The 113,790-nt window shown below is 64.7% G+C and carries 111 protein-coding genes, 3 tRNA genes and 1 pseudogene (2 of these 115 only partly in view); 73 read left to right on the forward strand and 42 right to left on the reverse strand.

Going from position 1 to position 113,790, the window contains the following annotated elements; translation table 11 throughout:
• From CXR00_RS05595 to rpmH, 7 genes are all read right to left on the reverse strand, one after another.
• A protein-coding gene (locus tag CXR00_RS05595; protein ID WP_258059912.1) for a ParA family protein crosses the window boundary here: on the reverse strand, positions 1-591 show its 5' portion. It extends 351 nt beyond the left edge of the window; only the first 591 of its 942 coding nucleotides appear in the window; the start codon lies at positions 589-591; the stop codon falls past the left edge of the window.
• Between the two features lie 440 nt (positions 592-1,031).
• Positions 1,032-1,664: a 16S rRNA (guanine(527)-N(7))-methyltransferase RsmG gene (gene rsmG / locus CXR00_RS05600; RefSeq protein WP_104053471.1), complete on the reverse strand. Its 633-nt coding sequence runs from the start codon at positions 1,662-1,664 to the stop codon at positions 1,032-1,034.
• 52 nt (positions 1,665-1,716) lie between these two features.
• Positions 1,717-2,286: a R3H domain-containing nucleic acid-binding protein gene (locus CXR00_RS05605; RefSeq protein WP_104053472.1), complete on the reverse strand. Its 570-nt coding sequence runs from the start codon at positions 2,284-2,286 to the stop codon at positions 1,717-1,719.
• Complete coding sequence (gene yidC, locus CXR00_RS05610) at positions 2,283-3,245, reverse strand: membrane protein insertase YidC (RefSeq protein ID WP_104053473.1); 963 nt, start codon at positions 3,243-3,245, stop codon at positions 2,283-2,285. The genes CXR00_RS05605 and yidC overlap by 4 nt, the downstream gene beginning before the upstream one ends.
• Before the next feature lie 9 nt (positions 3,246-3,254).
• Positions 3,255-3,626: a membrane protein insertion efficiency factor YidD gene (gene yidD / locus CXR00_RS05615; protein WP_104053474.1), complete on the reverse strand. Its 372-nt coding sequence runs from the start codon at positions 3,624-3,626 to the stop codon at positions 3,255-3,257.
• Positions 3,627-3,633: 7 nt separating this feature from the next.
• Positions 3,634-4,002, reverse strand: coding sequence for a ribonuclease P protein component (gene rnpA / locus CXR00_RS05620; RefSeq protein ID WP_104053475.1), 369 nt, complete (start codon positions 4,000-4,002; stop codon positions 3,634-3,636).
• A gap of 62 nt (positions 4,003-4,064) precedes the next feature.
• Complete coding sequence (gene rpmH, locus CXR00_RS05625) at positions 4,065-4,202, reverse strand: 50S ribosomal protein L34 (RefSeq protein ID WP_056010217.1); 138 nt, start codon at positions 4,200-4,202, stop codon at positions 4,065-4,067.
• Positions 4,203-4,679: 477 nt separating this feature from the next.
• Between rpmH and dnaA the strand changes: the two genes are divergently transcribed.
• The 12 genes from dnaA to CXR00_RS05680 all read left to right on the forward strand — a co-directional run bounded on the left by dnaA (position 4,680) and on the right by CXR00_RS05680 (position 17,618).
• On the forward strand, positions 4,680-6,098 hold the full coding sequence (gene dnaA, locus CXR00_RS05630; protein ID WP_104053476.1) for a chromosomal replication initiator protein DnaA: 1,419 nt from the start codon (positions 4,680-4,682) through the stop codon (positions 6,096-6,098).
• A gap of 565 nt (positions 6,099-6,663) precedes the next feature.
• Positions 6,664-7,788 (forward strand): DNA polymerase III subunit beta, encoded by a 1,125-nt coding sequence (gene dnaN / locus CXR00_RS05635; RefSeq protein WP_104053477.1) that lies wholly within the window; start codon positions 6,664-6,666, stop codon positions 7,786-7,788.
• A 48-nt stretch (positions 7,789-7,836) separates the two neighbouring features.
• Complete coding sequence (gene gnd / locus CXR00_RS05640; protein WP_104053478.1) at positions 7,837-8,817, forward strand: phosphogluconate dehydrogenase (NAD(+)-dependent, decarboxylating); 981 nt, start codon at positions 7,837-7,839, stop codon at positions 8,815-8,817.
• 66 nt (positions 8,818-8,883) lie between these two features.
• Positions 8,884-10,068: a DNA replication/repair protein RecF gene (gene recF / locus CXR00_RS05645; protein WP_104053479.1), complete on the forward strand. Its 1,185-nt coding sequence runs from the start codon at positions 8,884-8,886 to the stop codon at positions 10,066-10,068.
• Positions 10,052-10,600 carry a DUF721 domain-containing protein gene (locus CXR00_RS05650; RefSeq protein ID WP_237688633.1) on the forward strand — a complete coding sequence of 183 codons (549 nt, stop codon included), beginning with the start codon at positions 10,052-10,054 and terminating at the stop codon, positions 10,598-10,600. The genes recF and CXR00_RS05650 overlap by 17 nt, the downstream gene beginning before the upstream one ends.
• A 263-nt stretch (positions 10,601-10,863) precedes the next feature.
• Entirely contained in the window at positions 10,864-12,912 is a 2,049-nt protein-coding gene (gyrB, locus tag CXR00_RS05655) for a DNA topoisomerase (ATP-hydrolyzing) subunit B (protein ID WP_104053480.1), read from the forward strand.
• A gap of 57 nt (positions 12,913-12,969) precedes the next feature.
• Positions 12,970-15,594: a DNA gyrase subunit A gene (gene gyrA / locus CXR00_RS05660; RefSeq protein ID WP_104053481.1), complete on the forward strand. Its 2,625-nt coding sequence runs from the start codon at positions 12,970-12,972 to the stop codon at positions 15,592-15,594.
• Positions 15,591-16,100: a DUF3566 domain-containing protein gene (locus CXR00_RS05665; protein ID WP_104053482.1), complete on the forward strand. Its 510-nt coding sequence runs from the start codon at positions 15,591-15,593 to the stop codon at positions 16,098-16,100. The genes gyrA and CXR00_RS05665 overlap by 4 nt, the downstream gene beginning before the upstream one ends.
• Positions 16,101-16,231: 131 nt before the next feature.
• A tRNA-Ile gene (locus CXR00_RS05670) sits at positions 16,232-16,305 on the forward strand.
• Positions 16,306-16,350: 45 nt separating this feature from the next.
• Positions 16,351-16,470, forward strand: a complete 120-nt coding sequence (locus CXR00_RS18395) for a DLW-39 family protein (protein ID WP_216202331.1) — start codon at positions 16,351-16,353, stop codon at positions 16,468-16,470.
• Positions 16,471-16,539: 69 nt separating this feature from the next.
• Positions 16,540-16,612 (forward strand) — tRNA-Ala (locus CXR00_RS05675).
• A gap of 91 nt (positions 16,613-16,703) precedes the next feature.
• The gene (locus tag CXR00_RS05680) at positions 16,704-17,618 is read left to right on the forward strand and encodes a DMT family transporter (protein ID WP_104053483.1); all 915 of its coding nucleotides are present in this window, start codon (positions 16,704-16,706) and stop codon (positions 17,616-17,618) included.
• Positions 17,619-17,716: 98 nt separating this feature from the next.
• On the opposite strand, the gene CXR00_RS05685 is transcribed toward CXR00_RS05680, so the two are convergent.
• Positions 17,717-18,697: a hypothetical protein gene (locus CXR00_RS05685; protein ID WP_104053484.1), complete on the reverse strand. Its 981-nt coding sequence runs from the start codon at positions 18,695-18,697 to the stop codon at positions 17,717-17,719.
• A gap of 154 nt (positions 18,698-18,851) precedes the next feature.
• Here CXR00_RS05685 and CXR00_RS05690 point away from each other — a divergent pair, with 154 nt between their 5' ends.
• Together CXR00_RS05690 and CXR00_RS05695 are read left to right on the forward strand one after the other, a co-directional pair.
• Positions 18,852-19,394, forward strand: a complete 543-nt coding sequence (locus CXR00_RS05690) for a peptidylprolyl isomerase (RefSeq protein WP_104053485.1) — start codon at positions 18,852-18,854, stop codon at positions 19,392-19,394.
• Between the two features lie 218 nt (positions 19,395-19,612).
• A complete protein-coding gene (locus tag CXR00_RS05695) occupies positions 19,613-20,329 on the forward strand; it encodes a rhomboid family intramembrane serine protease (RefSeq protein ID WP_308470491.1) in 717 nt (238 codons plus the stop codon).
• A gap of 488 nt (positions 20,330-20,817) precedes the next feature.
• Here the strand turns inward: CXR00_RS05695 and CXR00_RS05700 are convergent, their stop codons facing one another.
• Positions 20,818-21,069: a cell division protein CrgA gene (locus tag CXR00_RS05700; RefSeq protein WP_104053487.1), complete on the reverse strand. Its 252-nt coding sequence runs from the start codon at positions 21,067-21,069 to the stop codon at positions 20,818-20,820.
• Between the two features lie 219 nt (positions 21,070-21,288).
• Here CXR00_RS05700 and CXR00_RS05705 point away from each other — a divergent pair, with 219 nt between their 5' ends.
• Genes CXR00_RS05705 through CXR00_RS05710 form a run of 3 tightly spaced genes read left to right on the forward strand, consistent with a single transcriptional unit; the run spans position 21,289 to position 22,927 of the window.
• Positions 21,289-22,089, forward strand: a complete 801-nt coding sequence (locus tag CXR00_RS05705; RefSeq protein ID WP_104053488.1) for a class E sortase — start codon at positions 21,289-21,291, stop codon at positions 22,087-22,089.
• Positions 22,090-22,260 (forward strand): hypothetical protein, encoded by a 171-nt coding sequence (locus tag CXR00_RS18215; protein ID WP_181032189.1) that lies wholly within the window; start codon positions 22,090-22,092, stop codon positions 22,258-22,260.
• A gap of 4 nt (positions 22,261-22,264) precedes the next feature.
• Positions 22,265-22,927 carry an aminodeoxychorismate/anthranilate synthase component II gene (locus tag CXR00_RS05710; RefSeq protein ID WP_104053489.1) on the forward strand — a complete coding sequence of 221 codons (663 nt, stop codon included), beginning with the start codon at positions 22,265-22,267 and terminating at the stop codon, positions 22,925-22,927.
• An 8-nt stretch (positions 22,928-22,935) separates the two neighbouring features.
• On the opposite strand, the gene pknB is transcribed toward CXR00_RS05710, so the two are convergent.
• The 7 genes from pknB to CXR00_RS05745 are packed head-to-tail and all read right to left on the reverse strand — an operon-like array spanning position 22,936 to position 32,281.
• Positions 22,936-24,867, reverse strand: coding sequence for a Stk1 family PASTA domain-containing Ser/Thr kinase (gene pknB / locus CXR00_RS05715; RefSeq protein WP_181032484.1), 1,932 nt, complete (start codon positions 24,865-24,867; stop codon positions 22,936-22,938).
• Between the two features lie 6 nt (positions 24,868-24,873).
• Positions 24,874-26,706 (reverse strand): protein kinase, encoded by a 1,833-nt coding sequence (locus CXR00_RS05720; RefSeq protein WP_104053490.1) that lies wholly within the window; start codon positions 26,704-26,706, stop codon positions 24,874-24,876.
• Positions 26,703-28,157, reverse strand: a complete 1,455-nt coding sequence (locus CXR00_RS05725; protein WP_104053491.1) for a penicillin-binding protein 2 — start codon at positions 28,155-28,157, stop codon at positions 26,703-26,705. The genes CXR00_RS05720 and CXR00_RS05725 overlap by 4 nt, the downstream gene beginning before the upstream one ends.
• Positions 28,154-29,572 (reverse strand): FtsW/RodA/SpoVE family cell cycle protein, encoded by a 1,419-nt coding sequence (locus CXR00_RS05730; RefSeq protein WP_104053492.1) that lies wholly within the window; start codon positions 29,570-29,572, stop codon positions 28,154-28,156. Before CXR00_RS05730 ends, CXR00_RS05725 begins: the two co-directional genes overlap by 4 nt.
• A complete protein-coding gene (locus tag CXR00_RS05735; RefSeq protein ID WP_104053760.1) occupies positions 29,572-31,023 on the reverse strand; it encodes a PP2C family serine/threonine-protein phosphatase in 1,452 nt (483 codons plus the stop codon). The genes CXR00_RS05730 and CXR00_RS05735 overlap by 1 nt, the downstream gene beginning before the upstream one ends.
• Positions 31,024-31,067: 44 nt before the next feature.
• Complete coding sequence (locus CXR00_RS05740; RefSeq protein WP_104053761.1) at positions 31,068-31,493, reverse strand: FHA domain-containing protein; 426 nt, start codon at positions 31,491-31,493, stop codon at positions 31,068-31,070.
• 59 nt (positions 31,494-31,552) lie between these two features.
• Entirely contained in the window at positions 31,553-32,281 is a 729-nt protein-coding gene (locus CXR00_RS05745; RefSeq protein WP_104053493.1) for a DUF3662 and FHA domain-containing protein, read from the reverse strand.
• Positions 32,282-32,646: 365 nt separating this feature from the next.
• Between CXR00_RS05745 and CXR00_RS05750 the strand changes: the two genes are divergently transcribed.
• A tRNA-Leu gene (locus CXR00_RS05750) sits at positions 32,647-32,729 on the forward strand.
• A gap of 107 nt (positions 32,730-32,836) precedes the next feature.
• On the opposite strand, the gene CXR00_RS05755 is transcribed toward CXR00_RS05750, so the two are convergent.
• Positions 32,837-33,256, reverse strand: coding sequence for a DUF5997 family protein (locus CXR00_RS05755; RefSeq protein WP_104053494.1), 420 nt, complete (start codon positions 33,254-33,256; stop codon positions 32,837-32,839).
• Between the two features lie 106 nt (positions 33,257-33,362).
• On the opposite strand from CXR00_RS05755, the gene CXR00_RS05760 reads away from it, so the two are divergent.
• Both CXR00_RS05760 and CXR00_RS05765 read left to right on the forward strand, forming a co-directional pair.
• Positions 33,363-34,154 carry a LysR substrate-binding domain-containing protein gene (locus CXR00_RS05760; protein WP_104053495.1) on the forward strand — a complete coding sequence of 264 codons (792 nt, stop codon included), beginning with the start codon at positions 33,363-33,365 and terminating at the stop codon, positions 34,152-34,154.
• 65 nt (positions 34,155-34,219) lie between these two features.
• A complete protein-coding gene (locus CXR00_RS05765; protein WP_104053496.1) occupies positions 34,220-34,597 on the forward strand; it encodes a VOC family protein in 378 nt (125 codons plus the stop codon).
• Positions 34,598-34,625: 28 nt separating this feature from the next.
• Here the strand turns inward: CXR00_RS05765 and CXR00_RS05770 are convergent, their stop codons facing one another.
• The 4 genes from CXR00_RS05770 to CXR00_RS05785 form a co-directional block, all read right to left on the reverse strand.
• Positions 34,626-36,365 carry a sodium:proton antiporter gene (locus CXR00_RS05770; protein ID WP_258060277.1) on the reverse strand — a complete coding sequence of 580 codons (1,740 nt, stop codon included), beginning with the start codon at positions 36,363-36,365 and terminating at the stop codon, positions 34,626-34,628.
• A gap of 56 nt (positions 36,366-36,421) precedes the next feature.
• A complete protein-coding gene (locus CXR00_RS05775) occupies positions 36,422-37,195 on the reverse strand; it encodes a metal-dependent hydrolase (RefSeq protein ID WP_181032187.1) in 774 nt (257 codons plus the stop codon).
• Positions 37,196-37,364: 169 nt separating this feature from the next.
• The gene (locus tag CXR00_RS05780; protein WP_104053497.1) at positions 37,365-38,765 is read right to left on the reverse strand and encodes a GntP family permease; all 1,401 of its coding nucleotides are present in this window, start codon (positions 38,763-38,765) and stop codon (positions 37,365-37,367) included.
• Between the two features lie 82 nt (positions 38,766-38,847).
• Positions 38,848-39,366 carry a gluconokinase gene (locus tag CXR00_RS05785; protein WP_104053498.1) on the reverse strand — a complete coding sequence of 173 codons (519 nt, stop codon included), beginning with the start codon at positions 39,364-39,366 and terminating at the stop codon, positions 38,848-38,850.
• 226 nt (positions 39,367-39,592) lie between these two features.
• On the opposite strand from CXR00_RS05785, the gene CXR00_RS05790 reads away from it, so the two are divergent.
• Positions 39,593-40,300 carry a FadR/GntR family transcriptional regulator gene (locus CXR00_RS05790; RefSeq protein ID WP_219815982.1) on the forward strand — a complete coding sequence of 236 codons (708 nt, stop codon included), beginning with the start codon at positions 39,593-39,595 and terminating at the stop codon, positions 40,298-40,300.
• Between the two features lie 96 nt (positions 40,301-40,396).
• Here the strand turns inward: CXR00_RS05790 and CXR00_RS05795 are convergent, their stop codons facing one another.
• Positions 40,397-40,894 (reverse strand): Dps family protein, encoded by a 498-nt coding sequence (locus tag CXR00_RS05795; protein WP_104053499.1) that lies wholly within the window; start codon positions 40,892-40,894, stop codon positions 40,397-40,399.
• 201 nt (positions 40,895-41,095) lie between these two features.
• Here CXR00_RS05795 and CXR00_RS05800 point away from each other — a divergent pair.
• Positions 41,096-41,542, forward strand: a pseudogene (locus CXR00_RS05800) (SRPBCC family protein); the annotation flags it as partial.
• Between the two features lie 164 nt (positions 41,543-41,706).
• Here the strand turns inward: CXR00_RS05800 and CXR00_RS05805 are convergent.
• Both CXR00_RS05805 and CXR00_RS05810 read right to left on the reverse strand, forming a co-directional pair.
• Positions 41,707-43,191 carry an FAD-dependent oxidoreductase gene (locus CXR00_RS05805; RefSeq protein ID WP_104053501.1) on the reverse strand — a complete coding sequence of 495 codons (1,485 nt, stop codon included), beginning with the start codon at positions 43,189-43,191 and terminating at the stop codon, positions 41,707-41,709.
• Between the two features lie 2 nt (positions 43,192-43,193).
• Entirely contained in the window at positions 43,194-43,991 is a 798-nt protein-coding gene (locus CXR00_RS05810) for an SDR family oxidoreductase (RefSeq protein WP_104053502.1), read from the reverse strand.
• A 167-nt stretch (positions 43,992-44,158) separates the two neighbouring features.
• On the opposite strand from CXR00_RS05810, the gene CXR00_RS05815 reads away from it, so the two are divergent.
• The 5 genes from CXR00_RS05815 (at position 44,159) to CXR00_RS05835 (ending at position 48,145) form a co-directional block, all read left to right on the forward strand.
• A complete protein-coding gene (locus CXR00_RS05815; protein WP_104053503.1) occupies positions 44,159-44,620 on the forward strand; it encodes a DUF4383 domain-containing protein in 462 nt (153 codons plus the stop codon).
• Between the two features lie 124 nt (positions 44,621-44,744).
• On the forward strand, positions 44,745-45,785 hold the full coding sequence (locus CXR00_RS05820) for an acyl-CoA dehydrogenase (protein ID WP_146068451.1): 1,041 nt from the start codon (positions 44,745-44,747) through the stop codon (positions 45,783-45,785).
• A complete protein-coding gene (locus CXR00_RS05825; protein WP_258060278.1) occupies positions 45,782-47,107 on the forward strand; it encodes a PIG-L family deacetylase in 1,326 nt (441 codons plus the stop codon). Before CXR00_RS05820 ends, CXR00_RS05825 begins: the two co-directional genes overlap by 4 nt.
• A 3-nt stretch (positions 47,108-47,110) precedes the next feature.
• A complete protein-coding gene (locus CXR00_RS05830; RefSeq protein ID WP_104053506.1) occupies positions 47,111-47,812 on the forward strand; it encodes a glycosyltransferase family 2 protein in 702 nt (233 codons plus the stop codon).
• A gap of 93 nt (positions 47,813-47,905) precedes the next feature.
• Entirely contained in the window at positions 47,906-48,145 is a 240-nt protein-coding gene (locus CXR00_RS05835) for a DUF2630 family protein (protein ID WP_104053507.1), read from the forward strand.
• A 31-nt stretch (positions 48,146-48,176) separates the two neighbouring features.
• On the opposite strand, the gene CXR00_RS05840 is transcribed toward CXR00_RS05835, so the two are convergent.
• Genes CXR00_RS05840 through CXR00_RS05850 form a run of 3 tightly spaced genes read right to left on the reverse strand, consistent with a single transcriptional unit; the run spans position 48,177 to position 50,352 of the window.
• Positions 48,177-48,437, reverse strand: coding sequence for a hypothetical protein (locus tag CXR00_RS05840; protein ID WP_104053508.1), 261 nt, complete (start codon positions 48,435-48,437; stop codon positions 48,177-48,179).
• A 3-nt stretch (positions 48,438-48,440) separates the two neighbouring features.
• Positions 48,441-49,361, reverse strand: coding sequence for a Ku protein (locus CXR00_RS05845; protein ID WP_104053509.1), 921 nt, complete (start codon positions 49,359-49,361; stop codon positions 48,441-48,443).
• Positions 49,362-49,413: 52 nt separating this feature from the next.
• Entirely contained in the window at positions 49,414-50,352 is a 939-nt protein-coding gene (locus CXR00_RS05850; protein WP_104053510.1) for a hypothetical protein, read from the reverse strand.
• 129 nt (positions 50,353-50,481) lie between these two features.
• On the opposite strand from CXR00_RS05850, the gene soxR reads away from it, so the two are divergent.
• The 4 genes from soxR to CXR00_RS05870 all read left to right on the forward strand — a co-directional run bounded on the left by soxR (position 50,482) and on the right by CXR00_RS05870 (position 52,559).
• Positions 50,482-50,979 (forward strand): redox-sensitive transcriptional activator SoxR, encoded by a 498-nt coding sequence (gene soxR / locus CXR00_RS05855; protein WP_104053511.1) that lies wholly within the window; start codon positions 50,482-50,484, stop codon positions 50,977-50,979.
• Positions 50,980-51,049: 70 nt separating this feature from the next.
• Positions 51,050-51,538 (forward strand): flavin reductase family protein, encoded by a 489-nt coding sequence (locus tag CXR00_RS05860; protein WP_104053512.1) that lies wholly within the window; start codon positions 51,050-51,052, stop codon positions 51,536-51,538.
• Positions 51,539-51,648: 110 nt separating this feature from the next.
• The gene (locus CXR00_RS05865; RefSeq protein ID WP_104053513.1) at positions 51,649-51,867 is read left to right on the forward strand and encodes a PLDc N-terminal domain-containing protein; all 219 of its coding nucleotides are present in this window, start codon (positions 51,649-51,651) and stop codon (positions 51,865-51,867) included.
• A 68-nt stretch (positions 51,868-51,935) separates the two neighbouring features.
• Positions 51,936-52,559, forward strand: a complete 624-nt coding sequence (locus tag CXR00_RS05870) for a pentapeptide repeat-containing protein (protein ID WP_258060279.1) — start codon at positions 51,936-51,938, stop codon at positions 52,557-52,559.
• 1 nt (position 52,560) lies between these two features.
• Here the strand turns inward: CXR00_RS05870 and CXR00_RS05875 are convergent, their stop codons facing one another.
• Entirely contained in the window at positions 52,561-54,039 is a 1,479-nt protein-coding gene (locus CXR00_RS05875; RefSeq protein WP_104053515.1) for an SDR family oxidoreductase, read from the reverse strand.
• A gap of 122 nt (positions 54,040-54,161) precedes the next feature.
• On the opposite strand from CXR00_RS05875, the gene CXR00_RS05880 reads away from it, so the two are divergent.
• The 4 genes from CXR00_RS05880 to CXR00_RS05895 all read left to right on the forward strand — a co-directional run bounded on the left by CXR00_RS05880 (position 54,162) and on the right by CXR00_RS05895 (position 60,381).
• A complete protein-coding gene (locus CXR00_RS05880) occupies positions 54,162-56,837 on the forward strand; it encodes an ATP-dependent DNA ligase (RefSeq protein ID WP_104053516.1) in 2,676 nt (891 codons plus the stop codon).
• 46 nt (positions 56,838-56,883) lie between these two features.
• Entirely contained in the window at positions 56,884-59,355 is a 2,472-nt protein-coding gene (locus CXR00_RS05885; RefSeq protein WP_104053517.1) for a phosphoketolase, read from the forward strand.
• A 41-nt stretch (positions 59,356-59,396) separates the two neighbouring features.
• Positions 59,397-59,864 carry an SRPBCC family protein gene (locus tag CXR00_RS05890; RefSeq protein WP_104053518.1) on the forward strand — a complete coding sequence of 156 codons (468 nt, stop codon included), beginning with the start codon at positions 59,397-59,399 and terminating at the stop codon, positions 59,862-59,864.
• Between the two features lie 76 nt (positions 59,865-59,940).
• Entirely contained in the window at positions 59,941-60,381 is a 441-nt protein-coding gene (locus tag CXR00_RS05895) for a GNAT family N-acetyltransferase (RefSeq protein ID WP_104053519.1), read from the forward strand.
• Positions 60,382-60,393: 12 nt separating this feature from the next.
• Here the strand turns inward: CXR00_RS05895 and CXR00_RS05900 are convergent, their stop codons facing one another.
• Positions 60,394-61,410 (reverse strand): zinc-binding dehydrogenase, encoded by a 1,017-nt coding sequence (locus CXR00_RS05900; protein WP_104053520.1) that lies wholly within the window; start codon positions 61,408-61,410, stop codon positions 60,394-60,396.
• A 47-nt stretch (positions 61,411-61,457) separates the two neighbouring features.
• Positions 61,458-62,456 (reverse strand): SDR family NAD(P)-dependent oxidoreductase, encoded by a 999-nt coding sequence (locus CXR00_RS05905; protein ID WP_104053521.1) that lies wholly within the window; start codon positions 62,454-62,456, stop codon positions 61,458-61,460.
• Between the two features lie 168 nt (positions 62,457-62,624).
• Here CXR00_RS05905 and CXR00_RS05910 point away from each other — a divergent pair, with 168 nt between their 5' ends.
• The gene (locus CXR00_RS05910; RefSeq protein WP_104053522.1) at positions 62,625-63,584 is read left to right on the forward strand and encodes a LacI family DNA-binding transcriptional regulator; all 960 of its coding nucleotides are present in this window, start codon (positions 62,625-62,627) and stop codon (positions 63,582-63,584) included.
• 39 nt (positions 63,585-63,623) lie between these two features.
• Here the strand turns inward: CXR00_RS05910 and CXR00_RS05915 are convergent, their stop codons facing one another.
• Complete coding sequence (locus CXR00_RS05915; RefSeq protein WP_104053523.1) at positions 63,624-64,682, reverse strand: crosslink repair DNA glycosylase YcaQ family protein; 1,059 nt, start codon at positions 64,680-64,682, stop codon at positions 63,624-63,626.
• A 177-nt stretch (positions 64,683-64,859) separates the two neighbouring features.
• Positions 64,860-65,969: a GTP pyrophosphokinase family protein gene (locus CXR00_RS05920; RefSeq protein WP_104053524.1), complete on the reverse strand. Its 1,110-nt coding sequence runs from the start codon at positions 65,967-65,969 to the stop codon at positions 64,860-64,862.
• A gap of 99 nt (positions 65,970-66,068) precedes the next feature.
• On the opposite strand from CXR00_RS05920, the gene CXR00_RS05925 reads away from it, so the two are divergent.
• The 4 genes from CXR00_RS05925 (at position 66,069) to CXR00_RS05940 (ending at position 69,259) form a co-directional block, all read left to right on the forward strand.
• Positions 66,069-66,845: a S9 family peptidase gene (locus CXR00_RS05925; RefSeq protein WP_258060280.1), complete on the forward strand. Its 777-nt coding sequence runs from the start codon at positions 66,069-66,071 to the stop codon at positions 66,843-66,845.
• 35 nt (positions 66,846-66,880) lie between these two features.
• Entirely contained in the window at positions 66,881-67,801 is a 921-nt protein-coding gene (locus tag CXR00_RS05930) for a carbohydrate kinase (protein ID WP_104053525.1), read from the forward strand.
• Between the two features lie 23 nt (positions 67,802-67,824).
• Complete coding sequence (locus CXR00_RS05935; RefSeq protein ID WP_104053526.1) at positions 67,825-68,361, forward strand: YbhB/YbcL family Raf kinase inhibitor-like protein; 537 nt, start codon at positions 67,825-67,827, stop codon at positions 68,359-68,361.
• 94 nt (positions 68,362-68,455) lie between these two features.
• Positions 68,456-69,259, forward strand: coding sequence for an HAD family hydrolase (locus CXR00_RS05940; RefSeq protein ID WP_104053527.1), 804 nt, complete (start codon positions 68,456-68,458; stop codon positions 69,257-69,259).
• 39 nt (positions 69,260-69,298) lie between these two features.
• Here CXR00_RS05940 and CXR00_RS05945 read toward each other — a convergent pair whose 3' ends face one another.
• From CXR00_RS05945 to CXR00_RS05955, 3 genes are read right to left on the reverse strand one after another with little or no spacing between them, the layout of a single operon-like run.
• The gene (locus CXR00_RS05945; RefSeq protein WP_104053528.1) at positions 69,299-70,102 is read right to left on the reverse strand and encodes a phosphatase PAP2 family protein; all 804 of its coding nucleotides are present in this window, start codon (positions 70,100-70,102) and stop codon (positions 69,299-69,301) included.
• A complete protein-coding gene (locus CXR00_RS05950; protein ID WP_104053529.1) occupies positions 70,099-71,400 on the reverse strand; it encodes an esterase family protein in 1,302 nt (433 codons plus the stop codon). Before CXR00_RS05950 ends, CXR00_RS05945 begins: the two co-directional genes overlap by 4 nt.
• A complete protein-coding gene (locus CXR00_RS05955; protein WP_104053530.1) occupies positions 71,397-73,952 on the reverse strand; it encodes a bifunctional lysylphosphatidylglycerol flippase/synthetase MprF in 2,556 nt (851 codons plus the stop codon). Before CXR00_RS05955 ends, CXR00_RS05950 begins: the two co-directional genes overlap by 4 nt.
• A 139-nt stretch (positions 73,953-74,091) precedes the next feature.
• Here CXR00_RS05955 and CXR00_RS05960 point away from each other — a divergent pair, with 139 nt between their 5' ends.
• Together CXR00_RS05960 and CXR00_RS05965 are read left to right on the forward strand one after the other, a co-directional pair.
• Positions 74,092-74,892 carry a glycerophosphodiester phosphodiesterase gene (locus CXR00_RS05960; protein ID WP_104053531.1) on the forward strand — a complete coding sequence of 267 codons (801 nt, stop codon included), beginning with the start codon at positions 74,092-74,094 and terminating at the stop codon, positions 74,890-74,892.
• A 4-nt stretch (positions 74,893-74,896) separates the two neighbouring features.
• Complete coding sequence (locus tag CXR00_RS05965) at positions 74,897-76,006, forward strand: glycerate kinase (protein WP_104053532.1); 1,110 nt, start codon at positions 74,897-74,899, stop codon at positions 76,004-76,006.
• Positions 76,007-76,018: 12 nt separating this feature from the next.
• Here the strand turns inward: CXR00_RS05965 and CXR00_RS05970 are convergent, their stop codons facing one another.
• On the reverse strand, positions 76,019-77,332 hold the full coding sequence (locus CXR00_RS05970; RefSeq protein ID WP_104053533.1) for a uracil-xanthine permease family protein: 1,314 nt from the start codon (positions 77,330-77,332) through the stop codon (positions 76,019-76,021).
• A 147-nt stretch (positions 77,333-77,479) separates the two neighbouring features.
• Between CXR00_RS05970 and CXR00_RS05975 the strand changes: the two genes are divergently transcribed.
• Both CXR00_RS05975 and CXR00_RS05980 read left to right on the forward strand, forming a co-directional pair.
• Positions 77,480-78,337, forward strand: a complete 858-nt coding sequence (locus CXR00_RS05975) for an SDR family oxidoreductase (RefSeq protein ID WP_104053534.1) — start codon at positions 77,480-77,482, stop codon at positions 78,335-78,337.
• A complete protein-coding gene (locus tag CXR00_RS05980; RefSeq protein WP_104053535.1) occupies positions 78,334-79,746 on the forward strand; it encodes an aldehyde dehydrogenase family protein in 1,413 nt (470 codons plus the stop codon). Before CXR00_RS05975 ends, CXR00_RS05980 begins: the two co-directional genes overlap by 4 nt.
• A 78-nt stretch (positions 79,747-79,824) precedes the next feature.
• On the opposite strand, the gene pgm is transcribed toward CXR00_RS05980, so the two are convergent.
• The 3 genes from pgm to CXR00_RS05995 form a co-directional block, all read right to left on the reverse strand.
• Entirely contained in the window at positions 79,825-81,456 is a 1,632-nt protein-coding gene (gene pgm / locus CXR00_RS05985; protein WP_181032485.1) for a phosphoglucomutase (alpha-D-glucose-1,6-bisphosphate-dependent), read from the reverse strand.
• A 167-nt stretch (positions 81,457-81,623) separates the two neighbouring features.
• Positions 81,624-83,096 carry a peptide MFS transporter gene (locus CXR00_RS05990; RefSeq protein WP_104053537.1) on the reverse strand — a complete coding sequence of 491 codons (1,473 nt, stop codon included), beginning with the start codon at positions 83,094-83,096 and terminating at the stop codon, positions 81,624-81,626.
• A 174-nt stretch (positions 83,097-83,270) separates the two neighbouring features.
• Positions 83,271-84,698, reverse strand: a complete 1,428-nt coding sequence (locus CXR00_RS05995; RefSeq protein WP_104053538.1) for an amidase — start codon at positions 84,696-84,698, stop codon at positions 83,271-83,273.
• Positions 84,699-84,827: 129 nt separating this feature from the next.
• Between CXR00_RS05995 and CXR00_RS06000 the strand changes: the two genes are divergently transcribed.
• The 4 genes from CXR00_RS06000 (at position 84,828) to CXR00_RS06015 (ending at position 87,542) form a co-directional block, all read left to right on the forward strand.
• On the forward strand, positions 84,828-85,145 hold the full coding sequence (locus CXR00_RS06000; protein ID WP_104053539.1) for a rhodanese-like domain-containing protein: 318 nt from the start codon (positions 84,828-84,830) through the stop codon (positions 85,143-85,145).
• Positions 85,142-86,101 carry a prephenate dehydratase gene (gene pheA, locus CXR00_RS06005; RefSeq protein WP_104053540.1) on the forward strand — a complete coding sequence of 320 codons (960 nt, stop codon included), beginning with the start codon at positions 85,142-85,144 and terminating at the stop codon, positions 86,099-86,101. The genes CXR00_RS06000 and pheA overlap by 4 nt, the downstream gene beginning before the upstream one ends.
• Positions 86,102-86,164: 63 nt before the next feature.
• Entirely contained in the window at positions 86,165-87,136 is a 972-nt protein-coding gene (locus CXR00_RS06010; protein WP_104053541.1) for a DNA topoisomerase IB, read from the forward strand.
• A gap of 136 nt (positions 87,137-87,272) precedes the next feature.
• Entirely contained in the window at positions 87,273-87,542 is a 270-nt protein-coding gene (locus CXR00_RS06015; RefSeq protein WP_104053542.1) for a hypothetical protein, read from the forward strand.
• Here the strand turns inward: CXR00_RS06015 and CXR00_RS06020 are convergent.
• Positions 87,539-88,657, reverse strand: a complete 1,119-nt coding sequence (locus CXR00_RS06020; protein WP_104053543.1) for a diacylglycerol kinase family protein — start codon at positions 88,655-88,657, stop codon at positions 87,539-87,541. The two genes, CXR00_RS06015 and CXR00_RS06020, sit on opposite strands and share 4 nt — an antisense overlap.
• A gap of 86 nt (positions 88,658-88,743) precedes the next feature.
• On the opposite strand from CXR00_RS06020, the gene serS reads away from it, so the two are divergent.
• Positions 88,744-90,021 (forward strand): serine--tRNA ligase, encoded by a 1,278-nt coding sequence (gene serS, locus CXR00_RS06025; protein ID WP_104053544.1) that lies wholly within the window; start codon positions 88,744-88,746, stop codon positions 90,019-90,021.
• 141 nt (positions 90,022-90,162) lie between these two features.
• A complete protein-coding gene (locus CXR00_RS06030) occupies positions 90,163-91,008 on the forward strand; it encodes an HAD family hydrolase (protein WP_104053545.1) in 846 nt (281 codons plus the stop codon).
• A gap of 40 nt (positions 91,009-91,048) precedes the next feature.
• Here the strand turns inward: CXR00_RS06030 and CXR00_RS06035 are convergent, their stop codons facing one another.
• Complete coding sequence (locus CXR00_RS06035; protein ID WP_104053546.1) at positions 91,049-91,699, reverse strand: hypothetical protein; 651 nt, start codon at positions 91,697-91,699, stop codon at positions 91,049-91,051.
• An 80-nt stretch (positions 91,700-91,779) separates the two neighbouring features.
• On the opposite strand from CXR00_RS06035, the gene CXR00_RS06040 reads away from it, so the two are divergent.
• Positions 91,780-92,016, forward strand: a complete 237-nt coding sequence (locus CXR00_RS06040; protein ID WP_104053547.1) for a hypothetical protein — start codon at positions 91,780-91,782, stop codon at positions 92,014-92,016.
• Positions 92,017-92,109: 93 nt separating this feature from the next.
• Here the strand turns inward: CXR00_RS06040 and CXR00_RS06045 are convergent, their stop codons facing one another.
• A complete protein-coding gene (locus tag CXR00_RS06045) occupies positions 92,110-92,655 on the reverse strand; it encodes an inorganic diphosphatase (protein WP_104053548.1) in 546 nt (181 codons plus the stop codon).
• A gap of 228 nt (positions 92,656-92,883) precedes the next feature.
• Here CXR00_RS06045 and dacB point away from each other — a divergent pair, with 228 nt between their 5' ends.
• The 22 genes from dacB to dhaL form a co-directional block, all read left to right on the forward strand.
• On the forward strand, positions 92,884-94,353 hold the full coding sequence (gene dacB / locus CXR00_RS06050) for a D-alanyl-D-alanine carboxypeptidase/D-alanyl-D-alanine-endopeptidase (protein WP_104053549.1): 1,470 nt from the start codon (positions 92,884-92,886) through the stop codon (positions 94,351-94,353).
• Between the two features lie 62 nt (positions 94,354-94,415).
• The gene (locus CXR00_RS06055; protein WP_104053550.1) at positions 94,416-95,552 is read left to right on the forward strand and encodes a zinc-dependent metalloprotease; all 1,137 of its coding nucleotides are present in this window, start codon (positions 94,416-94,418) and stop codon (positions 95,550-95,552) included.
• Between the two features lie 12 nt (positions 95,553-95,564).
• Positions 95,565-96,707 carry a tRNA lysidine(34) synthetase TilS gene (gene tilS, locus CXR00_RS06060; protein ID WP_258060281.1) on the forward strand — a complete coding sequence of 381 codons (1,143 nt, stop codon included), beginning with the start codon at positions 95,565-95,567 and terminating at the stop codon, positions 96,705-96,707.
• Between the two features lie 36 nt (positions 96,708-96,743).
• Positions 96,744-97,295 carry a hypoxanthine phosphoribosyltransferase gene (gene hpt / locus CXR00_RS06065; RefSeq protein WP_104053551.1) on the forward strand — a complete coding sequence of 184 codons (552 nt, stop codon included), beginning with the start codon at positions 96,744-96,746 and terminating at the stop codon, positions 97,293-97,295.
• A 222-nt stretch (positions 97,296-97,517) separates the two neighbouring features.
• On the forward strand, positions 97,518-99,632 hold the full coding sequence (gene ftsH, locus CXR00_RS06070; RefSeq protein WP_104053552.1) for an ATP-dependent zinc metalloprotease FtsH: 2,115 nt from the start codon (positions 97,518-97,520) through the stop codon (positions 99,630-99,632).
• Positions 99,633-99,729: 97 nt separating this feature from the next.
• A complete protein-coding gene (gene folE / locus CXR00_RS06075; protein WP_104053767.1) occupies positions 99,730-100,320 on the forward strand; it encodes a GTP cyclohydrolase I FolE in 591 nt (196 codons plus the stop codon).
• 12 nt (positions 100,321-100,332) lie between these two features.
• Positions 100,333-101,238 (forward strand): dihydropteroate synthase, encoded by a 906-nt coding sequence (gene folP, locus CXR00_RS06080; RefSeq protein ID WP_104053553.1) that lies wholly within the window; start codon positions 100,333-100,335, stop codon positions 101,236-101,238.
• A gap of 4 nt (positions 101,239-101,242) precedes the next feature.
• Complete coding sequence (gene folB, locus CXR00_RS06085) at positions 101,243-101,653, forward strand: dihydroneopterin aldolase (RefSeq protein WP_104053554.1); 411 nt, start codon at positions 101,243-101,245, stop codon at positions 101,651-101,653.
• Positions 101,650-102,147, forward strand: coding sequence for a 2-amino-4-hydroxy-6-hydroxymethyldihydropteridine diphosphokinase (gene folK, locus CXR00_RS06090; protein ID WP_104053555.1), 498 nt, complete (start codon positions 101,650-101,652; stop codon positions 102,145-102,147). The genes folB and folK overlap by 4 nt, the downstream gene beginning before the upstream one ends.
• 8 nt (positions 102,148-102,155) lie before the next feature.
• Positions 102,156-102,665 carry a DUF3180 domain-containing protein gene (locus CXR00_RS06095; protein WP_104053556.1) on the forward strand — a complete coding sequence of 170 codons (510 nt, stop codon included), beginning with the start codon at positions 102,156-102,158 and terminating at the stop codon, positions 102,663-102,665.
• Complete coding sequence (locus tag CXR00_RS06100) at positions 102,658-103,170, forward strand: PH domain-containing protein (protein WP_104053557.1); 513 nt, start codon at positions 102,658-102,660, stop codon at positions 103,168-103,170. The genes CXR00_RS06095 and CXR00_RS06100 overlap by 8 nt, the downstream gene beginning before the upstream one ends.
• Complete coding sequence (locus tag CXR00_RS06105) at positions 103,167-104,762, forward strand: PH domain-containing protein (protein WP_258060282.1); 1,596 nt, start codon at positions 103,167-103,169, stop codon at positions 104,760-104,762. The genes CXR00_RS06100 and CXR00_RS06105 overlap by 4 nt, the downstream gene beginning before the upstream one ends.
• Positions 104,749-105,666, forward strand: coding sequence for a Rossmann-like and DUF2520 domain-containing protein (locus CXR00_RS06110; RefSeq protein WP_237685534.1), 918 nt, complete (start codon positions 104,749-104,751; stop codon positions 105,664-105,666). The genes CXR00_RS06105 and CXR00_RS06110 overlap by 14 nt, the downstream gene beginning before the upstream one ends.
• A complete protein-coding gene (panC, locus tag CXR00_RS06115) occupies positions 105,663-106,595 on the forward strand; it encodes a pantoate--beta-alanine ligase (RefSeq protein WP_104053559.1) in 933 nt (310 codons plus the stop codon). The genes CXR00_RS06110 and panC overlap by 4 nt, the downstream gene beginning before the upstream one ends.
• A gap of 167 nt (positions 106,596-106,762) precedes the next feature.
• Positions 106,763-108,217, forward strand: a complete 1,455-nt coding sequence (gene lysS / locus CXR00_RS06120) for a lysine--tRNA ligase (RefSeq protein WP_104053769.1) — start codon at positions 106,763-106,765, stop codon at positions 108,215-108,217.
• A 4-nt stretch (positions 108,218-108,221) separates the two neighbouring features.
• On the forward strand, positions 108,222-108,404 hold the full coding sequence (locus tag CXR00_RS06125; RefSeq protein ID WP_104053560.1) for a hypothetical protein: 183 nt from the start codon (positions 108,222-108,224) through the stop codon (positions 108,402-108,404).
• 98 nt (positions 108,405-108,502) lie between these two features.
• Positions 108,503-108,829, forward strand: coding sequence for an Lsr2 family protein (locus CXR00_RS06130; protein ID WP_104053561.1), 327 nt, complete (start codon positions 108,503-108,505; stop codon positions 108,827-108,829).
• A 123-nt stretch (positions 108,830-108,952) separates the two neighbouring features.
• Entirely contained in the window at positions 108,953-111,460 is a 2,508-nt protein-coding gene (locus CXR00_RS06135; RefSeq protein ID WP_104053562.1) for an ATP-dependent Clp protease ATP-binding subunit, read from the forward strand.
• 157 nt (positions 111,461-111,617) lie between these two features.
• A complete protein-coding gene (locus CXR00_RS06140) occupies positions 111,618-112,130 on the forward strand; it encodes an amino-acid N-acetyltransferase (RefSeq protein WP_104053563.1) in 513 nt (170 codons plus the stop codon).
• A gap of 158 nt (positions 112,131-112,288) precedes the next feature.
• Positions 112,289-112,465 carry a CsbD family protein gene (locus CXR00_RS06145; RefSeq protein ID WP_104053564.1) on the forward strand — a complete coding sequence of 59 codons (177 nt, stop codon included), beginning with the start codon at positions 112,289-112,291 and terminating at the stop codon, positions 112,463-112,465.
• A gap of 208 nt (positions 112,466-112,673) precedes the next feature.
• The gene (gene dhaK / locus CXR00_RS06150) at positions 112,674-113,672 is read left to right on the forward strand and encodes a dihydroxyacetone kinase subunit DhaK (protein WP_104053565.1); all 999 of its coding nucleotides are present in this window, start codon (positions 112,674-112,676) and stop codon (positions 113,670-113,672) included.
• Positions 113,673-113,674: 2 nt separating this feature from the next.
• A protein-coding gene (gene dhaL / locus CXR00_RS06155; protein WP_104053566.1) for a dihydroxyacetone kinase subunit DhaL crosses the window boundary here: on the forward strand, positions 113,675-113,790 show its 5' portion. 526 nt of this gene lie beyond the right edge of the window; only the first 116 of its 642 coding nucleotides appear in the window; its start codon is at positions 113,675-113,677; its stop codon lies off the right edge, out of view.

A 113,790-nucleotide genomic window follows, 5' to 3' on the forward strand; every position in this document is an offset into this window, starting at 1 on the left:
CGCGTTTACGGTCAGCAGTCCCAAACTCGGCGGGCAGTCAATAAAAATGTAGTCCAGTCGCTCCTGGCCGTTCCGTTCACGCTCCGCGGCATAAACATCGATGGCTCTCCGGAGCCGCTGCTCACGGGCTACCAGCGAAACCAGCTCAATCTCAGCGCCAGCCAGGTGAATTGTTGCCGGCGCACAGATCAGGTTGGAGATATCGGGGCACTGGGCCACAACATTTCCCAGCGGGAGATCATCGATGAGCACGTCATAGATACTCTCCACTTCGGCGCGGTGATCGATGCCGAGGGCGGTAGAAGCATTTCCCTGCGGATCTATGTCAATCACCAGGACATTCAGACCCGCGGTGGCAAGTGCGGCAGCCAGGTTCACGGTGGTGGTGGTTTTGCCTACACCGCCCTTTTGATTGCTAACCGTCATGATGCGCGTTTCCGCGGGGCGGGGAAGAACGCGGCCGCGGAGCTTTTCGCGACGGCGGTTTTCGTGTGCCAGTTCCCGGGCAAGCGGGGTGCTTTCGTCCATCAAATCCATAACGTCCACCGACGTCGACGGTATGACCGCCGCGTCAGATACACCACCTTCGATAGCCTCGGGGCCCGCGGACGTTTCGACCGCGGTCTGCAGGGGAACAGCACTGTGTGTCGTTTCACGTGAAACAAGCTCGGTCCCGGCGGCAGGCGCAGAATTGCCTGCTGCGGGCCGATCAGTCTCCGTCGACGGCACCAGCGCGGTCTGAATCACAGGTGCCTCCGTTACCGGTTCTTGAACCTCGGGAGCACTTGATGGAATCTGTGCGGGATCTTGAGTAGTTGCAAACATTTGGGGTTGAATCCGGGAGAACTGTGCGGAGAGGGCAGAACCCAAAGCAGCAAAAGGGGGAATTCGTTTTGCTCCGGAATCGCGGCGCGCACTCACCTGGACATGCTCACTTTCCAAACATAGGCATTAGTCCATCCAGCCTATCCGCTGCCCGGCAAATATCCCGGATCGAGGCCGGTGTGTGCACAAGATAGTGCTGCGGGCCACTACCCCACGAGGATGCGAACAACCGTTGTGTGTTCTTCCAGAAGGTCCTCGCCAGCCGTCACAATGGACGTTTCGCGGCCCCCGAGCTTGCGGATTGCTTTGGCAGCCTTGGCAATCTCTTCCTCGGCGCTGCGTCCCTTGATGGCCAGGACCTCTCCCTTTCCCTTCAGGAGGGGAATGGTTAGGCCAGCCAGAGTGGACAGTGCCGACACCGCACGGGCGGTCACTACGTCTGCATCAACATCCTTGACGACCTGTTCCGCCCGTCCCCGAAGGACTGTCACGTTGTCCAGGCCGAGGTCCTCCACCACCTCATTCAGCCAGTTAACCCGGCGCTCGAGGGGCTCGATGAGGGTGAGGTGAAGATCAGGACGTGCTATCGCCAGGCACAGGCCCGGAAGGCCTGCGCCGCTGCCAACATCTGCCACCCGCAGGTTTTCATCGATGAGGTCCGCGACGACGGCGCAGTTCAGCACGTGCCTGCTCCACAGCCGTGGCACCTCTCGGGGCCCCAGGAGGCCCCGTTCCATCCCCGACGTAGCCAGGTGTCCGACATAGCGTTCCGCCAGATCCAGCCGGGAGCCGAAGATTCTTTCCGCCGCTATGCGTTCAGCGGGCGATGTTTCAACCACGAAGTGTGTGTCCTTTGTCTGCAGTGCAGTTTCCAGTAGTAAGTGGCCCGGCCTAGGCTTCAGCCTGCGACACCACAATGTGGCGCGCGGCCCCTTCGCCCTCGGATTCGCTGACGAGCCCGAGATCCGCCACGGCGTCGTGCACGATCTTTCGCTCGTAGGCACTCATGGGGCTAAGTGCGATTGCCTTGCCGCTTTCCCGGACCTGGGCAACGGCCTTCTCCGCAATGACCTGCAGCTCGGCGCTGCGCTCCTGGCGGTACCCGGTAATGTCCAGAACGAGACGGGAACGATTGTCAGTGGCTGTCAGTACGGAAAGCCGTGTCAGTTCCTGCAGTGCTTCCAGAACTTCGCCGTCCTTGCCGACAAGATGCTGCAGACCGCTGGCGTCGCCTTCCTCCGCCACAACCGAGATGTAAGTCCTGCCGCTGCGGACCTCGATGTCGATGTCTCCGTCGATATCGGCGATGTCCAGCAATTCCTCGAGGTAGTCCGCAGCAACGTCTCCCTCTTCTTCGAGGCGGCCGGGGCGGGCAGCGCCCGCCTGCGGATCAGCAGCAGGTTCAGTCCCAGCTGTCTCCAAACCAGTTTCCGGTGTCTCCGCGGCGGGCTCAGTGGTCATCGCTTTTTCCTGTTCTTCCGCTGGGGCTGGACACGCTGGGTCTTTACGGCCACCGGAGCCGGCTCAACGGTGTCGGACTTCTTCTCGCCGAGCAGCGGGACCATGGGAAGTCCCTTCTTCGCACGGCGTTCGGCCATTGCCTTGGCCGCAGGGGAGCCCGGGGTGGGCATCCGGCGGATGACGAAGAACTGCTGTCCCATGGTCCACAGGTTGGTGGTGGTCCAGTAGATAAGCACGCCGATGGGGAAGTTGATGCCACCGATACCAAACACGAGCGGCAGGATGTAGAGCATCATCTTCTGCTGCTTCATGAAGGGGCTGGCCAGAGCCTCTTCAGACATGTTCTTGGACATGATCTGCTTCTGGGTGATGAACTGCGAAGCGGTCATGGCCAGGATCATGACGATGGAAAGGATGACGACGGCGAGCTGGCCGTCTCCGCCGCCGCCGTGCAGCAGCGAGGAGGACAGCGGAGCACCGAGGATGGTGGCTTCATCGAACTGCTGGATGGCTTCAGAGGACAGGGCACCAATGTGGGCGCCGGTGTCGCTGGCCTTGGAAACGCCGTTCAGCACCTGGAACAGGGCGAAGAAGAACGGCATCTGGATCAGCATGGGAAGACAGGCCGCAAACGGGTTGGTGCCGTGCTTCTTGTACAGCGCCATCTGCTCCTGCGTCATAGCCTGACGGGAGAGCTGGTCGGTTTTACCCTTGTACTTCTGCTGGAGTTTCTTCAAGTCAGGCTGCAGCGACTGCATGCCGCGCTGTGCCTTGATCTGCTTCACGAAGACCGGGATCAAGGCGGCCCGAATCACGATCACCAGGCCAATGATGGACAGCGTCCATGTCCAGCCGGATGCGGCATCCATCCCGAGGAAAACAAAACCCTCGTGGAAGATCCACATGATCCAGGACACTACCCACTTAAAGGGGAACAGTATCGTCTCGAAGAAACCCATTTATACTCCTCAGGCCGCTTCGCGGCTGTCTTCGTCGGCTGGAATCACGGGGTGATTCAGCACAATAATTCTCGGAACCCTGTTCGGATCCCAATTCCTGTCTCCGTGCGGGACGTGGTCCACCCCGCCGTCGTTCCAGGGGTGGCAGCGAACCAGCCGCCGGGCAGCCAGCCAAGTACCGCGCACTGCACCATGAACAGTCACGGCTTCAAGAGCATAGGCGGAGCAGGACGGAAAGAACCTGCAGACCGGCCCGTAAAGGGGCGAAATGGTTTTTCGATAGGCAACCAGGAGGCCGATCAGCATGTAGCGCGGCAGATTCCACACAAAAGAGGCAACCCTCTGAACAGCCTTTCCCGGATTGGTACCGGAGCGGCTCATCAGCAGATCACCTCTTCTGGTCAAACGATGGAACACGGTCGAGTTTGCCTGCACAGGTGCGAAGCGCTCCCATATAGTCCGTACGGAGTTCCTGCCACGACGCCGTTGCCGCCGGCGGCAACGCACGGACCACCACGTCGTATCCGGTGGGGTACTCACGCAGACTCTCCGCAGCTGCTTCCCTCAGTCTTCTCTTAACGAGGTTGCGTGTCACTGCGTTCCCGACGCTTTTGGCGACGATGAAGCCTACGCGGGTCGGGCGTGGCCCGGTTCTCACCGCATATAACACTACGTTCCGGCGCCCACTTCGGGCACCGGAACGTACAGTATGAGAAAAATCCGTCGACGTCCGCACCCGGTTTCCTACGGCCAGCATTTAGGCCGCCTGGAATCGATTGCGGAGCTGCAGGTACGCAGCATCGACAAACTTAAAGCTGTTTATGCCGACAGTTCGGTGCGGCCCTTGGCGCGGCGTGCGGAAAGGATTCCACGGCCGGCACGGGTACGCATGCGAAGGCGGAAGCCGTGCTTCTTGGCACGACGGCGGTTATTCGGCTGAAAAGTCCGCTTGCTCACGGTAGTTACTCCAAGACAATCTGAGTTGCGCTGGCTTGCTACGACAAGGGGGAAGAACAAGCGGCGCTTTTTTCATGTGACTGACTGCTCTCAACCCGGACCTGGACCCTGATTCCCAGAACCCTGATGGGCATGAATGAGTGCAGATAGCAGACACAAAGGACTACTCCACGTTAGGGGCAGGACCGCCCCCAGTCAAACCGGGATTGGGCGGCCCGGACCACTTGCCTGTTCATACAGTTTCATCCACACCTGTGGACAACTCCTTCCAGCATACCTGCCCACAGGGTGGTGTGAGCCCTGTCCCAGAGCCTGTCCACAGGCGGATTCCAGCTACCACAGGGGGAAATCATCCCTTAGGCTAGGCGTCGGGCGGTTTATCCACCAACTGTGTATAAGTCTGTGGATGAATCGCCGGAAACCCGCCCGGGCTTCCATGTTTTCTGAGACCGCTGAGGGCGATCACGAGAGGTTTTTGTGGGCACGGACGAAATCAACGACGTCGGCAGTTCCTGGCGCAAGGTTATTCGAACGCTGGAAACGGACGACCGAGTCTCTCCCCGGCAGCGCGGATTCGTGGTTCTGGCCCAGGCACAGGGTCTGATCGGAACCACTCTGCTGGTGGCGGTGCCCAACGAACTGACCCGCGAGGTTCTGCAGACCCAGCTCAAGCACATTCTGGATGAGGTCCTGCGGGGAGTCTTCCAGGCCGATATCCAATGTGCTTTCGTCATTGACGCGGACATGCTGCCGGCGGTGAAGGCCGATCCCGAACCGGAACCCGAACAGCCCGCTCCGAATCCGGTCCCGAGCGGTGAAAGCGCTCCCTCTCCCACACCGCCGAGCACTTCCCAGGAATTCGGCCGGCTCAATCCCAAGTACGTCTTCGAGACGTTCGTGATCGGTTCCTCCAACCGGTTTGCGCACGCCGCCGCGGTGGCTGTGGCCGAAGCCCCCGCCAAGGCCTACAACCCCTTGTTCATCTACGGGGATTCGGGGCTGGGAAAGACCCACCTGCTGCACGCCATCGGACACTATGCCCGGCACCTTTACACGGGTATCCGCGTGCGGTACGTAAATTCCGAGGAGTTCACCAACGACTTCATCAACTCCATCCGGTATGACGAGGGAGCCAGCTTCAAGCAGCTCTACCGCAATGTGGACATCCTGCTCATTGACGACATCCAGTTCCTGGCCAACAAGGATGCTACGCAGGAAGAGTTCTTCCATACGTTCAATGCCTTGCACAACCACAACAAACAGGTCGTCATCACTTCCGATCTGCCGCCCAAGCAGCTTTCGGGCTTTGAGGAACGGATGCGGTCCCGCTTCGAGTGGGGCCTGCTCACCGATGTGCAGCCGCCGGAGCTGGAAACCCGTATTGCGATCCTGCGCAAGAAGGCCATCGGCGACAGCCTGAGTGCTCCTGACGATGTCCTTGAGTACATCGCCTCCAAAATTTCCACCAACATCCGCGAGCTGGAGGGCGCCCTGATCCGGGTGACCGCCTTCGCCAGCCTCAATCGGCAGCAGGTGGACGTGGGACTGGCTGAGATTGTGCTCAAAGACCTGATTACCGACGACGGCGCCCAGGAAATCACCGCGGCATCAATCCTCGGGCAGACGGCAGCCTATTTCCAGATCTCGCTGGAAGAACTGTGTTCCAAGTCCCGCACCAGGACCCTGGTCACGGCCCGCCAGATCGCCATGTACCTGTGCCGTGAACTTACGGACATGTCGCTGCCCAAGATCGGACAGGAACTCGGCGGGCGTGACCACACCACGGTGATTCACGCGGACCGCAAAATCCGGGAGCTCATGGCTGAGCGCCGCGCCATCTACAACCAGGTCACTGAACTGACAAACCGCATCAAGCAGCAGCAGCGGGAGGCATAATCCGCGGAATTCCGCGGATGCAGAGCCCCGCAGGGGCTCGAAATTAACATTTGTGGACAAGGGTGTGGATAACCCGGTGGATAACTCCCAACGAGCTGCACTTCCCTGTGGATACGCGGAATTACAAAAAAGTTCCCCACAGCCCGGCCTGGACGCGGCATGCGGTGCCCACAGGTTATCCACAGGCAACAAAAGCCATGACGCCGCGATCGACTAGGTTATCCACAGTATCCACAGGAGTTATTAACACTACGAACCTTAAGAAATTCGGTTCCATCAAATAACATCTGACCTTTCCGGACCACTTGCGCTTCCTTGCCGGAACGAACATCGGATGTCTCTTCAGATCACAGAGGACTGCATCCGAAGATGCCTCCGGCGCCGTGCATATGCGGCGGGTCTGGCGCTAAGCTGGCACAGAGTATTGTTGTCATTCGCAGCCCATCCTGAGATGGTGTCTCGAACGCGGTGCAGCTGCGGCGCCGCAGCGCGCGGCGATGCTCCCTCACTTGTCATGAAGATTCAGTTGTACTGAGAAGTACGTTGTGAAAGGCGGCACCCTGCAGTGAAGTTCAGAGTTGAGCGGGATGTCCTGGCCGAAGCGGTTACATGGACAGCGCGTTCCCTCTCGCCGCGTCCCCCGGTTCCGGTTCTGTCGGGCCTGCTGATCAAAGCGGAGAGCGGATCACTGAGCATCGCAAGCTTCGACTACGAGATTTCGGCCAGGCTGCAGATCGCGGCCGATATCGCCGAAGAAGGGACCATCCTGGTCTCGGGCCGGCTGCTCGCCGAAATCTGCCGCAGCCTCCCGTCGGCACCCGTCGAGGTGGAAACTGACGGGTCGAAGGTGACCCTGACCTGCCGCAACAGCCGCTTCAACCTCGCCACTATGCCCGTGGCCGAATATCCCGAACTTCCTGCCCTTCCTGAGGTCAGCGGTGTTGTGGACGGCGATGCGTTTGCCCAGGCTGTCTCCCAGGTCATCATTGCCGCCAGCCGAGATGACACGCTTCCCATCCTCACCGGCGTGCGGATGGAAATTGAAGACGATCTCATCACCTTCCTGGCCACGGACCGTTACCGTCTGGCCCTGCGGGAACTGTCATGGAAGCCGTCCACTCCCGGCATCTCCACCAGTGCACTGGTCAAAGCCAAGACCCTGAACGAGGTGGCAAAAACCCTCGGCGGCGCCGGTGACCTGAATATTGCCTTCTCCGATGACAGCGAACTGATCGGCTTCGAAAGCGGCGGCCGCCGCACCACATCGCTCCTCGTCGACGGCGACTACCCCAAGATCCGGTCCCTGTTCCCGGACAACACACCCATTCACGCCACAGTGGAAACCAGCGCCCTGGTCGAAGCCGTGCGCCGTGTGTCCCTGGTAGCGGAGCGAAATACTCCGGTCCGGCTTGCCTTCACCGACGGCCAGGTCACCCTGGATGCAGGCACCGGCGAGGATGCCCAGGCCTCGGAGGCACTGGAGGCGTCCCTGATCGGCGACGACATTACGGTGGCTTTCAATCCGCATTATCTCAGCGAGGGTCTGGGTGCCTTCCCGAGCAAGTACGTGCGTTTCTCCTTTACGACGCCGCCGAAGCCGGCCGTTATTTCGGCCCAGGAAGAGCTCACGGGGGACGACCGGGAGGACTACCGGTACCTGTTGATGCCGGTGCGGCTGCCCAACCAATAGGCCAGCGCCGCGGAAGCCGTCCGCGACCGCAAAGAAGAGGAACCTGCCATGCACATAGGCCTCATCGGACTCGGCAAAATGGGTTTCAACATGCGCGAACGGCTGCGCCGTAACGGCATTGACGTTACCGGCTTTGACCGGAATCCCGTGGTCAGCGACGTGATGTCGGTAACCGAGCTGGCCTCGGAACTTCCTTCACCGCGGGTGGTGTGGCTGATGGTGCCGGCAGGGGAGGTCACTGAAGCCGTTATTCGCGAGCTGGCGGAAGTGCTCTCACCCGGTGATCTGGTAATAGACGGAGGCAATTCCCGGTACGACGCCGATATCCGCAACGCGGAGAAACTCGCCGCAACGGGAATCCGCTTTATGGACTGCGGCGTCTCGGGAGGAGTCTGGGGCAGGGAGAACGGCTACGGCCTGATGGCCGGCGGCGAAGCGGCGGACATTGCCCTGGCGATGCCGGTCCTGGACGCTCTGCGGCCGGAGGGCGAGCGTGAGCGCAGCTTTGTGCATGCCGGCGCCGTTGGCGCGGGCCATTACGCCAAGATGATCCACAACGGCATCGAGTACGGCCTGATGCAGGCCTATGCCGAGGGCTACGAACTGCTGGCAGGCAAAGACATCATTACGGATGTTCCCGGAGTGATGCGGGCCTGGCAGGACGGCACCGTCATCCGGTCGTGGCTGCTGGATCTGATGGTCAACGCCCTGGATGAAGATCCGGGACTAAGCCGCGTTGCCGGCTATGCGGAGGATTCCGGCGAAGGCAGGTGGACGGTCCAGGAGGCTGTGGCCAACGGCATCCCCGCGCCGGTCATCACGGCCGCCCTGTATGCCAGGTTTGTGTCCCGGCAGGAAGATTCACCGGCCATGAAAATGGTGGCTGCGCTGCGAAACCAGTTTGGCGGTCACAGCGTCAGGTCAACGGATGACGTCGTGCCGCCCGAAACGCCTCCGGACGTGGCCTCCCGGCGGCAGGATCCCGACGTGCCGCGGGCAGCAGTCGATGAGACTGGAAGCCCGGAGTAATCTGCGGCAGTAGGGTGGGAAGTACAGGACTAGTTGCAGGTGGAAGGCAGGAAAAGGTGGACGGGTTTGTACATTGATTACCTCTCCCTGACTGGTTTTCGCAGTTATGCGCAGCTTGATCTGGAACTTAAACCCGGAGTCACAGTTTTTGTCGGCCCCAACGGCACCGGGAAAACAAACATCGTCGAAGCGATCGGTTATCTGGCGTCGCTCTCCTCCCACCGGGTGAGCAGTGATGCCCCGCTGGTGTCTTTTGACGCCGGCCAGGCCCTCGTCCGCGCCCGGCTCGTGCGGGGCAGCCAGCGCACCAGCGTTGAACTGGAACTCAATCCGGGACGGTCCAACCGGGCCCGGATCAACCGCGCCAACCCCGTGCGTGCCCGCGACATCCTGGGCATGTGCCGCACGGTACTGTTCGCCCCTGAGGATCTGGCACTGGTCAAGGGAGATCCCTCCAGCCGGCGCCGGTTCATCGATGAGTTGATCGTGTCCCTGGTCCCCCGCCATGCAGCCACCCGAAGCGACTATGAGCGCGTCCTGAAACAGCGCAACGCACTGCTGAAATCCGCCCGCGCCGCCGGACGGTTCACCTCGTCCCACGAGGCAACCCTGGAGGTATGGGACCAGCACATGGCGGTGGCCGGTGCCAGCCTGCTGGCGGCCCGGCTCTCCGCTCTGCAGCGCCTGCAGCCTCACCTGCAGAGCGCCTACCGTGATCTGACCGACGGCAGCAAGGCGGCTCGGGCCGTGTACCGCTCCACGCTGCAGGGAGCAGTGAACGACGACGGCGCCGTCGTCGGTGATTCAGACCCGGAGGAACTCTACGGGCTCAGTGAACAGGAGCTGGCCGAGCGGTTCCTGGCGGCGTTTGCCGCCAACCGGCGCCGGGAACTGGAACGCGGCATCTCCCTGGTGGGACCCCACCGCGACGATCTGGAGCTGATCCTCGGGCAGGCACCGGCCAAGGGCTATGCCTCCCACGGCGAGACCTGGTCGTTTGCCCTGGCCCTGCGCCTGGGAACTTACTATTTGCTCCTCAGCGATGATGAGACTCCGGGAGCAGGCCCCATCCTGATCCTCGACGATGTGTTTGCGGAACTGGATGTCCAGCGCCGCGGCCGCCTGGCCGGGATCGTCGCCGGCGCGGAACAGGTGCTTGTTACCGCTGCGGTGGCCGGAGACATCCCCGAAGCTCTTGCCGGGGAACAGATCACCGTAGTTCCCGGAGGCATTAGTGTTCCCGCCCTCTGATGCCGATGAAAACCGGGAAACCGGGGAGCCGGAGGTCCGCCAGGATGCTGCGCAGGCCCAACTGAACCGGATGCGCCAGGCCGCCCAGTCCCGCGGCAACCAGCGAATTTCTCCGAGCCGGCGCAAGGCCGGGCAGAAGCGGTCCGCCCTGCCGTTTGTGCCCGGCGAATACACCGGCAGGGACCCCCAGGGGGTGGGCAAGGTCTTCAACCGCTTTGTCAGCGAACGCGGCTGGAATTCGCCCGTAGCGGTGGGATCGGTGATTTCCCGCTGGGAGGAACTCGTGGGCCCCGAGGTCAGTGCGCACTGCACACCCGAGTCCTTTTCGGACACAACAGTGCAGGTCCGCTGTGATTCCACGGCTTGGGCCACCCAGCTGCGGCTGCTGCGCAGCTCGCTGATCAGCCGGTTCGACGCCGAGCTGGGTCCCGGCGTAGTGACCAAAATTGAAGTCATCGGCCCGGCCGCGCCGAACTGGCGCAAGGGCCTGCGCAGCGTCAAGGGCCGCGGCCCGCGCGACACTTACGGGTAACCGGCGCGTCCTCTCAACCGGATCCCCGGGAGTTGCCTGACGCCGTTCAGCGGCTCGGGAACCCCTGCAGTCATATCCGGACTTGGAGAAGGGGTTGGAATCGTCTCAAAACATGCTTTGGTGGCCGCTTAGGGGGTGTTTTGGCCGGTATTGACCCCCACGACACGGTAGAATTGGTAGTTGAGACGCCTGCCCTGGGGGAGGCGTTCTAATTTGACCAACACACTGAGGAGTCGACAGCACCTGTGGCTAACGACAATGAGATGGACAACGCTGACGTAACGCCAGAGCACCACAGCGAGGCTGACGCACCTGCTCCGCACGAGTATGGCGCCAACGAAATCACCGTGCTGGAAGGACTGGAAGCCGTCCGGAAACGTCCGGGCATGTATATCGGTTCCACCGGGCCCCGCGGGCTGCACCACCTGGTGTACGAAGTGGTGGACAACTCCGTTGACGAAGCCCTGGCCGGGTACTGCGACCGCATTGACGTGACGCTCCAGGCCGACGGCGGTGTACGGGTCAGCGACAACGGCCGCGGTATCCCCGTGGACATGCACCCCACCGAAAACATGCCCACCGTCCAGGTGGTCATGACCATCCTGCACGCCGGCGGAAAGTTTGGCGGCGGCGGGTACGCGGTCTCCGGCGGTCTGCACGGTGTGGGCATTTCCGTGGTCAACGCCCTCTCGGCCCGAGTGGAAACCGAAATTCGGCGCCAGGGATTTGTCTGGCACCAGAGCTTCGCCGACGGCGGTCATCCGGTGGGAGGCCTTCGCAAGGGCGAGGCCACCGACGAGACCGGCACCATCCAGACGTTCTATCCCGACCCCTCCATCTTTGAAACCACGGAGTTCGACTTCGAGACCCTGCGGGCGCGGTTCCAGCAGATGGCGTTCCTGAACAAGGGACTGCGGATTGTCCTCACCGATGAGCGGACCGTCGAAGAAGACGCCGAGGAAATCGCCGAAGCACCGTCTGAGGACGGAACCGAGACCGGTCCCAAGCACCGCGTGGTCGATTACATGTACAAGGACGGGCTCCTTGATTACGTCAAGTACCTGAACACGTCCAAGAAGTACGAAGCCGTCCACGACGACGTCATTGCCTTTGAAACCGAAGACAGTGACAAGAAAATGGCCGTGGAAATGGCCCTGCAGTGGACCACCGCCTACTCGGAGAGCGTCCACACCTACGCCAACACGATCAACACGCATGAAGGCGGCACCCACGAAGAGGGTTTCCGTGCTGCCATGACGTCCCTGATCAACCGGTATGCCCGTGAGAAGAACATCATCAAGGAAAAGGATGACAACCTCACCGGTGATGACATCCGCGAAGGCCTGACCGCAGTCATTTCCGTGAAGCTGGCCGAGCCGCAGTTCGAAGGCCAGACCAAGACGAAGCTGGGAAACTCCGAGGTCAAGGGTTTCGTGCAGCGCGTGGTCACCGACCAGCTCGGGGACTGGCTGGAGCGCAACCCCGGCCCCGCCCGTGACGTGATCCGCAAATCCATCCAGGCCTCCCAGGCGCGCCTGGCAGCCCGCAAGGCCCGCGAGTCCACCCGCCGCAAGGGCCTGCTGGAATCGGGCGGAATGCCCGGCAAACTCAAGGACTGCTCCTCCAAGGACCCGTCCAAGTCGGAAATCTACATTGTGGAGGGTGACTCCGCAGGCGGTTCCGCCGTCCGCGGCCGCAACCCCGAAACCCAGGCCATCCTCCCGCTGCGCGGCAAGATCCTCAACGTGGAACGCGCCCGTCTGGACCGCGCGCTGGGAAACGCCGAAGTCCAGTCCATGATTACCGCCTTCGGCGCGGGCATCGGCGAGGATTTCGACGTCGAGAAGGCCCGCTACCACAAGATCGTGCTGATGGCTGATGCCGACGTTGACGGCCAGCACATCACCACGCTGCTGCTGACGCTGCTCTTCCGCTACATGCGCCCGCTCATCGAGAGCGGTTTCGTGTACCTGGCGCAGCCGCCGCTGTACCGCATCAAGTGGTCCAACCATGCCCACGACTACGTTTACAGCGACCGTGAACGCGACGAAGTGGTGGCCCGCGGCCTGGCCAACAACCAGCGCCTGCCCAAGGACAACGGTATCCAGCGCTACAAGGGCCTGGGTGAGATGGACTACACCGAGCTCTGGGACACCACCATGGATCCCGACCACCGCACGCTGCTGCAGGTCACCATGGACGATGCCGCTGCCGTGGACCAGATCTTCTCCGTCCTGATGGGCGAGGACGTTGAATCCCGCCGCAACTTCATCCAGCAGAACGCCAAGGATGTGCGCTTCCTGGACATCTAGGAACGAGATTCCCCTGCGCCCGCGGATTTACAGAGTTTTTGAAGAACGGAACAACCAATGAGTGAAGAGACCCTCTCAGACCGGGTTGAACAGATCGATCTGCAGACTGAAATGCAGCGGTCCTACCTGGACTACGCCATGGCGGTCATCGTCGGGCGTGCCCTGCCGGATGTGCGCGACGGCCTGAAGCCCGTGCACCGCCGCGTGTTGTACGCGATGTTCGACGGCGGCTACCGCCCCGAACGCTCGTTCAACAAGTGCGCCCGCGTGGTGGGTGAAGTCATGGGCCAGTACCACCCGCACGGCGACTCGGCCATCTACGATGCCCTGGTCCGCCTGATCCAGGACTGGACCATGCGCTACCCGCTGGCTCTGGGCCAGGGCAACTTCGGCTCCCCCGGCAACGACGGCGCAGCCGCCCCGCGGTACACCGAAACCAAGATGGCACCCCTCGCCATGGAAATGGTCCGTGACATCGACGAGGAAACCGTCGATTTCATGGACAACTACGATGGCCGCAACCAGGAACCCACCATCCTGCCGGCACGGTTCCCCAACCTGCTGGTCAACGGTTCCTCCGGCATCGCGGTGGGTATGGCCACCAACATTCCCCCGCACAACCTGCGCGAAGTGGCCGACGGCGTCCAGTGGTACCTGGAAAACCCGGACGCCCCCAACGACGTCCTGCTCGAGGAACTGATCCGGCGGATCAAGGGCCCGGACTTCCCCACCGGCGCTCAGATCCTGGGCCACAAGGGAATCGAAGACGCCTACCGGACCGGCCGCGGCTCCATCACCATGCGCGCCGTCGTCAACGTCGAGGAACTCCAGGGCCGCACCTGCCTGGTGGTGACCGAACTCCCCTACCAAGCCAACCCGGACAACCTCGCCATCAAGATCGCCGAACTGGTCAAGGACGGCAAGGTCTCCGGCATCGCCGACATGCGCGATGAAACCTCCGGCCGCACCGGCCAGCGCCTGGTGATCGTGCTCAAGCGCGACGCCGTGGCCAAGGTGGTCCTGAACAACCTGTACAAGCACACACAGCTGCAGGAAAACTTCGGCGCGAACATGCTGGCGATCGTGGACGGAGTGCCCCGCACCCTGAGCCTTGACGCGTTCATCCGCCACTGGGTCACCCACCAGTTGGAAGTTATCGTCCGCCGCACCCGCTACCGGCTGCGCAAGGCCGAAGAAGTGGCGCACATCCTCATCGGCCTGCTCAAGGCCCTGGATGCCCTGGACGATGTCATTGCCCTGATCCGCCGCTCCACCACGGTTGAAGAGGCCCGCAACGGCCTCATGGGCCTGCTGGACATCGATGAACTGCAGGCCCAGGCCATCCTGGACATGCAGCTGCGCCGCCTGGCCGCCCTGGAACGCCAGAAGATCCAGGACCAGCACGCCAAGCTGCAGACCGAAATCGCCGAATACAACGCCATCCTGGCATCGGACGCGCGCCAGCGGCAGATCGTCAGCGAAGAACTGCACGAAATCGCGGAGAAGTACGGCGATGACCGCCGCACCCACATCGTGATGGGCTATGACGGCGACATGAGCATGGAAGACCTCATTCCCGAAGAGGAAATGGTGGTTACCATCACCCGCGGCGGATACGTCAAGCGGACCCGCAGCGACAACTACCGCCAGCAGGCACGCGGCGGCAAGGGTATCAAGGGCGCACAGCTGCGCGGCGACGACGTCGTCGAGCACTTCTTCGTCACCACCACGCACCACTGGCTGCTGTTCTTCACCAACCTGGGCCGCGTGTACCGGGCCAAGGCCTACGAACTGGCGGAAGCCGGCCGTGACGCCAAGGGCCAGCACGTGGCCAACCTGCTGGCCTTCCAGCCGGATGAGCACATTGCCCAGGTCCTTGACCTGCCCGGCTACGACGCCGCTCCGTACCTGGTCCTCGCGACCAAGCGCGGACTGGTGAAAAAAACCCGGCTGGAGGACTACGACACCAACCGTTCCGCCGGCGTCATTGCCATCAACCTGCGCGACGGCGACGAACTCGTTTCCGCCCAGCTGGTCTCCGAAACCGATGACCTGATGCTGGTGTCCCGCAAGGGCCAGTCACTGCGCTTCACCGCCACTGACGACGCCCTTCGCCCCATGGGCCGGGCCACCTCGGGCGTCACCGGCATGAAGTTCCGCGAGGATGACGAACTGCTGGCAGCTGACGTTGTCACCGAGGACTCCTATGTGTTCATTGTGACCGAAGGCGGATACGCCAAGCGGACCGCGGTGGATGAATACCGGGTTCAGGGCCGCGGCGGTCTGGGCATCAAGGTTGCCAAGTACGCCGAGGACCGCGGGCACCTGGTGGGCGCCATGATCGTGCAGGAAGAAGACGAAGTCCTGGTGGTCATGCAGGGCGGCAAGGTTGTCCGCTCCTCCGTTGCCGGGGTTCCGGCGAAGGGCCGCGACACCATGGGCGTCATTTTCGCCAAGCCGGACAAGAATGACCGCATCATCGCCGTGGCCCGAAACTCCGAGCGTGATCTGGGAATTGAAGAGACGGACGACGACGCCGGTGAGAGCGCTCCCGATGCCGCTGACGGAGCCACGGGGACGGTTGCAGAGTCTGTAGGCACCGGTGTGGATGAAGTACCGTTGGCTACAGACAAAACGGCTGAGCAGGATGCACAGTCAGCAGAAGATGGAGGTAACGAGTGAGCTCGACCAACTCAAATCCCAGGTCGGCTTCGGGCACAGGACCCCGGGTAAAGACACCCGCGCGCCCCGCCCAGCGTCCCGGAGGTGGTCAGAGCGCTCCGGCGAACCGGCAGCCGCTGGTAAAGCCGGCCCCCAAGGCCAAGGCCCGCAAAGCCCGTCTGCTCGTGAGCAAGATCGACCCGTGGTCGGTCCTGAAGATGGCTTTCCTGCTGTCGGTGGCCCTCGGCGTCGTAACCGTGGTGGCCGCGATTGTGATCTGGACCGTACTGGACCTGACCGGCATCTTTGACCGGGTCAACTCGCTGCTCGGCGAGATCGCCGGGAGCGAATCCGGCGGATTCGACCTGCGTGAGTTTGCCTCGCTGGGACAGGTGGTCTCCTTCGCCACCATCATCGCCGTCGTCAACGTCCTGCTGCTGACCGCGCTGTCCATGCTTGCTTCAGTGCTGTACAACATTGCCTCCACCCTTGTGGGCGGCATCGGCGTCACCCTGACAGACGACTAAAAAGCCCGTTGTATTTTCTGTTTTCCTGCGGTCCCGGAGAGAAAAAACTCCGGGACCGCAGGAAAACCGAACCGGATTTGGGTTCCGGGCAGAGGTGGGGTAAAGTTTTATCTCGGCCCGAGAAGGTATCGGGGCGCATAGCTCAGGCGGTTAGAGCGCTTCGCTGATAACGAAGAGGTCCCAGGTTCAAGTCCTGGTGCGCCCACGGAACATCACTGCAAGGTGGTGAACCACAAGGCAAGGAGGCACTGTGAAGAAGTTGCTGGCACTAGCTGCAGCGGCGGTCGCAGGAATCTTTGCCGCAAAAAAATGGCAGGAATCTGCTGCGGAGAAATCCGTATGGAAGGCATCAACCGACAAGGTTGACTAAATTTCCACAAAAGAATGATTCCGGTTCCACCGCACGTCAGGGTGGGATACACTGGATGAGTTCACATTCGGGGGCATGGCGCAATTGGTAGCGCACCTGCTTTGCAAGCAGGGGGTTCGGGGTTCGAGTCCCCGTGCCTCCACCGAAAGAAAGTCCCGGCCTGCTGGCCGGGACTTTCTGCTTTAACACCCGGCTTCATCACGCAGTGCCTGCGGTCATCTATTGTTGCTCTGGTGATCGTTTTACTCGCCGTGATCGGCGTCCTGGGTGTATCAGCCTCCGGCCCCATCATGGCGGCAACGGCTGCGCCGGCTCTGGCCATTGCCTTCTGGCGCAACGCCCTGGGCGCGGTGATCATGGGAGTTCCCACGGCACTGCGCAATCCCGGCGGATTTACCCGGCTCTCCCGGACCGAGGCCAAGTGGACCTTCATCGCCTCGCTCGCACTCGCCCTGCACTTCGCCTGCTTCATCACCTCCCTCAAACTCACCTCCGTTGCAGCAGCAACAGCGCTGGTCTGCCTTCAAGCGGGCTGGATAGCCCTCTTCAACCTGTGCCGGGGCATCCACGTTGCACCACGCGTGCTTGCCGGGCTGGGAGCAGCGCTGGCCGGCGTCGTTGTCATTACCGGCTTTGACCTCACGCTTTCCCGTGAAGCAGCCCTGGGGGATCTGCTGGCCGTCGCCGGCGGAGCCCTGGCAGGCCTCTACACCATCGCCGGAGGCAAGGCCCGGGCCACCATGAGCACCGGGACCTACACCTCCCTCTGCTACGGCCTGTGCTCGCTGATCCTGCTCCTCCTGTGCGCCGTCTTCGGTCAGCCCGTGGTGACTTTCACACCCCAGGCCTGGCTCGGGATCCTGGCCGTGACCCTGGTGGCCCAGATCCTGGGGCACAGCGTCTTCAACCACCTGCTGGCCGTCATCTCGCCGCTGGTCGTTTCCATGATCATTCTGCTGGAAATCCCCGGGGCAGCCATTCTTGCCGCTGTGTTCCTCGGAGAACAACTGCCGGCCGGGACCTACGGGGGCCTGGCGCTCATCCTCGCGGGCCTCGCCGTGGTGGTCACGGGCCAGGGACGCAAAGCTGCCCGCACGGGCGCTCTGCCGCCGGCACCCCCCGCACTGGGCGGAGATGTCGAGAACTAGCAGGGAGGATCTCCCGCTAACGGGGCCGCACGCAAAAGAGGACCCCCGCTGAGCGGGAGCCCTCTTGAAGGTCAAGCGTACTGCGGTGCCAGGCCTGCTTACTCGGCAGTCTTTTCGTCCGGCTTGTCAGCGTGTGCGCCGGAGGTCTTCACAGCGTCGGATGCCTTGGCTGCTGCTTCCTTGCTGTGTTTGCCTGCTTCAGCGGCCTTCTCGCCGCTGCGGGCAGCTGCGCGTTCGGCTGCTTCCTTGATGCTGGCCACGGTTTCCTTGGTTTCCTGCACGGATTCCTTGCCGTTGGCAGCAGCCTTGGACGCGGAGTCCTCGGACTTGGCAGCAACCGGAGCAGGCGCGGTGGCAGCTGCGGCGGCCTTGGGGGCTGCGGGTTCGGTGGAAGCAGGCTTGGGCTCGGGAACCTTAATGGTCTCCGGCTTGGCGGGGGCCGGGGTCTTCCAGGGGTCCTCCACCGGACGCGACGCACGCCATGCTGCAACTCCGGCTGCAACTGCCGCTGCAATGATGCCGAAGATCAGCCAGCCCTTGCCGCCGCCCTTCTGGTTCTTGCGGGCTTCCTTCGCAGCGCGGGCGGCAGCCTTCTGGGCCTTCTTCAAGGCCTTCTTGTTGCCGGTAACCTTCGCCACGGCAGTCTGCACGGGCACGGACGCGGTACCGAGGGAACGCGTGACCGTTGCCGATGCATCGCCGATGCGGTTGGACAGGGTGGGGATGTAATCATCCACAACCTTGTCACGGGCTCCGGTGATGACCGGAGTTGCACGGTCGAGGGTGTGCTGGATACGGGGAGTTGCCTCGTCCACTGCGTGGCTGATCTTCGGACCCACCTTCTGCAGACCATCCTGGATGCGCGGCGTGACCGTTGCTACCCCGGCAGCAACGCCGTCGCCGGCGCGCTTGATGCCTTCCTGGATTTTGGGCGAAGCGGTCTCGATACCCTTTTCGATGCGGGGCATTGCCCAGTCACGAGCGGCCTCAACCTTGGGCGTTGCCCAGTCACGTGCTGTTTCTACGCCTGCAGTGACATTGGATTCAAAGTCACGGGCCATGCGGTCCTTCTTCTTCAAAACTACCTCCCGGGATAGTGTCGGTTCATTCCTTACCCTACGTTGACTTGGCAACTGTGTGCTATTGACGGGCTGGGCGGGGCGGACTTTTCACTGTGCGCTGAACCGGCGAAATTCTGCCCGTCTGCTGCCCTGCCGTGGAAGAATGTTGCATATGACTGCTATTCCTACCGCAATTGCGACCATCCACACGTCCATGGGCGACATCAAGGTGAACCTCTTCGGCAACCACGCGCCCAAGACCGTCAAGAACTTTGTTGGCCTGGCCACCGGTGAAATCGAGTGGACCGACCCGGCGACGGGTGAGAAGACCAGCCGCCCGCTGTATGACGGCACCATCTTCCACCGCATCATCAAGGATTTCATGATCCAGGGCGGCGATCCTCTGGGCCGCGGCACCGGCGGACCGGGTTACCAGTTCGATGACGAGATCAACCCGGACCTGGACTTCTCCACCCCGTACAAGCTGGCCATGGCAAACGCCGGAATCCAGATGGGCCGCGGAACCAACGGTTCACAGTTCTTCATCACTTCGGTCCCGACCACCTGGCTCCAGGGCAAGCACACCATCTTCGGCGAGGTAGCCGACGACGAATCACGCGCCCTGGTCGACCAGCTCAACGCCGTCGCCACCGATATGCGCGACAAGCCGGCCGAAGACGTTGTCATCAACAGCATCACCGTCGAACAGCTCTAACCAGTTCACGGATGCCCCGGTCGGAAATTTCGGCCGGGGCCTTTCGTTCATCTGGCCTCATTTCTCTCTGGGAGTAAACGCAAATGTCGTATGGAGTGCCTGCTGAAACACCTGCCTCACAGGTGCCGGTCTGTCCGCGTCATCCGGATCGGATCAGCTACATCCGCTGCCAGCGCTGCGGCCGTCCGGCCTGTCCTGAGTGCCAGCACACGGCGCCGGTGGGCATCCAGTGTGCGGACTGCTTTTCGGAAAGCCGGCGCCAGTCACCTGCCTACCGCACCCCCTACGGCGGAAAGGTCTCCACTGGAAAGCCGGTGGTCACCATCACCCTGATGGTCATCTGCGGCATCTTCTTCGCCATCCAGTTCTTCTACCCGCCGTTCACCTACGAGCTCTGGTACGCACCGCTGTACACCGGAATCGAGCCCTGGCGGATGCTGTCCTCAGCGTTCCTGCACTCCCCTTCCGGAGTACTGCACATAGCCTTCAATCTCTACGCCCTCTGGTTCTTGGGCCAGGGACTGGAACCGGCGCTGGGCAGGTTGCGTTTCGCTCTGCTGTATCTGGTGTCCGCACTGGGCGGATCGGTGGGCGTGCTGCTGCTCAGCCCCATCAACCAGCCGGTTGTTGGTGCATCGGGGGCCATCTTTGGCCTCTTTGGCGCCCTGCTGGTGGTGCTGCTGCAGCGCCGGGCCAGCGTGCGAAGCGTGCTGATCCTGCTGGCGGTCAACTTTGCGCTGGGATTCTTTGTGCCCAACATTGCGTGGCAGGCGCACCTGGGCGGATTGCTGACAGGTATCGCCTGCGCGGCGGTCCTGGTCTACGCGCCCAAGGGGAAGAACCGGAACCTCGTGCAGTTTGGCGGCCTGGCCTCAATCGTGGTGTTCCTATGTATTATTTCCGCGGTGCTGGCGGCAGCCAAGGGTCTTATCTGACGCTTCCAGCGGCGGTTCGGTGATCCACAGCCGGCCTGGTGTTATCCACAGGGATACCCACAGTGTTAATAACTCGGCGGAGTCCATCGGCTGCGGCCGCTCATTCCCGGGGCTGCGGTACGGCAAACCTGCGGCGATTAAGCCCCCGCGGCATTGATTTCAGGTGAGCTGCGGCGCCTCCGCACCGGATCAGGCGGGCCGGGTCCGTGGTGCTCTCCACTGATGACCCAGAGTTATCCACAGGGTCGATGGATGGCTATGAACAGGTTATCCAGAGGCAAAAAGAAGTTACACACATGTAATTCCACAGTTGTGGATAACTCTCAGCCCCGAGACTGCGCGGATTTCCCCACTTGTACGGGAAAAGTTACACACACCTGTGGATAACTCTGTGCACAGAGTGTGTACAAGGTTTCTGCACAGGCAGAGAAAGAAAACGCCTCCGCTGCGGAAGGCAGCGGAGGCGGACAGGGTACTGGTGCAGCTGGTCAGCGCCAGCGCGTGGTCATCAGGAAGCCAACGATGGCAATGCCGAATCCCACCAGGATATTGCCGCCGCCGAGCGCCGGAACCGGATAGGCACCCTGGGAAATGTAGAAGACGATAATCCACAGCAGGCCAATAATCATCAGGCCAAACATGACGGGCTTGTACCAGACCGGATTTGGCTTCGGAGCTGACGAGGCCTTGGCGGCGGGCGGTGCAGCTGCGGGTTTCTTGCGGGACTTGGACTCGGGCACGGATCCTCCTAGCGGAACCGGCTCTTGGACGCCGGTCGGTACGGTCATGGCGGGGCCGTGGGTGCAGTGCTGCCGCACCGGGCTGCTGCCCGGCTGTATCCTGACTGGGGGCGCCACCGCACCTGGCTGTTTCCCTTGTAATCATCGTAGCGAATGGCGCGGCGTATGCGCGCCGTCTGCGCCGGCCCGCATCTACTTCTGGAAAGGGGAACCGTGGCCATGTCTCGCAGGGAAGCTCACGCTCCCGTGGGGTCGCACGGCGCCCGCAACCGCCGGCAGGGGCGCAGCCCCGGCCAATGGATTATCCAAATTCTTGGCGAGCTGCTTATTACTCTGGGGCTGCTCCTGGTCCTGTACGTGGTGTGGGAGCTCTGGTGGACCAACATCGACGCCAACCGCAAGCAGGACCAGGCTGTGGGCAACCTGTTCGCGGAGTTCGACGGCCCGGTGGAGCCGGTGCCGGAGCCGGCAGCGGACGGTCCTGATTACGGAGACCCTGCGGTCCTTCCTGCCATCGAAGAGGAGGGCCGCACCTTTGCCGTGGTTTACATTCCGCGGTTCGGAGAGACTTACTCACGCCCGGTGACAAGCGGAGTGGGAACCGCGGTGCTGGATTCGCTGGGGCTGGGTCATTACCCCTCAACTGCGATGCCCGGTGAAGTGGGCAACTTTGCAGTGGCAGGACACCGCCAAACCCACGGGCAGGTACTTGACGCCATCCACACCCTGGTCCCGGGCGATAAAATTTATGTTCAGACCAAGGACGGCTATTACAGCTACGTCTACCGCAACAACCAAATTGTCCTGCCGGACCGGGTGGACGTGATCGCGCCGGTGCCGACGCAGCCGGCTGCTGTGCCCACCGAACGGTTCCTCACCATGACCAGCTGCAATCCCCGGTTCGGCGCCGAGGAACGCATCATTGCGTACGCGGTCATGGACTCGTGGCAGCCGCTCTCTGCCGGTCCCCCGGCAGAGATAGCACCCCAGGTTGCCCATAATGCCCAAGGAGCAGGCTAAATGTACGGTTGGATCTTTCGGAGCCTCCCGGGTCCCCTCTGGACCCGTATCCTCATCGCCCTCGTGCTGATCGCCGGTGCGGTGCTCCTGCTGATGACGTGGGTTTTCCCGTGGTTCTCCGAATTCAGCTTCCTCAGTCCCCTCACTGATTCCACGATTGAAGGTTCCTAGCCCCATGAGCACCATCCGCATTCTGGTCGTCGACAACTACGACAGCTTTGTCTACACGCTGGTGGGATATCTGCAGCAGCTTGGAGCCGAAACCACAGTGGTGCGCAACGACGACGTGAGTCTGCCGGAAGCGATCGAACTGGCCTCCGCCCGCGACGGTGTTCTGGTATCACCGGGCCCCGGAGCACCTGCCGAAGCAGGGGTGTGCGTCGATTTGATCCGCTGGTGCGGAGAAAACAGCAAACCCATGCTGGGCATCTGTTTGGGACACCAGGCTCTGGCCGAGGCATACAGGGGCACCGTTACCCATGCCCCGGAACTGATGCACGGCAAGACGTCTTCGGTCCGGCACGAGGGCACAGATGTGTTCCGCGGTCTGCCCAGTCCTGTGACAGCAACGCGCTACCACTCACTGGCCGCTGTCGCCGACACCATTCCCGGGGACCTCGAGGTCACGGCACGGACGGACAGCGGCATCATTATGGGCCTGAAACATATCTCGGCTCCCCTGTCAGGCGTTCAATTCCACCCCGAATCCGTCCTGACCGAGGGTGGATACCAGATGCTGGGCAACTGGCTGGAAAGCCTGGGTTTGGCCGGAGCGGCAGAGCATGCCGCTACCCTCAGCCCTTTGATGTCCACGACACGGGAAAACTCCCCGCACTGAGCCTCCGGTTAGTCGTCCTTCTTCTTTTTCGCCGGTTCGGACGGCGAAGGATCCGGGGAAGCGGTGGTGCTCGGCGAAGGCTCCTTAGTGGGTTCCGCGGGCGCCTTTGCCACTGTCAGGGAGATCGTGGCGCCCTGCTCGACGTCCATGCCTGCGGGAATACTCTGCTCCATCACGATGCCCGGCTCCACCAAAGCGCTCTCGACCTCGTTGACGGTGAAGGTCAGCTGCAGAGTCGGATCCGCCAAGATGATCTGCGCGTTCTCCAGCGGGGACCCCACCAGATCCGGGACCGTCACATTACCGGTGGACAGCACGAGATCCACCGTGGTTCCCGGCGGGACGGATGCCCCGGTGGCGGGAGTGGTGGACAGGACCCTGCCGGCGGCCACCGTGGCACTGTTGGCTTCGTTTGTGGTTCCGCCCTGCAGACCAAGGGATCGGAGGGTATCCCGGGCTTCCGGCTCGGTCTTCCCGGACAGGTCCGGAATCACGACCGTTGACGGCCCCTGCGAGATGAACAGGGTGACCTTGCGGTCCACCGGAACATCGGTACCGCCCTCGGGCTCGGTTCCGATGGCCAGGCCGGCCTTCACTGTGTCGCTGTACTGCGGCTCGATGGTGGGCGGCCCAAAGCCGGCGTCCATGATGATGTTCAGGGCATCTGTCTGCGTCTTGGACTGGACGTTGGGCATCACCTTGGTTACCGGTGCGGTTTCCTTGGGATTGAGCATGTTGTAGGCCATCACCGAACCGGCTCCGAGCAGAAGAATCAGAACAATGATCAGCGTGGTGATCCATGCCCGGCGCCGGGCCTTCTGGTCCGGATCCCGGTCTCCGGTGTTGCCGATGGCCAGTGCCGCCGGCATATCGCCGTCGTGGTTGCCTGCCTCGTCCGGAGCAGTGGTGAGCGGTCCGCCGGACTGGACCCGGGCCATGGCCCGGGTCCTGGGTTCGTCCTCAATCGGGCTGACATCCACGGCGCGACGTTTGGCGGGGGACACTGTCAGTGCCTCGGTCGGATGGGTGGCAGGGGACGGATCATCGGCGGCAGGAGCCCCGCTCCGGGCGCGTAGGAGCGCCTCGCGGAACTCGTGGGCGTCCTGGTAACGGTCAGCACGGTCCTTGGCCAGGCCGCGTTTGAGTACGGCATCAAGTGCCGCCGGTATCTCCGGGTTGAAGCTGCTGGCTGCCGGCGGGACTTCCCGGACATGCTGGTACGCCACGGAGACCGGACTGTCGCCGATGAAAGGCGGACGTCCCGCGAGCATTTCAAAGAGCAGGCAGGCAGCCGAGTACAGGTCGCTGCGGGCATCCACGGTTTCTCCGCGGGCCTGTTCCGGCGACAGATACTGCGCGGTGCCGATAACCGCCTGGGTCTGCGTCATGGTGGCAGCGGAGTCAGCCATGGCCCGGGCGATCCCGAAATCCATGACCTTGACGCCGCCGTCGGAGGTCACCATGACGTTGGCGGGTTTGATGTCCCGGTGCACGATTCCTGACCGGTGGCTGTATTCCAGTGCGGCAAGGACTCCGAGGGCGTAATCGACCGCCTTTTCGGTGGTGATTTCGCCGCTCTTGACCAGCTCCCGGATAGTGCGGCCCGGGACATACTCCATCACGATGAAGGGCAGGCGCACATCCTCGGGAGAGGCTCCGGGGGATTCCTGATCACCCGTGTCGTAGACGCTGACGACGGCGGGGTGGTTCAGTCCTGCGACGGCCTGGGCCTCACGCCTGAACCTGGACTGGAAAAGCGGATCGCGGGCGAGATCAGGGCGCAGAACCTTAATGGCAACGGAACGGCCCAGCCTGATGTCACGGCCCAGGTACACGTCAGCCATGCCGCCGCGCCCAATGAGCTCGCCGATCTCGTAACGGTCGTTGAGTACCCGTTCTGTGTTCAGTGTGGGGTGTCCTTTAAGGAATTCAGCGCTCATGTCCGCTTACCCGGCCGAAGTTGCTGTGTTGGGCTGCGCCGGGGCAGTGTCTGCGGTGGTGGCCGTGGGTTCAGGCACGCTTGTCGGAGCAGTCGTCTCCACTGCGGGACCCTCGGAGGTGAAGTACGTGACCGTGGAACCCTGCGGCAGGGGTGCACCCTCGGACGGGTTTACGGCCAGCACGGTTCCCTGCGGCTGGCTGGACGGCTGGGTGCCGCCGTTGACCGGTACGAGGCCGGCAGCGGTGATCAGCTGTTCGACAGCGTTGGCCGTCTGGCCGGTCAGACCGCCGGGCACGGTTGTCATCGACTGCGTGGGGGTGGACTCCTCCTCTTCCTCCGGTCCGGTTGACACCGTAACCGTTACCAGGGTGCCGGCGGGCAGCGGACCGACGGGATTGACGCCGGTAACAATGCCTTCGGGGTAGTCCGAAGACGGCTCGTCAAGCCGGCTGACGGCCAGTCCCAGGTTGGTCAGTTCTGCCTGGACTTCGTCATAACTGCGGCCGATGTAGCTGGCTGCGTTCACGGGGATACCCTCGTCGTCCTCCTCCGTGGGAGTGGCCGAAGCAGACCGGGAGGTGGTGCTGGGGCTGGGGGCCGCCGAGCTGGTGGCCGGAGCCGGGGCGGGATCGTCATCATTGTTTCCCGTCAGCACAACGGCGGCAACCGCCGCGCCAACCAGCAGCACCAGCAGGGCGATGAGCGGAATGGTCCACGGGCTGCGGCGCTTTGCCGGCGCTTCGTCACCGGTTCCACCGTCATCGCCTGCGTCGTCGACGTCGTCGACTTCTTCATCTGTCCAGTCGCGTGACGCCGCTACTTCGCCGGTGGCGTCGTCTGCCCCCACTGCTGCCCCTGCAACGGTGGGAAGGGCTGACGTGGAAGGCGTGGTGTTCACTACGCGGGTAGCGGAAGTGCCGGCTGTCGGGACCGGGGCGGTGACGGCGTCGTCAACGGCAGTTGCTCCGCCGCCGCCGAAGAGCAGCATGCCGGGCACGGCAGCTTCGGCAGCAGTAATGTCTCCGCGGCGGATGGCGGCGACGGCGCGGGCCAGGGCTTCGGCGTCGGACGGCCGGTCCGCCGGATCCTTGGCCAGCATGGACATGATCAGCGCACGCACCGGAAGCGGAATGCTCTCGGGCAGCGGAGGCGGCGTGTCATTGACCTGGGCCAGGGCAATGGCGATCTGGGATTCGCCGGAGAAGGGGCGGGTTCCGGCCAGCAGCTCGTAGCCGATGACACCAAGCGCGTAGATGTCACTGGAACCGGTGGCCTGCTGCCCGGTGGCCTGTTCGGGTGCCAGGTACTGGGCCGTGCCCATCACCTGGCCGGTAGCGGTCAGCGGCACCTGGTCGGCGAGGCGGGCAATGCCGAAGTCTGTGATCTTGACCCGGCCGTCGGGCAGGATCAGCAGGTTGCCGGGCTTGACGTCGCGGTGGACCAGTCCCTGCTTGTGGGCTGCAGCCAGCGCGGTGGCGGTCTGCCCAATAATGGAGAGGGCGCGGTCCGGCGGGAGGCTCTTGTCGCGTTCGATGATGGAGGAAAGCGGCAGGCCGGGCACCAGCTCCATGACCAGGTACGCCGAACCCTCCTCTTCGCCGTAGTCAAAGACATTGGCGATGCCCTCGTGGTTCAGGAGGGCAGTGTGGCGCGCCTCGGCCCGGAACCGGTTGAGGAACCCGGGGTCGCCGGTGTACTCCTCCTTGAGGATCTTAATGGCAACAATGCGGCCTAGGACCAGGTCCCGTGCCTTCCAGACTTCACCCATACCGCCAATGGCAATACGGTCGGTGAGCTGGAATCTGCCGCCTAAGGTGATTCCCGATGTAGGCCTCACTTATTCAACACCGCCTCTAGGAGTTTCTGCGCGCTTGGAGTGGTCAATTGGGCTCCGGTGGTCAGTTCCACGTCTTCCATGACGACGGAAATGACCACTTCGGGGTTGTCAGCGGGTGCGAAGCCGGTGAACCAGGCATTATCGCCACGGCCCTCCACTTCCGCCGTGCCGGTTTTGCCGGCCACCTTCACGCCGGGAATCTGCGCTGCGGACGCGGTGCCGTTGTCCACGACGCCAACCATCCAATCGGTGAGCTGACGGGCGGTTTCCGGGCTCACTGAAGTGTTCAGGACCTCGGGTTCCGGCTCGTCGATGATGGACAGATCGGCGGCCCGGACGTTGCGGATGAGATTGGGGGTCATCTGCACGCCGTTGTTGGCTATGGCCGCGGACATCATGGCGATTTGGAGCGGCGTGGCCGTGACGCTGTACTGCCCGATCGATGCCTGGGCCAACTGCGCCTGGTCCAGTTCCGTGGGGAAGCCGCTGGCTACCACCCGGTCGATACCGCGCTCGGGGAGGTGCAGGGCGGTGTTCCAGCCGAACTTCTCCGCCTGGGTCACGATCGCCTCTTCACCGAGGTCCCATGCAATCTGGGCAAAAACGGTGTTGCAGGACTGTTCCAGGGCAAACCCGATGGTGGCCTCGGAGCGGGTGCCGCAGTTTCCGTTCGTATAGTTCGGCAGGGAAATGTTCGTGCCCGGAAGGGGAAGGGCCGAGGGATTGTCGATCTGTGAATCGGCGTTGAAGTCACCCGACTCCAGCGCTGCGGCGGCATCTACGAGCTTGAAAACCGAGCCGGGTGCCAGCAGCGATTCGGTGGCGGCATTGGTGTAGGGGGACAAGCCTTCCACCGTGAGCAGCTCCTGCATGTTCTGCTCCACGACCTTGGTGTCGTGGCCGGCCAGGAGGTTGGTGTCATAGCTGGGCTTGGAAACCATGGCCAGGATATTCCCGGTCTTCGGCTCCATCATGACGATGGAGCCCTTCTGCCCTTCAGGAATGAGGTCATAGGCCAGGCGCTGCAGTTCGGGGTCGATTGTCAGCTCAACAGAGGCACCCTGGGGCTGGTTTCCGGAAACGAGCTGCACCAGGCGGTCGTAGAACTGCTGGTCACTAGTTCCGGTCAGTTCCTTGTCCATAACCCGCTCCAGCTGCGTGACGCCGCTGACCAGGGAGAAGTACCCGGTGAGCTGCGAATACAGTTCCGGCTCGTAGTACACGCGCTGGAAGTTGAACTGGTCGCCCGAAGGCACCGATTCCGCGATCGGCGCCCCGTCCACCAGAATTGAGCCGCGGTTCTGGCCGAAGTTCTTATAGATCGTACGGTTGTTGTTCGGGTTCGCGTTGAGTTCTTCGGCTGCAAAGAACTGGACGTAGGTTAGTGAACCGAGAATGAGGACAAACATGGACAGGGCCACGATCCAGCTGTTCCGGATGGCTTGATTCATGAGCCGCTTGCCTCCTTTTTCCTCAGTGAGCGTTTGCGCGGGGCCGGCTCTGCACCGGCATCCTGCATGGCTGGAACCATGGGACCGCGCATCGGGCCCATCGCGGCCGGGCGCCGGGCGGCCTCGGAGATCAGCAGCAGCAGGGCAACAATGATCCAGTTGGCCAGCAGCGAGGAGCCGCCGGCGGACATGAACGGCGTGGTCAGCCCGGTCAGCGGGATCAGGCGGGTCACGCCGCCGATCACCACGAAGCACTGCAGCGCGATGGTGAAGGACAATCCGCAGGCCAGCAGTTTGCCGAACCCGTCACGGGTCCCCAGGGCTGCACGGAATCCGCGGGAGACCAGGAGCACGTACAGCAGCACGATGGCGAAGATGCCGATGAGGCCGAGTTCTTCGCCCAGGGCGGCGATGATCATGTCTGAATTGGCGTAGATGACCAGATCAGGCCGGCCCTGTCCCAGTCCGGTTCCGGCGAGTCCGCCGCTGGCCAGGCCAAACAGGCCCTGGACCACCTGCCAGCTGCCGCCCGGACGGTCGATAACCTCCGGGTCGAAGGCATTGATCCAGCCGTCGATCCGCAGTGCGACGTGGCTGAAGAGCTGCATGGCAACAAGTCCGCCGGCGGTGAGCAGGGCAACACCGATGAGGACCCAGCTGACGCGGCTCGTGGCCACGTAGATCATGGCCATGAAAAGGCCGAAGAACAGGATGGAGGACCCCAGATCGCGCTGCAGGACCAGCACTCCGATGCTGACGAGCCATGCCGCGATCATGGGGCCAAGGTCCTTGAACCGGGGCAGCTGCAGCGGGCCTACCTTTCGGCCGGCCAGCAGGATGAGGTCGCGGTTGGTGGATAGATACCCGGCAAAGAATATAGCGAGGGTGATTTTGGCGATTTCTCCGGGCTGGAATGTTCCGGAGCCAACCTGGATCCAAATGCGGGCGCCGTTGAGTTCCAGTCCGATGGGTGTCAGAGGCAGGAGCAGGAGGATGGCGCTGACGATCAGTGAAATATAGGTGTACCGGCGGAGGATCCGGTGGTCCTTGATCACAAAGAACACAGCGATTGCCGCGGCTACGGCGACGGCGCTCCAGAGCAGCTGCCGGTCAGCGGCGGTCTCGTTGTTCGCGATGTCCAGGCGGTGGATCATGGCGAGGCCGATTCCGTTGAGCGCCGTGACGATCGGAAGTATTACCGGGTCGGCATATTTAGCACGGATCCGGAGGACTATGTGGAAGGCAAGAACCAGTCCCACGAGGGTGGCTCCCTGGGTCCAGAAATCCGAGTCGAAGGCACGGTCCTGGTCCAGGCCAACCACCATGTTGGCGCCAACGCCTACAAGGAGGGCAAGGAGCAGCAGTACGGCCTCGATGTTGCGCCGGGGTTTGGGCACTGTCAGTACATCAGACATTACTTCCGCCCTCCGCAGTTGTCGGGATCGGCAGCGGACTGGGCGGCCGCGGTGGATCCGGCGGACGCCGTGGGGCTGGGAACGGGACTGGCGGTGGCCTTCACCGGTGTAGCAGGAGCGGAGGGGCCGCAGCTGTTGATGCGCGCGGTGCCCCGGAGGTCTTCAACAATTTGCTCGGCATGCAGCAGGTCCTTGGCGGGAATGGTGCCCTCAACCCGGTTGCGCTGGTATTCCGGCAGGCTGTCCAGGGGGATGTCGGTCTGCTCTGTGACGGAGGAAAGCTTGATGGGGCCAAGGGACTGGGAGACGCCGTTGTAAATAGCGACGTTGCTGTCACTGGAACCCACGTAGTAGCGGGTTTGGGTCCAGGTGTAGCCAACCCAGAGAACGGCCGCGAGCAGAACCGCCAGCAGGGCAAGGAACGCCGGGACAATCCAGCGGCGCTTCGGCGCCGCTTCGGGTTGCTCAGGGGCGGCCGGCTCTGACCCGGGGGGCGCCTTGTGGGTCAGCAGACGGGCTGCACGGCGCTCGGCAGAGCGCTTGGTGACAATCGGGATCTGGCCGGTCTCGGTGGCAAGGGATGCCGCACCCACCAGAATGTGGGGACGTGAGGAAAGGTCCTGGCGGATCAGCTCCGCCCGGGCGGGTTCGTCGTCGTCTGCCTCCGAGTCTCCCGGATCCCGTTCCGTCAAGGCAACAGCGGGCGATTCAGTGCCTGCGGCGCCTGGTGCGGAGACGGGCACATCCGCCGCCGCCGGGGAATCATCCGGAACTTCTTCGATTTCCAGGACGGCAACCGTCACGTTGTCAGGGGAGCCTCCGGAGAGGGTGAGCTCAACCAGGGTGTCGACGCAGCGCTGGAGGTCGCTGGTGCCCCGCAGGACGTTCTCTATGTCGGAGTCCCTCAGGACCGCGGTCAGCCCGTCGGAGCACAGGAGCCATTTTTCGCCCGGCTCCACTTCAAAGGTGGCCAGATCAAGTTCGGGACTGGCATCCACGTCGCCCAGAACGCGCATCAGGACATTCTTGTGGGGGTGGACTTCGGCTTCTTCGGGTCGGAGCCGGCCCTCGTCGATCAGCCGCTGGACAAAAGTATGGTCAATGCTGATCTGCTCAAAAACACCGTCTTTGAGGCGGTAGGCGCGTGAATCGCCGATGTGGGCGAAGGCAAACCTGTTCCCGTGGAGCAGGAGTGCGGTCACCGTTGTACCCATGCCGGACAGCTGCGGGCTGGTGGTCACCAGTTCCGAGAGCAGCGAATTCGCCGCCTGAATCTCGTCTGCGAGCACGGTGAGGGGTTCGTCGTCGTGCGCTCCGCGGTCCAGGTGCACCAGATCCAGGACGGTGGAAGCGGAAGCGACGTTGCCGCCGGCATGGCCGCCCATGCCGTCGGCAACAACGGCAAGATAGCGGCCGACATAGGCGGAATCGTCATTCTTCAGACGAACCATGCCCACATCGGACCGTGCTGCGTATTTGAGGACCAGAGCCACGGTTAGGGCCTCAACTCAAGGACCGTCTTACCGATGCGGATAGGAACCCCGGGTTCCACCGGCAGGGCGCGCGTGAGCTGGCTGCCGCCCAGGAAGGTGCCGTTGGTGGAGCCAAGGTCTTCAATAAACCAGCGGCTGCCCTGGGGGAACAGGCGGGCGTGCCGGCCTGAGGCATAGTCGTCTTCGAGCACGAGCGTTGCTTCCTGCGCGCGGCCCAGAAGAATGGGGCTTGAGGCCAGCTCCAGGGTGGTGCCGCGCAGGGGACCTTCCGTCACGAAAACCTGACGTGCGGGGAGTTTTGCCGGGGCGGGGACCTGCTTCTCCAATTCGGGATTCTTGCGGATCTGCCGGGCAGTGGGTGTGCCGGTGCGGTTGCGGCTTCCCACCACCAAATCACGCCGGATGGCACCGACAACACTGATCACCATGAGCCACAGCAGGAGCAGGAACCCGTACCGGAGCAGGGTCAAAACCAAACTACCGTCCACTAACGTCCTCCGGTCCGAACAGGAAGGAGGCGGAAGGTGATGCGGGTGCGGCCCATCGCGATCGTTGAACCATCCGTGAGATCTGCTTCCCCTTGTACTTTTTGGCCGTTGACGAAGCTTCCGTTTGTGGAGCCAAGGTCGATGGCGCGGCTAACACCGTTTTCGGTGCGGATTTCAAGATGCCGGCGGGATACGCCGGTGTCATCAACGAGGATATCGGCTTCGGAGGAACGTCCGAGCACCACGGACGGAGCATTGAGTGAATACCGCTGCCCGTCGATGTCCAGGACCGGCTGCATGCGGGCGGGTGTCTGGCGCGGGGCGGGCGGGGCCGGCTGACGCGGTGCAGGACTGCCCGCCTTTTCTGTGGCGGAGTCAACCTCCAGCACTCCGGCTTTCAGCGATGAATCGCGGGTGAAGGACACCCGCACCGGACCCTGAAGGGTGTACGACTGGCTCCTGGCGTGCTTAATGACCACATCGCACAGCTCCTCGGCCAGCGGGGCCCCCCACTCCTGGGCACGCTGGAAGTCTGCATCGGACAGGCGGGCAGTGAAGACATTAGGTGCCAGTGTTCGTCCCTGCCCCACGGTGAAGGAACGCTCATCAAGTTCGCGCCGCAGGGCGATGGCCAGCTCAAGGGGTTCCACCCGGCCGGAAGACCCTGTGGAGAAGGCACCTCGTACAACTTTTTCGATGCCGCGTTCAACGTTATCGAGTAAGCCCATGTTCGCCTCCTTCCCTATCCTCTGTCCGGACTGTCCGGTTGAATCCGGAGCGTCTCCAAGGCAGGCCAAGGATACAAAGCTCCTCTTCGATACTACTCATCTCTCCCAACAAACAACGTAACGGCTTCACGACGGTTCCCCTGCGGCGAAACGGCCGGGATCTCTGGGGCGGAGGGCTCCTGCCCGTCCGGATCCACGGCTGCTGGGGCCGCAAAATCCGCGTCACGGCGGGGAACTTGGCGTCCCCGGACGGCCGTTTAGGTGTTTGGGGAAATTGTGGGTATGCTTGATTCTGCTGTTCCCGAGGAATTGAGACGCAGAAGGTCGTGAGACTGAATGCACACTTACCGAGGGAAACCATTTTTGCGCGAGTGGCGGAACGGCAGACGCGCTGGCTTCAGGTGCCAGTGTCCGAAAGGGCGTGGGGGTTCAAATCCCCCCTCGCGCACAAACAGAATCACCCCGGTTGAAGAAACCGGGGTGATTTTTTTATGTCCTGGTCCGTGTGCTGTTCCCCGGGCCGGGGGAGCAGCACACGGACCAGGACGCTGGCAGTTAGCCCTGTTTGTTGGCCTGCTGTGCGGCCTGCTCTGCCTTCCTGGCCTTCTTGGCTTCTGCTTCCTTAACGCGCTTGGCTTCGTCGCGGACAGCCGCGAAGCTCGCCCTTTCCTGGACCAGCCATGCCGGCGGTGCGGCCAGCAGTGCGGTGATCTCAGCAGTGGTCAGCGCATCGGTGATGCCCGACCGGGTGAGGCCGCTGATGGAGATGTTGAGTTTCTGGGCCACCACGGGACGGGGATGGGGACCGTTGCGGCGAAGATCAACGAGCCACTGCGGCGGATTGGCCTGGAGCTCGTCGAACTGGGCGCGGGAGATGGGCCCGTCCTGGAACTCCTGCGGCGCTGCGGGCAGATAGATGCCCAGTTTCTTGGCTGCCGTGGCAGGTTTCATGGATTGGGATTTCTCGGAAGTCATCTTTCAAGGATATCCGCCGCAGGCCCGGTCCCGGGTGCACGGGAAGTTCACGGGGGAGTGCAGCCTGCGGGAAAGAAGGAGGACCAGGCTGGGCTAACCTGAAAAGGTGCCTGAAGATGCTTACCCCCGCCAAACCCGCCCGGCTCGTCCGCTGACTGTGGCCTACGTGCCCGGTGTGACGCCCGGAAAATGGATTGGGCGGTGGACCGAGCGCCACGACCGTGAACTGGTCTCCTATCAATGCGGTGAGGACACGGTCTTTGACGAACTGCGCGCCGGTGAAGCGGATGTGGTGTTTGTGCGGGTACCGGAGCAGGGGTTTGTCCGGCCCGCGGACCTGAGCGTGATTGCCCTTTACGAGGAGCGGCCGGTGGTGGCTGCGGCGAAGGATTCGGCCGTTGCTGCCTTTGATGAGCTGGATCTGGCAGATCTGGCCGGTGAGAACCTGCTGGACCTGCGGGATATGGGGAGCACCGACGTCGGAATGGAAGTAGTGGCCTCGGGTGCCGGCCTTTTGATCCTGCCGATGTCCGTTGCGAAGCTGTATTCGCGCCGCGACGTTGTTGCGCGGCCGCTCAGCGGCGTCCCGGCCACGAAGATTGCCGTTGCGTGGCTTGAAGATGCCCAAGATCCCGGTATTGAGGAGTTTGTGGGGATTGTTCGCGGGCGCACGGCGAACAGCTCACGCCAGCCCTCAGTCCAGGAAGAGCAAAAAACCACCGCCCGGCAGCGCACCAAGGAACGGCAGAGCCGGAGCGGGGAGAAGCCGGGATCCGGCGGGAAACCGGCGTCGAAGTCTGCCGGACGCACCGGCGCCAAGGGCGGAGCCGCGGCCAGGGGCGGCACGGCGAAGAAGGGCAGCGGCACCAAGGGCGGCCGGACGCGCCGGAGCCGTTAGGGGAAACCGGTACCTGTTTTGGTTTCTGCCGCTCCGGCGGCAACGCCGGGAGTATTCTTTCGCCCATGCGCGTAAAGATGAGCAGTATCCACGTGATTGATCCGGCCGCCGCTTTTGACTTCTACACCGGCACCCTGGGCTTTGAGCCGCTGATGGTGCTGCCGGAGTACAACCTCTTCATCGTCCAGGCGCCGAATATTCCTGACGGGCCCGGCCTGCTTCTGGAGCCCAGTGACCATCCCGTCGCTGAGGCCTACCGCACCGGCGTCTACGGCATGGGACTGCCCGCGGTGGTGCTGGGAGTTGATGATGTCCAGGCCGAAATGGAGCGCCTCAGTGCATTGGGAGTCCGGTTCACCGGGCCTCCGTCCACGGATGCCATGGGAACCCAGGCCGTGTTCGACGACGGCTGCGGAAACTACATTCAACTCCACCAGGATTAGCCCGGACCGCACCCCGGCGCTCAGGCCGTTAGTGCTCACCCAGCCGCGGCCTGAGCCGGGATTCCTCCAGATCCAGCAGCCGCTGGGCATCAGCGAGGGTACGCGAGGGGAAGTGTCCCTCCCGGCGGGCCTGCAGCAGCGCGTTCCGCTCCGCGTCTACAACGGCACGGCGAAGTTCACGGTACTGCAGCTGGGGGGTGGGTGAAGTGCCGATGCCCAGCGCCTTGACGCGTTCCCACGCGAGTTCGCTGCGCAGGAAGGTGCTCTGGCGCACCCGTTCCACCACGTCCGGGTCCACGTCTGTATCCTGGTCCAGGCACTTGGCCGGGTCTTCCAGAACCTTAAGGCCCGCGTCGCTGATCTGGTCCAGCAATGTGGCCAGATCCCGCTGGTCCTCCGCGGCGTTGCGTCCGCGGACACCCAGCATTTGGATAACCCAGGGCAGGGTCCCGCCCTGCAGCAGCAGGGTCACCACGGCCACCGTGAAGGCGATGAGGACTAGCTGTTCCCGATAGGGAGTGGCTTCCGGCAGGGACTGCGCGGCGGCCAGAGTTACTACGCCGCGCATTCCGGACCAGCCGATGACGACGCCGCCGCGCCAGTCCAGTCCTTCGCTGCGGAGTTGGGCGATGTCCGCCTGGCGCCTTCGGTACAATTCTTCGCCGCGGGTATGGCGGCGCTGGGTGCGGGCGTCGGCCAGTCCTCTTGCCGACATTCTGTCCAGTGCCGTCCGGAAGCGGCTGGTGCGGCGCTCCTGATATCCGACCTTGGCGCGCAGGAACAGGATGAGTGGGCCCATCCACGCGAAGCGAATCACGATCAGCAGCGCGGTGACAGCCAAGCCGATCATTACCGCTTCCCGGACGGTCAGCAGCGCGGGATCGACGTTTTCAACCAGATAGCGGATCTCGAGCCCCATCAGCAGGAAGACGCCGTTTTCCAGCAGGAACTGGACCGTGTGCCAATTGACGCTGTCATTGATCCGGGCCTGTGCGCTGAAAGCTGCTCCCGCGCGGTGGCCCGTGTACAGCCCGGCCACCACCACGGCCAGAACGCCGGAAGCTCCGAGCTCCTCCGCGGGAATGAAAGCAAGGAAAGGAACCACAAAGGAAATAGCGGTGTCCAGCACGGGATCATGGAGCTTGGAACGGATGAACACCGTAACGAATCCCACCAGCAGGCCCACGACGACGGCGGCCACCACGGCAAAGCCAAAGTCCGCGACACCGTCCCAGACGCTGGCCAAGCCACCGGCGCTGGCCGCGATAGCGGAGCGCAGCAGAACCAGCGCGGTGGCGTCATTGACCAGTCCCTCGCCTTCCAAAACCGTTACCAGCCGCGGCGGCAGGCCGAGTTTCTTGCCGATTGAAGTGGCGGCTACGGCGTCCGGCGGACTTACCACGGCACCCAGCGCGACGGCGGCGGCGAAGTTTAGATTCGGCAGCAGAATGTACAGCAGCAACCCTGTTGCGAAGGCGGAGAACAGGACCAAAAACACCGACAGGCTGGAAATGGCACCGAAGTTGCGCCGGAAATCCACCACCGGAACGTTGACCGCTGCCGCATAGAGCAGCGGGGGCAGCACACCCATCAGGATGACGTCATGCGGCACCGTAAACGTGGGCAGCCCCGGCAGATAGGACAGTCCCAGCCCGACCACCACCAGGATCAAGGGCGCGGCAATGCCCAGGCGCTTGGAGAAGGCGGCGACGGTGACTATGAGAGCCACGCCGATGACAGCTAACAGGGCTAGTTCCACAACCTCCATTATCGTTCACAGGAGCGAACTATTCTAACGGCAGGCTGTTGGCCCGGTCCGGTGTTTTATGCAGATGCCCACTGGGCCAGGGCAAAGAAAGCGGCGTGGACCACTCCGTACATGGCGTACACGGTCACCGGAACCATCAGGGCCCATTCCCGCCAGGACCCGGCGGCGCCGATCAGGGGCAGTGACATGCAGCCGCTGCTCCGCCAGAGCTTGTTGAGCACGGGGATGCCGGCCAGAGAGCGTGGGCGCTTGATCCGCAGCGGCCACAGAATCATGACACCCTGATGGGTCAGCAGGTCCCCGAGGATGTGCACGGCGACACCCAGTCCGACGGCGACGGGCAGCCAGTCATTGTTTTCCGGCGCGTAGACGGCGATGAAGGCGGACAAGGACAGTGCCAGCAGCCAGCTGCGGGCAGGACCGCCCGCAATTTTTAGCGCTTTCAGGGCAAAGCCCATGAGCAGCACCGACAGCAGGCCCGCACCCACCGCCACCGATCCGAACAACGGCACGTCGGCGGTGACCTTGCCCAGCGCGGTGGACAGGGCCACGAACACGGCAAGGCCCAGCAGGGAGTGCGTGCCGCGCCGGTGCCCGCCGCTGATCTGTTCAGTGATCCGGGCCAGGATCTTCGTGACCGGCGGCAGGGAATGGGCAATGGTTCCGCTGTGGTGATCCAAATCCGGAAGCAGGGCGGCACCGGCGGTAAGCAGTGCGCCCGTGACCACGCCCAGCGGCGTAACCGGATACCAGCCGAGGGCGTGCGGTGCGGTTGAAGCGACGGCAATCCAGGCTGCGGCGCCGGATGCTGCGTGATGACCACCCATCATGGTGCGTGGGGTCCTTCCCTAGGGCGGTGTGAAGCACCGAAAACTTTCGTAACTTCTCATGTTTTCATGCACCACTGACACTCGAGGCACAGGGGCATCAAGAGCCCTCGGGGAACGACGACGGCGGGGCACCCGCGAAGGTGCCCCGCCGTCGTCGTCGTTTCGCCGGTTAGGCCAGCGAAGCCAGTCCGAAGGCCAGCGCTGCCAGGGCGAAGCCCATGATGCCGATCAGCGTTTCCAGCACGGTCCACGTCTTCAGTGTGGTTTTCACATCCATGCCCATGAAGCGCCCCACCAGCCAGAAACCGGAGTCGTTGACGTGGCTGACCACCACGGAGCCGGCGGCAACGGCCACGACCATGGCCGCGGTCTGGACGGTGTTGTAGCCGGATTCCAGCACGCCGGGAGCAATCAGGGCGGCTGCAGTGGTCAGGGCGACCGTGGCCGAGCCCTGGGCGATGCGGAGGATTGCGGCGATCAGGAAGCCGGCCAGGATCAGCGGGACACCGAGGTCGCTGAGGACATCGCCCAGTGCGGCACCGATGCCGGAGGTGCGCAGGACGCCGCCGAACATGCCGCCGGCGCCGGTGATCAGGATGACCGAGCAGACCGGGCCCAGAGCTGATTCGAGTACTTTTTCGATGGCGGTCTTGGATTCGCCGCGCCGGGTGCCCAGGACCACGCAGGCCACGAGGAGGGAGATGAGCAGTGCCACCGGCGTTTCGCCCAGGGTGCGCAGGAACGCGAACCAGGACTGCTCGGCGGCTTCGGCGGAGACTACTCCGGCCGAGGCCAGGGTGTTCAGTCCGGTGTTCAGGAAGATAAGGATCAGGGGCAGCAGCAGCACGGCCACCACGGTGCCGAACTTCGGCGGGTTCTTGATCTCGTCGTCGTCGATCTCACCGAGCACGGCAGGCACCGGCAGGACGAACTTTTTGCCGGCCCAGAGGCCGAACAGGTAGGAGGTGAGGTACCAGGTGGGCAGGGCAATAATGAGGCCGAGGATCAGGACGGCGCCGATGTTGGCTTCAAAGAACCCGGAGGCGGTGACGGGGCCGGGGTGCGGGGGTACAAAGACGTGCATGACAGAGAAGGCGCCGGCTGCGGGCAGGCCGTAGCGGAGTACGCCGCCGCCGAGCCGCCGTGCCACCGAGAAGATCACGGGGAGCATGACCACAAGGCCGGCGTCAAAGAAGATCGGGAAGCCGAAAATCAGTGAGGCGACGCCCAGGGCAAAGGGAGCACGCTTCTCGCCGAAGATCCGGATCATGGTGTCGGCCAGGACCTTGGCGCCGCCGCTGGTTTCCACCAGCCGGCCCAGCATGGCACCCAGGCCCACGAGCAGGGCGACTGTGGCCAGTGTTGATCCGAAGCTGCCGGTCAGTACGGTGACAACGCTGCCGGTGGGGATTCCGGTGGCGAAAGCAGTCAGCAGGCTGACCAGGATCAGGGACACGAAGGCGTGCAGGCGCAGCTTCAGAATCAGGAACAGCAGCAGTGCAATGGCTCCGCCGGCGATCAGGAGGAGGGGGCCCGCACCGAGGGTTTGGGACCAGCCTTCAATTGTCATGGGTTTAGCTCCGTTACTAAATGAGTGACTGTTGGAAGTGGCTGCGGCGCAAATGTGCCGGAGCGGGGAGGGGGAGGCGGGGTCAGTTCGCGGGCAGGTCAAGCCTGTCGAGGATGTCTGCTGCGATCTCTGCAGGTGAGTGGAGGATGTCGATGACAATCCCGGGTTCGTCCTCGGACAGCGGTTCCAGGGTGTTGATCTGGGAAGGCAGCAGTGACGCGGGCATGAAATGGCCGCTGCGGGTCTTCATCCGCTCACGCAGTACCTCGGCGTCGCCGTTGAGGTGGACAAAGTGCAGCTGTCCGGAAGCGGAGGCCAGGACGTCCCGGTACGCACGCTTCAGCGCGGAACAGGTGACGATGGTGGACCGTCCGTTTTCTGCCTGGGTGTCCATCCAGTTCCGAATGGAATCCAGCCAGGGCCAGCGGTCCTCGTCGGTCAGGGGGGTGCCGGACGCCATCTTGGCAATGTTGGCTTCGGAATGGAATTCGTCCGCTTCAGCCGCAATCCAGCCCAAATGCTCCGAAAGGAGAGTGGAGATGGTGGTCTTGCCTGAACCGGACACACCCATAATGACCAGGTGCTGCGGGGCGGGGCTCATATTTCTCCTTGGACGCCGTTGTCGCCGGAAGCGGGCTGGCCCCCTCCGAAGTGATCTGCAGGACAAAGGTATCACCATATAAGTGATTGATAACACCAATGCCACGTTAGGCTGGTTCAGCGCAGATTTCGGGTCACTGCCGTTGAAGGACACGCTTTAGTGGCATTGCGGAACCCGGTTCGGAAAACCGAATCAACATTGCACGTTTGAAAGTCAGGGGAACAGCGTGGACATCAGGGAGCCTCCGCGGGCGGCGGCAGCGGTCCTGAACGGGGCCATAATCGATGCCATCGGAGCGGATGTCGTGGCCGGAACGCTTCAACCCGGAGACCGGCTGACCTTGGAGGGGCTGCAGGAGGAATTTGGTGTCTCGCGGACCGTGGTGCGGGACTGTATGCGGATCCTCGAGTCCATGAATCTGGTGTATTCCAAACGCCGCATTGGCATTGTGGTCCAAGACCCGTCCCACTGGAATGTTTTTGATTCGCGCATTATCCGGTGGCGTTTGAGCGGCCCGGGCAGGGACGGCCAGTTCCGGACACTGACGGAACTGCGGGTGGCGGTGGAGCCCATGGCGGCCGCCGGCGCTGCCCGGCATGCCGGGGAAACGGAGCGGTCCGCGCTGGTGGAACTGGCGGCACGCATGCGGGTGCTGGGGGAAGCGGGCGAGCTGGAAGAGTTTCTCGCCGCCGACATTGCCTTCCACACCCTGTTGCTGCGCTCCAGCGGAAACGAAATGTTCGCTTCCCTTGACGAGGTGGTCGCGGAAGTCCTGACCGGGCGCACTCACCAGGGCCGCATGCCCAACCATCCGCGCGAGGTGGCTCTGCGGGGCCACGAGCTTGTGGCCGGGGCAGTGGCCATCGGTGACGCGGATGAGGCGATGAAGCAGATGGCGGAGCTGCTGGAGGAGGTCCGGACGGCAGTGGCCTAAGCCTGCCCGGGCTCGGCATTCGTGCGGGGAAAGGCGCGGCAAACAGCAGCGGCCGGCTCCTCCCGGAGGGAAGAGCCGGCCGCCGGGGTGCCGGTGCTAGACGGTCGGCTGGGTATTTGCGTCTTCGGGGGTAACCACTTTGGCAGTGGGCAGGACGTTTTCCGCATTGACCATCCAGGCGTACTGCTCGAGCTTGCCGATGAAGCCGTGCAGGATGTCAGCGGTGGTGGGGTCTTCCTCGTCCACCTGGTCGTGCACCTCACGCATGGTGCCCACGGCCGCGTTCAGCATGGCGACCGTCAGGGTGACGGTGTCCTTGGTGTCCACGAGACCTGCGGGGAACGGGGCAAGCGAGGTGCCTTCGGCCACTGCAACACTCCGGCCGTCGGGGATGGCTCCCAGCGCGCGCATGCGCTCGGCCAGTTCATCTGCGAAGAGCCGGGCGTCTTCGATGATTTCATCGAGCTGCAGGTGAAGGTCGCGGAAGTTCTTGCCCACAACGTTCCAGTGTGCCTGCTTGCCCTGCAGGTGCAGCTCAATGAGGTCTACGAGGACGGCCTGCAGATTGGTGGTCAGTTCTTTGGATGCCTTCACGTTTCCTCCAATGTTGACGAAATCTGTTGACGAAGGACGGCTGTGTTCTCCCGGGTTTCCGGTGTGGAGCCCCGGCCGCAGCCGCCAACCTAAGTAAGCTTACCTTCTCCTTGAAGTCGGTGTGTCCGTTCGGTAGCGTGAAGGGCCCGAAGCGGAATTTTCGCTTCCAACCGGCACGATCCGCCTACCGTAGGGACCTCCATGACCACCGTAGAAGAGTCCATTGACGTTGCAGTTCCCGTGTCCACGGCTTACAACCAGTGGACCCAGTTTGAATCATTTCCCCAGTTTATGAGCGGAGTGGAATCCATTACCCAGACTTCGGAAACCAACAACCATTGGGTAACGAAGATCGGCGGAGTGGAGCGGGTTTTCGACACGGAAATCACCGAACAGCATCCGGACGAGCGGGTCGCCTGGAAGAGCACGGACGGAACCACACACGCCGGGGTGGTGACCTTTCACCGGCTTGGAGACGAGGAAACCCGGGTGACCGTTCAGCTGGACTGGGATCCGGAAACCTTCATTGAGAAAGTGGGCTCCGTGGTCGGAGCAGATGACCGGCAGGTCAAGTCAGATCTGAAGGCTTTCAAGGAATTTATTGAGTCTCAGGGTGCTGCCACAGGTTCCTGGCGGGGCAACGTCGACGCCCCTCCCACGGCGCCCGATGCACCTGTCACCTCGACCTCTCCCCTGGCAGCGGCGCCTGAGGCGGATCCCGCCATGGACGATCCGGAATCAGGCGGTCCGCGGGCAGGGCTCTAGTTTCACCGTCCGGGGGTTGGCGGATCAGTCGCGGTCCAGCCCCCGGATCAGCCGCGGTCCAGCCCCCGGACCGCTGGGCCTTCCAGCAGCTTGCCGTCCGCTGTAAACCGTGAACCGTGCAGCGGGCAGTCCCAGGATGCCTCGGCGTCGTTCCAGGCAAGCACGCCGCCCAGATGCGGGCAAACCGCAGAGACCCTGGATATTTCGCCGTCCACGGTGCAGATACCCACAGGCCGCAGATTCTTGCGCACAACCTTTCCCTGGCCCTCGGGCGGGGCGGATTCGTCCGCCCCGGCCAGCGATGACGCCCAGCCGGCCAGCATTTCAAGCCCCACTTCGGCGTTGTCCCGCACGGAGGTAAGAACATCGCGGGAGGAAAGTTTCGGCTGGTACCAGTTAAGAGCCCCGTCGCCCTCCGCCGCAGGGGCAATGGCCTGGCTCAGTGCAAGGGCGGCGGCCACTGCGTTGGTCATGCCCCATTTGTTGAAACCGGTCGCCGCGAAAATGCTGCCGTCACCAAAAGGAACCTGCCCCACATAGGGCACTCCGGAGGCGGGCTCATAGTCTTGGGCGGACCACGCATAAATGGGATCCGCCACCGCAAAATGATGTGTGGTCCACCGTGACAGGTCCTCCACCAGCGACTGCGGATGCGGATGGCGTCCGACGGCGTGGCCGTTCCCGCCGGAAATGAGGTAATCCGTTCCGCCGGCACGGGCCGTACGCAGGGACCGTGAAGGGGAGTCAACGGACAAGTACATTCCCTGCGGCACCGCTCCGCGGATCGGATGGGCCATTGCGTAGGAACGCAGCGGCAGGAGCCTCGCGAAATAACCGCCGCGGTCCAGGATTGGTATTCCGGTGGCCAGCACCAGATGGCGTGCTGACACGGAACCGGAGGGAGTCAGGACACGGACCCGATTGTCCGCCGCCTTGCCTGCTCCGGTGACCCGGATCCCCTGGACCAGGGTCCCTCCCGCCGCCCGCAGTTCCGCAGCCAGTGCTGCCAGCGCCTGCAAGGGATGGATCTGTGCCTGTCCGGGCAGTTCCAGGGCTCTGGAGACTTCAAACGGCAGTTCGGTTTCCAGTGTCATCTGCGGTGACAAGCCGGCCGCTGTGGCGGCTGAAAACTCAGCCTCCAAGCTCTGCCGGCCCTTCTCGCTGAGGGCATAGGTGTAGGCGGTGCGGATGTCGTGGTCCACCCCATGATCGCGGCAGAAACGGAGCAGCCAGTCCTGGCCTGCCCGGTTGGCGTTCACATAGTCGCGGACGGCGTCGGCTCCTTGGTGGGAGGCGATGGTGGACAGCTGAACACCTTGGAGCAGGGAGACCTTTGCCGTGGTGTTCCCCGAGGTCACCGCTCCAACCTGCCGGGCCTCCAGCACCGCAACCTTCTGGCCGCGGCGGGCCAGCAGCAACGCAGCCGCAAGTCCGGTCAGGCCGGCTCCGGCCACCACGACGTCATATTCCGCAGAGGGAATAAACGGGTCGGAGGGGACGGGCGGGGCAGTGGACAGCCAGAGACTTTCCATGGTCAGGCCTCCATCCAGTCGGTGGAGACAATGTGCGAGCCGCCCTGCGGCCCCATCTGCAGCATCCCGCCGTCAACGGGCCAGGAGGCACCGGTGACGTAGCTGGCGGCCGGGGAGGCAAGAAAGGCGACAACGGCGGCGATCTCGCGGGCGTCGCCGGGCCTGCCCAGTGGTATGCCGGGACGCTCCGCCCGGTGCGGGTCCTCGTCATGCTGGTCCGTCATGGGGGTGGCGATTTCGCCGGGAGCCACCGAGTTTACGGTGATCCCGTACCGGCCAAGTTCAAGGGCCATGACCTTCATGAGGCCGCCCAGCCCGTGCTTGGATGCCGTGTAGGCCGCCGATCCCACCCGCGGCTGGGTTTCGTGAACGCTGGTCACGGCGATCAGGCGCCCTTCCCGACCTGACGCCACCATTTTTTTGGCGGCGTGCTGCAGGCAGACAAAGGCTCCGTTGAGGTTGGTGTTCAGGGTGTCGATCCAGGTGGGAAAGTCCAGCTCGAGGAAGGGTTTGCCGTCCCCGGTGCCGGCGTTGTTGACGAACACGTCCAGTGATCCCAGCTCCGCCGCAAGGTGGTCAATGACCTGCCCGCAACCCGGAAGGTCCGTGGTGTCCAGCCGTGCTGTGACCGACTTTCGGCCGAGGGCGCGCACTTCCTCCGATGTCTCCCTGGCCCCCTGCTCATCGGTGTGCCAGGTGATGCCCACATCCATTCCTGCTGCTGCGAGGGCCACCGCGGTGGCCCTGCCGATTCCGGAGTCGGAGCCCGTGACGATTGCGGTGCGAGGAGCGAAAACCATGATGGGTGAGCCCTTTCGGTGCCGGTCAGTTCAGGATGCTAAGCATGCTTCCCATGATCTGGTGATTGTGCAACAGTTGAGGAATTATTCGCTCCGGGGGATACGCGTTGAGCACTAGCCGGCCGCGGCCGGCAACACATGTCGCCAAGGCATAAAAGGAGTTTCCAATGTCCTATCCCATCCGCGGCAGGTCACTCCGCCGCACCAATGCACAGCGAGCCTCCTGGTATTTCGGCATTATCTTCATCCTGATCGGTGTTCTGGGCTTCGTTCCCGGAATCACCTCCAACTACGACGTCCTTTATCTTTCAGGGTTTGAATCCGAAGCACTGCTTCTGGGCGTTTTCCAAGTGTCCATACTGCACAACATCGTCCACCTGCTGTTCGGGTTTCTCGGACTGATCATGGCCCGAACCAACAAACTGGCCCGGATCTACCTCATTGGCGGCGGCATCGTCTATCTTCTGCTGTTCCTTTACGGACTCATCGTGCCGCACCACTCCGAAGGGAATTTTGTTCCCGTGAACTCTGCGGACAACTGGCTCCACCTGATCCTGGGGGTCGCCATGGTGGGACTGGGCCTGCTGTTCGGCTCACGTTCCGTTCCTGGGCGTACCTCTCCGGCCTAGCCGTTCGGGAACGTTCACCCGGGGCGAAGAAGAGGAATCCCGTTCCTGAAACTGGCAGACTGGGGACAAACCTCTACAACGCACCATGGACAGGCTGGAAACCGTTCCTGGGAGTAAGGAAACGGTGGACATCACAGCCAACCCCGCAGCCGAGCAGGCTTTCGGATCACAGGAGGTGCCGGACCTTCCGGACCTCGCCCGAAAAGCGTCGGCAGTCCACGGCAGCGCCGACGCCGGGCTGCGTCTGGCCCGCGACATTGCAGTAGCTGCCCCGTTCCCCGGTCAGGGGCGGACCAAAACGCTGTGGTCCATCCTCGCCACCGTTGCTGCAGCCGACCTCACGGCTGCCCGGTCAATAGAGCCGCACCTGGATGCCCTGGCCATCCTGGACCAGGCCGGAATCAGCGCTGAGCCCGGAACCTGGGGAGTATTTGCCGCCGAAGGGCCCGGCATGGCCGTCACGGCTACCCCTGGCCCGGATGGATGGGAGCTGTCCGGGCGCAAGCCCTGGTGTTCCCTCGCAGCCCGCCTCGACCACGCTGTGGTTACCGCCCACACCGGCAACGGCCGCCGTCGCGCTTTCGCCGTGGACCTGCGTCAACCGGCGGTGACACCCGTGCCGGAAACATGGGTGAGCCGGGGACTGGCCGATGTCGACAGCGGACCGGTGGATTTCCAGCGTGCATCCGCCCGCCCCGTGGGTGCAGACAACTGGTACCTCGAGCGGCCCGGCTTTGCCTGGGGCGGAATGGGAGTGGCGGCCTGCTGGTACGGGGGAGCAGCAGCAGTGGCCCGGCGCATGTTCCGGGCTGCCGCGGAACGCGAACCGGACCAGATTGCCCATTCGCTGCTCGGCAAGGCTGACGCCCGGCTGCAGGCAGCCCGCGCCGTGCTGGACGACGCCGCCGCCCGGGTCGACGCCGGTGACGCTGGCGGTCGCGACGGCGCCATGCTGGCGCAGCGGGTCCGGGGCATCGTGGCCGATGCCGCGGAAGAGGTCCTCACGCTGGCGGACCACGGACTGGGTCCTGGGCCGCTGGCGCTGGAAGAAGATCACGCCCGGCGCACCGCAGACCTTCGGATTTACCTTCGTCAGCACCACGCGGAGCGCGACTACGCCGCCCTGGGCCGGTCGTTGCTGCAGGGCGGGGAGATCCCGTGGTGAGCTTCAGCCACCTGGACGACTCCGTCCCCGAAGCCCGGTGGCTTTCAGCGGTTGAAGGCCGCAGCTACCTTGACCCGGCCCGGCTCTGGCCGCACGGAACCGGCCGGCTCGTGGTCCTGGCCGCCCATCCGGATGATGAAACCCTCGGAGCCGGCGGACTCATCGCGCTGACGGCTGCCCGCGGTATCGCCGTCGACGTGGTGGTGGCAACGGCCGGCGAGGCTTCCCATCCGGACTCTCCCACTTTCTCTGCCGAGCAGCTGGCACGCGTCCGGCGGGTTGAACTGCGCGACGCCGTCGCACTTCTGGCGCCCGGGGCCACCGTGCACTTCCTGGACCTGCCCGACGGCGGACTGGCCCGGCACCGGAGCGAACTCGACGCCGCGCTGGCTGCCATCGTGGGCTCCGCCGCTAAGGAAAACACGGTTCTGGCCGCGCCCTGGCGCAGCGACGGACACACCGACCATGACACCGCCGGGCAGGCGGCGGCCGCCCTTGCCCGAACCATGGGCCTTCCGCTGCTGGAATATCCGATATGGCTGTGGCATTGGGGCCAGCCGGGAGATGTCCCGGAAAACCTGGTGCTGCTGCCTCTCGGTGACGCTGCTGCCGCCAAGAAACGGGCGATGGACGCGCATGTCACCCAGGTGCGGCCCCTCTCGCCGGCACCTGGAGACGAAGCGCTGCTCAGCCCTGCCGTTCTGGCCCACTTTGAACGCAGCTTTGAATCGTTTGCGCTGTCCACCCCGCGACCGCCCCGCGAAGTCTTTGAGGATCTGTATCAGAGCAGCTCTGATCCCTGGCACTTTGAGGACAGTTTCTACGAGCACCGCAAACGCGCGCTGTGTCTGGCCATGCTTCCGCGACCGCAATTCTCAGCGGTTTTTGAACCCGGCTGTTCCATCGGGGTTTTCACCCGGGAACTGGCGGGCCGCGCTGATGCCGTGCTGGCGACGGACATCAGCGACCGTGCACTCGAACTGGCCCGGCAGCGGCTGGCATCGGCCGGCCACGTGCGCATGGAACAGGGGACCGTGCCGGAAGACTGGCCCCCGGGCCGCTATGACCTGGTGGTTGTTTCGGAGATCGGGTATTTCCTCCAGCACAGTGCGCTCGAGGAACTCATCGAGCGCACCAGTGAATCCCTGACGGACGACGGCGTGGTCCTGCTGTGTCACTGGCGCCATCCAAACGAGGGCTGGGAGCTGACCGGCGACCAGGTCCACGAAGCTTTCCGGGCACGGAGCGGCCTGCAGATCATCGCGGAACACCGAGAGCAGGACTTCCGAATTGACGTGCTGGCCCGCACTGAGGCGCCTTAGCGGATGCCCGCACCCGAACATTTGGCCGTTGTGATTCCGGCCCGCAACGAAGAGCAGCTCCTGCCCGAGTCCCTGGCATCGGTGGGTGCTGCCATGCGCGCGGCGGCGGAACAGTGCGGCATCGGGGCTTCGGTCACGGTGGTGCTCGATTCCTGCACGGACGGATCTGCGGATGTGGTGGCCGGGCTGCAGTCCCGGTGGGCTTCGGAGCTGGACCTGAGGATGGTGGCCGGTTCCTTCGGCCTGGTCGGCGCTGCCCGGGCAGCCGGCATTGCCGCCCTTCCGCAGCGGTCCGGACTCTGGATTTCCTCCACCGACGCCGACACGGTGGTTCGGCCGGACTGGCTCATCCGACAGTATCGGCTTGCCGCCGTTGGCTACGGCCTGGTCCTGGGCACCGTGGTTCCCGCTGCGGCGGATCTCAGTGCTGCGGAGCTGGCGGAGTGGCAGGGACAGCATGTTCTGGCCGAGGGGCACCCCTACATCCACGGCGCGAATCTGGGGTTCTCCCTGACGGCGTATCTCCGTGCGGGCGGGTTTGCCGCGCTGGCCGCCCATGAGGATGTGGATCTGGTGGCCCGGATCAAGGACACGGGCACACCGTGGATTGCCACCGACCAAACCCGGGTTGTTACCTCCGGTCGCAGGGACGGCCGTGCCCCCGACGGGTTTTCCCGGTTCCTGAGACAGCTGCTCCCGCGCTGACGCTCCCCTCGCCGGGCATCTGCCAATGCGCCCGTGATGTCTATCCTCCCCAACGTTATGGTCACCGGTCGGCCGGATGGTTAGCGTAGGGACATGGACGTTACCGAAATTCAGCACCGCATTTCAGAACTCGTGGAGAAGGAACAGGGGCTGCGGGATTCCCAGGCCGACGATCACCCCGAAGATCGGCTGGAGCAGCTGCGCCTGCTTGAAGAGCAGCTGGACCAGTGCTGGGACCTGCTGCGGCAGCGCCGCGCCCGTCTGGACGCCGGGGAAAACCCGGACGACGCGACGGTGCGGCCGGTGGGGGAAGTGGAAGGTTACCGGCAATAGCCCCGGCAAGAACCCACAGCCGAGCCACCCGTTAGCGGCGGGGCAGGACCTCGCGGGCCAGGGCGGCCATGCCCAGTGTGCGGCGGAACGGGCTGTTCCCCCGTGCTGCCTCCAGCGATGCCCAGAGGATCAGGGAAACTTTGCTGAGGGACCCCAGAACTTGCTGATACTTCGGTGTCAGGGCCATCATGGATGCCGCGCCGAGACCTGCCCACGCGAGGACGGGCAGGTTGGGGACCTCGACAATTCGGATGCGTCCGTTGCGGTCCCGGAAAAAGTTTGTCAGCGCCATGGTTTAGGCACCCTTCCTGGTTTTGGCCGGAGCCTTGCGTGCGGGTTTCTTTTCCGCAGGCTTGGCGTCATCTTTTTGAATGCGGGTAGAGGAACGCGTTCCGGAATCTGAGGGCTTGGACCCTGACCCGGATGATTTCTTGTCGCGGTTTTTTTCCACGCTGCGCCGCAGGGCTTCCATGAGGTCCAGGACTTTCCCGCCCTCCTCTTCGGTTTCGGTCCCGAAAGTCTCTTCGGTATCCAAGGCTTCGCCCTTTTCCAGTTTTGCTTCGATCAGCGTTTTCAGCTGCTCCTGATAGTCGTCAGTGAACTCGGCGGGGTTGAAGTCCGAGCTGAAGGATTCCACCAGGGTTGAAGACATCTCCAGTTCCTTGGCACTGATCCGGACTTTCTCATCCAATGACGGGAAAGCAGCTTCCCGGACTTCGTCCTCCCAGAGCAGGGTTTGCAGGGTCAGCACGTCGCCGCGGACCCTCAGCGCACCCAGCCTGCTCTTCTGCCGGAGCGAAAACTGCACGATGGCCGTGCGGTCAGTGTCCTCCAGCGTCCGGCGCAGCAGCACATAGGACTTCGTCGATTTCGAATCGGGTTCCAGATAGTACGTCTTATCGAAGAGGATGGGGTCCACCTGCTCGCTGGGCACAAATTCGACGACGTCGATCTCCCGGCTCTTCTCCACCGGCAGGGAGGCCAGTTCCTCATCGCTGAGGACCACCGTTTGCTCGCCGTCGTCGTATGCCTTGGCAATGTCCTTGTATTCCACTACCTCGCCGCAGATTTCGCAGCGGCGCTGGTAGCGAATGCGTCCGCCGTCCTTCTCATGGACCTGGTGCAGGCTGACGTCGTGGTTCTCGGTGGCGGCATAAACCTTCACCGGCACATTGACCAGCCCAAAGGCTATGGCACCCTTCCAAATGGCTCTCATGTCTCCCAGTGAACACCAACCCGGGGGCCTCGACCAGAGTGCCGCGGAGCGCTCAGCCCAGCTTTAATTCGGTTCCGATGGCCCGGTATACGTCGGGATTGGCAAAATAGGCACTGTGCGAACCGGGAAACGGCTCTCCGGACTGAACTTCCTGATCGATGATCCGGTCACCGCGTCCGGCAAAGACCCGTTCGCTGCAGAAGGACAGCAGATCACGTTCATCCCAAAAGTTGAGCCAGGGTGCCGGCAGCGTACCCGGTCCGCCCGGGGCCAAATGTGCGAGTCCGCCCAGCAGATAGAGCCAGGGACTTTGGGAACCGGCGGTGACGAGCAGGTCCAGCCGAATGCCTTCAGCTTTCCACCCGGGATCGGAGACCAGGTCCACTGCGGCCACCCCGCCGAGGCTGTGGCCGAAGAGGACCACGGGGGCGTCCTGGTTCGCCATCCGGAGGGCATGCGTGACGGCGGTGCGGGCCTCGGCGCCCCGGCGCAGGTAGTAGATGATGCTGCGGGAAAAATCCGATGCTGCATCTGTCAGCGTCACGCGGCGGCGGATTGCGACGTCGGTGATCAGGTTCAGGGTTAGCCGCTCCAGGCTGCTGCCCAGCAGGTTTTCTTCCGCGGCGTTGACTGCGGCAACATTGTTCTCCTCTGTTCCGGTTTGGACTCCGGATGCAGCGGTGTCCGGGAGGCGGTGGAGCGGCGGAGCATTGAGAAGATCCAACCCGGCCAAGGCCAACCCGCGTTCCGCTGAGGTGAGTTCCGTCGGGGTCGCGGCCGTTGCCGGCTGGTAACGCGGCGGGAGCGCGGAAACCACGCTGATGTCCGGGGCGGCACCGGCTGCCCACGCAACATCCAGGACAGCATAGCCTTCCAGCGCCGGATCCCGGGCAAGCATCCAGCGAATGGTTTCGGCGGGGACAGGATCAGGATTGCCGGTGCCCTGCAGGAAAACCAGGGTGCCTGCGGCATCAGGAGCTGCGGGGAACAAGTTGGCCTCTCTGGGGTTGGCGTTGGCACATGGTCAGAGCGCCACTCTCACACCTCTGGGTGCGGACCGCCAGAGCCGGACCGCAAAACCACGCCCTGCCGGGTGTGTGCAGGTTTGCCAGGGCGGATAATGGAACCCGCAACGGAGGGAGCGGCTGTGGGCAGGGAAGCATCAACCGGCGGGGAAGCAGCAGGGCGGTCCGAACTGACCGTGGGCCAGATGGCTGAACGCAGCGGGGTGAGTGTTTCAGCCCTGCACTTCTATGAGCGGCAGGGGCTGATCAGCAGCCGCCGAACCGCGGGGAACCAGCGCCGATTCGACCGCTCGGTCCTGCGCCGGGTAGCAGTCATCCGCGCGGCGCAGCGTGCAGGCATTCCGCTGTCCGCCATTGCACGGGCACTGGATGAACTGCCCAAGGACGCCGTGCCGGACCAGAGTGACTGGCAGAGGCTGTCCTCTGCCTGGCGCCAGGACCTGGACGCGCGGATCCATTCCCTCGAGGCTCTGCGGGACCGGCTCGGCGGATGCATCGGGTGCGGCTGCCTCTCGCTGGCCGAATGCCGCTTCGTCAATCCAGACGATGCGTCAGCCGACCGGGGAACCGGCGCCCGCGCCTTCGAGTTTTAGCGGGCGGCCCGACGGCGGGTACCGGCCGCCGATTTGACCTCAACCATAGTTGAGGTTCTAGCGTTGACTCATGCTGACAGACCATTTCAAGGACGCCTTCCGCGCCCATCCGGCCGGAGTTGCCGTTATTACCGCGTATGGCGACGCCGGGCCGGTCGGATTGACTGCTTCGTCCGTGTCCTCCGTCTCCGCAGACCCGCCCATTCTGGTCTTCTCACTGGCGTCAGCTCAGGGATCAGCCGGTGTCATTGCCGCCGCTGACACCGTGGTGGTGCATCTCCTGGGGGCACGCAACGCTCCGCTGGCCTCTCTGTTTTCCCGGCCCGGAACGGACAGGTTCACCCCGGAACTGGCCTGGGAGAATCTGCCCACCGGCGAGCCGCTTCTCATGGATGCACCGCATGCCCTGCGTGCCCGCGTCCTGAGCCGCACCGCTGTCGGATCCTCTGTGCTGGTGACTGCGGAGGTCCTGAACATTCTTGCCTCCGGCGAGCCGGATGCCCCGCTGGTCTATCACAACCGCACCTACCACCGCCTGGGGTCCCACTCCGCGTTGTGAGCACGGCTTCCCGGTCGACAGGACACGCGGGCCCAGGGCGGCCCGTGGCTGCAGCCGGGTTTGCTGGAAAGATGGGAGGAATACCCATCATCAACTGAAACGGGAACACCATGGCCACGAAGAAATCCCTCAAGGACCTCACCAGCCGGCAGAAGAAGCTGGTGGGCGTTTCCGCCACCGTGCAGTTTGCTCTCGCCGGCCTGGCACTGGCGGACATCTGGCGCGGACCCGCTTCCGAAGTCCGCGGTTCCCGGGCGCTGTGGTCCGCAGCCTGCGCCGTGAACTTCATCGGCCCGCTGTCCTACTTCATCTTCGGCCGGCGCAAGTAGGCGTGGCTCCGGCAGGCCGGCGCCCGCCCGTCCGCAAATCCGGATCCGGAAAAACCAAGCAACCTGCTGTGGACCCCGTTTCGCTGCAGGGTCTTGAAGAAGCACCGGCGCCGGAAGACGCCGGCACCTTTGAAGGCCTGCGTTTTGACGGGGAGTCCTTCGACGGCACGGATCTGCAGGGCAGCACCTTTTTGGAGTGCGAGTTCAGTGCGGTGTCCATGACGGACACCGCGCTGCGCGGCGTCCGGTTCCTGGAATGCCGGTCCTCCGGCCTGTATGCACCGGTGTTCCGTGCTCCGCGGGCCACCTTCCGCGACGTGGTCCTGGAGGGCAGCCGGCTTGGATCGGCGGAACTGTATGACAACGGCTGGAACTCCGTGCACGTGGACGGCGGCAAACTGGATTATGTGAACCTGCGCAACTCCAGGCTCACCGACGTCCTGATCACCGGCTGCACCATCGAGGAACTAGACCTGGACGGCGTCCACGCCACCCGGATGGCCTTCCGCGACTGCCGGATCGGTGCCCTGAGCCTCACTGGAGCGGTGCTGCAGGACGTGGACCTGCGCAGCACACAGCTGCGGTCCATCACGCACCTGGCCGGACTGCACGGCGCCACGATCGATGACGGGCAGCTGATGATGCTGGCCCCGCTGCTGGCCGCCAACATCGGGCTGCGCGTGGAGGGCTGACTCAGCTTTCCTGGGCGAGCTTGGACGCGTTCTTGATGATGTTCTTGGCCATGGACGGGAAGATCAGGCCGTGGAACGGGGCAATGAGCCACCAGTAGAGTTTCCCGGCCAGTCCCTTGGGAAAGTAAATGGCGCGCTGCCGGTACAGGCTGCCGCCGCCGTCGGGATCCACCCGCAGTTCCAGCCAGGCCTTGCCCGGCACCCGCATCTCGGCGCGCAGCCGCAGCAGGCTGCCGCGCTCCAGCAGTTCCACCCGCCACCAGTCCACCACGTCCCCGGTGAACAGGGTGGTGGGATTGCGGCGGCCGCGGGTCAGACCGGCGCCGCCCACGGTCTTGTCCAGCACGCCGCGGATAGCCCAGGCCATCGGCAGCGAATACCAGCCGTTCTTGCCGCCGATTCCCTCAATCACCTTCCACACATGCTCGGGAGCCACCGAGGAACGGCGCTGCCGGGAGTCCACATAGACCGTCTGCCCGGCCCAGTTCGGGTCAGTCGGCAGCGGTGAGGACGCATCATCGGCCGACGGCGACGCGCTGGCCCATGTGGTTTCCACCTCGCCGCGCTTTTCCTTGCCCAGCGCCCGCTTAACCGCTTCCTGATACCCGGTGCGGCCGCCGTCGGGCTCCGCCACAAACTGGTCAATGTCGTGTTCCTTGGACACGGCGTCGTGCTGCAGGGATTCCACCAGCGGCAGCGACATGGACCGCGGAATCGGGGTCACCAGGGCCACCCACATGCCGGCGAGCCGCGGCGCGGGCAGCGGCAGGGCATAGATCCGCCGCCGAGGCAGGCCGGCCTCTTCCGCGTAGCCGTTCATGATCTCCGCATAGGTCAGGACCTCGCGGGAGCCGATATCGAAGGTGCGGTTCACATCGGCGGGGAGGTCGACGGCGCGGACCAGATAGTGCAGGACGTCGCGGATGGCGATGGGTTCGATTTTCCGCCGCACCCAACTCGGAGCCGGCATGACCGGCAGGGTTTCGGTCAGGTGCCGGATCATTTCAAACGACGCCGAACCGGAACCGATCACCACGCCGGCCTGGTAGACAACCGCGGGAACCTTACCTTCAAGGAGGATCCGTCCCACCTCGGTGCGGGAGCGCATGTGCGGGGACAGCTCACCTTCCGGATGCAGTCCGCCCAGATACACGATCCGCTGCACCCCCGCCTCGGCCGCGGCGTCCGCAACAATGTGCGCGATCCGCTCCTCCTGGCTGGCGAAGCCCTTGCCCGAGGCCATGGAATGCACCAGGAAGTAGACGGTATCGATGCCCTGCATGGCCTCGGCGACGGAATCCTTGTCCGCGAGGTCACCCTGGATGATCTCGACGTCGTCGTGCCAAGGAACGTCGTGCAGTTTGTCTGGGGAACGCACCAGGACCCGCACCTTGTGGCCGTCCTGCAGGAGCAGCGGCACCAGCCGCCCGCCAATGTAGCCCGTGGCGCCTGTTACCAAAACCCGCTGTGACTCAGTCATTTTCCCAACGTACACAGTTCTTCCGACGCTGAGCAGTGGCTCCGGAACGCCGTTGGCGTAATCTGCCCAGCAGGCTCACAAATACTGGAAATTGCGTGCCCATCCCGGTAAGACTAGGGACCATGGCGAGCAGCGGAGCGGGTCTGAAGCAGCAGGAAACTGTGAACGTGGACGGCCACCGCCTCCGGCTGACCAATTTGGACAAGGTGTTGTATCCGGAAACCGGAACCACCAAGGCCGACGTGCTGTCCTATTACGCCGCCGTCGCCGAGGCGCTGCTGCCGCATTCCCGGGACCGTCCGGCCACCCGCAAGCGTTGGGTCCACGGAGTGGGAGTGCCCGGAGATCCGGGGCAAGTCTTCTTTCAGAAAAACATTGAGACCTCCGCTCCCACGTGGGTGAAGAGGTTTCCGATTGAACACAAGAGCGGCACCAACATTTATCCGCTGGTCAACGACCTGGCGACATTGACCTGGCTGGCCCAAAGCGCGGCCCTGGAAATCCATGTGCCGCAGTGGCGGTTTGGCCCGCGCGGCAAGATCAATAATCCGGACCGCCTGGTGCTGGATCTGGATCCGGGGGAGGGCGTGGACCTGGCGCAGTGTGCCGAGGTGGCCCGTCTGGCCCGGGACATCCTCTCCGACATGGGACTGGACGCCCGCCCGGTCACCAGTGGTTCCAAGGGCATCCATCTGTATGCCGCGCTGGACGGGAAGCAGACCTCGGACGAGGTGAGCGCCGTCGCACACGAACTCGCGCGGGCACTGGAAGCGGACCATCCGGACCTGATCGTGTCCGACATGAAAAAGTCCCTGCGGACCGGCAAGGTTCTGCTGGACTGGAGCCAGAACAACGGCAACAAAACCACCATCTGCCCCTATTCGCTGCGCGGCCGGTTCACGCCCACGGTGGCGGCGCCGCGCACCTGGGAAGAGCTCGAGGATCCGGACCTCGCCCAGCTGGACTACGAACAGGTGATGCAGCGGCTGGCCGAGGACGGGGATCCGCTAACCGGCATGGACTCCGGCTCCGGGGAACTGGACGCCGAGGCACTGGAGGACGCCGTCTCGGAAGGAACCGGCGCGGGACCTGCGGACCGGCTCAGTAAGTACCGCAGCATGCGCGACGCCGCCAAAACCCCGGAACCCGTTCCGGCCGAACCCGCGGAGCCCTCCGAAGGCAACAGCTTTGTCATCCAGGAGCACCACGCCCGGCGGCTGCACTGGGACTTCCGGCTGGAACATGACGGCGTCCTGGTCTCCTGGGCGCTGCCCAAGGGTCCGCCGGATTCTCCGGACCAGAACCATCTGGCAGTCCAGACGGAGGATCATCCGCTGGACTACGGCAGCTTTGCGGGGACCATTCCCAAGGGGGAGTACGGCGCAGGCGAGGTGCGGATCTGGGACCACGGAACCTATGAACCGGAGAAATGGCGTGACGGCAAGGAGGTCATTGCCGTGCTGCACGGCCAGCCCGACGGCGGCCTTGCCTCCGAAGGCAGCGCGGACCGCCGCTTCGCCCTGATCCACACCGGCGGCAAGGGCGGGGCCAACAACTGGCTGATCCACCTCATGAAGCACCAGCCTGAGCCGCGGGATCCGGCGGACACTCCCGACATTCCCGACACTTCCGGTACTCCCGATGAGGCGGACAAAGCCAACAAATCGGATAAGGGTGAGCTGAAGGCCAGGGATCCCGACGAGGCGGAAGATTCGCCCGTCGAAACCGTGGCAGCCGCCGCAGCAGCGCCGCCTCCCGGGGCCAAAACCCTTCCGGACACCGCCGGGACAGCCAAGGCCGTTGCGGCGGACGCCGGGGAACACGGCATGCCCGCCGTGGAACCCATGCTGGCCACCCTCGGAACCCGCGCGGACGTCAATGAAGACGACGAATGGGCCTTTGAAATGAAGTGGGACGGCGTCCGAGCGGTGGTGGATGTGACGCCGGAGGGAACCCGGCTGATCAGCCGCAACGGCAATGACATGACCGCCGCCTATCCCGAACTGCAGGAACTGGGCCGGCATCTGAACGGGGAACGCGCGGTCCTGGACGGGGAAATCGTGGCCATCAACAAGGCGGGCCGGCCGGACTTCGGGCTGCTCCAGCCACGCATGCACCTGACCAAGCGCCGCGACATAGAGACCGCCGCCGCCCGCACCCCGGTTCACCTGATGATCTTTGACCTGTTGTGGCTGGACGGAAACTCGCTGATGGAGCTGCCGTACTCGCAGCGGCGGGAGATCCTGGAATCCGCAGTGGAACCGGCGGGGGAGGACGGCCACGTTCAGGTGCCGCCGGCGCTGGAGATGTCCATGGATGAGGCCGTGGAGGCGAGCAGGGAGCTCGGCCTTGAAGGAGTCATGGCCAAGCGGCGAACCAGTACCTATTCCCCCGGCCGGCGGTCCAAAAGCTGGATCAAACTCAAGAATTCCTTCACCCAGGAAGTGGTGATTGTGGGCTGGCGCCCGGGCAAGGGCAACCGGGCATCCAAGATCGGTTCGCTGCTGGTGGCCGTTCCGGACGGTCATGAGCTGACCTACATTGGCCGGGTTGGATCGGGCCTGAGCGAGAAAGATCTGGCCCTGGTGGGCGGGAAACTGAAAAAACTGGCCCGCAAGACACCCCCGTTGGAGGGAGTTCCCCACGCGGACGCCTCCGACGCCCAATGGGTCCGTCCCGTCCTGGTGGGTGAAGTGACCTATTCCGAACGCACCGCCACCGGCAAGCTCCGCCACCCCGCCTGGCGCGGACTGCGCCCGGACAAGAAACCCTCCGACGTCGTCGTCGAAATCCCCTGATGAGTCTGCCCCGACATTCAGCCGTTCCCAACCCCAGGAGGCCTGCATGACTGCCGCACCCGTTGCACCGGACCAGCCGCTCAGCGACACCCTTAAGGATGTGGACACCTGGTGGCGCGCCGCTAACTACCTCTCCGCCGGGCAGATCTATCTGCGGAACAATCCGCTGCTGCGCCGCCCGCTGGAAAAGGAGGACGTCAAAGCCCGGCTGCTGGGACACTGGGGCACCACTCCCGGGCTGAACTTCTTTTACGCGCACCTTAACCGGGTGATCCGCGACCAGCACCGTGAGGTCCTCTTCATCACCGGACCCGGGCACGGCGGGCCCGCCAACGTCGCCAACGCCTGGCTCGAGGGCACCTACTCGGAGATCTACAGCCACGTGGGACAGGACGAGGCCGGGCTGCAGACGCTCTTTCGACAGTTCTCCTACCCCGGCGGTGTTCCCAGCCATGCGGCTCCTGAAACCCCCGGGTCCATCCACGAGGGAGGCGAGCTGGGCTATTCGCTGGCACACGCCTACGGCGCGGTGTTCGACAACCCGAACCTGATCGCCGCCACGGTGATCGGCGACGGCGAGGCCGAAACCGGGCCGCTGGCCGCCAGCTGGCATTCCAACAGCTTCCTGGACCCGGCCGTGGACGGTGCGGTGTTGCCGATCCTGCACCTGAACGGCTACAAAATTGCGAACCCCACCATCCTCTCGCGCATGCCCGAGGAGCAGCTGGTGAAGCTGATGGAAGGCTACGGCTACCACCCCTACCTGGTCACCGTGGAGGATCCCTCGGCCACGGCGCAGGCGCACGTCGATTTTGCCGCAGCACTGGAAGCCTGCCTGGCCGAAATCGACGAAATCCAGGCACCCTACCGCAGCGGCGAGCGGGTGGCAGTGCCTGCCGACGCCCCGGATGCCGATGACTCCCGAGATGTGCGGAACGAACACGCCCCGCGCTGGCCCATGATCATCTTCCGCTCGCCCAAGGGCTGGACCGGACCCGCCGTGGTGGACGGTCTGCAGGTGGAGGGCACCTGGCGGGCGCACCAGGTGCCGCTGTCCGGCATCCACGACAACCCGGAGCACCTCGCGCAGCTCGAGGAATGGATGCGCTCCTACCAGCCGGAAGAACTGTTCGACGACGCCGGCCGGCTGCGGCCCGAAATCGCCGCCCTGGCCCCGGAAGGCAACGCGCGGATGAGTGCCACCCCGTACGCCAACGGCGGGAGACTGCTGCAGGACCTCAAGCTGCCGGCGTACGCGGACCATGCCGTGGACGTGGAAAACCCCGGAACCAAGCGGATCTCGCCGATGATTACCGCCGGCGAATACCTGCGCGACGTGATCTCCCTGAATCCGTCCAACTTCCGTATTTTCGGCCCGGATGAGACCGCGTCCAACCGGCTGCAGGCCGTCTATGAGGTCACGGACAAGGCGTGGCAGCAGCGCATCGACGAGATTGACGAGCACCTGGCCCGCAGCGGCCGGGTGGCCGAAGTTCTCTCCGAGCACCTGTGCGAAGGCTGGCTGGAGGGATACCTGCTCACCGGCCGGCACGGGGTGTTCAACTGCTACGAAGCCTTTGTCCACATTGTCGATTCCATGTTCAACCAGCACGCCAAATGGTTGAAAGTCAGCCGCAGCCTGTCCTGGCGCCAGCCCATTGCCTCGTTGAACTACCTGCTTTCCAGCCACGTTTGGCAGCAGGACCACAACGGCTTCTCGCATCAGGATCCCGGCTTCATTGACCACGTGGTGAACAAGAAGGCCGAAGTCATCCGGGTGTACCTGCCGCCGGACGTGAACACCATGCTCGCCGTGACCGAGCACATCCTTGGCACCCGGGACCGGGTGAATGTGGTGGTGTCCGGCAAGCAGCCCACGCCCGCCTGGCTGAATCCGGTGGAGGCCCAGCTGCACGTGGAGCGCGGTGTGGGCATCTGGGACTTCGCCGGCAGCGAAACCACAGGACCCGGCACCAAAACCGATCCCGACGTCGTGCTGGCCTGCGCCGGCGACGTACCCACCCTGGAAACCGTGGCCGCGGCCGGTCTGCTGAAGAAGCAGCTGCCGGACCTGAAAATCAGGGTGGTAAACGTGGTGGACCTGATGCGGCTGCAGGACCCCGGAGAGCACCCGCACGGGCTCTCTGACAGGGATTTTGACACCCTGTTCACCAAGGACCGGCCCGTCATTTTCGCCTACCACGGCTATCCGTGGCTGATCCACCGGCTCACGTACCGGCGCACTAATCACGGCAATCTGCACGTACGCGGCTACAAGGAGGAGGGCACCACCACCACACCCTTCGACATGGCCATGCTCAACCAGATTGACCGGTTCCAGTTAGCCATCGACGTGCTGGACCGGGTAGCGTCGCTGGGATCAACGCAGGCCGGTTTCCGGCAGTGGCTCCAGGACGAACGGATCCGCTGCCGGCAATATACCCGGGACGAGGGGCAGGATCCGCCGTACATTACGGGCTGGGAACTGCAGGAAGCCTCGGAACAAACCGCGGACTGAGCCTGCGGGTACGTACGATCCATCTATTGAAGGAGAGTTCATTGACCACTGATCACAAGAGCATCACCGTTTCGCGAGTTATTGATGCCCCAGCCAACGACATCTTCAACCTCCTGTCCAACCCGGCGCGCCACCACGAGCTGGACGGTTCCGGCATGGTGGTTTCGGACGAGAAAACCGACCGCATCACCAAGTCCGGGCAGGTTTTCACCATGAACATGAACAACTCCAAAATGGGTGATTACCAGACGGACAACCACGTCACCGGTTATGACCACAACAAGCTCCTGGCCTGGCAGACGGCTGTGGCCGGCACCGAGCCCATGGGCTGGCAGTGGGTCTGGGAACTCGAGCCGCACGGTTCGGACTCCACCGAGGTGACGCTGACCTATGACTGGTCCCACGTCACCGACAAGGAGACGCTGAAGAAGGTGTCCTTCCCGATGGTGTCCAAGGACGAGCTTGAAGACTCCTTGAACATGCTGGCCGCCGGAGTTTCCGGAGCCTAAGGCACAACACCGCATAACGACGGCGGCCGCACCTTCCCCGTGAAGGTGCGGCCGCCGTCGTTGTAGGGTGGGGCGCATGATCCGCGAAGGAACACCGCAGGACATCCCCGAACTGGCGCGGCTGCGGACGGTGTGGACCGCCGAAGCCGGACTGGATGTCCCCGTGGACCCGGACTTTGCCAGTGCCTTCGGGGACTGGCTGGCCACGAACCCGCGAGTTTTCTTCGTCGCCGAAAGCCCGGCCGGCTCCCTGATCGGGATGCTGAACCTGATGGTGTTCGAGCGGATGCCGAAGCCGGGAAAGCCGCTGTCCGTGTGGGTCTACCTTGCCAACGCCTTCGTGCTGCCGGCGTACCGGAACGCCGGGGTGGGCGGGGCGCTGGTGGCTGCGGCCGTCGACTATTCGCGCCGGATCGGGGCGGCGCGGATCGTCACCTCGCCGTCACCGGCGTCGAAGTCCTTCTATGCCCGGCAGGGCTTCGAGCCGGCGGACGAGCTGGCCGTTTACCGTTTCTGACGGCACCCGGACTCAGTCGAACCTCACCACCACCTTGTCTGCCGCCCCCGGGGTCTTCGCCAGTTCCAGGGCTTCAAGGGAACGGTCGAAGGGAAGAACGTCGCTGATGATCAGCTTGTACTTCTCCCAGTTCTCGATGATGTCGTCGGTAACTTCGAAGATCTCCGTGGGGTAGCCCATCGCGAAGACGATGGTGAGCTCGGTGGTGAGGATCGAACCAAAATCCAGTTCCACAGGCTTCTTGTGCACCGCCACGACGCCCAGGACCGCACCGGACTTCGCCACATTGCCGACCGTCTGGGGAACCACGGGTGCCCCGGCGGCGTCGAGGAAGATGTCGGTTCCGGACCGGGTTCCGCGGACCAGCATGGTGGCCCCGTCACCGTGCAGCTCGACCAGGCGGGCCGCCACGTCCTCCTCGGCGGAGTTGATGACGGCATCCGCGCCGATCTCCAGAGCCTTCTCCAGACGGGAAGGAATGATGTCCACGACCACAATGTGTGAGGCGCCCCGGCGGCGGTAGCCGAGGACGGCGCCGAGCCCGATGGGGCCGGCGCCGAATACCACAACCTTGTCGCCGGGCTTCGGATCGGTGCGGTTTACCGCGTGATAGGCCACTGCCATCGGCTCGTTCAGGGCAGCCACTTCCCACGGAATGTCGCTGGGAATGACCCGCAGCTGGCGTCCCGGCTCGGCATCCTTCACCAGGACATATTCGGACAACCCGCCCTGCGCACCGCCGCTGCCCAGCAGCCCGTCGGTAAACGCCATGGTGTCGATGACCACGTGGTCGCCGACGGCGAACCCGGTCACGTCGGCGCCGACCTCCGCTACTTCGGCGGCCGGCTCATGCCCCAGCGGGGTGGCGCCCTGCCGGGGCGGAATGCCGCCGAGGTGGCTGTACATCGCGTCGGAGCCGCAGATCCCGCAGGCCTTCATCTTCAACAGGACATCGCGGGGACCGGTGACGGGCCGCTCGACCTCCACCCACTCGTTGGTGTCCGGACCGGTGACGTGGACAGACTTCATGGTTTCTCCTTCGTTCTCGACGGCAGGTGCGGGATTACCGGCTGGGGCTAAACCGCGGACCAGCCGCCGTCGGAGGGCAGGATGGCGCCGTTGATATTCACGCCGTCATCGCTGAGCAGGAACGTGATGGACGCTGCCAGCTCCTCAGCCGATGCCAGGCCCGGAATGTTGATGCGGGCGGGGCCGAGGCGGGCTTCGCCGTACTCGCTGGTCTTGCCGCCCATCGGGATGCCGGTGGCCACGCCGCCCGGAGCCACTGCGTTTACGCGGATGCCTTCCTTGGCGTACATGAACGCGGTGCTCCGGGTAATGCCCACAACCGCGTGCTTGGAGGCCGTGTAGGCCACACCGGATGCCGAGCCGCGCAGGCCGGCCTCGGAGGTGATGTTCACGATCGAGCCCTTGTGTGCTTCGAGCATGGTCGGCAGCACGGCGCGGGTCAGGCGCATCAGGCCCTCCACGTTGACGGCGAAGATCTTCTGCCACATGGCATCGGAGACCTCGTGCAGCGGCGAGAAATCGTCATTGATGCCGGCCACGTTGGCCAGGCCGTCAATCTTGGTGCCGGCGGCGGCCATGATGCTGTCGATGGCGGCGGGGTCGGTCAGGTCTCCGGCAACCGGAACAATGGCGTCGCCCAGCTCGGCGGCGAGCTCCTTGATCTTCACCTCGGCAATGTCGACGGCGATGACGCGGCCGCCTTCACGGACAATCCGTCCGGCGGTGGCGCGGCCAATGCCGGAACCGGCGCCGGTGACGATGACGGTGCGGCCCTCGAAACGTCCTTCGACGGTCGGCAGGACGGTCTCGGCGGTTTCGGGCATGACGCCGCCGTTGGCTGCCTTGACGAGTTCATCCACGGCTGCCTGCGGGAACTTGCCCCCGCTCAGGTCAACAAGCTGCTGCAGCTTCAGGGTCAGTGCCGGGCCCAGCGTTGACTCGTCGCTGCCGGCCTGCGCGAGCATGCCGCGGATGGCGGGTCCGCCTGCCGGGTGGTCGAGCCACTGCTGGACGGTGTTCTGGGCGGTGATGGGCGAGTTAGCCATGGACCGGTCCTTTCGTTGCCGAGGCGGCCGGACTGTAACGGCCGCGGTTGCAGGCGGTCAACGCGGGGGTATCCCGTGCTGCTTACACGTGTAAGTTGCCTGTAATGTCAGAGTACCGGAGAAACCCGGCGGATATAAGGCAGACATTTTCGGCGGAAAGGACGGCTCGTGGAGCGCAGGGCCAACTCCTCTGACGTGGCCCGAGAAGCAGGCGTTTCCCGGGCCACGGTCAGCTACGTGCTCAACGGCCGCAGCGGGCAAAGCATCTCCGCCGCCACCCGGGACAAGGTACTGGCGGCCGCCCGGAATCTGGGGTACATCCCGTCCGCCGCTGCCCGCACGCTGCGCAGCGGCCGCAGCACCTTGGTCCTGATGCTGCTGCCGCCCGAACCGCTGGGCCGGGCCCAGGCCATGGTGATCGACGCGGCCTCGGAGTACCTGGAGCAGCACGGGTTGCGGCTGGTGGCCCACCGGCTGCCCCGGAGCGGAGGTGCGGTGTCCCTGGTGCATTCCCTGGTTCCTGCGGCACTGATCCTCATCACCCCGCTGGAGGACGCGGAGCTGGCTGCCCTGCAGGCCACCGGGATCAGGGTGGCCTCGCTGCACTCGACACTGCATGATCCGCTCGGGCCGGACCTGGGTATCGGCGCACTGCAGGTCCAGTACCTGGCCGACGCCGGGCACCGTCGGATCGGCGTGGCCGTGCCGGAGGGCGCCGGCTACGGCTGGCGCGTGCAGGTGCGCCTGGCCGCCATCGAGCATGCCTGTGATGTCCTTGGCCTGCCGCGTCCCGCCGTCGCGCACCTTCACCTGGATGCCGCCGATGCGGCGGCCGCCGTAGCCCGCTGGCTCGAAGGCCCGGAGGCGGTAAGCGCAGTGTGCGCGTTCGACGACGATCACGCTTTTGCGCTGCTGTCCGGATTAGCGGTCCACGGGTGGACGGCGCCGCGGGACCTGGCGGTCATTGGTGCCGAGGACATTCCGCTGGCGTCCCTCGCCGTGCCGCCGCTGACGACCGTCCGGCTTGATGCCGCACGGTTGGGAAAGCGGTTTGCACAGATGGCGCTGGGAGAAACGGCCGCTGAAGAACTGCCGCCCGTCAGCCTGGTCCAGCGGGACTCCGCCTAACTGCGCCGATCAGCGTTGACCACCGGGCAGTGTGCGGGATTAACCGTGCGGCCAGGAGGCAACCGCCTGGTCAATTGCCCGCCGCGCCGCCGCCGGAATCCGCTCCACCAGGTCCACCATCGGTTCCGTCCCGGACCTGGCCGTGGAGCGAGGCGACCGCCAGGTGCCAACGGTGACTCCGTCCACCACCACCGCCGGGCGGAAAATTCCGTTGCGGCCCGGTACCAGCGCTTCGAACACTGCCGGGCTGGCTGTCAGGGAACGGTCCGTGTAGCCCAGGATCCACTCATCAAACCCGGGCAGCAGCACAGCTCCCGTGGCCGTTGGGAGGTCCGGGTCCGGGTCCCCGATAATCCACGCAGGCGTGCCGTCCACTTCCACCGTGGTGAGGTCCTCCACTGCGGCGGCTGCACGCCGCAGGACAGTCCGGGGAAGCTTGGTCCACCAGGCCAGGTCCGCCTCGGTCACCGGTCCCCGGGCGAGGACAAACCCGCGGACCACTGTGGCCAGCGCTGCCTCCGGATCCGCCGGCGAGTGGTCCGGGGAAAGGGTGAGGAGTTGTTCGGGGCGGTCCGGATGGAACTGTCCCCAGTGCACGTGGCCGGCCACGGCCAGATGCATCAGCAGGTGATACCCGGGGCCGCCGGCTGTGGGGATGCCGGCCGCGTCCCACAGGGACAGGACTTCTGCCCGGCGCAGCGGACGGATTTGGAGGGCTTCAAGAAGCACATCCCGGGCGCGGCCAACCGTGCGCTCATCCAGCCCGAGTTCCTCCCGGCGCCGCACGGTAGCCCGGTGAATGCGCTCCGCGGTGAAGAACAGCAGTGTGCCCAAATGCTCCGGCGTCGTGGCGAACAGTGTGCCCCGCATTGGCCAGCTGCGGACCAGTGCGCCGTCGTTGAACGCGGTCTGCACATCGGCCACAGTGGTTCCCGGCTCTGAGCGCAGAGCGACGGCGCGCAGGACGGCGGGCAGATCCTGGCCCTGCAGCGCGACCGCCCGCTGTACGACGCCGGCAGGCAAAAGGTCCGAGCCGGTCAGCAGCTGGGACCGCACCCGCATCCGCCGGGCATCCCCGCCGCTGAGTTGGAATCCCATCCGCTCACCGTAGGCGGCACAGGGGCAAGCGGCAAGAAGGAGCGCTGCCCCCGGCCCCGCATCAGGAAACCCTCCGTTTTGGGATTTCCCCGCCGGTTTGGGCTTTTGCTGCCGGTCCGCGCCGGTAGCCGAATCCCAAACCGGTAGCCGAATCCCAAAACGGCCGCGGAACCGGCCTCAGGCGTTCTCTTCCCGGGCCCGGAAAAGCTGCATCTGCCGGTATCGTCGGCCCAGCGACTCGCGCCGCGGCTTAACCGCCGCGTCCTCGGGCTCCGCGGTCAGGTCAATGTGCTTCTTGCCGAAGCGCCAGAGCAGCAGGTCATCGAGCAGCCGGTCCGGTCCGGGGGAGTACCGGTGGTCCAGGGCCTTGCGGACCTTGGTGATGATGTCCGCCTGCAGCAGTCCGGCCAGGTCCATGGTGGTCTTCATGCCGTGGGCGGCCAGCAGTTCGGCGGCCCAGCCCCAGTCATCGCCGGCCTTGCGGTTCACATGCGGCAGCAGCGTCATCCAGACGTCGCGGATCCGGTTGGGAGTCAGCGGCGCGCTTCCCTGTCCGTCCTCGTCCCAGAAACCGGTGACTGTCTCATAGCGCTCATGCAGTTCGGCAAACGCGGTCTCCACGGTTTCCAGCATGGCCGCCGTGGCAGTGAACTGGCGGTCGAAGTACGGGCTCCAGGCCCGCGGATCACCGGCCTTGAACCGGATGTCATGCTCAATTTCGGACCAGGCGTGAGCCAGCACGGTGCGGATCTGCACTTCAAACTGGTAGCTGCCGTTGGGCCGCTGGTCCGGGTCCAGGAGCTTGTGGAACTCCCGAACGGTGTCATTCTGGATGGTCCGCAGGACCAGGTGCCGGCTGGAATAGCCGTAGGTGCCGGATTCGATGGATCCAATGTCCTTTTCCCGGTCCCCGCGGCAGTCGAACTCGGCACGCTGGCGCTTGATCAGGTTGGCGGCCTCATCGACCTCGTGCGGCAGGGTGACGATCACCCGCAGTCCCACCAAATCGATCAGGTTGCGCAGCGGATCGGGGAACAACAGTGTCGGCAGCTCGGAGGGATCCTCGGACGGCAGGGTCCGGGCAGCCTTGTCCCGGAAGGACTCCACCGTTTTGGTCCGTGAGGCCACGAACAGCGGACGGACGGGACTGTCCGTGAAGATGGCCCGCAGGCTCTCCTCCATTTCACGGGTGAGCTTTTCCAAAGCCGGACGGACCCGTGCGTATTCATCGGTGCTCGCCTGGACCACCGGACGCAGCCGGTCATCGAGGCTGTCCCACGCGCCCATAGAAAAAACCCCGTTCCTTCACCTTGGTTGTGTTGCCGGCCGTCCGGCGTGCCGGACGCTAGGCTCAACTACCAGATTAGGCCAGATGAAGGGGTGGTTATGATGCCGTTCGACCCGCGGCGCCTTGCCTACGGTGAACATCCGGACCAGCACGCCGAACTCTCGCTGCCCGACGGCGGCGCCGCCGCACCCTTCGGAAACGCCCCCGCTGTGGTGGTCATTATCCACGGAGGATACTGGCGCTCCCGGTACACGGCTGAACTGGGCCGGCCGGCCGCGCGGGATCTCGCCGCCCGGGGTTATGCCTGCTGGAACCTGGAGTACCGGCGGGCCGGAAACGGCGGCGGCTGGCCCGAAACCTTCGAGGACATCAGCGCCGGCATCGATGCGCTCGCGCCGGTGGCCGTGGACTACGGCCTGGACCTGTCACGGGTCACTGTGCTGGGACATTCCGCCGGCGGACACCTGGCGGTGTGGGCCGCCGGCCGCACCGGAGCCGCGGTTCCCGTCACCGCCGTCGTCAGCCAGGCCGGGGTCCTGAACCTGGCCGAGGCGATGGAGCTGAACCTCAGCGACGGCGCGGTGCTCAATTTCCTGGGGTCCTCGCCGGAGGCAGATCCGCACCGCTACCGCAGTTCGGATCCACTGCAGCGGCTCCCGCTGTCCGTTCCCGTGATTGCCCTGCACGGCGACGCTGACCGGCATGTGCCGCTGAGCCAGTCCGCCAGATTTGTGCAGGCGGCCGTGCAGTCCGGCTCGCCTGCCCAACTGCGGATGGTCCCGGGAGACCATTTTGACCTGATCACGCCCGGCACTGATGCCTGGGACGCCGTCGTCGAAGCCGTGGCCGCAGTGTCCGAAGCGCGGCTAACTTAAGGAAACCTGGCGGGTGCTCTGTTAGGTTGTGAAGCGTGCTTACAGTCATCGGCGAAGCCCTCGTGGACGAGGTTCTCAGCGACACCGCTCCCAAACGGTTCCATCCCGGCGGGAGTCCGCTCAACGTGGCCGTGGGCGTTGCCAGGCTCGGCCGGCCGGTGCAGTTTGTCGGCCGCTACGGTACCGATGCCTACGGGCAGCTGATCCAAGAACATCTCCGGGGCAACTCCGTCCTGACTCCTTTGCCGCCGGATGACCTGCCCACCAGCGTCGCCACCGCTCTGCTGGATCCGGCCGGAGGGGCCCGCTACACCTTTGACCTCAAGTGGCAGCTCCCGTCCCTGGCCGAGGCGCTGCCCCGGCTGCTGGACGGTACCACCATGCTGCACACCGGCTCCATTGCGGCCATGCTGCAGCCCGGCGCAGACGCGGTGCTGCGGGCAGTGGAACGCGCCCGCCCCTCGGCAACCATCACCTATGATCCCAACTGCCGGCCCTCGATCATCACGGATGTGGCCTACGCCCGGGAACAGGCGGAGAGATTCGTCGCCCTGGCCGACGTCGTGAAGGCCTCGGACGAGGACCTTGCCTGGCTGTACCCGGACGAAGACCCCCGGGACGCCGCCCGGCGATGGCTGGCCATGGGCCCCGCGCTCGTCGCCGTCACCGGCGGATCCAAGGGCGCCTGGGCCGTAACCGCCGCCGGGGAAGCCGAGGCCTCCGTTCCGCCGGTCACCGTAGTGGACACCGTGGGTGCCGGGGACTCCTTCATGTCCGCCCTGCTGGTGTCGCTCATGGACCGGGAGCTCGACGGCGGTGCCCGCCGTCCCGAGCTGGCCCGCATCAGCGCCGGGGACCTGAATACCGTGCTGGGCTTCGCCGTCCGCGCCGCAGCCGTCACCGTGTCACGGGCGGGCGCCAACCCGCCGTTCCGCGAAGACCTTCCCAACCCCTGACGACTCACGCCAAGGAGAACACGATGCAAAGCTATGACCCGTATGAGGCGCTTCCCTCCGTGCCGGCCTTTGCCGTCACCAGCGAGGACATCGCCAATATGGAGCCGTTTGCCCCCGCACAGTACAGCGGGAAAATGGGGATCCCCGGAGGGAAGGACGCCTCCCCGCAGCTGACCTGGTCCGGAGCTCCGGAAGGCACCAAGAGTTTCGCCGTCACGATGTACGATCCCGATGCACCCACCGCCAGCGGCTTCTGGCACTGGGCGGCCTTCAACATTCCGGTGTCCACCACATCACTGCCCGGCGATGCCGCCAACACGGACAACATGCCGCAGGGCACCGTGCAGCTGCGGAACGACGCCGGGTTTGCCGGTTTTGTGGGAGCGGCACCGCCCCCCGGCCACGGACCGCACCGCTATTTTGTGGTGGTTCACGCGGTGGACGTCGAAACCCTGGATGTTCCGGCCGATGCAACCCCGGCCTTCCTGGGATTCAACCTGTTCAGCCACACCCTGGCCCGCGGCCGGCTGGTGGGCCTGGCGGAAGTATCCGCCGACTGACCCGGGTGCCTGTGGCCGCATCCGGCCGCCCGGGCCGGATAGGCTGGATTTCTGCGCAGCTGCGCAGAAATCCAGCGAGTGAACGGGGTGCGCGGTGCGTCTGGTAGCAAGCGACCTGGACGGGACCATTGTGGGTCCGGACAACAGGATCAGCGACAGGACCGTACGCGCGTTCCGGGACTGCGCGGACGCCGGCGTCGAGATCGTTTTTGTCACGGGCCGTCCGCCCCGCTGGCTGACCCCCCTCACGGATGCCTTGGGGCACGCCGGCACCGTCATCTGTTCCAACGGCGCCGTCACCTACGATCTGGGGACGGCCCGCGTGCTCAAGGCACGGGCCTTGGCCCTGCCGGATCTCTTCTCAGCTGCCGCCATCATCCGGAACCTCTATCCGGCGGTCCGGTTTGCCGCTGAAACTGTGGACGGCTTCCACCTGGCTCCCGGGTTCCTCGAATCCGGATCCGAGGAACTGCCGGGAGCAAAAGCACCGGCTCCACTGGAATCCAGTCTCACCGAGGCGGACACTGTGGTGAAGTTCCTGGCACGCGTGGACGGCGCGTCACCGGATGAGTTTCTGCAGCGGGTCCGCCCCGCGGTGTCGCATCTGGTGTCCGCGACGCACTCCGCACCCACCGTCCCGCTGCTGGAGATGTCGCTGCACGGCCTGAACAAGTCGGTGACGCTGGCCGACTACGCCGCATCCCGTGACATTGCGCCGGCGGATGTGGTGGCCTTCGGGGACATGCCCAATGACGTGCAGATGCTGCAGTGGGCCGGGTGCGGCTACGCCATGGCGTCCGGCCACGCCGAGGCTCTGGCGGCAGCCGACAAAGTGGCGCCGGCGTTCGCAGACGACGGCGTGGCCCAGGTCCTGGAATCGCTCCTGCGCCGGCTGTGACGCGGGCTTGGGGCGGCAGCCGCCGCTGAGCGGCGACCTTTAGGGGCCGGCGTCAACGCCCAGAGCTGCCGCCCGGCGCGAGTGCAGCACCCGGTGGACGGTGATCACCACCGCCAGCCAGGCCAGTCCCAGCGTCCAGGCCACCAGGACATCGGTAAACCAGTGGTGACCCAGATATACACGGCTCAGGCCCACGGCCAAAGCAAAAACAGCCGCGGCCGCCACCGTAAGCAGCTTGGCCCATCGCGACTCAAGCCGCAGGAGGATCAGGTAGGCCACCAAGCCGGCGATCACCACCGAATTCAGCGAATGCCCGCTGGGGAACGACGCCGAGTGCTCGTAGGGCGGAACGGCGTCCGCCAGCGGAGGCCGGATCCGGCCGATGAGGTCCTTCCCTGCCACCGTCATCAGCAGCGACCCTGCTGCTGCGGACACCATAAGCAGCACCGGAGTCCAGGACCGCCAGCGCCAGGCCAGTATCAGCATGGCTGCCCCTGCCAGGATGGGCATGCCCACGGTGCCGGCCAGGTTGGTGAACCCGGTCACGGCTGAGTTCATCCAGGGGGACCGCACCGCCAGCGCCGCATCCAGTGCCGGCTGGTCCAACAGAGCCACGCCGTCGGACTCCACCACCGATTCATAGACTTCAGCAGAACCCAGCGTCAGCAGCACGGCCGGAATCAGCCCCAGTGCCAGGGTGATCAGCAGGGCCGCGCGCGGGGATGTCCACTGCGCGAGGCGGTGCAGAAACGAAGCCAACCCGGCAGCGGGTCCGGATCCGGGCTGCTGCCGGCGGCGGTCAAGAGGGTCCGGGGGAAGGCGCCCAGCTGAGTCATCCGTCATGAAACCAGTATGCCCAACCGGCGGCAGAGCCAATCCAAGTTGTTCGCCAGCCCGGCCTTCCAGACCTGCCAGGAGTGTCCGCCGGGCAGCACCTGGAGGGTCACATCCATGCCCGCGGCTTTTGCCGCCTCATAGACCTGACGGCCCTCGGGCGTGTACACGGAGTCATCGGCGCCCACAGCCACGATGCCGGCGGAATCCGGAAACGGTTGCGCCGCCAGCCGGTCCAGGGCGTTCTGGGCCGTGAACCGGGACTCGTTCCCGCCGAAATAGGTGCTGATCAGGAAATCCCGGCCCTGCACAACGGTGGGCTCTGCCTCTCCGGCGATGTCGATGAACGTGGGATAGGCGTCAGGATAGTTGGCGGCCAGCTGCATGGCGCAGGTGCCGCCGTAGGAATACCCTGCCACCGCCCACTGGCTGCCTCCGCTGAGTCCTGCTGCCAGATTCTGCCGTACCCAGGCAGGGACATCCACGGCCAGATAAGTCGCCGAGGAGCTGACGTCCGAATCAAGGCAGAGGGGCCAGTTGGTGTTGTCCGCGTTGGACGCATCGGGCATGACCACCACGGGAGCCAGCCCCTGGTGCTTTGCGGCAAAGGTGTCCATCATGTCCAGCAGCTGTCCGCCCACAAGCCAGTCATTGGGGGAGCCGGGCTGGCCGTGGATGAGGACGAGGACGGGAAGGTTGACCGCCGGCTGCTGGGCCAGATAGGCGGGAGGGAGATAGACCAGTGCGGAGTTGGAGGCATAACCGGAGGTGGTACCGGGAATGTCCGCCGCGTAAATCCTGCCCTCCGCCGGCATGTCCGGCGGAGCGGTCCAGTTCGCGTCGGTGGTGGCGGGCAGCCCGGCGGCCGACGCAGGGTCCCGGGTGGGAAGCGCTTCATCCACCGGACGGGGCGGACTGATCAGGGATTCCAGTGTTGGATACTGGGCGTAGGCGGCATTGACGGTGACCGCTACGGCTGTCAGCGCCAGCGACGCCGCAGTCACTGCCAGGAACCGGTCCCACGCCGCGTCCACCCGTCGAATCCGCAGCACGGCAAGGATGACAGCCAGTATTCCGAGTCCGGCATATACGTAGAGCATCCGGGGAAAGGCCGCGTTCCACCAGTGGAAGACTGATTCGGCCATCAGGAAGAGGATGAAGGTGATAACGGCTGCAGCCATGGCCGCCAGCGGCACCACCACGAGCAGATGGCGGGGTCTGCCGGCTGCCAGCCCCACCAGCGACAATCCTCCCAGGACGAGCAGCACCGCAGGGAGAACGCCGGTCAGCAAAGAGACAGAGTTCACCGAACGCCGTCCACAATCCGGCGCATCAGGGTGAAGCTCTGGCTCAGCGAGACCTCCGGCAGGTAGGCCCGGGCCACTGCATTCCCGATGGCGGGCAGGGACGCCGGGTCAAGGTAGGTCATGTAGAGAGGCACGTACTGCGGCTGGAACTTTGCCTTAAAGGCCAGCAGGGAACGGAAACCGTACACCGGCTCCAGGGTGGCCCCGAGTAAATCCAGGACGTGGTCCAGGATCGGCGCCTCACTCTCGCCGGCTCGGCGGGAGCGGGCCAGCGGCGCACCGCTGAGACTGAGGGTTTCGTATCCTTCGTCCTGCAGCAAAACCGCGGCCGAGGCTATGAGGAAGTCCATGGCCGGACGGAACCCGGAGCTGCGCCTGCGCATGAAGTCCAGCGTCCAGCCCACAACAGCGCCGTCCCGGTAGATCGGCAGCCATGAGGTGACACCGTGCACTGTGCCGTCCCGGTCCACCGCCAGCAGGCAGCGCACCTCCGGGTCATCCACCTCGTCAAGGCCGCCCAGGGTGAAGCCCATTTCCGGCATTTTCTTATCCGCCACCCATTCCTCGGAGATGGCATGAAGCTGATCGATGACCGCCAGCGGGGCGGTGGAGTAGTTGATCCACCGTGCTTCGATCCCGGCTTTGCGGGCATGGTTCATGGCGGTGCGGACGTCCTGGAACTTCTTCCCCTTGAATTCCAGTTTTCCCAGCGGGAGTACTGTTTCCTCGGCCACCTGCAGGCGGGAAAAACCCAGTCCCGCGGTGATCTTCTCCGTTTCCGATGTCACCGAATATAGGCATGCCGCCAACCCGTTTGCGGTGCAGTAAGCGGCAAACCCCTCGACGGTCTCCCGCAGGTCCTCGGGCGGTCCCACCGGCTCACCCACGGTGAGGGCAACGCCCATCCCCGGGCGGAACGCCACGTAGGAATCTCCTGACGGTGCAAACCAGTACGTGTTCCCGGGCCACAGGGTCATCCAGGACATGGTGCTCCCGCCGTGCTTCATCAGCAGTTCACGCGCCCGGCCTTCGTCTCCGGCCTCGGGTGCGTGCGCGGGCTTCAGCCAGGACCCCAGCAGCATCACGCAGACAAAAACCCAGAAAAGAACTCCCAGCCCCTCATATAGAAGGTCGGTGAACAGCGTCACGGGCAGCACCCCCGGCACTGCGGAAGTCAGTTCCAGGACCGGAAGGAAGCGCTTGGGCAGGTCCGCTATCAGCAGTGATGCCGAAGCACGGGGCGTGAAACCGTCCCGGTCCAGCAGGCCGCCGGCAACGTAGGCAATGCTGAGGACAACCGCCGCCCCGGCAACCCGGACCGCGAACCTGCGGTAGGTTCCCGCCGGCGCCGAAACGGTGAAGAGGCGGTGCGTCGCGGCCAGCAGCACCAGCACCGCCAACGGAACAAGCAATGGCAGCCCCAGCGCCAGGGCATTCTGTGCCGTTCCCAGTTCATAACGGTTTCCCGCAGTGTCGCCTCCAAGGAAGCGGATCACGCGCAGGCCTGCCAGAACCGTCATCACGCCCTGCAGGATCAGCGCGCCCGCCCACGCGAACCGGCGCCCCCGGCGCAGTCCGTCGGAGAACACGGCCAGGAGTATCTGCGGCAGAACGGCCAGGAAGAAACCCGCGGGACCGGCGCGCAGCTGCAGCTTGGCGGAATTGCAGTCCACGGCCTGCCCCGGATCACCGCAGAGCTGGGCGAGGGTTTGCGGGTCCGTAATCTCCACATTGGTGAACAGATAGCGCAGGACTGCCAGCGGACCCACAGCCTGTGAGCTGAGGGCCGAAATCACCGGGCCCACAGCCGAGGCAAAGACCACCAGACCCACCAGGACGCGTGCTTCCCTGCGGGTGGAGGCCAGCCGCCCGGGCCAGCGCGGCAGCCGGCCAAAGAGCAGGGGACCGCCGACGGCGCCCACGGTTGCCGCTGCCAGAACGGTGACGCTGTGAAACGACCCGCCGTACAGGGCCAGGAGCGCCAACAGGGTAAGGAGACCCACGCGCAGCCGGCGCCGCCACAGGGTGGAAAGCCGTGCGCTCAGTGCCGTGAGGGTGCCGCAGGCCAGGGCCACCGGCCCCACGAAGGATTCTGATTCCAGCGCCCGTGACCACTCCCCGGGTATGGCGTTTGCGGTGTGGGCGAAACCAATGGCAAGCAGCGCGCCGAGGACCTGGGATATCACTGCTGCCAGGGCGAACCGCACCGATCCCATCAGCCGCTCGGAGGGGAGTCCGGCGCCCAGGATCAGCACGGTTGCCGCGAAGTAACCCGGCAGCCCGGACGCCCAGAAGCCGGAAAGCAGCAGAGCGGGCCAATGGCCAGGCAGGGAATCCGCTGACAAAACCACCCAGTCTGCCAGCGCGCCCCCCGGGCCGGAGCGCAGGCTTCCCGTTGCTGCACCCGCAATCCAGTAAAAGGCGAGAAAGGCCAGCGTTACCGGTGCCCGCCGTACGCCGCCGCGAAACCACTCCGCCTGCCAGAGTAGCGTCCTGCTGACGCCGGACCGGCCGAATCCTGCAGCAGGGCCAGCGGATGATGTAGTTGCCAAGCCAGGTACCTCCGCACCGCACGGATGTTCCGGGAACCGCGCTACAGCGGCCCATCGGGTGGTGACAGTCTAGGGCGGACGCAGCCCCAAATGGCATGCCTTTCCGGGCTGCAGAGGATTTCCCGGATAAAGTACGCGGGTGAGCTACCCCTACTTCAACGCCTCCGGCCCGCTGGGCTTCGCCCACCGCGGCTTTTCCCGGGAAGGCCTGGAAAACTCCATGCCGGCGTTCCGTGCCGCCGCCGCCCTGGGGTTCGGTTACCTGGAAACGGATGTGCGCACCACGCGCGACGGTGTACTCCTGGCCTTTCACGACGCCACGCTGGACCGGGTTGCCGGTGCCGGAGGTCCGGTGGGAAACCTCAGCTACCGGCAAATCCAGGCAGCCCGAATCGGCGGACGCGCATCCATTCCCACCTTCGAACAGCTGCTGACGGAACTGCCGGGGGTTCGCTTGAACGTGGACATCAAGGACGCCGCGGGATCGGCTGAACTGGCCCGCCTGCTGGACAAGCACGGAGCCCATGAGCGCGTGCTCGTCACCTCCTTCTCCGACCGGCGGCGGCTGGCGGCGCTGCGGATCCTGCGCCGCTCGGGCCGCCGGGCAGCGAGTTCAGCGGGCAGCGTTTTCACTGCGTTGACGGTGCTTCTGGCACCCCTTGGCCTGGCCGGACCGCTGGCGCGCGTGGGCCGCTACCAATGCCTGCAGGTGCCGGAACGCCAGGGTCCGGTCAAGGTGGTGACGCCGGCGTTCCTGCGCCGCTGTCACCGCGCCGGCCTGCAGGTGCACGTGTGGACTGTGAATGAGCCCGCCGACATGGAGCGGCTGCTGGATGAAGGCGTGGACGGCCTGGTGTCGGACCGCGCCGATCTGCTCGCCGAGATCCTGACGAAGCGTGCAGTCTGGCCGCAGCAGGATCCGGAGGGGATGGCAGGATAGGGGCATGCGCGTTCTCATAGCCCCGGACAAGTTCAAAGGTTCCCTTTCCGCAGTGGAGGCCGCCGCCGCCATGGCTGAAGGCGTGCTCGCCGTGTATCCGGAGGCGGACGTGATGCTCGTTCCGGTGGCCGACGGCGGCGAGGGCACCCTGGAAGCGGCGCTGGCCGCGGGTGCGCAGGAACGCACCGCCACTGTCCGCGGACCGCTGGGAGGAAACGTCACCGCCCTGTGGGCGCTGACCGGCAGCACGGCCGTGATTGAAACCGCCCGGGCCTCGGGCCTGATGCTGGTGGAACCCTCCGTGCAGTCGTCCCTGGCCGCGTCGAGTTACGGCAGCGGAGAGCTCATCCGCGAAGCGCTGGACGCCGGAGCGTCGGAGATTGTCCTCGGCATCGGCGGATCGGCCATGACCGACGGCGGTTCCGGAGCCCTTACCGCTCTCGGGCTGCGCATCCTTGATGCTGCCGGTAACCCGGTGCCGCCCGGCGGAGCAGGCCTGTCCCTCGCCGCCGCCATCGACGCCTCCGGCCTGGATCCCCGGCTGGCCGGAGTGCGGATCCGCATCGCCGCCGACGTCACCAATCCGCTCACCGGCAGCGAGGGTGCGGCACACGTGTTTGCCGGGCAGAAGGGAGCGGATGCCACCGCGCGGCTTCTCTTGGACGAGGCACTGGTCCGGTGGGGCGCACTGCTGCTGGAAACCACCGGCGTCGACGTCGATATTGCCGGTGCGGGCGCGGCCGGAGGCTTCCCGTCGGGGTTCCTGGCGTTCACCAATGCCACGCTGGAAAGCGGCTTCGACGTGATTGCCCTGCTTACCGGACTGGACACAGCGCTGGAAAAGGCCGATCTGGTGCTGACGGGTGAGGGATCACTGGATGAGCAGTCCCGTTACGGCAAGGCGCCGCTGTCAGTGGCCGAGCGCGCACGGGATGCCGGCATCCCGGTAGTGGCCCTTGCAGGGCGTATCACCCTGCCCCCGCACATCTTGGCCGGGTACGGTGTGGTGGCGGCCGTCAGCCTGCTGGACCTGGTGCAGGATCCGGCCGACGCGATGGTCCATGCCCAGCGGTGGCTGACCCGGGCCACCATTCAGGCGCTGGAAGGGGCTTAAGCTAAGTCCCGCCTAGCCCAGGCGGCTTGGTTTGGAGCCCAGGTCCTCGCCGGGCTCATCGGGATCGGTGCCGCGCCAGCGGGCAATCGACTGCATGCCGTGGAAGGCGATCAGGGTGGCGCCGGTGCCAAGGGCAATACCGCCGAACTCCACCCCGGCAACAACCCAGGTGAAGTTGGCAATGGCAACGATCAGCCCCAAACCGGCGGTGGACAGATTGATCGGGTTGGAGAAGTTCACCCGGTTGTCCACCCAGATCCGCACGCCCAGAATGCCGATCATGCCGTAGAGGATGACGCCGGCGCCGCCGAGGACCCCTCCCGGGACGGTGGCGATCATGGCGCCGAATTTCGGAAACAGGCTCAGCAGGATGGCAACGATGCCCGCGACCCAGTAGGCGGCGGTGGAGTAGACCCGGGATGCCGCCATGACGCCGATGTTCTCCGCGTACGTGGTGGTCGCCGAGCCGCCGCCGGAGCCGGCCAGGACCGTCGCGAGGCCGTCGGCCATCAGCGCCCGGCCGGCATAGGGATCCAGGTCCCGTCCTGTCATGGCCGCCACTGACTTCACATGGCCGATATTCTCCGCGACCAGCACCAGCACCACGGGCACAAACAGGCCGATGAGCGAGAAATGGAAGGTGGGGGAATGGAACTCGGGCAGCCCGAACCAGGCGGCATCGTTGATGGCCTGGAAATCCACTTCCCCCTGGACGATGGCGGCTATGTAACCGGCGACGACGCCGAACAGGATGGAGAGGCGGCCCAGGAAACCCCGGAACAGGACGGTCGCCAGCAAAATGGCCGCCACTGTGATGGTGGCGGTCAGCGGGCCCTTCTCGAAATTGTCCCGCGCGGAACCGGCGAGGTTCAGGCCAATGAGCGCCACGATGGTGCCGGTGACCACGGGCGGCATCAGGATCTGGATCCATTTGGTGCCGGCCCGCTGGACAGCCAGTCCCACCAGGAACAGGACGGCGCCGGCCATGATGATTCCGCCCAGCGCCCCGCCGGGCCCGTGCTGGCTGGTGGCCGCCGTGATCGGGGCTATGAACGCGAAGCTGGAACCCAAGTAGCTGGGCACCCGTCCGGCGGTGATGATCAAAAAGAGAATGGTGCCGATCCCCGAGAACAGCAGGGTGGTGGCCGGCGGAAAGCCGGTGAGCAGGGGCACCAGGAAGGTTGCCCCGAACATGGCCACCACATGCTGGGATCCGATTCCGATGGTCCGCGGCCAGCTCAACCGTTCATCCGGAGCAACGTACTCTCCGGGTTTGATGGTTTTGCCGTCTCCGTGAATCGTCCAGGCCGTACCGAATTTGCTCATTGAAGTGCCTTTCGAAGACCCGCGATTGGTTCGTGCAGAATAGTACCGGGCTATGACAGCTGGAGTGTTATGTTGCAAACCCCCTTATTTTACCGGAGGACAACCTGGCGGAGACTGCGGTTTCCGCCTGCGAACGGACGGAACAGCATGGGCATATCAGCAGCGGGCCGCACGGTCCTTGTAACCGGTGCGGCGATGGGCATGGGCAGGCTCTATGCGGAGCGGGCAGTGCACGACGGCGCTGCTCACGTAGTGCTGTGGGACCGCAACGCCGAGGCACTGGAGGCCACCGCGGCGGACTTGCGGGCCCTGGGCGGCAGCACCGTCCACCCTTATGCCCTGGATGTCAGTTCCGTGGCCGAAGTGACTGCCGCCGCCGAGAGTGTCCTGGCCGAAGCCGGAGTTCCCGACATCCTCATCAACAATGCCGGCATCGTCCGCGGAAAGTACTTCTGGGAGCATGACCATGAGGCCGATATTGATGCCGTCATGCAGGTGAACACGCTGGCTCCCATGCACATCACCCGGGCGTTCCTGCCGCAGATGATTGCCCGCCGCACCCCGGCGCGGATCCTGAACGTCGCTTCGGCGTCGGGCACCTTGTCCGTGCCGAAAATGAGTGTCTACACCGCCTCCAAATGGGCTGTCATCGGCTGGAGCGATTCGCTGCGGCTGGAACTGAATGAATCAGGCAATGGGCACGTTCAGGTCACCACCCTGATTCCGAGCTACATCAAAACCGGAATGTTTGCCGGCGCACGCGGCCCGCTGCTGACGCCGCTGATGGAACCGGAGTATGTGGTGGACCGTGCCTGGACGGCCCTGATGGAGGGCAAGGCCCGCATCCAGCTGCCCTGGACCGTGCCGCTGGGCAGCGCCCTGAGAGGTCTGCTGCCGCAGCCGGTATGGGACGTGGTGGCAGGACGGGTTTTCAAGGTGTACCAGTCGATGGACCATTTCACCGGACGTCCTGCCGCCCCTGCGGCAGCGGAGGGCAAGCGATGAGTGCAACAGCCCAACACGAGATCACGGGAGGCACTTTCGGTGCGTCCATCCCCTCCGTGGTGGCAGGGGTGCGCCGCGCCTACGATTCCGGGATCACCCGCCCGCTGGACTGGCGCCGAAAGCAGCTGCAGGGCCTGATTCGGCTGCTGACCGAGCGGGAAGCCGAGCTCAGTGCGGCGCTGGCGCAGGATCTGGGTAAAAACCCGCTGGAAGGCTACCTGACGGAAATCTCCATCACCGTCTCGGAGACTGAATATGCCCTCAGGCATTTAGTTCAGTGGACCCGCAGCACCAAGGTTCCCGTGCCGCTGGGCCTGAAACCCGCCTCCGCGAAGACCGAACCCCAGCCGCTGGGCGTGGTGCTGATTATTGCGCCGTGGAACTACCCGGTGCAGCTGCTGCTGGCTCCGCTCATCGGAGCGCTCGCCGCGGGCAACGCCGCGGTGCTGAAGCCTTCCGAGCTGGCGCCGGCCACCTCCCGGGCCATGGCCGAACTGCTGCCCCTGTATCTGGACCCGGCCGCCGTCGTTGTGGTGGAGGGCGGGCAGGAAGCGAGCACGGCGCTGCTGGCCGAGCGGTTCGATTCCATCTTCTTTACCGGCGGGGAGCGGGTGGGCCGCGTGGTCCTGCAGGCCGCCGCCCAGTACCTGACTCCGGTCACGCTGGAGCTGGGCGGGAAGTCACCGGCAGTGGTCCTGGACGGCAATTTCGCCGCCATCGCCCGCCGTCTGGTGTACGGCAAAATGCTGAATGCCGGCCAAACCTGCGTGGCGCCGGATTATGTGCTGGTCACCGAGGAGGCGGCACCGAAGCTGCGCAAGCATCTGGTGCGCGCCGTGGCCGAGCTGTTCGGCAAGGATCCGGCCAAAAGCCCGGACCTGGGCCGGATCATCAACGAGCAGCACTGGGACCGGCTGCACGGCCTGCTGGACAGCGGCACCATACTGTCCGGCGGTGGCGGGGACCGGAACTCGCTGTACCTGGAACCGACCATCCTGACCGACGTGTCACCGGATTCACCCGTGATGCAGGAGGAGATCTTCGGACCGATCCTGCCGCTGCTGACGGTGAAGGACCTGGACGAAGCCATCTCCTTCATCAATGACCGTCCCGTGCCGCTGGCGTCCTACCTCTACACGCAGTCCGCGGCAGCGCGGAAAACCTTTGAGGCCCGGGTGCGGGCCGGAAGCGTGAACCACAACGTAAGCACCGTGCAGCTGGCCGTTCCCGGACTGCCCTTCGGCGGTGCCGGAGCCAGCGGCACCGGTGCCTATCACGGCAAATACACGTTCGATACGTTCAGCCAGCTGCGCCCGGTGTTTACCAAGGGCACGGCCCTGGACACCTTGAAGGTGGCCTATCCGCCGTACAACGGGCTCAAACGGCGGCTGCTGCGCCGCCTGCTCTGACAGCCCTGGGGAAAAACGGAAGGGGACGCACCGGCCGGTGCGCCCCCTTCCGTTTACGACGGCTGTTGTTGGCCGAAGCTAGGAAATAACCCCGTCCACAATGGCCTTGGCTTCGGCCTGCACCTGGCGCAGGTGTTCCTCGCCCTTGAAGGACTCCGCGTAAATCTTGTACACGTCCTCCGTGCCGGAAGGCCGGGCAGCAAACCAGGCGTTCTCCGTGGTGACCTTCAGCCCGCCGATGGGTGCGCCGTTGCCGGGCGCTTCGGTCAGGCGTGCGGTGATGTCCTCGCCGGCGAGGGTGGTGGCGGTGACGTCCGACGGCGAGAGCTTGGCCAGCGCTGCCTTCTGCTCCCGGCTGGCGGGCGCGTCCACGCGTGCGTATTCCGGATCACCGAAGCGGGAGGTGAGTTCCCGGTACCGCTGGGACGGCGTCTTGCCCGTCACGGCGGTGATCTCCGAGGCCAGCAGGGCCAGCAGGATCCCGTCCTTGTCAGTGGTCCAGGCCTTGCCGTCCAGGCGCAGGAAGGAGGCACCGGCGGATTCCTCGCCGCCGAAGGCCGCGTCGCCGGACAGCAGCCCCGGAACAAACCACTTGAAGCCCACCGGGACCTCCATCAGGGTCCGGCCCAGGTCGCCGGTCACCCGGTCAATCATGGAGGACGACACCAGGGTCTTGCCCACCATGGCGTCCTTCGGCCAGCCCTCACGGTTCCGGTACAGGTAATCGATGGCGACGGCGAGGTAATGGTTCGGGTTCATCAGCCCGCCGTCGGGGGTGACAATGCCGTGGCGGTCGGCGTCGGCGTCGTTCCCGGTGGCAATGTCATACTCGTTGGCGCGCGCGATCAGCGAAGCCATGGCGTAGGGGGAGGAGCAGTCCATGCGGATTTTCTCGTCCCAGTCCAGGGTCATGAAGGCCCACTGCGGATCCACGTTCGGGTTGACGACGGTCAGGTTCAGGTTATGCCGTTCCGCGATGGCACCCCAGTAGTCCACGGATGCCCCGCCCAGCGGATCAGCGCCGATATGCAGCCCTGATTCGCGGATGGCGTCCAGGTTCAGGACCGAGGGCAGATCGTCCACGTAGTTCTGCAGGAAGTCGTAGGTTCCGACGCCGTCCGCCAGCCGGGCCTCGCCCAGCGGAATCCGCTTCACGTCCCGCAGCCCGTCCTCCAGCAGCTCATTGGCGCGGTTGGCAATCCAGTTGGTGGCTTCGGAGCCGGCCGGCCCGCCGGTGGGCGGGTTGTACTTGAAACCGCCGTCGGCAGGGGGGTTGTGCGAGGGGGTGATGATGATGCCGTCGGCCTGATCGGTGCGGCCGTTGTTGTACTTCAGGATGGCGTGGCTCAGTGCCGGGGTGGGGGTGAAGCCGTTGCGGGCATCAATGAGCACGTTGACGTTGTTCCCGGCGAGCACCTCCAGTGCGGTGTTCTGGGCGGGCTCGGAAAGTGCATGGGTGTCCTTGCCCATGAACAGCGGGCCGGTGATGCCCTGGCCGCTGCGGTACTCAACGATTGCCTGGGTGATGGCGGCAATGTGCGGCTCGTTGAAGGCGCCGTTCAGCGACGAACCGCGGTGCCCCGACGTCCCGAAGACCACACGCTGGGAGGGGTCATTCATATCCGGAGAGAGGTCCTGATAGGCGTCCAGGAGGGCCGTCAGGTCAACGAGGTCGGAGGGTTGGGCAACTGTGCCGGCGCGATTAGACATACCCCTAAGCATGCCAAACAATTGCCGCCGGCGGCAGAAGGACCGCCGGAACCGCGGTCTGCCCGCCGCCGGGATTGAACGCGGCGGCCCCGTTAAACGCAGGACGACGACGGCGGAAGGCCGCCGTCGTCGTTCTCCCGGTGGCTGGCACCGGGCCGGGGGAGTGCTTAGCGCACGCCGCCCATCAGCTTCTTGATGGCCGGGGTGCCGGCGGCCAGGGCCACGCCAATGACGATGGCCGTGATGCCGCTGAACATGAAGTAGCTGACCTCGGTTTCCGGGTCGTAGAACTGTGCCAGCCAGCCCGCAAGGGTGGTGCCCAGCGAGACCGAGAGGAAGAACAGCGCCACCATCTGGGTCCGGAAGATTTCCGGAGCCAGCTTGGTCGCCACGGACAGGCCGATCGGTGAGATGAACAGCTCGGCAAACGTGAACAGCAGCAGGATCCCGACGATGGCCAGCAGCGGGGTGCTGTTGGGGCCGCCGCCGGAGAACGGAATGAAGGCCAGGAAGGCCAGGCCCATGACGGCCAGGCCGAGGGCGAACTTCAGCGGGGAGGACGGCTGGCGGTTGCCCAGCTTGGTCCACACACCTGCGAAAACGGCAGCGAAGATGATGATGAAGATGGGGTTGATGGACTGCACCCAGCTCGGCGGCATCTCCCAGCCGAAGATGCGGCGGTCCAGGGAGGTGTCAGCGTACAGGGCAACAACCGTGAACTGCTGCTGGAACAGGGCCCAGAAGGCGGCGCTGGCAATGAACAGGGGCATGAAGGAGTACACGCGGCGGCGTTCGAGGGCGCCGACCTTCGGGCTGCGCAGGATGATCACAAAGTAGGCGATGGAGGCAATGATGGCCACGGCGGCCATCACCACTGCAAGATTCTCCGCCTTCAGCAGGCCAAAGATCACTGCGAGGGAAATGATCACCACGGCACCGGCTGTAACGCCGCCCATGACGCCGTACTTGCTGCGCGGCAGCGGGTTGGTTACCTGGTGGGCTGCCTCGGGCAGGTACTTGCGGGTCATTCCGTACTGGATCAGGCCGATGGCCATGCCGATGGCGGCCAGGCCAAAGCCGTAATGGAAGCCGAGGCGGACCTGGAGAAGACCGGTGAGCAGTGGTCCCACCAGCGCGCCGAGGTTGATGCCCATGTAGAAGATGGAGAAACCGGCGTCGCGCCGTTCATCCTTCTGCGAGTACAGCGTTCCGACGAGGGAGGTCGCATTGGCTTTGACACCGCCGGAGCCGAGGGCAATCAGGATCAGGCCGGCGGCCAGGCCCACGGCGCCCGGAAGGACAGCCAGGGAGATGTGGCCAAGAACCACGATCGCGGCGGAGTAGAAGAGCACGCGTTCGGATCCGAGGACCCGGTCTGCAAGCCACGCACCAACGATGGTGGACAGGTACACGCCACCGCCGTACGCGCCAACCAGCGACGTGGCAACGGCAATGTCGATGCCGAGGCCGCCGTCGGTGACCGAGTAGTACATGTAGTACAGCAGGATGCCCTGCATGCCGTAGAAGGAGAACCGTTCCCACAGCTCGACGCTGAAGAGGTTCGCCAACATGCGGGGATGGCCAAAGAAGGACTTGCGGGCCGGCGTGGCGGCTGAGGTGCTGGGATTAGAACTCACCATTGCATGTTCGCACCGGAATATGTGCGCCTTGAAGGGGTAAAGGGTGAATTCTCCCGTATCTAGGGGCCACTATGCTTACGAAACGTGACAAGTCTCACCAGGATTGCGCGCCTGACCTGCACTGTTACGAGGCGGAGCGCCGGACATTCTCAAATGCTGCGATAAGATTCTCCGTCACTTTTCCAGCTGGGCGGCGACGGACAGGAGCTCTGCCTCGCAGCCCGGGCGTCCGATCAGCTGGATTCCCATAGGCAGCCCGTCCTCGGTCCGGTGGGTGGGAAAGGTGATGGCCGGCAGCCCGCATACATTCACCATTGACGTGAAGGGGGAGTATTGGCACTGCAGGTCATAGTCCCTGAGTCCCTGCGCGTCGCCCTCAAGCGAACTGTCCCAGTACCAGCCCACCGGGCGCGGAGTCTGACCCAGCGCCGGAGTCAGAATCATGTCGTAGGCGCTGTAGGCGCGGATGGTGTCCTGCTCGAAGCGGCGCAGGACATCGATTGCCGTAACCAGATCCGCCGCGGACCGCTGCTGTGCCCTGCGGCGCACGGCGGCCGTGATCGGCAGGAGCCGCTCCTCGCCGCCGTCCGGCAGTTCGAGGGTGGACAGTCCGGCGGTCCACACGGTCTGGAAAGCGTCCGGGTAGCGCTCGTCGTAGCTCAGCTGCGCCTCCGTGACATCATGTCCGGCGCCGGCCAGCGCTTTGATGCCGGCCTCCAGTGCCTGTATTGCCTCCGGGTCCAGGGTGATTTCCAAGCGGGAAGAAAAGGGGGAGAGGGTGCTCACCCCAATCCGGAACCTGCCCTCCGCACGTTGGGCAGCGGCAAGGAAACTTTCCCCGGCCGGTGCTGCGGAGGTTGCATGAAAGTTTGGCTCTGCAACCATGGCGTCCAGCAGCAGAGCGGCATCAGCGGCAGTGCGGGCCAGTGGTCCGGCCACCACAAACTGGCCCAAATCGGACTGCCCGGATCCGGACGGGACGCGTCCGCGGTTGGGTTTGAGGCCAACCAGTCCGGTGGCGGCCGCCGGAATACGAACTGATCCGCCGCCGTCGGTCCCGGGTGCGAAGGGCAGCATGCCGGCGGCGACTGCCGCGGCGCTGCCTCCACTGGAGCCGCCGGGGCTGAGTGCGGGATCGAGGGGGTTGCGGGCCGGAGGTCCGATCAGGTTCTCGCTGTAACTGCTCAGGCCAAATTCGGGGACCTGCGTCTTGCCCAGGCTGATGGCGCCGGCCCGGCGCAGCACGGCGGGAAGCGGGCCGTCCGTTTCCGGAACATAGGCAGGCAGTGCTGCCGTTCCCAGCGTGGTGGGAACCCCGGCGACGTCGGCAAGGTCCTTGTGCGCAAGCGGCATCCCGTGGAGCAGTCCCAGCGGCCGGCCGCGGGCAAACCGTTCATCGGCGGCGGCGGCGTCCTTCAGTGCCGCTTCCGGGGTGGTCAGCAGAAAGGCGCCCAGAGCCGGGTTCAGCTCCTCGATCCGGGCCAGGAAATGCTCTGTCACCTCACGGGCGCTGATTTCACCGGCGGCAAGGGCATTGCGCAGCTCCAGCGCCGTAAAATCCCGGAGTTCTCCGGATGAAACGGAATGAGGTTGATCAGGCATGTGACCTCCGGGGGCGGGAATATTATTTTCCGGGCAGGGCTCCCACTATAGGCTGGGAGGAAGAAGACCCCGGGGACTGCTGACGGCACACCGCCGCAGCTCCCCTGACCCGAGGACAGGAACCGGAAAATGGAAAACGTATCGGTTGACGCCATCAGCAGCGGCGCCAAGATCCTGGACGTGCGCGAAGACTATGAATGGGAAGCCGGCCACATCGACGGCGCCCTTCATATTCCTTTGGATTCGCTGCCGGACCGTCTCGATGATCTTGATCCGGACACGGATCTTGCCGTCATCTGCCGCAGCGGCGGACGCAGCGCACGGGCAACCGCCTGGCTGGAGTCGCACGGCTACTCGGCCGTGAACGTTACCGGCGGCATGGGCGCCTGGCTGGAAGCCGGAAAGCCGATGGTCTCGGACAACGGTCAGGATCCCACCGTCGTATGAGTGCTTCGCTCGGCGCCGGCTCCGGTGTCACGGACTCGGTGATCTACACCTATCTTGGCCCCGAAGGCACCTTCACCGAAGCCGCCCTGCTGCAGGTGCCGGGAGCGGAGTCGGCGGAGCGGATTCCCTCCACCAGCGTCAGTGCCGCGTTGGAGATGGTGCGCAGCGGGCGGGCGGATGCCGCCGTCGTGCCCATTGAAAACTCCGTGGAAGGCGGTGTCAGTGCCACACTGGACGCCATTTCCGCAGGGGAACCGCTGCGCATCCTGCGCGAAATCCTGGTGCCGATCACCTTTGTCCTGGCCGCCAGGCCCGGCCTCGCGCTGGCCGACATCGGCACCGTCTCCACCCACTCACACGCCTGGGCACAGTGCAGGAACTGGGCCGACGCAAATATTCCGCAGGCGGAATATTTGCCTGCCTCCTCCACGGCTGCGGCCGCGGTGGGCCTGCAGGAGGCGGAGCCGGGGTACGACGCCGCCATCTGCTCGCCGCTGGTGGCGCAGCGGCTGGGTTTGTCCGTGGTGGCCGAGGACATTGGAGACATCACTGATGCCGTCACCCGTTTTGTCCTGCTGAGCCTGCCCACTTCCCTGCCCGAGCCCACCGGGGCGGACAAAACCACCCTGGTGGTGCCGCTGCCCGAGGACCATCCCGGGGCCCTGATGGAAATCCTGGACCAGTTCTCCGCCCGCGGAGTGAACCTGAGCCGGATTGAGTCCCGTCCCACCGGATTGTTCCTCGGCGATTACTTCTTCAGCATTGACGCGGACGGGCACATCTCCGACGCACGCATGGCCGACGCCCTCAAGGGGCTGCACCGGATCAGTCCGAACCTGAGATTCCTGGGTTCCTATCCCCGGGCGGACCACCGCGAGCCTGAGGTTCCGCGCCACAACACCGATGAAGCGTTCCGGCGCGCGGACGTCTGGCTTGAGGGGCTCCTCAGGGGCTAACCTCTCCGCAAGGCATTACTGTGCCGACCGGCACTGCGAAGGCGGGCAATAGGGAAGGGCACTGTGCGGCTGCGGCGAAGCAACTGTGAGCATCCGGGGTACTCCCGGCGAAAGCGCGGGCGGGGTTTCAGTTACACCGGGCTGCGCGGGGACCCGCTGACCGAACGGGAAACCCTGGAGCGCATCCGCTCGCTGGCCATACCGCCGGCCTGGGCCAATGTCTGGATCAGCCCGTACGCCAACGGGCACATCCAGGCCACCGGCACCGATGCGGCCGGGCGGCGGCAGTACATCTACCATCCCTACTGGCGGGAGCTGAAGGACCGGGAGAAGTTCGACCGGTCCCTGGCCTTCGCCCAGTCCCTGCCGGCCGCCCGCAGGCTGATTACCAAGCACCTGCGCACGGACGGGGCCGGACCGCAGCGCGCCTACGCGGCGGCTCTTCGCATTGTGGACGCCGGAGCCCTGCGGATTGGCGGGGAACGCTACGCGGAGGTCAACGGGTCCTACGGCACCACCACTCTGCGCGTTGAACACGTTTCGGTGCAGGGGGATGAGGTGCGGTTCGACTTCCCGGGAAAGAGCGGGCAGGAATGGCACACCCTGATCGAGGACCCGGACCTGGTGGCTGCCCTGAAACCCATGCTTGCCCGTCCCGATCCGGACACCGCCCTGGCCTACGAGGGGGCCGACGGCACCTGGCACAGCATCGCCGCATCGTCGCTGAACGACTTCCTCAAGGAGGTGACCGGAGGAGACTTTACGGCCAAGGATTTCCGCACCTGGCAGGCCACCGTGGTGGCCGCGATGCATCTGGCCCGGGCCTTTCCCCTGGTCTCCACCAAAAGAGACAAGCAGAAAGCCGTCACTGCCACGGCCGTGAAAGTGGCGGAACATTTGGGCAACACGCCGGCGATCGCCCGCAAGTCCTACATTGACCCGCGGGTGGTGGACCGGTTTTTCGACGGGGAAGTCATTGCCGTGGCCGGATTCTCCGCCTCGGAGACGGCGGTGCGCCTGATGCTTACCGGCTAGGTCCCCGGCCGGCGCCGGGGCCCGCTTTTCCCGTTCCGGTGTTCGTAAGTATGCTGATGTTATGAGTGCGGATCCATTCCGTGCCGAAGGTGCAGGATTGAATCCGGTCCTGTTTCACGATCAGGAAGGTAAGCGAATGTCTGAGTACCCCAATGAGGAAGAACAGCTGACCGACCCCAAGCCCAGCGGCCAGTCCACCGGCGACGACAACTATCGCGGAGATGCCGGCGACCAGGGCAACGACATCCGGTTTGCCGAGGAAGAAGCCTTGATCCGGGAGCAGGCTTCACCGAAGTCGCTCAACAAGGACGACGAGGGTGAATACACGGACCGCGATGAAGCCGACGGCGGCCGGAAGTCCAAGGACGAAGGCGGCTACACCGACGCCGAGGGCACCCAGGACTAGTTCCGCGATCCCGCCCGGAACGAGGGCCGTGCCATGGTGTACGGGCTCTGCGGGCGGGGGTGCTGCTGGTCCGGTGACGGTGCCCGGACCAGCAGCGCCAGGGGATCAACCTCCACGCGGACACTGGTTGCAGCGCCTGTGAGGTCTCCGTCCAGCTGGGTTTCAGTGGGCTGGGCGACCTTGATTTCCACGGTCCGGGCCCGGCGGTAATCGATGACCGGTATGTTCCGCGGATACTTGGTCACCACCTTGCCCGCCACCCACAGCCATCCGGCCAGGCTGCGCGGACTCATGATGACCACGTCCAGCAGGCCGTCATCCATTTTTGCTTCGGGGATGAAATCAATGCCGGCGGGAAGCCTGCCCAGATTTGCGAACAGGATGCTCCTGACCTTGTGCACCTGGGGCGGTTCGCCGTCCACGGAAATGCTCATTTTGGTGCGGCGGCCCGGCAGCAGCCTCACGCCCGCCTCGCTGTAGGCCAGCCAGCCCACGTGCTTTTTCAGGTCATCCCGAGTGGCTGCAATGACTTCGGCGTCCAGGCCGATTCCCCCCATGACGAGGAACGCACTGCTGCGGCGTTCACCGGTGACTGCGTCATCAAAGTCAATGGTGCCCATGTCAATGCGCCTCTGGTTGCCGTGCAGCGCCGTGCGGATCGACGCCGCCAGATCTGCCACCGGAATCCCCAGGTTCCGCGCCAGCAGGTTGCCCGTTCCCAGCGGCAGCAGCCCCAGCGCCGCGGGAGAGTTGGCCAATGCCCGGGCCACCTCCCGCACCGTTCCGTCCCCGCCGCCGGCCAGGACGACGTCGGCCCCCAGCTCCACCGCGCGGCGTGCCTGCTCGTACCCCGGAGACTGCCGGGTGGTTTCCAGGATCAAAGGGGGATCCCAGCCGGCCAGTTCGCAGGCCTCGGCCAACAGTGTCCGTGCGGCAGGAGCCTGCGCCTTAACGGGGTTAAGCACCAGCGCAATCCGCTGGTCACCCGGCGCCAGGGTCTTGACGACGGTACGCTTCGCAGCCTGCCGGCGTCGGCGTCGTGCCACCTGCCGTGCTGCGAGGGCCGCCAGGGCAGCGGCCAGCAGTACAAGAAGGACGATCAAAGGTGCGGACATAGTGATTCCCAGCCTAACCCGGTCCCGGGCGGAGGTTAGTCGAAGCCCGTGCCGGTGCCCGCCCGGGTTTTCGGTACTCTTGAAGCGTGATCGATGTTAATGAGCTCCGCGAAAACCCCGAAAAATTCCGAGCCTCCCAGCGCGCCCGCCAGGCGGACGAGTCCCTGGTGGACGCGATCATCGCTGCCGATGCCGCGCGCCGCGATTCGCGCACCCGCTTCGAAAGCCTGCGCGCCGAGCAGAACGCTTTCGGCAAGCGCGTTGCCAAGGCCAAGGGCGAGGAAAAGCAGGCCCTCCTGGCAGAGGTCAAGGAACTGGCCGGTGCCGTGAAGGCCGCCGGTGCCGAGGCGGACGCCGCCCAGGCTGAATCTGATGCCCTGCTGCGCCGCATCCCGAACCTGGTGCAGGACGGCGTACCCGCCGGCGGCGAGGATGACTTCGAGGTCCTCAAAACGGTTGGCACGCCCCGGAACTTCGAGGCCGAAGGCTTCACCCCCCGCGACCACCTGGAAATCGGTGAACTGCTCGGTGCCATCGACATGGAACGTGGCGCCAAGGTGTCCGGCTCCCGGTTCTACTTCCTGCGCGGCGTTGGTGCCCGCCTGGAACTGGCCCTGCTGAACATGGCCATGGACCAGGCCGTCCAGGCCGGTTTTGTCCCCATGATCACCCCCACACTGGTCCGCCCGGAGACCATGCAGGGCACCGGCTTCGATGTGGCGCACGACGCCGAGATTTACCGCCTCGCCGAAGATGACCTGTACCTGGTGGGTACTTCCGAGGTGCCGCTGGCCGGCTACCACGCCGACGAAATCCTGGACCTCAACGGCGGTCCCGTCCGGTACGCCGGCTGGTCCTCCTGCTACCGCCGCGAGGCAGGCTCGCACGGCAAGGACACCCGCGGCATCATCCGCGTCCATCAGTTCAACAAGGTGGAAATGTTCATCTACACCAAGCCTGAAGACGCCGCCGCGGAACATCAGCGGCTGCTGGCCTGGGAAGAGGAAATGCTCGCCAAGGTGGAGCTGCCCTACCGGGTGATCGACACCGCCGCAGGGGATCTGGGCATGTCCGCCGCCCGGAAATTCGACTGCGAGGCCTGGGTTCCCACCCAGAACGCCTACCGCGAGCTGACGTCCACCTCCAACTGCACCACGTTCCAGGCCCGCCGCCTGAACATCCGCGAACGCCAGGACGGCGACGGCAAGGGCACCCGTGCCGTCGCCACGCTCAACGGAACCCTGGCCACCACCCGGTGGATCGTGGCCATCCTTGAGCACCACCAGAATCCGGACGGATCCGTAACTGTTCCGGCTGCCCTTCGCCCGTACCTGGGCGGACTTGAGGTCCTGCCGGTCCTGTAACGCGATCCGCGGTTCCGGGTTCATCCCTGCGGCAGTTCCTGTTCCGGACACCCGGAACGGGAACTGTTTTCCGCACCCCACCTGCGCACTTATGTGAGCCGCGTCCTTTCGGGATCTGCGGCCATCTGTTTAAATGAGGCGATGACAACTATGACAAGCACCGGCATCGAAGACCGGCAGAACCCTGACCACTTCCCCCATTTGGTGGCCCTGGACGTGGACGGCACCCTGGTGGACCATGACGGGCATATGTCCGCGGGCGTCCGTGAAGCCGCCGAGGCTGCAATTGCCGCCGGCCATCACCTGGTTATCGCCACCGGACGGTCCTACGGGGCGGCCCTTCCCATCCTGGAACGCCTTGGCATCACCGAGGGGTATTGCGTGGCCTCCAACGGCGGCGTCACCCTGCGGGTGGATACCTCCCTTCCGGACGGCTACGAAGTGATTGACCGGGTGGTGTTCGATCCCCGGACCGCCCTGGACGCCTTGCGCATCAAGCTGCCCACTGCCAAGTTTGCCCTCGAGGATTCGCACGGGAACTTCCTCTCCACCGAGCGCTTCCAGGATGCCAGCTTTGGGGTGGAGGCACAGGCGGTGGACTTTGAGCGGCTGCGCAGTGCCGAAGCAGTCCGCGTGGTGGTCTTCAGCGTTGATTCCACGGCTGAGGAATTCGGTGAGGCAGTCCGGGCCATCGGCCTGCACGGCGTGACGTACTCAGTGGGCTGGACCGCCTGGCTGGATATCGCCGCCGAAGGCGTCACCAAGGCCAGCGCACTGGAAAATGTCCGCAGCAGGCTGGACATTGACCGGAAGTACACCCTGGCCATGGGTGATGGACGCAATGACATCGAAATGCTGGGCTGGGCCGCCCGCGGCGTGGCCATGGGCCAAGCTCCCGCCGAAGTGCTGGAAGTGGCAACCGAGGTCACCGGAACCGTGTATGAAGACGGCGCCGCCACCATCCTGCGCGGCCTCGCAAACAACTAACTGTCCCGCAGTCAACTAATCGTCGCGCAGGCAGCCTGTTTCAGGCTCCCTGCGCCGCTGGTTCGAAGACCCTGGCGGAGGACGGAAGTGAAACCGGTCCGGTGCTCAGTGCGAGCAGCCGTGCCGCCGCGGGCCGGGTGGCCCACTCCTCCTGCCAGTGGGAGCGCACCACGGCCTTGCTGACTGCCTGTGTGGTGATGCCAAGGATTTCCGCCACATACTTTTGCTGCCCGCGGGCGCCGGGAGTCATCAGGTCCAGCACTTTCCACTCGGCGTCGGTGCGGCTGGCCACGATCTGGCCGAGCAGCCGAAGTACTGCCTGGGCTTCTGCGGCGATGTCAGCGTCCGGTCCGTCCACGGCCAGCGGTATGCGTTCGCCGGTCTTCTGCGCCCGGACCACGGCACGGCGGGCATAGACGAGCCCAAACCCGTCATTGTCCAGGATGTTCTGCTGAAGCGGCGGATGCAGTTCGCCGACACCGATGCCCACATTCCAGCGCCGCTGCCGGATGGCAGTCAGCGCGGCATCGACGGCCGCGGCGGCGTCCGCCAGCACGCCCTGCGCTTCGTCGCCCACCGAGCGCTGAAACGGAACGGCGGCGGGCAGATGGCGCAGCGAACGGATGAGCTCTGGAACCAGGTCCCCCGATTCGCGCGAGTCCCGCTGGTTGATCGTCAGCACATAATGCATGGGTTCAGCATGCCAGAGGACCCCAAAGACAACCGGGATCGGTTGCGGCGCGCCTCGGATGCATCGCCTAGAGTCGGCAGATGAAGAATTCCAGCGGGCAGCCGCCGCAGCCGCCCAACCCAAAACCCGTCTCCCTGATTCCGCTGTTCTTTGCGCTCGGGGTCATTCTGCTGGGCCTTTGGGCTGCGTGGGTGACCGGCAGTTGGGTGTTGCTCGCGGTTGCCGTTGCCGTTGCGGTCCTGCCTGCCCGCACCTATGGCGGAGATGTGCGCACCTGGGCGCGGCGGCGGGCCCGGGGCGGGCCGGTGAACGAGTAGGAGTCCAAACGACGACGGCGGCCGTCCCCGCAAGGGGTCAGCCGCCGTCGGGCGCCGGAACGATCCGAACCCTGATCCGGGCTTGGGAACGCGCTAGTTGTTCTGGGGGTCGGCGTCGACGTCGCGGCCCTGGGGCTCGTCTTCTTCGCTGCCTTCGCCGAGAGCGGCGAAACGGGCCAGGGAAGCTTCCACCTCGGCCTCGGCTTCCTCACGGCCGGCCCAGTCAGCGGCTTCAACCCACTTGCCGGGCTCCAGGTCCTTGTACTTGGTGAAGAAGTGCTTGATCTCGTCGAGCAGGAAATCGGAAACGTCCGAGATGTCCTTGATGTGGTCAAAGCGGGGATCAACCGGCACGCACAGGACCTTGGCGTCTCCGCCGCCGTCGTCCACCATGTTGAAAACGCCGATGGGGCGGGATTCCACCAGCACGCCGGGCATCAGGTCGAAGTCCTGGAGCATCACCAGGGCGTCCAGCGGATCGCCGTCTTCGCCGAGGGTGTTCTCGAAGTAGCCGTAGTGGGTGGGGTAGGCCATGGACGTGAACAGGATGCGGTCCAGGCGCAGGCGGTGGGTTTCGTGGTCGATTTCGTACTTGACCCGGGATCCCTTGGGGATCTCGATGGTGACGTCGAGCTTCATGGATACTCCTCTGGCGTGGCGCCGGCATGGCACCACAAACGGAACAGGCCGCGGCGGTCAGGAAAAAGTGCTGCCGTGAACCTAGGCTGATAAATGCGCCAACAACCGCAGGTTTGTCCGCGTCAATGCGGGCGGCGGCGCCGGTCTAGTCTTAAAGATATATGTCTTGGTCCGTTATCACTGCCCGCCGCAGTGCGGGACCTATAAACGGAAAGCAGCGGTGAGGTGATGGGAAGGGTTTTTTCCGGCCTCCTGCTGACTCTGGTTATGGCTGTCCTGGTGGTTCCGCTGTGTCTTTATGCCGGCCCGCCCGTGCTGGCAGCGCTGGCCCGGGAACAGCCGCAGCGGCAGCTGGTGGTGCCCGCTCATCAACAGGCGCCGGAGGCTTTATCCTCCGGGCGTGCTGAATTTCCAGTGCCCGCAAACCTTGGCGCGCCCCTGCCGGACCGGCAAGCGCTGGGCGATCTCCTTGACGCAGAACTGGTGGTTCCCGGCAGCGGAGAGTTCCACGGTGCCGTAATTGATGCGCGGACGGGTGAAATCCTCTATGACCTCGACGGCGATGCCGCGGCAACCCCCGCCTCCAGCCTCAAGGTCCTGACCGCCGCTGCTGCCCTTTCCGTGCTCGGATCCGACACCCGGTTTGAAACCTCCGTGTATGAAGGCGGCACACCCGAGACGGTGGTGCTGGCCGGCGGCGGTGATGTGCTGCTGGGGACCGGAGAGTCGGATGAGACCGCCGTCGTCGGTCATGCGGGCCTGCAGACGCTGGCCGAGGAAACAGCAGCTGCCCTTTCCGGGCGCGAAGTATCCGGGACGATCAGCATCCAGGTGGATGACTCGCTGTTCACCGGGGAAACTCTCTCGCCGGCCTGGAACGAGGAGGACGTGGAGGCAGGGGAGGCTGCGGCCCTGTATCCGCTGGCCGTCAACTCGGCGTGGGCGGTTGAGGGACAGCAGTACGGGGCCCGGGTCGACGACGCCGCGCTCGCCGCCGGTGACGCTTTCGCTGCCGCTCTGGAAACCGCTGCCGCCGGCTACGGCTTTAAAGTGGACCCCCAGGTCACACGCGGAACAGCCGGCGACGACGCTGACCGGTTGGCGGCCGTAACATCGGCTCCGGTTTCAGAACAGGTGACGCAGATGCTGCTGATTTCGGATAACTACCTGGCTGAAACACTGGGCCGCATGACGGCGTTGAAAACCGGCGGTGAAGGCTCCTTCGACGGCGCAGCAGCGGCCGTGAAAGCGGCAGTTTCCGGACTGGGGGTCAACACCTCCGGAATGGTGCTGGCCGATGTCTCCGGGCTGGGCAGCGGAACGGAGATCTCCGCACTGCAGCTGGCCTCGACCGTTCGGGCCGCCCTGACGTCGTCGGACAACAGCGTCCGGGACCTGCCCTATGCCCTCCCGGTGGCCGGATTGAGCGGAACCCTGGCGTCCCGGTTCACCGAGGATGCCTCTAGGGGGCCTGTTGGCGGAGACGGGCTGCCTGAGGAAACCCCGGCGGCAGGACTGGTCCGCGCCAAAACCGGCACCCTTTTTGCGGCGACATCACTCACCGGATTTGTGACTGACGCCGACGGCCGGCTCCTGTCTTTTGCGTTCGTAGCCAACGGGCTGGAGGACAACACTGCGCAGGCCCGGGAGGCCGTGGACGCGGCTGCTGCCGTCCTGGCCGGCTGCGGGTGCCGCTGAGCCGGGTTCGGCGGACAGCGAACCCTCCTGCCATTGGAGAACCTGTGTGTTCTGATGGACGGATGGAGAGCTATCAGCAGCACCCCGTCCCGGCCGCCGCCGACTTGGTGAACTGGGACCTGGCCGCAGGAACGGCTGCCACCCTGGTGTCCGCCGGACCAAAGATGACCGCCAAGGAAATCCGCGGTGCCGTAGCGGACCTACGGGCGAGGGCAGATGAGGCGGTCACCCATGTGCATCGGATCACCGGACTGGAAGCCGCGCGTGATCTGCGTGATTCCGAGGTCCTCGTGGTTGACCGCGCGTCCTGGGCCAAAGCCAATTCCCGCAGTTTCGCCGCGCTCATGAATCCTGCGCTGGAGAATTTGGCCCGCACGCATCCGGAGCAGCTCAAGGGTGCCAATACCGCGCTCAGCGGCACGCTTACCGGGGCACAGCTGGGTGCCGTTCTGGCCTTCCTCTCGTCCAAGGTCCTGGGACAATACGATCCCTTCGCGGCGCAGACCCCCGGCGGCCCCGCCGGTGGCCGGCTGCTGCTCGTTGCGCCCAACATCATTACCCTGGAACGCGAGCTGAACGTGGACCCGGCGGACTTCCGGCTCTGGGTCTGCCTGCATGAACAGACCCACCGGGTGCAGTTCGCGGCCGCGCCCTGGCTCCGCGGACACATGGTGGAACAGATCGGTCTGCTGACCAACGGCCTGATGGACAAGGCCCAAACCCTGTCCGAGCGGCTGAGCCACGCCGCCAAGACGCTTGCTTCCCCCGAAGGCCGTGCGGCGCTCACCGGAAACGACGACGACGTCCCCAGGCGCCCGATGGACATCATGTCCCTCCTTCAGGATCCGGCGGACAAGGAACGGATGTCCCATCTGACCGCGGTGATGTCGCTGCTGGAGGGACACGCCAACGTGGTCATGGACGCCGTGGACGCCAGGATTGTTCCCAGCGTGAAGACCATCCGCCAGCGGTTCAACGCCCGGGGAAAGAGCCACGGCTGGCTGGACCGCTTTTTCCGCCAGATCATGGGCCTGGACGCCAAGATGCGCCAGTACAAGGACGGTTCCAAGTTTGTCCGTTCCGTTGTTGACCGTGCGGGAATGGAAGGGTTCAACCGGGTCTGGGAGGGCCCGGAGAACCTGCCCACCGAAGCTGAAATCCACAACCCGTCCCTCTGGATGACCCGGATGGGGCTCTAACAGAACGTGCACATGTCCACTGATTTTGATCCCCCCGCCGCCACATCCTTTTCCACGCCGGAACGCAGGCCGCGCAAACGCCTAAACCCAACCCTGGGCAAAGCCCGCAACATGCTCCGTGACGCCCTTCGGGACGCGGGCCTTGAACCGCGCGGCACCGCGCAGGAACAGCCGCCCCTGCTGCTGGTGGCCTGCAGCGGCGGACCCGACTCGCTGGCACTGGCCGAAGCGGCCTCCTTCTTCGCCCGCCGCGGCGATTACCGGGTGGGCGCCGTCGTCGTGGATCATGCGCTGCAGCCCGGATCGGCCGAGGTCGCAGCCGCAGCCGCGGCGAAACTTAGGGAAATGGGCTTGGAGCCTGTCCAGGTCCGCACTGTTTCGGTCCCGGTTTCCGGCATGGGGCCCGAGGCAGCCGCACGGACTGTCCGCTATGCGGCGCTGGACGCAGCCGTGGAAGAGACGGGCGCCGACGCCGTGCTGCTGGGCCACACCCTCGACGACCAGGCCGAACAGGTGCTCCTGGGCCTGGCACGCGGATCCGGCACCCGGTCCCTGGCCGGGATGCGCCCGATCCGCGGAAAGTACCTGCGCCCGCTGCTGGGGCTGCGGCGAAGCGAAACCGAGGAAATCTGCGACAGCCAGGGGCTGGACCCGTGGCTGGACCCCAGCAACGCCGATCCGGCGTTCGCGCGGTCGCGGGTCCGGGCCGAGGTGTTGCCCTTCCTGGAGGAAAAACTTGGCCCGGGAATCGCCGAAGCTTTGTTCCGTTCCTCACGTATCCTCGCCGGTGATGCCGACTACCTCGACGCCGTGAGTGCCGACACTTTCGCCCGGCTGCGCGCACAGCCGGACTCCACATCCGGGGCCGGAGACGCGGAGCCGGACACGATCCTGTTGCCCGAGGCACAGCTGCGGGAGCTGGCTCCCGCGGTGCGGCAGCGCGTTCTGGCCCTCGCCGCCGTCGAGCTCGGAGGCGCCCAGCCCAGCTGGGAACGGCTGCGATCGGTGGAAGCACTACTGCGCCGCACAGGCTCCGCCGGACCCGTGGAACTGGTCGGCAAAGTCAGCGTGTACCGGCAGGTGCGCACCAATCCGGTTCCCCAAGGCCCCTCCGGCTATGGCAATCTTGTCTTTAGGAAAAAGAGCAGCACCTAAAATCCAGCTGCAACATCTCTTACCCGGGAGCCATTCGTGGATTCACACGACGTCCAGTCAGACCTCAAGCACGTTCTCTACACCAAAGAGCAGATCCAAACACGGGTTAACGAACTCGCGGCAGAGATTGACCGTGACTACGCCGGACGCGATGTCCTGCTGGTGGGCGTGCTCAAGGGTGCCGTCATGATCATGGCAGACCTGTCCCGTGCCCTGCACAGCCACGTCACCATGGACTGGATGGCAGTTTCCTCCTACGGTTCCGGCACGCAGTCCTCCGGCGTGGTCCGCATCCTCAAGGACCTCGAAACGGACCTTCTGGGCAAGCATGTGCTGATCGTTGAAGACATCATCGACTCCGGCCTGACCCTCTCGTGGCTGCGCACCAACCTGCAGTCCCGCGGACCGGCCAGCGTCGAGATCTGCACGCTGCTGCGCAAGCCCACCGCCGCGAAGGTCGAAATCGACGTCAAATACGTCGGTTACGACATCCCCAACGAGTTTGTGGTCGGTTACGGCCTGGACTTCGCCGAAAAGTACCGCAACCTCGACTTCATCGGCACCCTGGCTCCGCACGTCTACGAGTAAGCTCCAACGCAGTTCTGCGGCACCGGACGGCGGCCTTCGGGCCACTTGCCTCCGGTGCCGCATCCGCGATCAGCATCACGCCGGCCGGCTACGCCCTGAGGGAACTTTCCCGGTATTCCGGACGTGTTCCATCAGGTAACGGTGTATAGCTTGTTCGAGTATATTTCCGCGCATTATCAGCGTTGTTGATCAGGAGGGACGGGGCGTACGCCCTGACGACGAATGAAATCTAAGAACTTCTTCAAGGGGCCGGGCATTTGGATAATCCTGGCACTGGCCCTTCTGGTGCTCATTCTTCCCACCCTTTCCCCCAGCGGGGCAACCCAGGTGGACACAAGCGTGGGCCTGCAGCTGCTCAAGGACCAGAAGGTTGAGCAGGCCAAGATTTATGACGGTGAACAGCGCGTCGATCTGACGCTCCGGGGCGATGACCCCGATCCGGCCAAGAACGTCCAGTTCTACTTCGGCACCGCCCGCGGCGAGGACATTGTCGAGGCCGTGAATGATTCCGGTGCCTCCGGCTTCACCGACCAGCCGGTGCAGACCAACTGGTTCACCAGTTTCCTTGGATTGTTCCTGCCCTTCATCATTCTCGGCGTCATCTTCTGGTTCCTGCTCTCCCGCATGCAGGGCGGCGGTTCGCAGGTCATGAAATTCGGCAAGTCCAAGGCCAAACTGACCAACAAGGACATGCCGCAGGTTACCTTCGCCGACGTCGCCGGAGCTGACGAGGCAGTGGAGGAACTGCACGAAATCAAGGAGTTCCTGCAGGACCCGGCCAAGTTCCAGGCCGTGGGTGCCAAGATCCCCAAGGGTGTCCTGCTGTACGGTCCTCCCGGTACCGGTAAGACCCTGCTGGCCCGCGCGGTGGCAGGCGAGGCCGGAGTGCCGTTCTACTCCATTTCCGGTTCCGACTTCGTGGAAATGTTCGTCGGTGTGGGTGCCTCCCGCGTCCGCGACCTCTTCGAGCAGGCCAAGACCAACGCTCCGGCCATCATCTTCGTGGACGAGATCGACGCCGTCGGCCGCCACCGCGGTGCCGGCGTGGGCGGCGGCAACGACGAGCGCGAGCAGACCCTGAACCAGCTCCTCGTCGAGATGGACGGCTTTGACGGCAACACCAACGTCATCCTGATTGCCGCGACCAACCGGCCCGACGTGCTGGACCCCGCGCTGCTGCGCCCGGGCCGCTTCGACCGCCAGATCGGCGTCGAGGCTCCCGACATGCAGGGCCGCCTGCAAATCCTGCAGGTCCATGCCAAGGGCAAGCCGATGGCCGAGGGCGTAGACCTGGAAACCGTGGCCCGCAAGACTCCGGGCTTCACCGGTGCAGACCTCGCCAACGTGCTCAACGAAGCGGCGCTGCTGACCGCGCGCTCCAACGCCCAGCTGATCGATGACCGGGCGCTGGATGAAGCCATTGACCGTGTCATTGCCGGTCCGCAGAAGCGCAGCCGCGTGATGAAGGAACTCGAGCGCAAGATCACCGCATACCACGAGGGCGGACACGCCCTGGTGGCAGCCGCTCTGCGGAACACGGACCCGGTCACCAAGGTGACCATCCTGCCGCGCGGCCGTGCCCTCGGGTACACCATGGTGCTGCCGCAGGATGACAAGTACTCGGTGACCCGCAATGAGCTGCTTGACCAGCTGGCCTACGCCATGGGCGGCCGCGTTGCTGAGGAGATCGTGTTCCATGACCCCTCCACCGGTGCATCCAATGACATTGAAAAGGCCACTGCAACGGCCCGGAAGATGGTCACCCAGTACGGCATGAGCGAGCGGATCGGTTCCGTGAAGCTGGGCTCCGGCGGCGGCGAGCCGTTCCTGGGCCGGGACATGGGCCAGGAACGCAACTACTCTGACCAGGTGGCCTACGTGGTGGATGAGGAAGTCCGGCGCCTGCTGGACAACGCCCATGACGAGGCCTACCAGATCCTGACCGAGAACCGGGACGTCCTGGACCGGCTGGCCCTGGAACTGCTGGAGCGCGAGACGCTGAACCAGGCCGAAATTGCCGAGGTCTTCTCCGACGTACGCAAGCGCGACGTCCGCGAAGTGTGGCTGTCCAAGCCCACCCGCCAGGTCCACAGCCTGCCGCCGGTGGTGTCCGCCAAGGAACGCCGGGAGGCAGCAGCCAACGGGCAGCCGGATCCGGACACCGTGTCCCCGCAGGACCAGATAGCGGACGCTGACCTGCCCCAGGACTTTGACGTGTCCGGCAACGGGCTCCCTCAGCCCGAGGGAAGCGGATCCGGGCATCCCGGACAGGGCGGCACCGGCGGAACAGCCGGCCGCACCGACGGAACCGACACCCCGGAACAGACCAACCGATAGCAGCGAACGGCGGCCCGGCACGGAAGTGCCGGGCCGCCGTCGTTCCGAACAGTCACGGTAGGATCAAGCAGTGACGGATTTCGACGATGAACTGACAATGGAGAATCTCTCCGTTCCCCCGGCCCCCGTGGACCAGCCCCGAATCGAAAAGGCGATCCGCGAGATCCTCCTGGCGATCGGTGAGGATCCTGACCGCGAGGGATTGCAGGACACGCCAAAGCGCGTGGCGAAATCCTACGCAGAGATCTTCGCCGGGCTGCACCAGGACCCCGCTGATCTGCTGGCCACCACCTTTGCGATCGAGCACGAGGAGATGGTGCTGGTGAAGGACATTCCGTTCTTCTCCACCTGCGAACACCATCTGGTGCCGTTCCACGGCACCGCCCACATTGGCTACATTCCGTCACAGGATGGTTTGGTTACCGGACTCAGCAAGCTGGCCCGGCTGGTGGAGGTCTACGCCCGCCGCCCCCAGGTTCAGGAACGGCTCACCACGCAGATCGTGGAGGCCCTGATGGACAACCTGAACCCGCGCGGCGCCATAGTCGTCATCGAGTGCGAACACCTGTGCATGTCCATGCGCGGGGTCCGCAAGCCCGGAGCCAAGACCGTTACCTCCGCAGTGCGCGGCCAGCTGCGTGAAACGGCTACGCGCGCCGAGGCCATGAGCCTCATTCTCGGACGTTAGGACGTCTGCCCCATGGATTCACTCGCAGCTGCTCCGGGAACCGGTCCGGCCACTTCCCCGCTGAGGCTCCTGCGCCCGGCCGGGGCGCCGCGGCGGTTCGATGACCTTCCCTCCGGCCGCACACTGGTGATGGGAATCCTGAACGTTACCCCGGATTCCTTCAGCGACGGCGGCCGCTTCGCCGACACAGGTGCAGCCGTCGATGCCGGACTGAAAATGCACTACGACGGCGCCGACATCATTGACGTGGGCGGCGAGTCCACCCGCCCCGATTCCGTCCGCATAAGCCCGGAAGAGGAACAGCAGCGCATCCTCCCCGTGGTGGCTGCCCTGGCCCGGGCCGGAGTCCTGGTCAGCGTGGACACCATGAACGCATCCACGGCGGAAAAAGCCATTGCCGCAGGCGCCTGCCTCATCAACGATGTATCCGGCACGGAAGTCGATCCTGCCATGCCGGCCCTGGTGGCCCGCACCGGCGTCCACTACGTCCTGATGCACAGCCGCGGCGCTGTCCGCAGCGCCGATCCGCGTGCCGCCTACGACTCCGTGGTTGACGAGGTCATTTCCGAACTCGAACAGATCCGGGAAATGTTCTACGCAGCCGGGGTTGCCCCCGAGCAGATCATCATCGATCCCGGGTTGGGATTCTCCAAAGACGGTTCCTCCAACTGGGAACTCCTGCGGGCCACCGACCGCCTGAACGCCATGGGCCACAGGGTGCTGATCGGTGCATCCAGGAAGCGTTTCCTGGGTTCACTGCTGACACGTGCCGGCGAGCCGGCTCCGCCGCTTGAACGTGACAGCGCCACGGCGGCCGTAACGGCGCTGGCCGCCTTCTCCAATGCCTGGTGCGTGCGCGTGCACAACGTCGGCCCCAGCGTGGACGCCGTCAAGACCACTGCCGCCTGGAAAGGCTGACCCCATGAACACAACCAACGCCTCCGACGCACGCACAGCTGTGCGCGGCGTCCGCGACACCATCACCCTGACCGGCATCACCGCGCAGGGTTTCCACGGTGTCTTCGAAGAGGAACGCCGCAACGGACAGCCGTTTGTGGTTGACCTCGTGCTGCACGCGGACCTGCAGCCGGCCGGAATCAGCGATGACCTGACCAAGACCGCACACTACGGCGTCCTTGCCGAGCAGGTGGCGGCCATCATCAGCGGCGAGCCCCTGAACCTGATCGAAGCACTGGCCGAGCGCATTGCCGCGGCCGTTCTGGGTGACTTCGCCGGCGTGGATGCCGTGGAAGTAACTGTGCACAAACCGCAGGCACCCATTACGGTTCCCTTCGGCGACGTATCAGTGACCATCCGCCGGAGCCGGTCATGAACGCCCGTGCCGTAACCGCAGTCCTGGCCCTGGGCAGCAACCTCGGCGAGAGCCGAGACACGCTCTCCGACGCCGTCGCCCAATTGGCCGACCATCCCGGCGTCCGCCTGCAGGCAGTTTCTCCGGTGGTCCGCACCCGTCCCGTGGGCGGACCGGACCAGCCGGACTACCTCAACCTCGTCATATCCGTGGAGACGGACCTGGCCCCGCATGACCTGCTGGCGCACTGCCAGGCGGTGGAAAACGCACACCACCGGGTCCGCGAGGTGCGCTGGGGTCCGCGGACGCTCGACGTCGACATCATCACCTACGGCGACACGGTGCTCGACGACGAAACCCTGACCCTGCCCCATCCCCGCGCTTCCACCAGGGCGTTTGTGCTGCAGCCCTGGGCCTGGATGGATCCGGGAGCCGTGCTTTCGGGTACCCCCGTTGCTGAGCTGGCTGCCAAAGCCGAAGACCTGCCCGGCCTGGAAATCTTCGAAGGGGACTGATCCTCACCGTGGGAAGCATCCGATACCGCTGGCTGGCTGTCATTGTCCTTGCGTCCGGTGCTGCCGGCTGGCTGGTCAACGACTGGGCAACCCGCAACGCCCTGCCCCCGGCCGTCCTGAGCATCATCGGGCTGCTGACCGTCCTGCTGATATCGGGAGCCACGCTCTTCCTCGGGCTGCGGGTGCGGCGCTGGCAGCAGGGCAGCCGCGACCGCGAGCTGGACCCGATCGCGGCGGCCCGGACGCTGGTCCTGGCCCAGGCCACGGCCTATGCGGGTTCGCTGCTGCTGGGCTGGCATGCAGGGGTCTTCATCCAGCAGCTGCCGCTGTGGTCGCTGCGTCCGGGGCATGCCGCCACCTGGGGGTCTTTGGCTATGATCGCCGGAGGGGTCCTCATGATCTCCGTCGGGCTCCTGGTGGAACGCTTCTGCAGGCTTCCGCCGGATGACTCCAACGGGCGCGGCACCGCCGCCCGCCCGGATGACGCAGATGAACGGGAAGACGGAGAATATGCCTAGCGAAGCCATCGATCCCGGCGGTCTGTCCTGGGAGCACATCTCGCCCAGGTACCTTACGGTCCGCCTCATCGGCTGGGTGGTGGAAGCCGTGCTCACAGTGGCCGCAGCCTGCCTTCCCCTCATCCTGCGAAGCGTCGGCGCCTGGACCTGGGTTCCGGACTGGCTGGCCTGGGGGCTTCCCGCGGTGGTCGCAGCAGCTTATCTCTGGCGCGGAGTTCTGCTGCCGCGGCAGGTCCGCGCTGTCTGTTACGCAGAACGCAACGAGGACTTCCTGCTGCGGCGCGGCATCTTTTTCCAGCGCACCCTCGTGGTTCCGTACGGCCGGATGCAGTATGTGGACGTGACCGTGGGCCCGCTCGAGCGCGCTTTCGGTTTGTGCTCCGTCAAACTGCACACTGCCGCCCCCGGCACCAATGCCGTGCTGCCCGGTCTGCCTGCCTCCGAGGGCGCACGTCTGCGGGAGCACCTGTCCGAACGCGGCGAAACGCAGTTGGCCGGACTGTGAGCGTCCCGCAGAACGGGGAGTGGGCCCGCGTCCATCCGGTGTCACCTCTGGTCCGCGGGTGGATTGCGCTGGCCGCAATCGCTTTTGTTATCGGCCGGAACTGGTTCGAGGAAACAGCGGGCTTCCGCGGTAACAACAGCTCAGGACCGGGAAACCCGCTTGACGGGACCGCCCTGCTCATTGGTGCAGGCATCCTCGCCGTGGTCCTGCTGATCCTGGCCGGCATCTTTTTCCTGTCCTGGAGGTTTACCCGCTACCAGGTCACGGATGACCACGTCCGTGTTCACTCCGGAGTGGTGTTCCGCAAGCAGCGCCAGGCACGCCTGGACCGGGTGCAGGCCATCGATATTGTCCAGCCGCTCCTGGCGCGCCTGTTCGGGCTGGCCGAACTGCGCTTTGAAGTTGCCGACGCCGGAGAATCAGCGGTTCAGCTGGCGTACCTGAAATTGAATGATGCGCAGCGCCTGCGGGCACTGCTCCTGAACCGTGCCTCCGGTGCCGGCACCGGCACCGGGGTTGCTGCCGAAACCGGCGGGACGGAATCCGGTTCCCCCGGCGACGGCGCCGAAGGCAGCCCGGGTGCACCGGGAACCGATCCCGCCGCCGGCACCTTAGTTTCCGGCCACCGCGAGGCCCCGGAGCAGCCCGTCCTGGAGCTGCGGCCGGGACGGGTCATTGCCGCCACTCTGCTCTCCGGTACCACCCTGTTCCTGCTCATCGGCATTGCTGTGGTTCTGGTGATTACGGTCGCCACCGGAGAGGCGATCAGCCTGGCCATCATGCTGCCCATCCTCTTTGGCACCGTTGGAGGGTACTGGACCGAATTCTCCACGTCCTTCAATTTCCGGGCTTCGGTCTCCCGGGACGGCATCCGGCTGCGCTACGGCCTGCTGGACACCCGCACCCAGACCGTGCCTCCGGGCCGGATCCAGGCGGTGTCCGTCACGCAGTCACCGTTGTGGCGGCTCACCGGGTGGTATCGGGTGTCCGTCAATGTGGCAGGCTACGGCGCCGGCACCACCTCCGATACCCAGGCCCGCACCAAGCTGCTGCCGGCAGGGACGCTGGCCGAAGTGTTTGCTGTCCTCGCCCTTGTCCTGCCCGAACCGGGCACCGACCGCCCGGTGGACGTCTTTACGGCCGGGATCACGGGCCGGGACGGTGCTGACGGATTCACGACGACGCCGCGCCGGGCCCGCTGGATCGCGCCGCTGAGCTGGCGCCGCAACGGTTATGCCCTGACGGACACTGCACTGCTGATCCGCAGCGGGGCGCTCTGGCGGGTCCTTTCGGTGGTGCCGCATGAGCGCACCCAGTCCATCGCCCTGGAGCAGGGTCCGCTGCGCCGGCGCTTCGGCACCAGTGACCTGATCCTGCATTCCACTCCCGGTCCCGTCCGGCCGCACGTGCGGAAAATCGACGTCGACGATGCCCGCACGCTGTTCCTGGAACAGGCCGTCAGGGCACGCGAGGCCCGGCGCCGGGACCGCACCGGCCGCTGGAACAGCTCTGCGGCCGCCCCGGCACCTGAGGACCCATCACCGCTTCCCGCTGAAACAGTTTCCAAGGAGTACCCCCATGAACAGCTCTGAGATGAGCACCGCTGACAAGCGGCGGCGCGGCCGGCTCGGCATCGGCGTGATCGGCGCCGGACGGGTCGGAGCCGTCCTGGGTGCTGCCCTGCGCGCGGCTGAGCACGCCGTCGTCGGCGTTTCTGCAGTAAGTGAGGAAAGCCGTGAGCGTGCGGCCAACCTGCTGCCCGGCGTCCCCGTCATGGAGATTCCGGACATTGTGGAACGTTCCGAACTGGTGCTCCTGGCTGTTCCGGATGACGCCCTGGGTCCGCTGGTCTCCGGGCTGGCGGCAACCAATGCCTGGCAGGCCGGGCAGCTTGTTGCCCACACCTCGGGACGCTTCGGCACGGAAATCCTCGAGCCAGCCCGCCGGGCCGGCGCCATCCCGCTGGCCCTGCATCCGGCCATGACCTTTACCGGTATGAGCCTTGACCTGACCCGGCTGGCTGATTGCTCCTTTGGCGTGACCGCCCCCACCGCGGTGCTGCCCATCGCCCAGGCCCTGGTGGTGGAGATGGGTGCCGAACCCGTGGTCATCGATGAAGCGGACCGTGTCAACTACCACCTGGCACTGGCGCACGCCTCCAACCACCTGGTCACCATCACCGCCCAGTCCACACAGCTGCTCAAGGACATAGGGGTGGAGAACCCGGACCGGCTGCTGGGCCCGCTCATGCGGGCTTCGCTGGAAAACGCCCTGGCCTCCGGAGAGCATTCCCTCACCGGACCTGTGGCCCGCGGGGACGCCGGAACCGTGAGCGCGCACCTGCAGGAAATGGCCGCCCAGGACAGCGCCAACCTGAGGGATACCTATCGTGCCCTGTCCCTGGCCACTGCTCTGCGGGCCATTGACCGGGGCCTGCTGAGCGAAGAGCGCGGCAAAGCCGTTATTGACGCTTTGAGCCTGGACGAGGGACAGTGAATTCTCCTCAGCTGGTGCGCACGGCTGCGGAACTGAAGGCTGCCGTCGCTGAAGCGCTCGCTGCAAAAAGTGCCGCCGGGGCCGGCGCGGGGGAGGAACCGCTGAGTCTTGGCCTGGTACCCACCATGGGCGCCCTGCACCAGGGCCACCGCTCCATGATGGATGCCGCGCGGGCCGAGAACGACGTCGTCGTTGCCACCGTGTTCATCAATCCGCTGCAGTTCAACGATCCCGAGGACCTGCGCCGGTATCCGCGCACCCTCGAAGCGGATGTGGAACTACTGGGCGCCGCCGGCGTGGACCTCGTGTTCGCTCCCGACGAGGACGAGGTGTACCCGGAAGGAGCGCCGCTGGTGCGGGTGAGCTCCGGAGAGCTGGGGGCCCGTTATGAGGGAGCCTCGCGCCCCGGACATTTCGACGGCGTGCTGACCGTGGTGGCCAAGCTCTTGCACTACGCGTCCCCCGCCGCGGCATCCGGCACCCCGGTCCGCTACCGGGCTTATTTCGGACAAAAGGATGCCCAGCAGCTGGTGCTGATCCGGCGGATGGTCGCCGACCTCAACTTCGACACGGAGGTCAGGGCCGTGCCTGTGGTTCGGGCCCCGGACGGACTGGCCGAGTCCAGCCGAAACGGGTTCCTGGATCCTGTCCACCGCCGCGCCGCAGCGGTGCTTCCGCGTGCCCTGTTTTCCCTGCGGGACCGGGTATCCGCCGGTGAACCGCCGGACCTGGCCGCCGCCGTCGCCCTCGTGAAAGCACAACCGCTGGTGGAACTGGACTACTTCGACATTGTGGACCCGCAGACGCTGCAACCGCTCAGGCCCACCGACGGTCCGCTGGAGAAGCCCGCATTGGCGCTGCTGGCGGCGCAGGTGGGGTCCGTGCGCCTGATCGACAACCTGCCGCTGGAAAACCCGGACACCGCTTAAACCATCAGACTGTGCATTAAACCATCAGACTGTGCGCCCGCCGCGAACAAGCTGGGTGCGGGCCGTAAGCCCGCGCCGCGCGGCTCTGTAAACTTAAGGGTGTGACCACATCTAACTCCGTTCCCGGATCCAGCCCCGTTCCCGAAGCAGCCGACACCTCCGAGCAGATGCGCATCCGCGCTGAGAAGCGGGCGCGTCTGATCGCCGGCGGTTCCGAGGCCTACCCGGTGGGTGTGGAACGCACGCACTCGCTGAAAGAGATTCGGGAAAAGTTCGGACACCTGCAGGCCGATGAGACCAGCGGCGAAGTTGTCGGCGTCACCGGCCGCGTCGTCTTCATCCGCAACACCGGCAAGCTGTGCTTCGCCACCCTCCAGGAGGGAAACGGCACCCGCGTGCAGGCCATGCTGAGCCTGGCCGTGGTCGGAGAAGAGGCCCTGGCCGACTGGAAGGCGCTCGTTGATCTCGGTGACCACGTCTTCATCCGCGGGGAAGTCATCTCCTCGCGGCGCGGCGAGCTCTCAGTCATGGCGCAATCCTGGTCCATGGCTTCGAAGGCCCTGCGCCCCCTGCCGGTACTGCATGCCGGACTGAACGAAGAGACCCGGGTCCGGCAGCGCTACGTGGACCTGATGGTCCGCGAGGAAGCCCGGGACATGGTGTACAAGCGGGCAGCCATCATTCGCGGCGTCCGCGACACTCTGCACAGCCACGGATACGTGGAAGTGGAAACTCCCATGCTCCAGCTGATTCACGGCGGTGCCGCGGCGCGTCCGTTCGAGACCCATCTGAATGCCTTCGACCAGAAGATGACGCTGCGGATTGCCACTGAGCTTTACCTCAAGCGGGCGGTTGTCGGCGGCATTGAGCGGGTCTTTGAGCTGGGCCGCATTTTCCGCAATGAGGGTGTCGACTCCACCCACAGCCCTGAATTCACCACGCTGGAATGCTATGAGGCGTACGCCGACCAGTACGTGATGGCGGACCGCATCAAGGAAATTATCCTGCACTGCGCTGACCTGGTCGGCAGCCGCCAGATCGAAACTGAGGCCGGAACCATTGATTTGGACGGCGAATGGAAATGGCTGTCCGTTTACCCCGGTCTTTCCGAAGCCGTTGGCGAGGAGATCACTCCGGACACCAGTGTGGAAACCCTCCGGGGCATCGCCGAAAAGCATGCCGTCAAGGTGGATCCGAAATGGGATGCCGAGAAATTGGTGGTGGAGCTCTTCGGGGAGATTGTCGAACCGACCCTGATTCAGCCGACTTTTGTCTATGACTATCCGCCTTCGGCCCAGCCGCTGGCCCGCCCCAACCGGAATGACCCGCGCCTCATTGAAGCCTGGGACCTCATCATCGGCGGCATGGAGCGCGGTACAGCCTTCTCCGAGCTCATTGACCCCGTGATTCAGCGTGAGCGCCTCACCGCGCAGTCGCTCAAGGCCGCCGGCGGTGACGATGAGGCCATGGCCCTTGACGAGGACTTCCTCCGCGCCCTTGAATACGGTGCCCCGCCTATGGGCGGTATCGGGCTGGGAATTGACCGTTTGGTGATGCTTTTCACGAACACAGGTATCCGGGAAACAATTTTGTTCCCCCTCCTAAAGCCGGAAATGGGTTAGAACCATGGAATACGTCGAAGTTCTCCTGCCGTCGATATGTGTTGGAGCTCTCTTTTATTTTGTGATGAAGGCCCTGCTCAACGTGGACCGTTCGGAACGAAAGGCACTGGCCGAAGCCGAACGTGAAGCCGACCTTGCGGCCGATCGGGATACAAGTAGTGGAACCCCGGAAAAAGAAAGTAATTAATTTCGCCCCACGGCTTTGACGGGGCATTCAAAATTGCGTCATACTCTAAGTGGTCTCATTATCGTTTTTTCGGGTTTAACACTGCTTAGGAGCCTGTTGTGGCGCAAAAAGTAAAAATCATTCTGGTTGATGACCTCGACGCCGGAAGTGCGGATGAGACCGTACGGTTCGGCTTGGACGGATCCCAGTACGAGATTGACCTGTCCAAGGACAATGCAAAGAATCTTCGTGCGGCCCTGAAGCCCTACCTGGATGCAGGCCGCAAGGTGGGCGGCCGGACCGGGCGTCCCCGTGCTGCAGGTTCTGCACGCAGCAACGAAGCGGCGCAGATCCGTGAATGGGCCCGCAATAACGGATACACCGTTTCGGAGCGTGGACGCGTAAACAGCGAAATCATCGAAGCGTACCGGGCCGCGCAGGGCTAAGGCCCGGCAGGGGGCCTCCCGGGAACCTTATTCGGGGCCGTGGTCACGCCTACGGCGAACACGCTCCTTAAGCACGCGCAGGACACGTAGCATCGAATTACGCGTTAGCTAGGAGTGTGCCTCATGTTTGAAAGATTTACCGACCGTGCCCGTCGCGTTGTCGTGCTTGCCCAAGAAGAGGCTCGCATGCTCAACCACAACTACATCGGCACCGAGCACATCCTGCTCGGGCTCATTCATGAGGGTGAAGGTGTCGCAGCTAAGGCCCTTGAATCCCTGAGTATTTCGCTCGGTGCCGTGCGTGAGCAGGTGCAGGAGATTATCGGTCAGGGCCAGCAGGCCCCGTCCGGCCACATCCCCTTCACCCCGCGTGCCAAGAAGGTTCTCGAACTCTCCCTCCGGGAGGCCCTGCAGCTTGGCCACAACTACATCGGCACCGAGCACATCCTGCTCGGGCTGATCCGTGAAGGCGAAGGCGTTGCCGCACAGGTGCTGGTCAAGCTTGGCGCTGACCTGAACCGGGTGCGCCAGCAGGTAATCCAGCTGCTCTCGGGTTACCAGGGCAAGGAACCTGTCAGCTCCGGCGGCCAGCAGCAGGAAGGCCAGCCGGCCGGTTCGGTTGTCCTGGACCAGTTCGGCCGCAACCTCACCCAGGCTGCGCGCGAGTCCAAGCTCGACCCGGTGATCGGGCGCGAGCATGAGATGGAACGGGTCATGCAGGTCCTGTCCCGCCGCACCAAGAACAACCCTGTTCTGATTGGTGAGCCCGGCGTCGGCAAGACGGCAGTCGTTGAAGGGCTGGCCCAGGCCATTGTCCGCGGCGATGTTCCGGAAACCATCAAGGACAAGCAGCTGTACACGCTTGACCTGGGTTCCCTCGTTGCCGGCTCCCGCTACCGCGGTGACTTTGAGGAACGCCTGAAGAAGGTCCTCAAGGAAATCCGCACCCGCGGCGACATCATCCTTTTCATCGATGAGATCCACACCCTCGTGGGCGCCGGTGCCGCCGAAGGCGCCATCGACGCAGCTTCCATCCTGAAGCCGATGCTGGCCCGCGGGGAACTGCAGACCATTGGTGCCACCACTTTGGACGAGTACCGCAAGCACATCGAGAAGGATGCGGCACTTGAGCGGCGTTTCCAGCCGATCCAGGTCAACGAACCTTCCGTTGCGCACTCCATCGAAATCCTGAAGGGACTGCGGGACCGCTACGAAGCGCACCACCGCGTGTCCATCACGGACGCCGCGCTGACATCGGCGGCAACCCTGGCGGAGCGCTACATCAGCGACCGTTTCCTGCCGGACAAGGCCATTGACCTGATCGATGAGGCCGGCGCCCGCCTGCGGATCCGTCGTATGACGGCTCCGCCGGAGCTCAAGGAGATCGATGAGCGCATCTCTGCGCTGAAGCTGGAGAAAGAATCAGCCATCGATTCCCAGGACTTCGAAGGCGCTGCCAACCTGCGGGACAAGGAGCAGAAGCTCCATGACCAGCGGGCTGAAAAGGAGCGCCAGTGGAAGTCCGGGGGCCTGGATGACATTGCCGAGGTGGATGAGGAGCTCATCGCCGAGGTGCTGGCCAATTCCACCGGCATTCCCGTGGTCAAGCTCAACGAAGAAGAATCCACACGCCTGCTCAAGATGGAAGACGAGCTGCACAAGCGCGTCATCGGTCAGGATCAGGCCATCAAGTCCATCTCGCAGGCCATGCGCCGTACGCGGGCCGGACTTAAGGATCCCAAGCGTCCGGGCGGTTCCTTCATCTTCGCCGGTCCCACCGGTGTGGGTAAGACGGAGCTTGCCAAGGCACTGGCTGAATTCCTCTTCGGTGATGAAGAAGCACTCATCACGCTGGACATGTCCGAATACTCCGAGAAGCACACTGTTTCCCGGCTCTTCGGTGCCCCTCCGGGATATGTCGGATACGAAGAAGGCGGGCAGCTGACCGAAAAGGTCCGCCGCCGTCCGTTCTCCGTGGTCCTGTTCGACGAGGTGGAAAAGGCCCACGCGGACCTCTTCAACTCGCTGCTGCAGATCCTCGAAGACGGCCGCCTGACGGACAGCCAGGGCCGCGTGGTGGACTTCAAGAACACCATCATCATCATGACCACCAACCTGGGAACCCGGGACATCTCCAAGAGTGTCTCCACCGGTTTCCAGTCCGGCACCGACACCAAGACCGGTTACGACCGGATGCGGGCCCGGGTCACGGAGGAACTGCGTCAGCACTTCCGCCCCGAGTTCCTGAACCGTGTTGATGACACGGTGGTCTTCCCGCAGCTCACGCAGGACGAGATCGTGCAGATCGTGGACCTGTTCCTGGAACGCCTGGGCAAGCGCCTGGCGGACAAGGGCATGACCATTGAGCTGACCCCCGCGGCCAAGGTTCTGCTGGCCACACGGGGCTACGATCCCGCCATGGGTGCCCGGCCGCTGCGCCGGACCATCCAGCGCGAGATCGAGGACCAGCTCTCCGAGAAGATCCTGTTCGGGGATCTGAAGCCCGGAGAACTGGTGTCCGTGGATGTGGAGGGCGAAGGAGACGACGCCACCTTCACCTTCGAGGGACACGGCGTACCCAAGGCCCTCGAAGAGGCACCGTCCGCAATTGAGGCGGGCGTCGGCGACTAGCCTGCGGCGCAGTGTGAACACATGCGCAGTTTGAACAGATGAAGGGACCCGGCGGGCATGCAGCCCGCCGGGTCCTTTCGCGTCTCCGGATCCCTTCCATTGCGTGCCTTGACAGCCGTTTTGCGGCAGGCAGTCCGTGCAGTCCTAGACTGGACCGGTGACTTCCACCACCATCACTGTCCGCCGAGCACGCACCTCCGATGTTCACCGCATTCGTTCCCTCGTGGCGCCCCTGGCCGACGAGCGGATCCTGGTGGCGAAGGAGGCGGTTGCCTACTACGAGGGGCTCCAGGAGTTCCGGATTGCGGAAGGGCCCGACGGCGAGGTGATTGGCTGCGGTGCGCTGCATGTCATGTGGGAAGACCTCGCCGAGGTGCGGACCCTGGCCGCGGACCGCCGCTGGCGCGGGCACGGCGTTGGCCACGTCCTGCTGGAGGCACTGCTGGCCGATGCCGTGGAGATTGGTGTGCAACGTGTCTTCTGCCTGACCTTTGAGGTGGACTTCTTCCGACGCCACGGATTCGAGGTGATGGCCAATCAGTCGGCCGTGGATCCGGAGGTCTACTCCGAACTGCTGCGCTCCCATGACGAGGGAGTGGCCGAGTTCCTGGACCTCGCGCGGGTCAAGCCCAACACCCTGGGGAACACCCGGATGATCCGCACGCTGTAGCGCCGCTGACGGGGCGGGTGTTCGCGATCAGGGGAACTGACCCTCATCGGCTGGCCTTTTGCTCCTGCCGATGGATAAGCTCAGGGTACTTAGCATCATTCACGGTCCGGCGAACCGGCAGTTGCCGGCGGACCACGATCAGAAAGCGGGATCCAATTATGGGCGCAGATGACAAGGTGCAGAATTCAGCCGAGAAGCTTGGCGGCAAGGTCAAGGAAGGCCTCGGTAAGGCCACCGGCAACGAGCGCATGGAAGCTGAAGGACACGGCGACCAGGCCAAGGGCAGTGCCAAGCAGGCCGGCGAAAACATCAAGGATGCCTTCAAGGGCAAGTAGATCTTCCTCGGACATAACACGTCCGGGAGGCGGCGGGAGGGGCATGATGCCCCTCCCGCCGCTGTTTAATGCGATCCCTCCGTTCGCCTGTCCAACGGTCAGTCCCGGGGGTAGGGTCGAAAGCAGTCTCACCGATGTCCTGATCCCGAACACCGCGGTGCAGCCGCATCGCCTGTACGGGCCGTTGCGCTGAAGGAGCTGCTCAAAGATGAAGAAGCTGATCAATGACCCGCGCAGGGTTGTCTCGGAGTCCCTCGCAGGATTTGGGCTGGCCCACCATAACCTGGTTCGTGTCCACAGCGATCCGGACCTCGTGCTCCGCCGGGAGCCGTCGCGGGGCAAGGTATCCCTGGTTTCCGGCGGCGGCAGCGGACACGAACCGCTGCACAGCGGTTACGTAGGCACCGGAATGCTGGACGCGGCAGTCCCCGGAGCCGTGTTCACTTCCCCCACTCCGGATCAGATCCTTCCGGCAATCACTGAAACCGACACCGGCGCCGGGGTCCTGCTGATCGTCAAGAACTACACCGGGGACATCCTGAACTTTGAGACCGCTGCTGAACTGGCGCAGGCGGAGGGCATCACCGTCGCCACAGTGGTGGTGAACGACGACGTCGCAGTGGAAGATTCGCTGTACACGGCGGGCCGCCGGGGAGTGGCCGGAACGGTGCTGGTGGAGCGGATCGCCGGCGGGGCAGCGGAACGGGGAGACACGCTGGAGCAGGTGGCCGCGGTGGCGGAACGCGTCAATGCCAATGTCCGGTCCATGGGAGTGGCTCTCGCCCCCTGCACCGTTCCCCATGCCGGGGAACCAAGCTTCACCCTGGCCGACAATGAAATTGAGCTGGGAGTAGGAATCCACGGCGAGCCGGGCCGGCGCCGGATGCCCATGGCGGACGCCAACAGCATCACGGACCAGCTGCTGGAACCCGTACTGCAGGACCTGGGAGCCTCCTCCGGGGACCCTGTGCTCCTGTTCGTCAACGGCATGGGCGGAACCCCGCTGAGTGAGCTGTACATCGTCTACCGCCGGGCAGCGGAAGTGTTGGCCGAGCGCGGTATCCGGGTTGAACGTTCCCTGGTGGGAAACTACATCACGGCCCTGGACATGCAGGGGGCATCGGTGACGGTGCTGCGGCTGGACAATGAACTGACGGAACTTTGGGACTCGCCGGTCAACACGCCGGCCCTGCGATGGGGGATGTAACCATGTCACTGGACGCAGCGTGGGCAGACCGGTGGATGCGTGCAGCAGCCGCAGCCATGGCCGAGAACCGGCAGCACCTGATCGACCTGGACCGGGACATCGGTGATGCGGACCATGG

The sequence above is a fragment of the Arthrobacter sp. 9E16 genome, assembly GCF_002929435.1.
GTDB classification, from domain to species: domain Bacteria; phylum Actinomycetota; class Actinomycetes; order Actinomycetales; family Micrococcaceae; genus Arthrobacter_B; species Arthrobacter_B sunyaminii.

Bases quoted from the DNA above. Each gene is read 5' to 3' on its own strand.
- CXR00_RS05605 (WP_104053472.1), bottom strand. From the start codon at position 2,286: ATGACCACTGAGCCCGCCGCGGAGACACCGGAAACTGGTTTGGAGACA.
- yidC (WP_104053473.1), bottom strand. From the start codon at position 3,245: ATGGGTTTCTTCGAGACGATACTGTTCCCCTTTAAGTGGGTAGTGTCC.
- yidD (WP_104053474.1), bottom strand. From the start codon at position 3,626: ATGAGCCGCTCCGGTACCAATCCGGGAAAGGCTGTTCAGAGGGTTGCC.
- rnpA (WP_104053475.1), bottom strand. From the start codon at position 4,002: ATGCTGGCCGTAGGAAACCGGGTGCGGACGTCGACGGATTTTTCTCAT.
- gnd (WP_104053478.1), top strand. From the start codon at position 7,837: ATGCACATAGGCCTCATCGGACTCGGCAAAATGGGTTTCAACATGCGC.
- gyrB (WP_104053480.1), top strand. From the start codon at position 10,864: ATGGACAACGCTGACGTAACGCCAGAGCACCACAGCGAGGCTGACGCA.
- gyrA (WP_104053481.1), top strand. From the start codon at position 12,970: ATGAGTGAAGAGACCCTCTCAGACCGGGTTGAACAGATCGATCTGCAG.
- CXR00_RS05690 (WP_104053485.1), top strand. From the start codon at position 18,852: ATGACTGCTATTCCTACCGCAATTGCGACCATCCACACGTCCATGGGC.
- CXR00_RS05705 (WP_104053488.1), top strand. From the start codon at position 21,289: ATGTCTCGCAGGGAAGCTCACGCTCCCGTGGGGTCGCACGGCGCCCGC.
- CXR00_RS18215 (WP_181032189.1), top strand. From the start codon at position 22,090: ATGTACGGTTGGATCTTTCGGAGCCTCCCGGGTCCCCTCTGGACCCGT.
- CXR00_RS05710 (WP_104053489.1), top strand. From the start codon at position 22,265: ATGAGCACCATCCGCATTCTGGTCGTCGACAACTACGACAGCTTTGTC.
- pknB (WP_181032484.1), bottom strand. From the start codon at position 24,867: ATGAGCGCTGAATTCCTTAAAGGACACCCCACACTGAACACAGAACGG.
- CXR00_RS05725 (WP_104053491.1), bottom strand. From the start codon at position 28,157: ATGAATCAAGCCATCCGGAACAGCTGGATCGTGGCCCTGTCCATGTTT.
- CXR00_RS05730 (WP_104053492.1), bottom strand. From the start codon at position 29,572: ATGTCTGATGTACTGACAGTGCCCAAACCCCGGCGCAACATCGAGGCC.
- CXR00_RS05735 (WP_104053760.1), bottom strand. From the start codon at position 31,023: ATGGTTCGTCTGAAGAATGACGATTCCGCCTATGTCGGCCGCTATCTT.
- CXR00_RS05740 (WP_104053761.1), bottom strand. From the start codon at position 31,493: ATGGTGATCAGTGTTGTCGGTGCCATCCGGCGTGATTTGGTGGTGGGA.
- CXR00_RS05745 (WP_104053493.1), bottom strand. From the start codon at position 32,281: ATGGGCTTACTCGATAACGTTGAACGCGGCATCGAAAAAGTTGTACGA.
- CXR00_RS05755 (WP_104053494.1), bottom strand. From the start codon at position 33,256: ATGACTTCCGAGAAATCCCAATCCATGAAACCTGCCACGGCAGCCAAG.
- CXR00_RS05765 (WP_104053496.1), top strand. From the start codon at position 34,220: ATGCGCGTAAAGATGAGCAGTATCCACGTGATTGATCCGGCCGCCGCT.
- CXR00_RS05770 (WP_258060277.1), bottom strand. From the start codon at position 36,365: ATGGAGGTTGTGGAACTAGCCCTGTTAGCTGTCATCGGCGTGGCTCTC.
- CXR00_RS05775 (WP_181032187.1), bottom strand. From the start codon at position 37,195: ATGATGGGTGGTCATCACGCAGCATCCGGCGCCGCAGCCTGGATTGCC.
- CXR00_RS05780 (WP_104053497.1), bottom strand. From the start codon at position 38,765: ATGACAATTGAAGGCTGGTCCCAAACCCTCGGTGCGGGCCCCCTCCTC.
- CXR00_RS05785 (WP_104053498.1), bottom strand. From the start codon at position 39,366: ATGAGCCCCGCCCCGCAGCACCTGGTCATTATGGGTGTGTCCGGTTCA.
- CXR00_RS05805 (WP_104053501.1), bottom strand. From the start codon at position 43,191: ATGGAAAGTCTCTGGCTGTCCACTGCCCCGCCCGTCCCCTCCGACCCG.
- CXR00_RS05810 (WP_104053502.1), bottom strand. From the start codon at position 43,991: ATGGTTTTCGCTCCTCGCACCGCAATCGTCACGGGCTCCGACTCCGGA.
- CXR00_RS05815 (WP_104053503.1), top strand. From the start codon at position 44,159: ATGTCCTATCCCATCCGCGGCAGGTCACTCCGCCGCACCAATGCACAG.
- CXR00_RS05830 (WP_104053506.1), top strand. From the start codon at position 47,111: ATGCCCGCACCCGAACATTTGGCCGTTGTGATTCCGGCCCGCAACGAA.
- CXR00_RS05835 (WP_104053507.1), top strand. From the start codon at position 47,906: ATGGACGTTACCGAAATTCAGCACCGCATTTCAGAACTCGTGGAGAAG.
- CXR00_RS05840 (WP_104053508.1), bottom strand. From the start codon at position 48,437: ATGGCGCTGACAAACTTTTTCCGGGACCGCAACGGACGCATCCGAATT.
- CXR00_RS05845 (WP_104053509.1), bottom strand. From the start codon at position 49,361: ATGAGAGCCATTTGGAAGGGTGCCATAGCCTTTGGGCTGGTCAATGTG.
- soxR (WP_104053511.1), top strand. From the start codon at position 50,482: ATGGAACCCGCAACGGAGGGAGCGGCTGTGGGCAGGGAAGCATCAACC.
- CXR00_RS05860 (WP_104053512.1), top strand. From the start codon at position 51,050: ATGCTGACAGACCATTTCAAGGACGCCTTCCGCGCCCATCCGGCCGGA.
- CXR00_RS05865 (WP_104053513.1), top strand. From the start codon at position 51,649: ATGGCCACGAAGAAATCCCTCAAGGACCTCACCAGCCGGCAGAAGAAG.
- CXR00_RS05875 (WP_104053515.1), bottom strand. From the start codon at position 54,039: ATGACTGAGTCACAGCGGGTTTTGGTAACAGGCGCCACGGGCTACATT.
- CXR00_RS05880 (WP_104053516.1), top strand. From the start codon at position 54,162: ATGGCGAGCAGCGGAGCGGGTCTGAAGCAGCAGGAAACTGTGAACGTG.
- CXR00_RS05885 (WP_104053517.1), top strand. From the start codon at position 56,884: ATGACTGCCGCACCCGTTGCACCGGACCAGCCGCTCAGCGACACCCTT.
- CXR00_RS05895 (WP_104053519.1), top strand. From the start codon at position 59,941: ATGATCCGCGAAGGAACACCGCAGGACATCCCCGAACTGGCGCGGCTG.
- CXR00_RS05900 (WP_104053520.1), bottom strand. From the start codon at position 61,410: ATGAAGTCTGTCCACGTCACCGGTCCGGACACCAACGAGTGGGTGGAG.
- CXR00_RS05905 (WP_104053521.1), bottom strand. From the start codon at position 62,456: ATGGCTAACTCGCCCATCACCGCCCAGAACACCGTCCAGCAGTGGCTC.
- CXR00_RS05915 (WP_104053523.1), bottom strand. From the start codon at position 64,682: ATGGGATTCCAACTCAGCGGCGGGGATGCCCGGCGGATGCGGGTGCGG.
- CXR00_RS05920 (WP_104053524.1), bottom strand. From the start codon at position 65,969: ATGGGCGCGTGGGACAGCCTCGATGACCGGCTGCGTCCGGTGGTCCAG.
- CXR00_RS05925 (WP_258060280.1), top strand. From the start codon at position 66,069: ATGATGCCGTTCGACCCGCGGCGCCTTGCCTACGGTGAACATCCGGAC.
- CXR00_RS05935 (WP_104053526.1), top strand. From the start codon at position 67,825: ATGCAAAGCTATGACCCGTATGAGGCGCTTCCCTCCGTGCCGGCCTTT.
- CXR00_RS05945 (WP_104053528.1), bottom strand. From the start codon at position 70,102: ATGACGGATGACTCAGCTGGGCGCCTTCCCCCGGACCCTCTTGACCGC.
- CXR00_RS05965 (WP_104053532.1), top strand. From the start codon at position 74,897: ATGCGCGTTCTCATAGCCCCGGACAAGTTCAAAGGTTCCCTTTCCGCA.
- CXR00_RS05970 (WP_104053533.1), bottom strand. From the start codon at position 77,332: ATGAGCAAATTCGGTACGGCCTGGACGATTCACGGAGACGGCAAAACC.
- CXR00_RS05975 (WP_104053534.1), top strand. From the start codon at position 77,480: ATGGGCATATCAGCAGCGGGCCGCACGGTCCTTGTAACCGGTGCGGCG.
- CXR00_RS05980 (WP_104053535.1), top strand. From the start codon at position 78,334: ATGAGTGCAACAGCCCAACACGAGATCACGGGAGGCACTTTCGGTGCG.
- pgm (WP_181032485.1), bottom strand. From the start codon at position 81,456: ATGTCTAATCGCGCCGGCACAGTTGCCCAACCCTCCGACCTCGTTGAC.
- CXR00_RS05990 (WP_104053537.1), bottom strand. From the start codon at position 83,096: ATGGTGAGTTCTAATCCCAGCACCTCAGCCGCCACGCCGGCCCGCAAG.
- CXR00_RS05995 (WP_104053538.1), bottom strand. From the start codon at position 84,698: ATGCCTGATCAACCTCATTCCGTTTCATCCGGAGAACTCCGGGATTTT.
- CXR00_RS06000 (WP_104053539.1), top strand. From the start codon at position 84,828: ATGGAAAACGTATCGGTTGACGCCATCAGCAGCGGCGCCAAGATCCTG.
- pheA (WP_104053540.1), top strand. From the start codon at position 85,142: ATGAGTGCTTCGCTCGGCGCCGGCTCCGGTGTCACGGACTCGGTGATC.
- CXR00_RS06015 (WP_104053542.1), top strand. From the start codon at position 87,273: ATGTCTGAGTACCCCAATGAGGAAGAACAGCTGACCGACCCCAAGCCC.
- CXR00_RS06020 (WP_104053543.1), bottom strand. From the start codon at position 88,657: ATGTCCGCACCTTTGATCGTCCTTCTTGTACTGCTGGCCGCTGCCCTG.
- CXR00_RS06030 (WP_104053545.1), top strand. From the start codon at position 90,163: ATGACAACTATGACAAGCACCGGCATCGAAGACCGGCAGAACCCTGAC.
- CXR00_RS06035 (WP_104053546.1), bottom strand. From the start codon at position 91,699: ATGCATTATGTGCTGACGATCAACCAGCGGGACTCGCGCGAATCGGGG.
- CXR00_RS06040 (WP_104053547.1), top strand. From the start codon at position 91,780: ATGAAGAATTCCAGCGGGCAGCCGCCGCAGCCGCCCAACCCAAAACCC.
- CXR00_RS06045 (WP_104053548.1), bottom strand. From the start codon at position 92,655: ATGAAGCTCGACGTCACCATCGAGATCCCCAAGGGATCCCGGGTCAAG.
- dacB (WP_104053549.1), top strand. From the start codon at position 92,884: ATGGGAAGGGTTTTTTCCGGCCTCCTGCTGACTCTGGTTATGGCTGTC.
- CXR00_RS06055 (WP_104053550.1), top strand. From the start codon at position 94,416: ATGGAGAGCTATCAGCAGCACCCCGTCCCGGCCGCCGCCGACTTGGTG.
- tilS (WP_258060281.1), top strand. From the start codon at position 95,565: ATGTCCACTGATTTTGATCCCCCCGCCGCCACATCCTTTTCCACGCCG.
- ftsH (WP_104053552.1), top strand. From the start codon at position 97,518: ATGAAATCTAAGAACTTCTTCAAGGGGCCGGGCATTTGGATAATCCTG.
- folE (WP_104053767.1), top strand. From the start codon at position 99,730: ATGGAGAATCTCTCCGTTCCCCCGGCCCCCGTGGACCAGCCCCGAATC.
- folP (WP_104053553.1), top strand. From the start codon at position 100,333: ATGGATTCACTCGCAGCTGCTCCGGGAACCGGTCCGGCCACTTCCCCG.
- folB (WP_104053554.1), top strand. From the start codon at position 101,243: ATGAACACAACCAACGCCTCCGACGCACGCACAGCTGTGCGCGGCGTC.
- folK (WP_104053555.1), top strand. From the start codon at position 101,650: ATGAACGCCCGTGCCGTAACCGCAGTCCTGGCCCTGGGCAGCAACCTC.
- CXR00_RS06100 (WP_104053557.1), top strand. From the start codon at position 102,658: ATGCCTAGCGAAGCCATCGATCCCGGCGGTCTGTCCTGGGAGCACATC.
- CXR00_RS06110 (WP_237685534.1), top strand. From the start codon at position 104,749: ATGAACAGCTCTGAGATGAGCACCGCTGACAAGCGGCGGCGCGGCCGG.
- lysS (WP_104053769.1), top strand. From the start codon at position 106,763: ATGCGCATCCGCGCTGAGAAGCGGGCGCGTCTGATCGCCGGCGGTTCC.
- CXR00_RS06125 (WP_104053560.1), top strand. From the start codon at position 108,222: ATGGAATACGTCGAAGTTCTCCTGCCGTCGATATGTGTTGGAGCTCTC.
- CXR00_RS06135 (WP_104053562.1), top strand. From the start codon at position 108,953: ATGTTTGAAAGATTTACCGACCGTGCCCGTCGCGTTGTCGTGCTTGCC.
- CXR00_RS06145 (WP_104053564.1), top strand. From the start codon at position 112,289: ATGGGCGCAGATGACAAGGTGCAGAATTCAGCCGAGAAGCTTGGCGGC.
- dhaK (WP_104053565.1), top strand. From the start codon at position 112,674: ATGAAGAAGCTGATCAATGACCCGCGCAGGGTTGTCTCGGAGTCCCTC.